The 115343-nt window shown below is 66.8% G+C and carries 98 protein-coding genes and 1 riboswitch (2 of these 99 running past the window's edge); of the genes, 52 read left to right on the forward strand and 46 right to left on the reverse strand.

The window, feature by feature from the left end; genetic code table 11:
* Positions 1–994, forward strand: partial view of a malto-oligosyltrehalose synthase gene (gene treY / locus ACQPYR_RS31215; protein ID WP_433635292.1) — the end only. It extends 1421 nt beyond the left edge of the window; the window shows 994 of its 2415 coding nt (coding positions 1422–2415); the start codon falls outside the window, past its left edge; its stop codon occupies positions 992–994.
* On the opposite strand, the gene ACQPYR_RS31220 is transcribed toward treY, so the two are convergent.
* Positions 980–2164 (reverse strand): DUF2235 domain-containing protein, encoded by a 1185-nt coding sequence (locus ACQPYR_RS31220; protein WP_433622469.1) that lies wholly within the window; start codon positions 2162–2164, stop codon positions 980–982. The two genes, treY and ACQPYR_RS31220, sit on opposite strands and share 15 nt — an antisense overlap.
* Positions 2165–2475: 311 nt before the next feature.
* Between ACQPYR_RS31220 and ACQPYR_RS31225 the strand changes: the two genes are divergently transcribed.
* On the forward strand, positions 2476–5172 hold the full coding sequence (locus ACQPYR_RS31225; RefSeq protein ID WP_433622470.1) for a helix-turn-helix transcriptional regulator: 2697 nt from the start codon (positions 2476–2478) through the stop codon (positions 5170–5172).
* 121 nt (positions 5173–5293) lie between these two features.
* Here the strand turns inward: ACQPYR_RS31225 and ACQPYR_RS31230 are convergent, their stop codons facing one another.
* Positions 5294–5509 carry a hypothetical protein gene (locus tag ACQPYR_RS31230; RefSeq protein ID WP_433622471.1) on the reverse strand — a complete coding sequence of 72 codons (216 nt, stop codon included), beginning with the start codon at positions 5507–5509 and terminating at the stop codon, positions 5294–5296.
* Positions 5510–5594: 85 nt separating this feature from the next.
* Here ACQPYR_RS31230 and ACQPYR_RS31235 point away from each other — a divergent pair, with 85 nt between their 5' ends.
* Positions 5595–6029, forward strand: coding sequence for a nitroreductase family deazaflavin-dependent oxidoreductase (locus tag ACQPYR_RS31235; RefSeq protein WP_433622472.1), 435 nt, complete (start codon positions 5595–5597; stop codon positions 6027–6029).
* Between the two features lie 84 nt (positions 6030–6113).
* Positions 6114–7472 (forward strand): threonine ammonia-lyase IlvA, encoded by a 1359-nt coding sequence (gene ilvA / locus ACQPYR_RS31240; protein ID WP_433622473.1) that lies wholly within the window; start codon positions 6114–6116, stop codon positions 7470–7472.
* A gap of 59 nt (positions 7473–7531) precedes the next feature.
* Here the strand turns inward: ilvA and ACQPYR_RS31245 are convergent, their stop codons facing one another.
* Both ACQPYR_RS31245 and treZ read right to left on the reverse strand, forming a co-directional pair.
* A complete protein-coding gene (locus tag ACQPYR_RS31245) occupies positions 7532–8782 on the reverse strand; it encodes a serine hydrolase domain-containing protein (RefSeq protein ID WP_433622474.1) in 1251 nt (416 codons plus the stop codon).
* A gap of 99 nt (positions 8783–8881) precedes the next feature.
* Positions 8882–10606 carry a malto-oligosyltrehalose trehalohydrolase gene (gene treZ, locus ACQPYR_RS31250; RefSeq protein ID WP_433622475.1) on the reverse strand — a complete coding sequence of 575 codons (1725 nt, stop codon included), beginning with the start codon at positions 10604–10606 and terminating at the stop codon, positions 8882–8884.
* A 105-nt stretch (positions 10607–10711) separates the two neighbouring features.
* Between treZ and ACQPYR_RS31255 the strand changes: the two genes are divergently transcribed.
* The 3 genes from ACQPYR_RS31255 (at position 10712) to ACQPYR_RS31265 (ending at position 13311) form a co-directional block, all read left to right on the forward strand.
* Positions 10712–11326, forward strand: a complete 615-nt coding sequence (locus ACQPYR_RS31255) for a class I SAM-dependent methyltransferase (RefSeq protein ID WP_433622476.1) — start codon at positions 10712–10714, stop codon at positions 11324–11326.
* Positions 11327–11374: 48 nt separating this feature from the next.
* A complete protein-coding gene (locus ACQPYR_RS31260; RefSeq protein WP_433622477.1) occupies positions 11375–11947 on the forward strand; it encodes a TetR/AcrR family transcriptional regulator in 573 nt (190 codons plus the stop codon).
* A gap of 164 nt (positions 11948–12111) precedes the next feature.
* On the forward strand, positions 12112–13311 hold the full coding sequence (locus ACQPYR_RS31265; protein WP_433622478.1) for a Cmx/CmrA family chloramphenicol efflux MFS transporter: 1200 nt from the start codon (positions 12112–12114) through the stop codon (positions 13309–13311).
* A gap of 322 nt (positions 13312–13633) precedes the next feature.
* Here the strand turns inward: ACQPYR_RS31265 and dnaE are convergent, their stop codons facing one another.
* On the reverse strand, positions 13634–17185 hold the full coding sequence (gene dnaE / locus ACQPYR_RS31270; RefSeq protein ID WP_433622479.1) for a DNA polymerase III subunit alpha: 3552 nt from the start codon (positions 17183–17185) through the stop codon (positions 13634–13636).
* 214 nt (positions 17186–17399) lie between these two features.
* Positions 17400–17798, reverse strand: a complete 399-nt coding sequence (locus tag ACQPYR_RS31275) for a DUF3052 family protein (protein WP_433622480.1) — start codon at positions 17796–17798, stop codon at positions 17400–17402.
* Positions 17799–18310: 512 nt separating this feature from the next.
* On the opposite strand from ACQPYR_RS31275, the gene ACQPYR_RS31280 reads away from it, so the two are divergent.
* From ACQPYR_RS31280 to ACQPYR_RS31335, 12 genes are all read left to right on the forward strand, one after another.
* Positions 18311–19510, forward strand: a complete 1200-nt coding sequence (locus ACQPYR_RS31280) for a histidine kinase (RefSeq protein WP_433622481.1) — start codon at positions 18311–18313, stop codon at positions 19508–19510.
* 221 nt (positions 19511–19731) lie between these two features.
* Complete coding sequence (locus ACQPYR_RS31285) at positions 19732–20529, forward strand: LytR/AlgR family response regulator transcription factor (protein ID WP_433622482.1); 798 nt, start codon at positions 19732–19734, stop codon at positions 20527–20529.
* Entirely contained in the window at positions 20526–20891 is a 366-nt protein-coding gene (locus ACQPYR_RS31290; RefSeq protein ID WP_433622483.1) for a hypothetical protein, read from the forward strand. Before ACQPYR_RS31285 ends, ACQPYR_RS31290 begins: the two co-directional genes overlap by 4 nt.
* 4 nt (positions 20892–20895) lie before the next feature.
* On the forward strand, positions 20896–21066 hold the full coding sequence (locus tag ACQPYR_RS31295; protein ID WP_433622484.1) for a hypothetical protein: 171 nt from the start codon (positions 20896–20898) through the stop codon (positions 21064–21066).
* Entirely contained in the window at positions 21063–22814 is a 1752-nt protein-coding gene (locus ACQPYR_RS31300) for a cation acetate symporter (protein ID WP_433622485.1), read from the forward strand. The genes ACQPYR_RS31295 and ACQPYR_RS31300 overlap by 4 nt, the downstream gene beginning before the upstream one ends.
* Positions 22815–22953: 139 nt before the next feature.
* Positions 22954–23316, forward strand: a complete 363-nt coding sequence (locus ACQPYR_RS31305) for a DUF485 domain-containing protein (protein ID WP_063041895.1) — start codon at positions 22954–22956, stop codon at positions 23314–23316.
* Positions 23313–24950 carry a solute symporter family protein gene (locus ACQPYR_RS31310; protein ID WP_433622486.1) on the forward strand — a complete coding sequence of 546 codons (1638 nt, stop codon included), beginning with the start codon at positions 23313–23315 and terminating at the stop codon, positions 24948–24950. The genes ACQPYR_RS31305 and ACQPYR_RS31310 overlap by 4 nt, the downstream gene beginning before the upstream one ends.
* Positions 24951–25004: 54 nt before the next feature.
* Positions 25005–26933 (forward strand): acetate--CoA ligase, encoded by a 1929-nt coding sequence (gene acs / locus ACQPYR_RS31315; protein ID WP_433622487.1) that lies wholly within the window; start codon positions 25005–25007, stop codon positions 26931–26933.
* Between the two features lie 123 nt (positions 26934–27056).
* Entirely contained in the window at positions 27057–28001 is a 945-nt protein-coding gene (locus ACQPYR_RS31320) for an extracellular catalytic domain type 1 short-chain-length polyhydroxyalkanoate depolymerase (protein ID WP_433622488.1), read from the forward strand.
* Positions 28002–28231: 230 nt separating this feature from the next.
* Entirely contained in the window at positions 28232–28888 is a 657-nt protein-coding gene (locus ACQPYR_RS31325) for a hypothetical protein (protein ID WP_433622489.1), read from the forward strand.
* Complete coding sequence (locus ACQPYR_RS31330; RefSeq protein WP_433622490.1) at positions 28878–29456, forward strand: DUF6529 family protein; 579 nt, start codon at positions 28878–28880, stop codon at positions 29454–29456. Before ACQPYR_RS31325 ends, ACQPYR_RS31330 begins: the two co-directional genes overlap by 11 nt.
* Positions 29457–29468: 12 nt before the next feature.
* Positions 29469–29924, forward strand: coding sequence for a Rieske (2Fe-2S) protein (locus ACQPYR_RS31335; RefSeq protein ID WP_433622491.1), 456 nt, complete (start codon positions 29469–29471; stop codon positions 29922–29924).
* 53 nt (positions 29925–29977) lie between these two features.
* On the opposite strand, the gene ACQPYR_RS31340 is transcribed toward ACQPYR_RS31335, so the two are convergent.
* Together ACQPYR_RS31340 and ACQPYR_RS31345 are read right to left on the reverse strand one after the other, a co-directional pair.
* Positions 29978–30445: a VOC family protein gene (locus ACQPYR_RS31340; RefSeq protein WP_357474891.1), complete on the reverse strand. Its 468-nt coding sequence runs from the start codon at positions 30443–30445 to the stop codon at positions 29978–29980.
* A 93-nt stretch (positions 30446–30538) separates the two neighbouring features.
* Positions 30539–31492 carry a hypothetical protein gene (locus ACQPYR_RS31345; protein ID WP_433622492.1) on the reverse strand — a complete coding sequence of 318 codons (954 nt, stop codon included), beginning with the start codon at positions 31490–31492 and terminating at the stop codon, positions 30539–30541.
* A gap of 77 nt (positions 31493–31569) precedes the next feature.
* Between ACQPYR_RS31345 and lspA the strand changes: the two genes are divergently transcribed.
* The 3 genes from lspA to ACQPYR_RS31360 all read left to right on the forward strand — a co-directional run bounded on the left by lspA (position 31570) and on the right by ACQPYR_RS31360 (position 33917).
* Positions 31570–32274, forward strand: coding sequence for a signal peptidase II (lspA, locus tag ACQPYR_RS31350; protein ID WP_433622493.1), 705 nt, complete (start codon positions 31570–31572; stop codon positions 32272–32274).
* A gap of 64 nt (positions 32275–32338) precedes the next feature.
* On the forward strand, positions 32339–33265 hold the full coding sequence (locus ACQPYR_RS31355) for an RluA family pseudouridine synthase (RefSeq protein WP_433622494.1): 927 nt from the start codon (positions 32339–32341) through the stop codon (positions 33263–33265).
* Positions 33258–33917, forward strand: coding sequence for a hypothetical protein (locus ACQPYR_RS31360; protein ID WP_433622495.1), 660 nt, complete (start codon positions 33258–33260; stop codon positions 33915–33917). Before ACQPYR_RS31355 ends, ACQPYR_RS31360 begins: the two co-directional genes overlap by 8 nt.
* A gap of 14 nt (positions 33918–33931) precedes the next feature.
* Here ACQPYR_RS31360 and ACQPYR_RS31365 read toward each other — a convergent pair whose 3' ends face one another.
* Positions 33932–34750, reverse strand: coding sequence for a PhzF family phenazine biosynthesis protein (locus ACQPYR_RS31365; protein WP_433622496.1), 819 nt, complete (start codon positions 34748–34750; stop codon positions 33932–33934).
* Between the two features lie 79 nt (positions 34751–34829).
* Positions 34830–37256, reverse strand: coding sequence for an HAD-IC family P-type ATPase (locus ACQPYR_RS31370; protein WP_433622497.1), 2427 nt, complete (start codon positions 37254–37256; stop codon positions 34830–34832).
* Here ACQPYR_RS31370 and rarD point away from each other — a divergent pair.
* Entirely contained in the window at positions 37255–38211 is a 957-nt protein-coding gene (gene rarD / locus ACQPYR_RS31375; protein WP_433622498.1) for an EamA family transporter RarD, read from the forward strand. The two genes, ACQPYR_RS31370 and rarD, sit on opposite strands and share 2 nt — an antisense overlap.
* A 136-nt stretch (positions 38212–38347) precedes the next feature.
* A complete protein-coding gene (locus tag ACQPYR_RS31380) occupies positions 38348–39274 on the forward strand; it encodes an ADP-ribosylglycohydrolase family protein (RefSeq protein ID WP_433622499.1) in 927 nt (308 codons plus the stop codon).
* Here ACQPYR_RS31380 and ACQPYR_RS31385 read toward each other — a convergent pair.
* The 3 genes from ACQPYR_RS31385 to ACQPYR_RS31395 form a co-directional block, all read right to left on the reverse strand.
* The gene (locus ACQPYR_RS31385; RefSeq protein WP_433635293.1) at positions 39271–42522 is read right to left on the reverse strand and encodes an arabinosyltransferase domain-containing protein; all 3252 of its coding nucleotides are present in this window, start codon (positions 42520–42522) and stop codon (positions 39271–39273) included. The genes ACQPYR_RS31380 and ACQPYR_RS31385 overlap by 4 nt on opposite strands.
* 131 nt (positions 42523–42653) lie before the next feature.
* Positions 42654–43154: a hypothetical protein gene (locus ACQPYR_RS31390; protein WP_433622500.1), complete on the reverse strand. Its 501-nt coding sequence runs from the start codon at positions 43152–43154 to the stop codon at positions 42654–42656.
* Between the two features lie 96 nt (positions 43155–43250).
* Positions 43251–44705 carry a DNA polymerase IV gene (locus ACQPYR_RS31395; protein ID WP_433635294.1) on the reverse strand — a complete coding sequence of 485 codons (1455 nt, stop codon included), beginning with the start codon at positions 44703–44705 and terminating at the stop codon, positions 43251–43253.
* 376 nt (positions 44706–45081) lie between these two features.
* Here ACQPYR_RS31395 and ACQPYR_RS31400 point away from each other — a divergent pair, with 376 nt between their 5' ends.
* The gene (locus tag ACQPYR_RS31400) at positions 45082–45957 is read left to right on the forward strand and encodes a UTP--glucose-1-phosphate uridylyltransferase (RefSeq protein ID WP_327096879.1); all 876 of its coding nucleotides are present in this window, start codon (positions 45082–45084) and stop codon (positions 45955–45957) included.
* Positions 45958–46026: 69 nt separating this feature from the next.
* Here ACQPYR_RS31400 and ACQPYR_RS31405 read toward each other — a convergent pair whose 3' ends face one another.
* From ACQPYR_RS31405 to ACQPYR_RS31515, 23 genes are all read right to left on the reverse strand, one after another.
* Positions 46027–46560, reverse strand: coding sequence for an NlpC/P60 family protein (locus ACQPYR_RS31405; protein WP_433622501.1), 534 nt, complete (start codon positions 46558–46560; stop codon positions 46027–46029).
* 354 nt (positions 46561–46914) lie between these two features.
* A complete protein-coding gene (gene ileS, locus ACQPYR_RS31410; RefSeq protein ID WP_433622502.1) occupies positions 46915–50082 on the reverse strand; it encodes an isoleucine--tRNA ligase in 3168 nt (1055 codons plus the stop codon).
* 295 nt (positions 50083–50377) lie between these two features.
* Entirely contained in the window at positions 50378–50578 is a 201-nt protein-coding gene (locus ACQPYR_RS31415; RefSeq protein ID WP_040688662.1) for a hypothetical protein, read from the reverse strand.
* Between the two features lie 87 nt (positions 50579–50665).
* Positions 50666–51529 (reverse strand): DivIVA-like cell division protein Wag31, encoded by an 864-nt coding sequence (wag31, locus tag ACQPYR_RS31420; protein ID WP_433622503.1) that lies wholly within the window; start codon positions 51527–51529, stop codon positions 50666–50668.
* Between the two features lie 80 nt (positions 51530–51609).
* Positions 51610–51900: a YggT family protein gene (locus ACQPYR_RS31425; protein WP_040688811.1), complete on the reverse strand. Its 291-nt coding sequence runs from the start codon at positions 51898–51900 to the stop codon at positions 51610–51612.
* A gap of 89 nt (positions 51901–51989) precedes the next feature.
* The gene (locus ACQPYR_RS31430; protein WP_387294952.1) at positions 51990–52766 is read right to left on the reverse strand and encodes a cell division protein SepF; all 777 of its coding nucleotides are present in this window, start codon (positions 52764–52766) and stop codon (positions 51990–51992) included.
* Between the two features lie 105 nt (positions 52767–52871).
* Positions 52872–53621: a YggS family pyridoxal phosphate-dependent enzyme gene (locus ACQPYR_RS31435; RefSeq protein WP_433622504.1), complete on the reverse strand. Its 750-nt coding sequence runs from the start codon at positions 53619–53621 to the stop codon at positions 52872–52874.
* Positions 53618–54313 (reverse strand): peptidoglycan editing factor PgeF, encoded by a 696-nt coding sequence (pgeF, locus tag ACQPYR_RS31440; protein ID WP_433622505.1) that lies wholly within the window; start codon positions 54311–54313, stop codon positions 53618–53620. Before pgeF ends, ACQPYR_RS31435 begins: the two co-directional genes overlap by 4 nt.
* A 196-nt stretch (positions 54314–54509) precedes the next feature.
* The gene (ftsZ, locus tag ACQPYR_RS31445; RefSeq protein WP_433622506.1) at positions 54510–55748 is read right to left on the reverse strand and encodes a cell division protein FtsZ; all 1239 of its coding nucleotides are present in this window, start codon (positions 55746–55748) and stop codon (positions 54510–54512) included.
* Positions 55749–56070: 322 nt separating this feature from the next.
* Entirely contained in the window at positions 56071–56763 is a 693-nt protein-coding gene (locus ACQPYR_RS31450) for a cell division protein FtsQ/DivIB (RefSeq protein ID WP_433622507.1), read from the reverse strand.
* Between the two features lie 6 nt (positions 56764–56769).
* Positions 56770–58209 carry a UDP-N-acetylmuramate--L-alanine ligase gene (gene murC / locus ACQPYR_RS31455; RefSeq protein WP_433635295.1) on the reverse strand — a complete coding sequence of 480 codons (1440 nt, stop codon included), beginning with the start codon at positions 58207–58209 and terminating at the stop codon, positions 56770–56772.
* Between the two features lie 170 nt (positions 58210–58379).
* Positions 58380–59507, reverse strand: coding sequence for an undecaprenyldiphospho-muramoylpentapeptide beta-N-acetylglucosaminyltransferase (murG, locus tag ACQPYR_RS31460; protein ID WP_433622508.1), 1128 nt, complete (start codon positions 59505–59507; stop codon positions 58380–58382).
* Complete coding sequence (ftsW, locus tag ACQPYR_RS31465) at positions 59504–60982, reverse strand: putative lipid II flippase FtsW (protein WP_433622509.1); 1479 nt, start codon at positions 60980–60982, stop codon at positions 59504–59506. Before ftsW ends, murG begins: the two co-directional genes overlap by 4 nt.
* Complete coding sequence (murD, locus tag ACQPYR_RS31470; protein WP_433622510.1) at positions 60979–62424, reverse strand: UDP-N-acetylmuramoyl-L-alanine--D-glutamate ligase; 1446 nt, start codon at positions 62422–62424, stop codon at positions 60979–60981. The genes ftsW and murD overlap by 4 nt, the downstream gene beginning before the upstream one ends.
* Positions 62425–62473: 49 nt before the next feature.
* Positions 62474–63550, reverse strand: a complete 1077-nt coding sequence (mraY, locus tag ACQPYR_RS31475; RefSeq protein ID WP_387294933.1) for a phospho-N-acetylmuramoyl-pentapeptide-transferase — start codon at positions 63548–63550, stop codon at positions 62474–62476.
* Positions 63547–65133 (reverse strand): UDP-N-acetylmuramoyl-tripeptide--D-alanyl-D-alanine ligase, encoded by a 1587-nt coding sequence (locus tag ACQPYR_RS31480; RefSeq protein ID WP_433622511.1) that lies wholly within the window; start codon positions 65131–65133, stop codon positions 63547–63549. Before ACQPYR_RS31480 ends, mraY begins: the two co-directional genes overlap by 4 nt.
* Positions 65130–66926 (reverse strand): Mur ligase family protein, encoded by a 1797-nt coding sequence (locus tag ACQPYR_RS31485; RefSeq protein ID WP_433622512.1) that lies wholly within the window; start codon positions 66924–66926, stop codon positions 65130–65132. Before ACQPYR_RS31485 ends, ACQPYR_RS31480 begins: the two co-directional genes overlap by 4 nt.
* Positions 66927–67015: 89 nt before the next feature.
* Positions 67016–68941, reverse strand: a complete 1926-nt coding sequence (locus ACQPYR_RS31490) for a peptidoglycan D,D-transpeptidase FtsI family protein (RefSeq protein WP_433635296.1) — start codon at positions 68939–68941, stop codon at positions 67016–67018.
* Between the two features lie 2 nt (positions 68942–68943).
* Entirely contained in the window at positions 68944–69759 is an 816-nt protein-coding gene (locus ACQPYR_RS31495; RefSeq protein WP_433622513.1) for a hypothetical protein, read from the reverse strand.
* Positions 69756–70733, reverse strand: a complete 978-nt coding sequence (gene rsmH, locus ACQPYR_RS31500; RefSeq protein WP_433603554.1) for a 16S rRNA (cytosine(1402)-N(4))-methyltransferase RsmH — start codon at positions 70731–70733, stop codon at positions 69756–69758. The genes ACQPYR_RS31495 and rsmH overlap by 4 nt, the downstream gene beginning before the upstream one ends.
* 208 nt (positions 70734–70941) lie before the next feature.
* Positions 70942–71373, reverse strand: a complete 432-nt coding sequence (mraZ, locus tag ACQPYR_RS31505) for a division/cell wall cluster transcriptional repressor MraZ (RefSeq protein WP_433622514.1) — start codon at positions 71371–71373, stop codon at positions 70942–70944.
* A 448-nt stretch (positions 71374–71821) separates the two neighbouring features.
* On the reverse strand, positions 71822–72244 hold the full coding sequence (locus ACQPYR_RS31510; protein ID WP_062988705.1) for a DUF3040 domain-containing protein: 423 nt from the start codon (positions 72242–72244) through the stop codon (positions 71822–71824).
* A 122-nt stretch (positions 72245–72366) separates the two neighbouring features.
* Positions 72367–72807, reverse strand: coding sequence for an SAV_6107 family HEPN domain-containing protein (locus ACQPYR_RS31515; RefSeq protein WP_387295035.1), 441 nt, complete (start codon positions 72805–72807; stop codon positions 72367–72369).
* A 150-nt stretch (positions 72808–72957) separates the two neighbouring features.
* Here ACQPYR_RS31515 and ACQPYR_RS31520 point away from each other — a divergent pair, with 150 nt between their 5' ends.
* The 5 genes from ACQPYR_RS31520 (at position 72958) to ACQPYR_RS31540 (ending at position 78506) form a co-directional block, all read left to right on the forward strand.
* Positions 72958–73575 (forward strand): GNAT family N-acetyltransferase, encoded by a 618-nt coding sequence (locus ACQPYR_RS31520; protein WP_433622515.1) that lies wholly within the window; start codon positions 72958–72960, stop codon positions 73573–73575.
* Positions 73572–75140, forward strand: a complete 1569-nt coding sequence (locus ACQPYR_RS31525) for a phytoene desaturase family protein (protein WP_433622516.1) — start codon at positions 73572–73574, stop codon at positions 75138–75140. Before ACQPYR_RS31520 ends, ACQPYR_RS31525 begins: the two co-directional genes overlap by 4 nt.
* A 539-nt stretch (positions 75141–75679) precedes the next feature.
* Positions 75680–76495 (forward strand): carotenoid biosynthesis protein, encoded by an 816-nt coding sequence (locus ACQPYR_RS31530; RefSeq protein WP_433622517.1) that lies wholly within the window; start codon positions 75680–75682, stop codon positions 76493–76495.
* Positions 76496–76611: 116 nt separating this feature from the next.
* The gene (locus ACQPYR_RS31535; RefSeq protein WP_433622518.1) at positions 76612–77355 is read left to right on the forward strand and encodes an LppM family (lipo)protein; all 744 of its coding nucleotides are present in this window, start codon (positions 76612–76614) and stop codon (positions 77353–77355) included.
* Positions 77356–77363: 8 nt separating this feature from the next.
* Positions 77364–78506 (forward strand): glycosyltransferase, encoded by a 1143-nt coding sequence (locus ACQPYR_RS31540; protein ID WP_433635297.1) that lies wholly within the window; start codon positions 77364–77366, stop codon positions 78504–78506.
* Positions 78507–78593: 87 nt separating this feature from the next.
* Here the strand turns inward: ACQPYR_RS31540 and ACQPYR_RS31545 are convergent, their stop codons facing one another.
* Positions 78594–79307 (reverse strand): hypothetical protein, encoded by a 714-nt coding sequence (locus tag ACQPYR_RS31545; RefSeq protein ID WP_433622519.1) that lies wholly within the window; start codon positions 79305–79307, stop codon positions 78594–78596.
* Positions 79308–79639: 332 nt separating this feature from the next.
* A riboswitch (SAM riboswitch) is annotated at positions 79640–79733 on the forward strand.
* Positions 79734–79742: 9 nt separating this feature from the next.
* Here ACQPYR_RS31545 and ACQPYR_RS31550 point away from each other — a divergent pair.
* The 10 genes from ACQPYR_RS31550 (at position 79743) to ACQPYR_RS31595 (ending at position 90980) form a co-directional block, all read left to right on the forward strand.
* On the forward strand, positions 79743–80738 hold the full coding sequence (locus tag ACQPYR_RS31550) for an amino acid ABC transporter permease (RefSeq protein WP_433622520.1): 996 nt from the start codon (positions 79743–79745) through the stop codon (positions 80736–80738).
* On the forward strand, positions 80735–81514 hold the full coding sequence (locus ACQPYR_RS31555) for an amino acid ABC transporter ATP-binding protein (protein ID WP_433622521.1): 780 nt from the start codon (positions 80735–80737) through the stop codon (positions 81512–81514). Before ACQPYR_RS31550 ends, ACQPYR_RS31555 begins: the two co-directional genes overlap by 4 nt.
* Before the next feature lie 19 nt (positions 81515–81533).
* Complete coding sequence (locus ACQPYR_RS31560) at positions 81534–82508, forward strand: ABC transporter substrate-binding protein (protein WP_433622522.1); 975 nt, start codon at positions 81534–81536, stop codon at positions 82506–82508.
* Between the two features lie 4 nt (positions 82509–82512).
* Positions 82513–83640: an LLM class flavin-dependent oxidoreductase gene (locus tag ACQPYR_RS31565; protein WP_433622523.1), complete on the forward strand. Its 1128-nt coding sequence runs from the start codon at positions 82513–82515 to the stop codon at positions 83638–83640.
* Positions 83637–85256, forward strand: a complete 1620-nt coding sequence (locus ACQPYR_RS31570; RefSeq protein WP_433622524.1) for an ABC transporter substrate-binding protein — start codon at positions 83637–83639, stop codon at positions 85254–85256. The genes ACQPYR_RS31565 and ACQPYR_RS31570 overlap by 4 nt, the downstream gene beginning before the upstream one ends.
* Positions 85257–85258: 2 nt before the next feature.
* Positions 85259–86263: an ABC transporter permease gene (locus tag ACQPYR_RS31575; protein WP_433622525.1), complete on the forward strand. Its 1005-nt coding sequence runs from the start codon at positions 85259–85261 to the stop codon at positions 86261–86263.
* A gap of 89 nt (positions 86264–86352) precedes the next feature.
* Complete coding sequence (locus ACQPYR_RS31580; protein WP_433622526.1) at positions 86353–87225, forward strand: ABC transporter permease; 873 nt, start codon at positions 86353–86355, stop codon at positions 87223–87225.
* On the forward strand, positions 87222–88916 hold the full coding sequence (locus ACQPYR_RS31585) for a dipeptide ABC transporter ATP-binding protein (RefSeq protein WP_433622527.1): 1695 nt from the start codon (positions 87222–87224) through the stop codon (positions 88914–88916). The genes ACQPYR_RS31580 and ACQPYR_RS31585 overlap by 4 nt, the downstream gene beginning before the upstream one ends.
* A gap of 61 nt (positions 88917–88977) precedes the next feature.
* On the forward strand, positions 88978–89784 hold the full coding sequence (locus ACQPYR_RS31590; RefSeq protein ID WP_433622528.1) for a DUF1684 domain-containing protein: 807 nt from the start codon (positions 88978–88980) through the stop codon (positions 89782–89784).
* Complete coding sequence (locus ACQPYR_RS31595) at positions 89781–90980, forward strand: LLM class flavin-dependent oxidoreductase (RefSeq protein ID WP_433622529.1); 1200 nt, start codon at positions 89781–89783, stop codon at positions 90978–90980. Before ACQPYR_RS31590 ends, ACQPYR_RS31595 begins: the two co-directional genes overlap by 4 nt.
* A 109-nt stretch (positions 90981–91089) precedes the next feature.
* On the opposite strand, the gene ACQPYR_RS31600 is transcribed toward ACQPYR_RS31595, so the two are convergent.
* Positions 91090–92091, reverse strand: a complete 1002-nt coding sequence (locus ACQPYR_RS31600; RefSeq protein ID WP_433521935.1) for a methylenetetrahydrofolate reductase — start codon at positions 92089–92091, stop codon at positions 91090–91092.
* A gap of 175 nt (positions 92092–92266) precedes the next feature.
* Between ACQPYR_RS31600 and ACQPYR_RS31605 the strand changes: the two genes are divergently transcribed.
* From ACQPYR_RS31605 to ACQPYR_RS31620, 4 genes are all read left to right on the forward strand, one after another.
* A complete protein-coding gene (locus ACQPYR_RS31605; RefSeq protein WP_433622530.1) occupies positions 92267–93409 on the forward strand; it encodes a polyprenyl synthetase family protein in 1143 nt (380 codons plus the stop codon).
* 24 nt (positions 93410–93433) lie between these two features.
* Entirely contained in the window at positions 93434–95017 is a 1584-nt protein-coding gene (crtI, locus tag ACQPYR_RS31610; RefSeq protein WP_433622531.1) for a phytoene desaturase family protein, read from the forward strand.
* 64 nt (positions 95018–95081) lie between these two features.
* Positions 95082–96800 carry an alpha-(1->6)-mannopyranosyltransferase A gene (locus ACQPYR_RS31615; RefSeq protein ID WP_433622532.1) on the forward strand — a complete coding sequence of 573 codons (1719 nt, stop codon included), beginning with the start codon at positions 95082–95084 and terminating at the stop codon, positions 96798–96800.
* Positions 96797–97735: a phytoene/squalene synthase family protein gene (locus tag ACQPYR_RS31620; protein WP_433622533.1), complete on the forward strand. Its 939-nt coding sequence runs from the start codon at positions 96797–96799 to the stop codon at positions 97733–97735. The genes ACQPYR_RS31615 and ACQPYR_RS31620 overlap by 4 nt, the downstream gene beginning before the upstream one ends.
* Before the next feature lie 4 nt (positions 97736–97739).
* Here the strand turns inward: ACQPYR_RS31620 and ACQPYR_RS31625 are convergent, their stop codons facing one another.
* Positions 97740–98108 (reverse strand): Rv2175c family DNA-binding protein, encoded by a 369-nt coding sequence (locus ACQPYR_RS31625; protein ID WP_040688576.1) that lies wholly within the window; start codon positions 98106–98108, stop codon positions 97740–97742.
* Positions 98109–98593: 485 nt separating this feature from the next.
* Between ACQPYR_RS31625 and pknB the strand changes: the two genes are divergently transcribed.
* Positions 98594–100555 carry a Stk1 family PASTA domain-containing Ser/Thr kinase gene (gene pknB / locus ACQPYR_RS31630; protein ID WP_433622534.1) on the forward strand — a complete coding sequence of 654 codons (1962 nt, stop codon included), beginning with the start codon at positions 98594–98596 and terminating at the stop codon, positions 100553–100555.
* Positions 100556–100603: 48 nt separating this feature from the next.
* Here the strand turns inward: pknB and ACQPYR_RS31635 are convergent, their stop codons facing one another.
* The gene (locus ACQPYR_RS31635; RefSeq protein ID WP_433622535.1) at positions 100604–101989 is read right to left on the reverse strand and encodes a class II 3-deoxy-7-phosphoheptulonate synthase; all 1386 of its coding nucleotides are present in this window, start codon (positions 101987–101989) and stop codon (positions 100604–100606) included.
* Positions 101990–102095: 106 nt separating this feature from the next.
* Between ACQPYR_RS31635 and ACQPYR_RS31640 the strand changes: the two genes are divergently transcribed.
* Complete coding sequence (locus ACQPYR_RS31640; protein ID WP_433622536.1) at positions 102096–102614, forward strand: polyadenylate-specific 3'-exoribonuclease AS; 519 nt, start codon at positions 102096–102098, stop codon at positions 102612–102614.
* A 48-nt stretch (positions 102615–102662) separates the two neighbouring features.
* On the opposite strand, the gene qcrB is transcribed toward ACQPYR_RS31640, so the two are convergent.
* From qcrB to ctaE, 4 genes are all read right to left on the reverse strand, one after another.
* Positions 102663–104288 carry a cytochrome bc1 complex cytochrome b subunit gene (gene qcrB, locus ACQPYR_RS31645; protein WP_433622537.1) on the reverse strand — a complete coding sequence of 542 codons (1626 nt, stop codon included), beginning with the start codon at positions 104286–104288 and terminating at the stop codon, positions 102663–102665.
* A 73-nt stretch (positions 104289–104361) separates the two neighbouring features.
* Positions 104362–105537, reverse strand: a complete 1176-nt coding sequence (gene qcrA, locus ACQPYR_RS31650) for a cytochrome bc1 complex Rieske iron-sulfur subunit (RefSeq protein WP_051181858.1) — start codon at positions 105535–105537, stop codon at positions 104362–104364.
* Positions 105538–105640: 103 nt separating this feature from the next.
* Positions 105641–106531, reverse strand: a complete 891-nt coding sequence (gene qcrC / locus ACQPYR_RS31655; protein ID WP_433622538.1) for a cytochrome bc1 complex diheme cytochrome c subunit — start codon at positions 106529–106531, stop codon at positions 105641–105643.
* 61 nt (positions 106532–106592) lie between these two features.
* A complete protein-coding gene (ctaE, locus tag ACQPYR_RS31660; RefSeq protein ID WP_433598635.1) occupies positions 106593–107204 on the reverse strand; it encodes an aa3-type cytochrome oxidase subunit III in 612 nt (203 codons plus the stop codon).
* Positions 107205–107535: 331 nt separating this feature from the next.
* On the opposite strand from ctaE, the gene ACQPYR_RS31665 reads away from it, so the two are divergent.
* Both ACQPYR_RS31665 and trpD read left to right on the forward strand, forming a co-directional pair.
* Complete coding sequence (locus ACQPYR_RS31665; RefSeq protein ID WP_433622539.1) at positions 107536–107955, forward strand: hypothetical protein; 420 nt, start codon at positions 107536–107538, stop codon at positions 107953–107955.
* A 70-nt stretch (positions 107956–108025) separates the two neighbouring features.
* Entirely contained in the window at positions 108026–109081 is a 1056-nt protein-coding gene (trpD, locus tag ACQPYR_RS31670) for an anthranilate phosphoribosyltransferase (RefSeq protein ID WP_433622540.1), read from the forward strand.
* 71 nt (positions 109082–109152) lie between these two features.
* Here the strand turns inward: trpD and ACQPYR_RS31675 are convergent, their stop codons facing one another.
* The gene (locus tag ACQPYR_RS31675) at positions 109153–109428 is read right to left on the reverse strand and encodes an Lrp/AsnC family transcriptional regulator (RefSeq protein WP_040688558.1); all 276 of its coding nucleotides are present in this window, start codon (positions 109426–109428) and stop codon (positions 109153–109155) included.
* A gap of 5 nt (positions 109429–109433) precedes the next feature.
* On the reverse strand, positions 109434–111203 hold the full coding sequence (locus ACQPYR_RS31680) for a DEDD exonuclease domain-containing protein (RefSeq protein WP_433622541.1): 1770 nt from the start codon (positions 111201–111203) through the stop codon (positions 109434–109436).
* A 606-nt stretch (positions 111204–111809) separates the two neighbouring features.
* On the opposite strand from ACQPYR_RS31680, the gene ACQPYR_RS31685 reads away from it, so the two are divergent.
* The 4 genes from ACQPYR_RS31685 to ACQPYR_RS31700 form a co-directional block, all read left to right on the forward strand.
* A complete protein-coding gene (locus tag ACQPYR_RS31685; protein WP_433622542.1) occupies positions 111810–112379 on the forward strand; it encodes a C40 family peptidase in 570 nt (189 codons plus the stop codon).
* Positions 112380–112626: 247 nt separating this feature from the next.
* Positions 112627–113652 (forward strand): NlpC/P60 family protein, encoded by a 1026-nt coding sequence (locus ACQPYR_RS31690; RefSeq protein ID WP_433622543.1) that lies wholly within the window; start codon positions 112627–112629, stop codon positions 113650–113652.
* A 6-nt stretch (positions 113653–113658) separates the two neighbouring features.
* Positions 113659–114657 carry a hypothetical protein gene (locus ACQPYR_RS31695; protein ID WP_433622544.1) on the forward strand — a complete coding sequence of 333 codons (999 nt, stop codon included), beginning with the start codon at positions 113659–113661 and terminating at the stop codon, positions 114655–114657.
* 379 nt (positions 114658–115036) lie between these two features.
* A protein-coding gene (locus ACQPYR_RS31700; RefSeq protein WP_433622545.1) for a glycosyltransferase family 4 protein crosses the window boundary here: on the forward strand, positions 115037–115343 show its 5' end (the start). The gene runs 821 nt beyond the window's last position; only the first 307 of its 1128 coding nucleotides appear in the window; its start codon is at positions 115037–115039; its stop codon lies beyond the right edge, outside the window.

Consider the following 115343-nt stretch of genomic DNA (forward strand, 5'->3'; position numbering starts at 1 on the left):
CGGCAATCCGGCCCGATTCGGCCACTCGCTCAACGAATTCCACCTGTCCAATAGCGAACGCGCGCAACGCTGGCCCGCCACCATGACCACACTGTCGACGCACGACACCAAGCGCGGAGAGGATGTGCGCGCCCGGATCGGGTTGCTGTCCCAGGCCGCGGAGACCTGGGCGCGTGCCGTCGAATCCTGGCAGGAGATCACCCCGGGTCCCGACGGCGCGACGACGTTGTTCCTGCTGCAGAACATGTTCGGCGTCTGGCCCGCCGACGGCCGACCGGCTTCGTCGGTGGCCGGACTGCGCGAGCGACTGCATCTGTTCGCGGAGAAAGCGATTCGCGAGGCCGGTGTTCATACCTCCTGGGAGGAAGCGGATGTCGAATTCGAGAAGCAGGTGCACGGCTGGCTGGATGCGGTGATCGACGGTCCGGTCGGTTCCGAAATCGGTGATCTGGTGCACGAACTCGCCCCGCACGCCTGGTCGGATTCGCTGTCACAGAAGCTGCTGCAGCTGTGCGGGCCCGGAATTCCCGATATCTATCAGGGCTGCGAGCTGTGGGAGGACACGCTCGTCGACCCGGACAACCGCCGCCCGGTGGATTTCGCGGCCCGTGCCGGACTGCTGCAATCACTTACCGGCACACCGGCTCTGGATACCACCGGCGCGGCCAAGATGTGGATCGTCGCCTATGCGCTGTGGTTGCGCCGCGAACGTCCGGACTGTTTCGTCGGCGGCACCTACCTGCCGCTGTTCGCCACCGGCGAGCAGGAAAGCAGGCTGGTCGCCTACGCGCGCGGCCGGGCCGGTGAGACGCCCGAGGTGATTGTGGCCGCCACCCGGCACAGCCTCGGTCTGTCCGAAACCGGGTGGGCCGATACCACTTTGGAGTTGCCACAGGGCAACTGGACCGACCGGCTTACCGGCCACACCTTCCAGGGCCGGGCGCGATTGGAAAAACTGTTCGCCCGGCTGCCGGTGGCGCTACTCGTGCGCTGAGGGCTCCTCCGGCGAGATGGCCGTTACCGTGCCGGTCTTCTCGATCAGCGTCTCGGGCACCATTCCGTCGTTGTCCTTCAACCAGCGCCGCAGATTCGCGGGTCGGTAGTCCGTGGCGTCGTGCGCGGTGGAGGCCAGGCGCACGCCGCGGTCCCCGTCGGTGTACAGCCGCCGCCAGGAATCCCAGTAGAACCGCGGGTTCCTCGGCTGGCGAATGGTGCGCAGCACATTGAGGATTCGGTATCCGATGCCGAGCGAGCGATGCAATTCCATATGCTTCGCACCCGAGGCAGCGCACCGCTGGGACAGGCCCTCCAGCCGCTCGCGGTCGAAGACGAGTCCGACCGCCTCGGCCTGTTCGACCATCCAGCGCAGCGTGATATCGGAGAGTCCGCATTCCTTGTAGCCGCCGCCGACATCGCTGTGCACGCCCTCGAACCAGACCTGCTTCACCCGGTCGTAGTCGTGGGAGTACTTCACATCCGGTTCGATCGGCACCTCCCAGAGGCACGGTTCGAAATTGCGTCGCCGCTCATCGAGTGCCAGGGCCTGCCGCGCGCAGTAGACATTGCGCCCGAGCTTCACATCGTGGAACCGGTGTCGCAGCGACGTCAGTCCGGGCACGCCGAGTGCGCCGACGGTATCGAAGACCCCGATGAAGTCGATCTTGGCCGGAGCGTCCCAGCAGTTCGCCTTGCGGAAGTCGATCCACTCCTGCGGCTCCTTCGGATCCGGGTTCTCCGGGGTCCGCGGTGGCGTGGGCTGATGGTGAATCCGCAAGGCGTCCGGGTACTTTCCTTCGATCATCGCATCGGGTGTCATGATTCCGATGCGGCCGATCAGACCGGCCAGGCTACGCGCGGTGTACGCACCGCGGCTGAAACCGAAGATGTAGATCTCGTCCCCCGGCTGCCAGTTCAGTGCCAGATGCCAGTACGCCGAGGACAGATTCGCCTCGAGTCCGAGTCCGAACGCACCACCCATCAGGCGGTCGGCCAGGAAGCCGCGGGCGCCTGGCCCGGATACGTAGCTGACCCACTGCGGGATCGACTCCCCCGACGGTCCCGGCGCCTCGTACCGGATCGTCTGCGCGATCTTGATGATATTCGATACCGTGTTGCTGGATTCGGCCTTCCAGGTGCCGTCGCAGCAGACCACCAGTCGTTTCATGAGTAGATCCTCCGCCCCGATTACCGTCGAAACCTGCGTACTCGACTACCCGAATCATCGACGGGTCGACGCGGGATGTTAATGAAATTGTTGTCTTTCAACGCAAAAGACCCGAGCCGAGCGGGATTCTCGCGAGTATTCCTGCGCGGCTACAACCACGTGGGGTCCCCGAATAGGGATGGGGATGACGAGGTCGAGGGGCGCACCGAAGGTGCCGATACCGATGGTCACCGCACATCCGATCGGCTTCTACCGAAGCGTCGACGACAGGGGTCGGTCACTCGGGTTCGGTCGGCGGTTACGGTGAGCAGATGCTCCACGGAAGAGAAGTCGAACAAGCTCGGATAGATCGGCTTCTGGAGGCGGCTCGGGCCGGACGCAGCGGGGCGCTCGTGGTGCGCGGCGAGCCAGGGATCGGAAAGACGGCGCTGTTGGATTATGCGGCGGCGCAGGGGATCCCGGCTGTACGCAGTGCTGGAATCGAGTCCGAGGCGGAGTTGCCGTTCGCGGGGCTGCATCTGCTGATCAAGCCGGGAATGGCACTGGTGGACGGGTTGCCCGCACCGCAGCGGGATGCGCTGCGCGGGGCGTTCGGTCTGGCGCAGCATGATCCGGCGGATCGGATGTTGATCGGGTTGGCGGTGCTGTCACTGCTGGCCGAGGAGGCGGCCGAAGGGCCGCTGCTGTGTTTGATCGATGACGCGCACTGGCTGGATCGGGCGACGGCGGAGACGCTGCTGTTCGCGGCGCGGCGACTCGATGCCGAGGGCGTGGTGATCATCTTCGCGACTCGGACCGGCGAGCAGGATTTTCCCGCGCCCGGCCTGCCCGAACTCGCGCTGACCGGCCTGGCGCAGGAGTCGGCGGCCGCGCTGGTGGACAGTCGCGGTCCCGATCTTTCGCCCGCCATCCGGTACCGGTTGCTCGCCGAGGCGGGCGGTAATCCGCTGGCGCTGCTGGAGCTGCCCGCAGTTTTGGCGGCCGAGGGAGCCGATTCCGGTCATGGGCCGAATCCCCTGCCGCTGACACAGCGGCTCCAGGTGGCATTTCACGGCCAAGTGACCAGACTGCCTTCAGCCACCCGGACGTTGCTTCTGATTGCGGCCGCGGCGGGCACCAACGATCTCACCACGGTGCTGCGCGCGGCCGACGAACTCGGGGCGCAGCTATCGGACCTACAGCCCGCCGCGGACGCGGGGTTGGTCGGTAGTGATGGCGTGAGCGTGAGTTTCCGGCATCCCCTGCTGCGTTCGGCGGTCTACCAGGGTGCGCCTCTGACGCAGCGGCTCACCGCGCATGCCGCCCTCGCCACCGCACTGACCGAACCGGAGAACGCCGACCTGCGCGCCTGGCATCTGGCCTCGGCAGCGACCGGACCGGATGAGACCACCGCGGCAGCGCTGGAGGACACCGCCGATCGCGCGCGCCGGCGCAGCGGCTATTCCGGCGCCGTCGCCGCGTACGAACGCGCCGCGGGTTTGAGTACCGACACGAGTGCTCGCGTTCGACGGCTGGTGGCTGCCGCCGAAACCGCCGGTGAGGCCGGGCAATTGGACCGTGCCGGCCGACTGGCCGATCGCGCGGCTGGTTTGAACACCGACCGAATGCTCGGGGCCCGACTGGATCTGGTTCGCGCCACCGCGGAATTCGGTGCGGGCAAACCACTCTCGGCGCATCAGCTATTGCTCGCAGGTGCCGATCTGGTGCGCACCGACGATCCGCCTCGTGCCGCGCGCATCCTCATGCAGGCGGTGCACACGGCCTGGTACCTCGGCGCACCGGAACTCGCCGAGATCGCCGCGCACATCAACGCATTGGACCTGCCCGACGCCGAACCGATGACACCCATCGCCCGTTACACGGTCGCGGGCATCGACGGCCGATTCACCATCGACCTGCGCGACGCGGCCGCGGCCGCCCGCCGCAACGGTGCGGACAGCCCGCGCGATCTGGTGCAGATGTGCGGCGTCGGGCTGGTCGTCGGCCAGGACGAACAGGCCGCGGAGCTGGCGCGGACCCTCATTGCCGAATGCCGCGAACAGGGCCGCATCGCATTGCTGCCGACCCTGCTGTTCTTTCGCGCCGAGACCGAACTTTTCCTCGGCCGACCGCGCGAGGGTCGCATCGCCGCACTCGAAGGACTGCGGATCGCCGGGGATATCGGGCAGCGGCATTGGATCAGCCAGATGTCGAGCTATCTCGCCTATCTGGCGGCATTGGAGGGGCGCGAACAGGATTGCCGCGAGTTGGTCGACCGTGCTCTTGCCGAGGAACTCGGCGGCGCGGCCGCGCCCGGCGCACCGTGGACCCAGGCGGCGCTCGGCGTGCTCGACCTCGGTCTCGGCAAGGTCGACAGTGCGCTGTCCCGGCTGGAGCTGTTGCGCGTCGAACCCGCCCGCCACCACGTGGTCGGCCTGCGCGCCCTACCGGATCTGATCGAGGCGGCGGTACGGATAGGCAACGCGCAGCGAGCAGGTGACGCACTGGATCGCCTCCGCGGCTGGGCGAAGGTCTCGCAACAAGAGTGGGTCACCGCGCTGGTCGAGCGCTGCCTGGCACTGACCGGGCCGGAAGCCAAGGCGGAGAGCCACTTTCAAGCCGCACTGGCATGCGGCGGGCGCCCCTTCGAACAGGCCAGAACCCAATTGCTTTTCGGTGAATGGCTACGACGCAACCGTCGAAAGTCCGAGGCGCGCAACCAACTTCAGCCCGCATTGGAAACCTTCGACCGTCTCGACGCCGCACCGTGGGCCGAACGCACCCGCACCGAACTCGCCGCCCTCGGCGTCGGTACCACAACCCGCCCCACCACGGGCATCCTCGCCCGCCTTACTCCCCAAGAACTCCAGATCGTCCGCCTCGCCGCCCAAGGAATGTCCAACCGCGACATCGCCGCCCAACTCTTCCTCAGCCCCCGCACCGTAGGCCACCACCTCTACAAGGCCTACCCCAAACTCGGCGTCCTCTCCCGCACCGAACTCCCCGACCTCCCCCTCGACGTCGCCTAGGCCTCGATCAAGATCAGGTGGCACTGGTGGCTGGGCTTCTCGACCGATGCCACCATGGATTCCACCTGATCTTGAAATGCCCGCGGAGAGCGGCCCTGCTCAACGACGATGCACCGTTTGCCTACGCTGTGCCGCGCGCGCCGACCTGGCCGATAACCCAGCGGCCGGTTCCGACTCCGGCGGCGACCAGCACGGCGACCTGCAGCGACCCCGTGATCAGCGCGAGGACAAGGCAGATGACCAGACCGAGGGCCATCGCCTCGAGTTTGTACATCGGCCACGCACTGCCGGCGATATCCACCGCCGTGGGGCGAGCCTGAAGGGGGACCACTGCCATGTCGTCAGGCTACACGGATGGGGAAGTTCGGGCTACCTAACATTTCGACGGGAACAGAGGCGGGCGCCGCGTTGTTGCCGGTGTCATGCCATTGACAGGTGAGTACGCACCGAGCACATCCGATTGGGCCCGTGAGCAGGCCGAGCTGATCGAGAATTCCGGCGGCACCGAGGGCCTGACCATGCAGGGCAAGCCCGTCATCGTCCTGACCACCAAGGGCGCGAAGACCGGGCTGCTGCGCAAGACCGCACTGATGCGGGTCGAGCACGACGGCGAGTACGCGGTCGTCGCCTCGCTGGGCGGCGCGCCGAAGCATCCCGTCTGGTACTGGAACATCAAGGCCGAGCCGCATGTCGAGCTGCGTGACGGCGCCGTGAACAAGGACTACACCGCGCGCGAGGTCTTCGGCGAGGAGAAGGCGCTGTGGTGGGCGCGGGCGGTCGAGGTCTGGCCCGATTACGCGAACTACCAGACCAAGACGACCCGCGAAATTCCGGTTTTCGTGCTGACCCCGCGGTAGCTCCGGCCGGGAAACCGACCGAAGCACTTCTCCGACGCCCACCCGACGCGTCCGCCCGACGCGGCGGGTGGCACCATATTTCGAGTGTCCAATCCGCTCGAGCTCCTCGACGACCAGTCCACCTCTCGTCCCGCGCTGACCGCACACGAGATCGACGCCGCCGCCAAGCGGATTGCCGACATTATCGAGCCCACCCCGCTGCAGCACAGTCCCCGGCTGTCCGCGCTGACCGGGGCGCAGGTCTACCTCAAGCGCGAAGACCTCACCGCCGTTCGTTCCTACAAGCTGCGCGGCGCCTACAACTTGATCGTGCAGCTCACCGACTCCGAGCGAGCCGCGGGCGTGGTCGCGGCCAGCGCAGGCAATCACGCCCAGGGCGTGGCCTTCGCCTGCAATGCGATGGGCATCAAGGGCCGCATCTATGTGCCGACCACGACACCGAAGCAGAAGCGTGACCGCATCCGAGTGCACGGCGGCGAGTTCGTCGAGTTGATCGCGGTGGGGGAAACCTACGACGCCGCCGCGGCCGCCGCCGCCGAGGATGTCGAGCGCACCGGCGCGACCATGGTGCCGCCGTTCGACGACCCGCGCACCGCGGCGGGACAGGGCACCATCGCGCCCGAATTCCTGGAACAACTCGGCGGTCGGACCCCCGACCTGGTGGTGATCCCGGTAGGCGGCGGCGGTTGCCTGGCGGGCATCGGCACCTACCTGCGGGAGCGCTCGCCGAGCACCGGCATCCTCGGGGTGGAGCCGGCGGGCGCGGCCTCGATGACCGCGGCTCTGGTCGCGGGCGGCCCGGTAACGCTGCCGGAGATCGATCCGTTCGTCGACGGGGCGGCCGTGCGCCGGATCGGCCGACTGCCCTATACGGCGATCGCCGCATTCGGCGGCCGGGTGGTCTCGCACGGCTCGCTGCCGCTGCTGACCGCGACCGAATCACCAAGTGGTGCAGGCGCTTTCCGCATGATGCAGGTCGACGAGGGCGCGATCTGCACCACCATGCTCGAGCTGTATCAGAACGAGGGCATCATCGCCGAACCCGCGGGCGCGCTGTCGGCGACGGCGCTGGCCGAAATCACGATCGAACCCGGTTCGACGGTGGTGTGCCTGGTCTCCGGCGGCAATAACGATGTGTCCCGCTACGGCGAGATCATCGAGCGCTCGCTGGTGCACCGCGGCCTGAAGCACTATTTCCTGGTGGATTTCCCGCAGGAGCCGGGCGCGCTGCGGCGCTTCCTCAACGAGGTGCTCGGTCCCGACGACGACATCACCCTGTTCGAGTACGTCAAGCGCAACAACCGGGAAACCGGTGCAGCGCTGGTCGGTATCGAACTCGGTGCGCCGGAGGGGCTCGGCCCACTGCTGAAGCGGATGGAAGACTCGCCGATCCAGTGCGAGCAACTGGATCCCGGCTCCCCGGCTTACCGCTACCTCACCTAGAAAAAGCGCTGGACCCCGAACCGGCCGCGCGATATTGTCCGCGCGGCCGGTTCCAGCGTTTATGCGGCCTCTGGGGTCTCCACCACGGTGACGGACCGGCGGGACGTTCGCACACCCGTCATGACCATCGGCAACAGCCAACCGGCCGCGGCCTGGTCGAAGCTCAGCTGCGCGGCCGAGAGGCGATTGTGGACGAATCCGACCGACAGGCCGAGGCGGGGTTCGGCCCAGCCGAAGGAGCCGCCGAGGCCGATATGGCCGAAGCCGCCGCGTGCGCCCGGCATCGGCAGTGAGTGATAGCCGAGGCGCCAGAGCATCGGCGCGTAGAACAAGGTGCGGTCGAGCCGGTAGGTCCGAATTCGACTGAGCGCCTTGATGGTTTGCGGCGTCAGATACTGCACGCCGCCCGCCATGCCGCCATTGGCCAGTGCGCCGTACATGGTGGCCAGCGCCGGGGCGGTGCACACGCCGTTGCCAGCACCGAGTTCGGTATCGAGAATCGGCGGGATTTCGCCCTCCAGGATGGTCTCCAATCCGGGCAGGAACAGGCACCGCGCGGCCGCGCCGAGCGCACCGGGCAGACCATAGCTGCGACCCAAAACCCTTGTGCTGACCGGCTTCCCGATCAGACTGAGCTGGGATCCCGCCAACGGCGCATAGACGGTCGATGATTGCGCGGACGGCTTGCCCAGGTGCAGCCCATCGATGCCGAGCGGTTCGGCGACCTCGGTGCGGAACAGCTCCGCCATCCCCTGGCCGGTAATGGCGCGGGCCAATCCGGCGAGCAGCCAACCGAAGGTGAGCGCGTGGTAGGCCGGAGTGCCGAGCAGACGATCGGGTTTCGCGGCGGCGAGACGCTGCTCCATCAGCTGGTGGTCGAGCACATCCTCGAGCCCGGCCGCGATCGGGTTGAGACCACCGAGTCCCGCGCTGTGCGTCATCACCTGACGAATGGTGATCTCGCCCTTGCCGTTCTGGCCGAACTCCGGCCAGAACTCGGCCATCGGCGCTTCGTAGTCGAGCAGACCCCGATCGGCCAGCCGGTGGATGACCGTCGCGGTGATGCCCTTGGTGGCGGAGAAGATGATCGCGCCGGTGTCCTGGCTCCAGGGTTTGTCGCCCGCGCTCCCGGTCCAGATATCGACCAGCGGCTCACCGCGCAGATGGACGGCCAACGCGCCGCCCGCCCCCCGACGGCGCCCGAAGACCCTCGCGAATGCGCGTACCAATGGTGCGAATTCGGTGGCGGCGCTGCCACCCACCCCATCGGGGAGATTCGCTAGGTCCCCGGGTGAAGCCACGTTGCTCATATTCCAAAGGTAATGGCGCTGGTCACACTCGGCAATATTGTGTCTCGGACAGTTATATTCAGGAGGTTTTCGGTAACCGGGTTCCGACCTGGGGTTCTGCTATGCGCCCGTGAGTATCACGAACGAGTGGCCCGGTATCTCCGTCGCGAAGACGCCTTCGGTCGCGGGTTCCCAAGACAGCAGCGAAAGACCAGCAATAGGCACGGTGACCTGCTCTTCGGAGAGATTGCACACCAGCGTCAGCGGGCCGCGGCGCACCGCGATCCAGCGGGCATTCTCGTCATAGTCGACAGATACATGCGTGAGCTGCGGGTCCGTTATTTCGGCTCGCTCGCGTCGCAAACCGATCAGCTTTCTGTAACAGGACAGCAGCCGTATGTGGCGGTCATGTTCGAGTTCGGACCAATTCAGTTTCGACCGCAGGAAGGTTTCGGGGTCCTGCGGGTCCGGAATCTCGTCGCTGTCCCAGCCGTGTTCGGCGAATTCCTCCTTGCGGCCGGTGGCGGTGGCGGCCGCGATCACCGGATCGGTGTGTGAGGTGAAGAACTGGAACGGGGTGCGCGCGCCCCACTCCTCCCCCATGAACAGCATGGGCGTGTATGCCGAGAACAGCACCAATGCGGCTTTGATCGCCAGTTGTCCGTCGGTCAGGTAGGCGCTGGGACGGTCCCCGATCGCCCGATTGCCGATCTGATCATGGGTGCAGGTATAGGCGAGCAACGCGCTCGCCGGGATGAGCCGGGTATCGATCGGACGGCCGTGGATGCGACCGCGGAAGCTGGAATAAATTCCGGCGTGAAAGAATCCGCGCGTCAGTGTCTGGGCCAGACAGCGCAACGAACCGAAATCGGCGTAGTAGCCTTGGCGTTCACCGGAAACCGCGGTGTGCACCGCATGGTGCAGGTCGTCGTTCCATTGACCGGTCAGGCCATAGCCGCCCGCCGCGCGTGGGGTGATGAGCCGCGGATCGTTGAGGTCGCTCTCCGCGATCAATGTCAGCGGCCTACGCACATGTGCGGCAAGGGATTCGGTGTCGGCGGCCAGTTCGGCGAGCAGGTGGGTGGCGGTGCGGTCGACGAGCGCGTGTACCGCATCGAGTCGCAGTGCGTCGATATGGAAATCGCGCAGCCAGCGCAGGGCGTTGTCGATTATGAAGCGGCGCACCGGATCCGAGTACGGACCGTCCAGATTGAGGCTCTGCCCCCAGGTATTGCGACCTTCGGTCAGATAGGGCGCGAAGCGGGGCAGATAGTTGCCGGAGGGACCGAGATGATTGTGGACGACATCGAGGGCGACCGCCAAACCCCTTGCGTGGCAGGCATTCACGAAGCGCTGCAAACCGTCGGGTCCGCCGTAGGGCTCGTGGACCGCATACCAGAGCACACCGTCGTAGCCCCAGTTGTGGCTACCGTCGAAGGCATTGACCGGCATCAACTCGACCATGGTTACGCCGAGTTCGACGAGGTGGTCGAGGCGCTCGACGGCCGCGTCGAAGGTGCCCTCGGGGGTGAAGGTGCCCAGATGCAGTTCGTAGATGATCGCGCCCGCCAGTGGGCGGCCGGTCCAGTTCGCATCGGCCCACCCGGCCGGATCGAGAGCGTGCAGCGCCGAGCGGCCGTGCACGCCGTCGGGCTGGCGCGCCGAGCGCGGGTCGGGCAGGACGGTCGGGTCGTCGTCGAGCAGGTAGCCGTAGCGCGTGCCCGGTACGGCGTGCACATCTGCCCGCCACCAACCGTCAGGCGACCTTGTCATCGGATGTAGGGCGCCATCGACCTCGATGCGCACCCGTTCCGGTAGCGGGGCCCATACCTCGAACAAGGTCACCGAGCCAGCATCGCATGTCGGCGATCGCACGGCCCGCCGACACAGGACCGCCCTTTCGGCAGCTGACCATTGCCTGCGGCGCGCCGGCCCTGACAGAGTGGGTGCGTGGGCGTCTACAACGATCAGTTCGTGCCGCGGCTGGTGAATCTGGTCTGCGGGGCCAAGATGAACAATCCGCAGCGCGAGCGCGCCTGCGCCGGACTGCACGGGCGGGTGATGGAGCTCGGCTTCGGATCGGGACTGAACATCCCGTTCTATCCGGCTACCGTCGAGTCGATCAGCGCCGTGGAACCCGCCGACCTCGGCTGGCGCCTGGCGGACAAGCGGCTGGCCAAGGCCACCGTGCCGATCGAACGCGCCGGGCTCGACGGCCAGTCGCTGCCCTTCGCCGACAACAGCTTCGACTCCGCACTCTCGACCTGGACTATGTGCACCATTCCGGATATCGCGGCCGCGCTGGCCGAGGTGCGCAGGGTGCTCGTTCCCGGCGGAACCCTGCATTTCGTCGAACACGGGCTCGCGCCGGATCCGGGCGTCCAGGCGTGGCAGCACCGGTTGAATCCGATCGAGAAGGCGATCGCGGGCGGCTGCAATCTCGATCGCGATATTCGCGGCACCGTCGAGAGCGCCGGATTCGAGATCCGCGAGCTAGACGAGTTCTATGCGGACGGACCCAAGTTCCTCGCCGCGCTGTCGCTCGGGGTCGCGGTCTCGCCATAGCCAGATCCATATTGGACCGATTAATTCAAAACGTGCTAGCTTGAACCCATGGCACGACCGAAGGCATTCGACGAGGATCGGGCGGTGGACGCGGCCATGCGGGCGTTCTGGTCCGCGGGCTACGAGGGCACTTCGACCCAAGACCTCTGCGACGCAACAGGTCTGGGCCGCAGCAGTATCTACAACACCTTCACCAGTAAGCACGAACTGTTCGACCGGGCACTGCGGCGGTATATGAGCGGCAAGAACGCCTCGATCTTCGAAGTGCTCGACGGCGACCTGCCCGCGCGGGCGAAGATCCGCACATTACTGCGCCAGACCATCGACGCACCGGCCGACGACCCCATCGGCTGCCTGGTGGTCAACTCGACGGTCGAGTTGGCGCCGCGCGATCCGGTGGTGGCGGCGACATTGCGCGCCGACCTGGAGCGCAGGCTCGACGCACTGACGGGGGTTATCCGCGCGGGCCAGCGGTCCGGCGAGATCGACGCAGGCAAAGATGCTCGCACGCTGGCCCATTTCGTGATCACCACGATCAGCGGCATGCGCGTCGCGGCACGCGGTGGAGCCGATAAGGACACCCTGGAGGCGATCGCCACCACAGCGTTGAGTGTGCTCTAACTCCACCACTGCCGCCATCAACGTCGAATCAGGGCGCAATAGCGGGGAACCAGACCACCGGCGCGCCGCTCGCCCGGCACAGCATTCGACACCCGAGCAGCCCAGCCTTGTTTGCTTTTTGCCTGAATTTTGAACTGATCAATCCAAAATGAGAGAGGGCTGCGATGCCGTTCGCCGTCTACATACTCGGGCTATCCATATTCGCCCAGGGCACCTCGGAGCTGATGCTCTCCGGACTGCTCACCCAAATGGCCGCCGACCTCGGCGTCTCCATACCCCAAGCGGGCCTGCTGATTTCGGCATTCGCACTGGGCATGCTGGTGGGCGCGCCCGCGCTGGCCGTGATCACCCTGCGCTGGCCGCGCCGCGCCGCACTGCTGGCCTTCCTCGGGGTGTTCATCGCCGCCCATGTGGTGGCCGCGTTGACCCCGGGTTACTGGGTGCTCTTCGGAACACGGGTGGTCGGCGCATTCGTCTACGCCGGATTCTGGGCGGTCGCCGCGACCACCGCACTGAGTCTGGTGCGGGAGAACGCACGCGGCCGGGCGATGGCCATTGTCGCCGGCGGGCTGACGGTGGCCAATATCGTCGGGCTCCCGGCGGGTACGGTGATCGGCCAGCATCTGGGCTGGCGGGCCGCGTTCTGGACGGTCGCCATCCTGTCCGCGCTGGCCATGGCCGGGGTAGCAGCCAAGATTCCGGGCGAACGCCCCGCCGAGGTGCCGAACCTGCGCCGCGAACTACGCACCATGATCAATCCGCGCCTGTGGCTGTCCTACAGCACAACAGCGCTCTCGACCGGCGCGCTGTTGGTCACCTTCGCCTACCTCGGCGCACTCCTGGCCCGCACCACCGGAATCACCGAGAGCTGGATTCCCTTGGTGCTCACGTTGTACGGCATCGGCGCGCTGCTCGGCATCACGGTCGGCGGCCGCGCCGCCGATGCCCATCCCTTCCGCGTACTGACCATCGGCATGATCGGGTTGACCATCATCTCGGCAGTGCTGGCGCTCACCGCGACCATGCCCGCGCCGGTCGTAATCCTCGTATTCCTGTTGGGCGCCTTCGGATTCGCCACGAATCCCGCACTGAACACTCGGGTATTCGCACTGGCCGGGGCCGCACCCACCCTCGCGACCGCAGTCAACTTCTCCGCATTCAATGTCGGCATCACCGTCGGACCGTGGCTCGGCGGCCTGGCCATCGGCGGCGGCCTCGGCTACCCGTCGGTCGCCTGGATCGGCGTTGCGCTCGGCTTCGCGGCACTTGCCACCGTCGCATGGGCAGCCGCGCTACACCGTCGAGCCCAGCAAGTCGAGACGGTCAGCGCGGCGGATCGGGCCATGGTCGAACTCACGGTCTGAATACGGACCACCGCAACGCTTCTCGATCGGCCCCTCGTCGAGGCGAATACCGCGCGGACTGCCCGACCTTCGCCGTCGCCGCGACTGCTCGAACCCGCACAAGGGTTCGGGCAGTTGGGCGTTTCGCCCCGCAGCGGACAGCTCGTGCCCGCGCACCGTCTTCCGCACAGCTTCTCGCCGAAACACGCACGATCTGCGGGATGCGGCGGCCACTGGCGGCCTGCACGATGCTGCGGACGGTGCCGTCGAGGTGGGCGACGGCCACCCGAGAAGGTGCGCGGGACCGCCGCAAATCGCCGACGCTACCGATCAGGGCGTAGCGCTAACCCGCGAGGCAACCCGGACCGAGCAGCGCCTTCAGGTCACCCATCAGGGCCGAGGACGGTGAAACCCGCAGGCTGTCATCCAATTTCCACAGTGACGTGTTGTCGCGTGCGCCCACATGGCGGACGTGGACGTCCGCGGTGCCCGGATGCCTGGACAGGATGCGCTTGAGTTCGCCGATCTTGTCGGGCGTGCACAGCCGCGTCGGCATGACGACCGCCAGCGGCTTGGCCACACCGATCGAAGAGAGGTCGGGGACGGCGAGATCGTTGGCGATCAAGGAGATCCGGTCATCGCGCACCGACACCCTGGCCTTCACCAGCACGACCGCGTCCTCCACCACATCAGCGCCGTACACCGAATAGGCCTGCGGGAAGAACAGCACCTCGATACCACCGGTCAGATCCTCGATCTGCGCCGAGGCCCAGGCCAGGCCGTTCTTATTGATGCGACGGTTGACCGAGGCGAGGATGCCGCCGATGGTCACCTGGGTGCCGTCCTTGATATCACCTTCGAGAATGGCCGGAATCGCCGTATCCGCCTGTGCCGCAAGCACATGTTCGACACCGTTGAGCGGATGCCCCGACACGTACAGGCCGAGCATTTCCCGCTCGAGCGCCAGCTTGTGCTTGGTCTCCCACTCGTCCTCGGGCACCTTCACATTGAAGACCGAGGCCACCGACTCGTCGCCGTCGTCCAGCCCGCCGAACAGGTCGAACTGGCCGATCGCCTCGGCCTTCTTGGTGGACATCACCGCATCGATGGCATCGGAGTGGATCAGCAGCAGACCCTTGCGCGGATGTCCGAGCGAATCGAATCCGCCTGCCTTGATAAGGGATTCGGTGACCTTCTTGGTGCAGGCGATGGCGTCGATCTTGTTCAGGTAGTCCGAGAAATCGGTGAACTTCGACTTCTCCTTGCGCGCCTGGATGATCGAAGTGACGACATTGGCGCCGACATTGCGCACCGCGCCGAGCCCGAAGCGGATGTCCTTACCCACCGAGGCGAAGTTCATCTCCGATTCGTTGACATCCGGCGGCAGCACGGTGATGCCGAGGCGGCGGCAATCGGACAGGTAGACCGCGGCCTTGTCCTTATCGTCGCCGACGGAGGTGAGCAGGGCCGCCATATATTCGGCGGGATAATTCGCCTTGAGATAGGCGGTCCAGTAGGAGATCAGGCCGTAGGCGGCGGCGTGCGATTTGTTGAACGCGTAACCGGCGAACGGAAGGATGGTGTCCCACAGCGCCTTGATGGCCGCCTTGGAATATCCGTTGGCCTGCATGCCCTCCTCGAAGCCCTCGAACTCCGCGGCCAGCACCTCGGCCTTCTTCTTACCCATCGCGCGGCGCAGAATATCTGCTCGACCGAGCGAGTAGCCGGCCACTTTCTGCGCGACGTGCATGATCTGCTCTTGGTAGACGATCAGGCCGTACGTTTCACCGAGGATTTCCTTGAGCGGCTCCTCCAGCTCCGGATGAATCGGCTTGACTTCCTGCCGGTCGTTTTTGCGGTCGGCATAGTCGTTGTGCGCGTTCATGCCCATCGGGCCGGGGCGATACAGCGCGCCGACGGCGACGATGTCCTCGAACGCGGTCGGCTGCATGCGCCGCAGCAGATCGCGCATGGGCCCGCCATCGAGCTGGAATACGCCGAGAGTGTCACCGCGCGAAAGCAATTCATAGGTGCGCGAATCGTCGAGCGGCAGCCGGTCCATATCCAGGTCGATGCCGCGGTTTGCCTGGATGTTCTCCAGCGCGTCACCGATCACGGTCAGGTTGCGCAGACCGAGGAAGTCCATCTTCAACAGGCCGATGGCCTCACACGACGGATAGTCCCAGCCGGTGATGAGCGCACCGTCCTGGGGCCGCTTCCAGACCGGGATCGCGTCGGTGAGCGGATCACAGGACATGATGACCGCGCAGGCGTGCACACCCGCGTTGCGGATCAGGCCCTCGAGACCGCGCGCGGTTTCGTAGATCTTCGCGACATCCGGGTTGTTCGCGATGAGTTCGCGCACCTCGGCGGCCTCTTTGTACCGCTCGTGCTCCGGATCGGTGATACCGGATACCGAGATGTCCTTGGCCATGATCGGCGGCGGCAGCGCCTTGGTGATCTGGTCGGCGATGGCGAATCCGGGCTGGCCGAACAGCACTCGCGCCGAGTCCTTGATGGCGGCCTTGGTCTTGATGGTGCCGAAGGTGATGACCTGGGCGACCCGGTCGGTGCCCCACTTCTCACTCGCGTAGCGGACCATCTCACCGCGGCGGCGATCGTCGAAGTCGATATCGATATCGGGCATCGAGACGCGCTCGGGATTGAGGAAGCGCTCGAAGAGCAGACCGTGCGGAATCGGGTCGATATTGGTGATACCGAGCGCGTAGGCGACCAGCGAACCGGCCGCGGAACCACGGCCGGGACCGACCCGGATGCCGACCTCCCTGGCGTGGTTGATCAGGTCGCCGACGACGAGGAAGTAGGCCGGGAAGCCCATCTCCAGGATGACGCCGATCTCGTACTGGGCGCGGTCCAGATACTCCTGTGGCGCGCCGTCCGGGAAGCGGCGCCGCAGCCCGAGGTCGACCTCGCGGCGCAGCCAGCTGGCCTGGTCATGGCCCTCCGGCACCGGGAAGATCGGCATCCGGTCGCGGTGCTGCCACACCTCGTCGTAGGACTGCACCCGCTCGGCGATCAACAGGGTGGAATCGCAGGCGCCGGGCACCTCCTTATCCCAGATCGCCCGCATCTCCTCCGCGGACTTCAGGTAGTAACCATCACCGTCGAACTTGAAACGCGTTGGGTCACTGAGTGTTTTGCCGGTCTGGATGCACAGCAGCGCCTCGTGGTTGGTCGAGGCGTCCTTGGTGACGTAGTGGCAGTCGTTGGTGGCCAGTGGCCGGATCCCGAGCTTCTTGCCGATCTCGAGCAGACCCTCGCGGACCCGGCGCTCGATGGACAGGCCGTGGTCCATGATCTCGAGGAAGAAATTGTCCGGTCCGAAGATCTCCTGCCATTTGGCCGCGGCCTCGAGGGCCTCGCGGTCGTGGCCGAGGCGCAGGCGGGTCTGCACCTCACCCGAGGGGCAGCCGGTGGTGGCGATGATGCCCGCGGCGTGCTCGGCGATGATCTCCTCGTCCATGCGCGCCCACTTGCCGAGCTGACCTTCCAGCGAGGCGAGCGAGGACAGCTTGAACAGGTTGTGCAGGCCGGTCGCGTTCTCCGCGACCATGGTCATATGCGTGTAGGCGCCGGAACCGGAGACGTCGTCGCCCTTCTGGCTGGGATCACCCCACTGCACGCGCTTGGTGTCGAACCGGGAACCCGGTGCGATGTAGGCCTCGATGCCGATGATCGGCTTGATACCGGCCTTCTTGGCGGAGTTGTAGAACTCCGAAGCCCCGTACATATTGCCGTGGTCGGTCATCCCGACCGCGTTCATTCCCAGCCGGTTCGCCTCGGCGAAGAGCGGAGAGATTTTGGCCGCACCATCGAGCATGGAGTACTCGGTGTGGTTGTGCAGGTGAACGAACGATCCGGACGAGGCGGCCAAGACGGTCCTTCCTCCCAAGGTCTCGACGGGGGTTGGTGTAGCGATTCTAGGGGTCCCCACCGACGAGTTCGGCTTCCCGCGCCGGGCTGACGCAGGTGCTCGGCGTGTCGGTGGTGAAGATCACCGGCGCGTCTCGCGACCCGGCATTGCGGCTGTCCGATTTCCGCGACAGTGGGGTGTTCCGCGGATCGCTCGACACTACGCGAGCCCTCGATCAAGCGCGCTTGCGCCAGACGAATTTCAAACCGGACCAATCGTTGTCGAGCGCGGCCACCTTCACATCGACGACGCCGATCGGGAGCAGCAGTTCGCGCAGATCGTTCTCGGCGATATCGCTGATGTGCCCGCCCGCTTTGCGCGGCCAGGCGATCCACAGCATCGCGCCCGGCCTAAGTGCAGCCGCCAGTTCCGGGGCCTCGTCGGCGAGGTCGGCGCGTTCGCGAAAGAAGGCGAGGATGACATCCGCGGACTCGGGCATATCGGTGGCGATCGCGATATCCGCTGGTAGATCCGGAATCTGCCAGCCTGCGGGCGCATGCCGCAGCAGCACACGGTGGCCGGATTTGATTCCGATCTTCTTCGCCAGCGGCGTCCCGGAGTAGCCCGCGGTCATGGACACGACTGTATCCGGCCGGGTCCCTGGGCTCCGAAAGTCGGCAACCAGCCCCAAGAGGATGCGGATTCTGGGGGTGCCGTCAGCTCGATCGGCGCTGTCGGGCGCGGATTCTGCTGGCGCTGTAGGACCGATCGGCGCGAATTCTGCCCGTGCTGTAGGACCAACCGGCGCGAATTCTGCCCGTGCAGTAGGACCAACCGGCGCGAATTCTGCCCGTGCAGTAGGACCAACCGGCGCGAATTCTGCCCGTGCAGTAGGACCAACCGGCGCGAATTCTGCCCGTGCAGTAGGACCAACCGGCGCGAATTCTGCCCGTGCAGTAGGACCAACCGGCGCGAATTCTGCCCGTGCTGTAAGACCAACCGGCGCGAATTCTGCCCGTGCAGTAAGACCAACCGGCGCGAATTCTGCCCGTGCTGTTGGGCCGATCGGCACCGTTGGGCGCGGATTCGGTGGGACCGCCGCGATAATCAGGCGATGAAGTGGCGGAGACGTTCGGGGAGCCCGCGATGACGACCGCCGGTGTCGCGGTTGTCGCCGGGGCGGTATTGATCGTCGGCGCGCTGGTGGTCTGGTCGCGGACCCGGCGAGTGGTGACCACTCCGGCCGAGCGGGCGGTGTACAGCGCACTGCATACGGCGTCGCTGGCCGCGCGGCCGTTGCGGCAGGGGTTGAACGATCGGTCCGCCCAGGAGGCCGCGCCGCATCTGCGGACACTCACCGGGGCCGACGCGTTGGGCGTTGCCGATCCGGACGGCACGCTGCTGGCTTGGGACGGGACGCATCCGGATCTGGCCGAGCCGTTCGCCGATGCGGCCAGGCGGGCGGTGGCGACCGAGCGGCCGGTGCTGGTGTCTGGGCCTGGTCGCGGTGAACATGCCGGGCGAACACTGATCGCGCAGCCGCTGCTCATCGAAAATGGTGGGGTGGCAGGGGCTTTGGGAGTGGTGACCACCGCGAAGCCGGAGCCCGGACGGCTGGGTGCGGTCGCCGAGGTGGCGCGATACGCCTGCGGGCAGCTGGAATTGGCGGAATTGGACGCCTCGCGGGCCCGCCTCGATCGGGCCGAGGTGCGTGCGCTGCGCGCCCAGATCAGCCCGCATTTCATCTATAACGCACTCAATACCGTTGCGTCCTTTGTACGCACCGATCCCGATCGGGCGCGCGAGCTGATCCTGGAGTTCGCGGACTTCACCCGGTATTCCTTCCGTGCCGCGGGCGAATTCACATTGCTCTCCGACGAACTGCGCAATATCGAGCGGTATCTGGCGCTGGAACGCGCCCGGTTCGGTGATGCCTTGCAGGTGCGGTTGCAGATCGCACCGGAAGTGCTCGGCGTCGTACTGCCGTTCCTGGCGCTGCAACCGTTGGTGGAGAACGCGGTTCGGCACGGTTTGGCCGGGGCGACGCGCGGCGGCACGGTGACCATTGTCGCGATCGATGCGGGTACCGACTGTGTGATCAGCGTCGAGGACGACGGAATCGGGATGGATCCGGATCTGCTGCGCTCCGGCGCCCTCGATGCCATCGAAACCGGAACCGGCCCAGCGGGTTCCGGAGAATCCGCCCATGTGGGACTGGCCAATGTCGACGACCGGCTGCGGGCGACCTTCGGCAATGACTACGGCCTGATCGTGGAGACCGCCCCCGGCGCGGGCACCAAGGTGAGCCTGCGCGTGCCCAAATTCCGCGCGGGCATCCAGGCCTGACCGCGCACGCCTGCTTCCCACCGCACACCGCTGCTCGTCACGACACCTGCGTGATCGCACGGTGCGCTGAGGAGCAGGCGTGTGCAGTCGCCCCCCGATTCAGCCCGGTGAAGGCATCCGGTAGACGGAGCGAGTTCCCGTCACAACCACGCTCGGCGCGTCGTTGACGCGTTTCCTCCCCGGCGCTGTAGGACGGGGGCCATCCACGCTACGTTTCTCTGGTGACCCGGACCACCGACCAGTCCGCCGCCGCACTGCGTGTGCTCGCCGTGGACGACGAGCAGCCCGCTCTGGACGAGCTGGTGTATTTGCTGCGCGCGCAGCCGGGGGTCGGTGAAATCCACAACGCCGGCGATGCGACCAGCGCATTGCGGCTGATGCGGGCACATCCGATCGACGCGGTATTCCTCGATATCAATATGCCCGGACTGGATGGCATGGAATTGGCCGGCATCCTGTCCGAGTTCGCCAACCCGCCCGCGGTGGTGTTCGTGACGGCCCACGATGACCAGGCGATCGCGGCCTTCGATCTGGGTGCGGTCGACTATCTGCTCAAACCGCTGCGAGAGGCGCGGTTGGCTGAGGCGGTGCGGCGGATCGTCACGGTACGCACCACACCGGCCCCGGCCGTCACGGCCCCGCGCACCGACCCGAATGAGGTGATTCCGGTCGAGCTGGGTGGGGTCACCACGCTGGTGCACCGGTCGAGTGTGAGCTGGGTGGAGGCGGAGGGCGATTACGCCCGGCTGCACACCAGCGGCGGCTCGCACCTGGTGCGGATTCCGTTGTCGGCGTTGGAATCCCGGTGGGAGAACACCGGATTCCTGCGGGTGCACCGGTCCTATCTGGTGGCGCTGCGGTTGGTGACCGGGCTGCGCACGGTCGGCACCGGAACGGTGGTGCGGCTGCGGGCCGACGGCAATGCCGCGGCCGTGGAGTTGCCGGTCAGCCGTCGGCAGGTGCGCGAGCTGAAGCAACGGCTGGTGCACGGGCCGCGACAGCAGTGGACGAATCCGTGACCACTCCGCAGCGTCCGACCAGACAGCGTGTCGTGCTCGCCGAACGCCGCGGTGCGCGACGCGCGCGGACCCGCACGGAGGTGGTCGAGCAGACCGAGATCGGCGAGGCACTGATCGGCGGGCTGATTCGGGCGCAGTTGGGGTTGGCGGTGCGGGTCGGGTTGGTCATGGTGCTCGTATTGTGTTCGCTCCCGGTGCTTTTCCGGCTCGGATCGGTAGGATCGTTCGTTCTGCTCGGGGTACGGCTGCCGTGGTTGCTGCTCGGTGTCGCGGTGTATCCGGTGCTGTACGGCGTAGGTCGGCTGTATGTCCGCCTCGCCGAACGCAATGAGCAGGACTTTTTGGAATTGGCCGAGGACTGACCCGATGTCCGGCACCGCAACACAGCTCACCCACCACCGCTCGGCAGCGGATCCACCCGCCACGACAAGCCGGAACTCGGTCGGCGGCGACAACGGCGGCCATACCGCCGCATCACGGCCCGCCGTGCACCAGCACTGCCGAACCGATGCCGGAACAGATCGGGGCATGCCGTGAACACCGCGCCAGCGCTCACGGTGCTCGCGCTACTGTTCGCCGCGCTCGCGACGGTCGCGATCGGCGTCTACGGTGTCCGGTTGGCGCGCACCACCTCCGACTTCCTGGTCGCCTCACGCAGCGTGGGGCCGCGCTGGAATGCGGCGGCTATCTCCGGTGAATACCTCTCGGCCGCTTCATTTCTCGGGGTCGCTGGACTGATCGCGAAATACGGCGCGGACGCGCTCTGGTATCCGGTCGGGTTCACCGCCGGATATCTCGGCCTACTGCTGTTCGTCGCCGCGCCGCTGCGCCGGTCGGGCGCATACACCGTGCCCGATTTCGCGGAGTTCCGACTCGGCTCGCTGCGGCTGCGCAGACTGGCGGCGGTCGTGGTGGTCCTGGTCTGCGGGGTGTATCTCATTCCGCAGTTCCAGGGCGCGGGGCTCACACTGCACATCCTGCTGAATGTGCCGAAATGGGTCGGCGCGGTGGCGGTCGGCGCGATCATCATCGCGAATGTGGCAGGCGGAGGCATGCGGTCGATCACGCTGGTGCAGGCCTTCCAGTACTGGCTGAAGCTGACCGCGGTGGCGATTCCGGCACTGGTGCTACTCGGACATTTCCTGGCCGAGGACCGTGAACTCGGCACACCCGCGCCGCCGGTGGTCACCGAGCGCACCACGGTGGATGTCAGCACCGGCGTCATCGTGCAGGTCGGTGCGCCGCAACGGGTTTCGATCACCGGAACGCTCGACGATCGCACGGTGGATGGTCCGGTCCTGCTCACACCCGGCGCACACGAACTTGCGGCGGGCACCGAACTGACCCTGGATGCGGGCTCAACCGTCCCGGTGGTGGCCGGAGCGCCGACCGACGGTGCGGCCTGGCTGGCGCCCGGCGGCGGATTCGGCGGCTCCCATCCAAGCTACCAGGTGTATTCGCTGATCATCGCCACTTTCCTGGGCACGATGGGACTTCCGCACGTACTGGTGCGGTTCTATACGAATCCCGATGGCCGCGCGGCGCGCACGACCGCACTCGCGGTGATCGGCCTGGTCGGAGTGTTCTACCTCTTCCCCATTTTGCTGGGGGTTTTCGCGCGGCTGTACGTGCCGCAGTTGCTGATCACCGGTACCTCCGATGCCGCCGTGGTGCTGCTGCCCGGATCAGTGCTGGCGGGGCTGCCGGGACAACTGCTGGCGGCACTGGCCGCGGCGGGTGCTATCGCGGCGTTCCTTTCCACTTCGTCCGGGCTGTTGGTCAGCATCGCGGGTGTGCTCAGCACGGATATGCTGCGCGGACGGATTCGCGACTTCCGGGCCGCCGCGGTGTTCGCCGGTGCTGTGCCCCTTGCCGTTTCGATCATGGTGGTCTCACTGGATCTGTCCCGCACTGTCGCCCTTGCCTTTTCGGTCGCGGCCTCGACACTGTGTCCGCTGCTGGTGCTCGGCATCTGGTGGCGCGGTCTGACGGCCAAGGGCGCGGCGACCGGGCTGATGTTGGGCGGTCTGGCGGCGGGCGGCGCGACGGCGGTTTCGGTGACCGGCGGCATCTCCGACGAACTCGCGGACGGCTGGCTCGCGGCCGTACTCGGCTATCCGGCGGCGCTCAGCGTACCGCTGGCATTCGTATCGATGATCCTGGTCAGCGTCCTGACGCGCGGTCAGAACGCGCGCACCGTCGGCCGCGTCTTCGTCCGAATGCACGCGCCGGAGCGGCTGGGTATGGGCGCGGACCGGGAGCGCGCTATCGGGCTGAGTCGCTGACCGTTCGTCGCGGCAGGCCGACCGTTCACCGCACAAATCGGCGCCTTCACAGAGTGATCCACGCCACATCATGAATCCCGCACGAGGGTCCCCTTATGGTCGGCGGACAGCAAGTCACGTCACACGCTAGGACCCTGCGATGACCAGTATCGACCTCGACAAAGATGGCACGCCACCGCGGCGCACGCCGACAGCGGAGGATTTCGCCGCCGTCCAGTCGAGTCCCCAGTTCCAGGAATTGCGAAGCCGGTTGCGCCGCTTCATTTTTCCGATGACCGCACTGTTCCTGGTCTGGTATCTGAGTTATGTGTTGCTCGGTGCCTACGCGCACGACTTCATGGCCACCCAGGTCATCGGCAATATCAATCTCGGCCTGCTGCTCGGCCTCGGGCAATTCGTCTCGACATTTGTGATCACCTGGCTGTATGTCCGGTTCGCCAATAAGGAACTCGATCCGCGCGCCGCGTCGATCCGCAACTATCTCGAGGGAGACCAGGCGTGAGTACGCAATATCTGTCCGCCGCGGAGAAGGTCGGCAACCCGGCCGCGAATATCGCCATTTTCGGCCTGTTCGTGGCGATCACGATGATTGTGGTGATCCGGGCCAGCCGCAATAACCGCACCGCCGCCGACTACTTCACCGGCGGCCGCGGCTTCTCCGGCCCGCAGAACGGCATCGCCATCGCGGGCGATTACCTTTCCGCCGCCAGCTTTCTCGGTATCGCGGGTGCCATCGCGGTATACGGCTACGACGGGTTCCTTTACTCGATCGGCTTCCTGGTGGCCTGGCTGGTCGCGCTCCTGCTGGTCGCCGAAATGCTCAGGAACACCGGCAAATTCACCATGGCGGATGTGCTGAGCTTCCGACTGAAAGAAGGTCCGGTCCGCACCGCGGCCGCGCTGACCACCCTCGCGGTTTCACTGTTCTATCTGCTCGCGCAGATGGCGGGTGCCGGCGGTCTGGTGGCGCTGCTGCTCGATATCTCCGATAAGACCGGACAGAGCATCGTCATTGCCGTCGTCGGCGTGCTGATGATCGTGTATGTACTGGTCGGTGGCATGAAGGGCACCACATGGGTGCAGATCATCAAGGCGGTGCTGCTCATTACCGGCGCGGCGCTGATGACGGTGATGGTGTTCGCCAAGTTCGGCTTCAACTTCTCCGACATCCTCGGCTCAGCACAGGACGCGGTGCACGGTTCCAAGACCAAGGGCGTGGCCGCCCGTGACGTGCTCGCTCCCGGCGCCCAGTACGGCGGCAGCGCGACCTCCAAGCTGAACTTCGTCTCGCTCGGCTTGGCGCTGGTGCTCGGCACCGCGGGTCTGCCGCATGTACTGATGCGCTTCTACACCGTGCCGACCGCGAAAGAGGCACGGCGCTCGGTGGTTTGGGCGATCGGCCTGATCGGTGCGTTCTACCTGTTCACCCTGGTGCTCGGTTACGGTGCGGCCGCCATTGTCGGACCGGATCGCATTCTCGCCGCGGCGGGCGGGCAGAATTCGGCCGCGCCGCTGCTGGCCTTCGAACTCGGCGGCGTAATTCTGCTCGGCATTATCTCCGCGGTCGCCTTCGCCACCATCCTCGCGGTCGTCGCGGGCCTGACCATCACCGCATCGGCATCGTTCGCGCACGACATCTACGCGAGCGTGATCAAGAAGGGGCAGGTCGACGAGAACAAGCAGGTCAGGGTATCCCGGATCACCGCCGTGGTGATCGGTGCGCTGGCCATCGGCCTCGGCATCCTGGCCAACGGCCAGAACATCGCCTTCCTGGTGGCGCTGGCCTTCGCGGTTGCGGCGGCGGCGAATCTGCCGACCATCGTGTACTCGCTGTTCTGGAAGCGGTTCAACACCACCGGCGCCCTGTTCAGTATGTACGGCGGCCTGATCTCCACCATTGTGCTGATCGTGTTCTCCCCGGCGGTATCCGGGACGAAGACCTCGATGATTCCGGGCTCGGATTTCGATTGGTTCCCGCTGTCGAATCCGGGAATCGTCTCCATCCCACTGGCTTTCGTACTCGGTGTGGTCGGCACCTTCCTGGGCGGACGTAAGCAGGAGGATCCGGCGAAGCAGGCCGAGATGGAGGTTCGCTCGCTCACCGGTGTCGGCGCGGAGAAGGCGGTGGTGCACTGACCCCGCATCCGAGGAGAACTTGCCGCCCTGTTGTTTCGAGAGGATAGATCGACGTTGACCAGTGCAACCACCGACCCGACCACCTACCCGCCGGATGCGGCATTCGCCGCGAGCGCCAATGCCGATGCGGCACTGTACGATCGCGCCGCCGCCGATCGGCTGGAGTTCTGGGCCGAACAGGCTCGGCGGTTGCACTGGCATCGGCCGTGGACCCGGGTCCTCGACTGGAGCGACGCGCCGGTCGCGAAATGGTTCGTCGACGGCACACTCAATGTCGCCTACAACTGTGTGGACCGGCACGTACTCGACGGATACGGCGAGCAGGTGGCCATCCATTGGGAAGGCGAGCCGGGCGACTCCCGCGATATCACCTATGGCGAGTTGCTCGCCGAAGTATCCAGGGCGGCAAATTACTTCACCGAGCTCGGGCTGCGGTCCGGCGATCGCGTCGCCATCTACATGCCGATGGTGCCGGAGGCGATCGTCGCCATGCTGGCCTGCGCCCGGCTCGGACTCACCCATTCGGTGGTGTTCGCCGGATTCTCGCCGACTGCCCTGCGCCAGCGGGTCGACGACGCCGGGGCGCGACTGGTGATCACCACCGACGGGCAATGGCGCCGCGGTACGGCCGCGCCGCTGAAGGCCGCCGTCGACGAGGCGCTTGCCGATGGCGAGCACACCGTCGAGCACGTACTCGTGGTGCGGCGCACCAACATCGAGGTGCCATGGATCGAGGGCCGCGACCTGTGGTGGCACGACACCGTCACCGACGCATCCCCCGATCACGAGGCGCAGGCCTTCGATGCCGAACATCCGCTGTTCATCCTCTACACCTCGGGCACCACCGGAAAACCCAAGGGCATCCTGCACACCACCGGCGGCTATCTCACCCAGGTCGCCTACACCCACCACAACGTCTTCGATCATCGTGCGGGACAGGACGTTTACTGGTGCACCGCCGATATCGGCTGGGTCACCGGACACAGCTATATCGTCTACGGGCCGCTGGCCAACCGCGCGACCCAGGTCGTCTACGAGGGCACCCCCAACTCCCCCGATGAGCACCGGCATTTCGACATCATCGAAAAGTACGGCGTCACCATTTATTACACCGCCCCCACCCTGGTGCGGACCTTCATGAAGTGGGGTCGCGCGATTCCGGACGCGCACGACCTGTCCTCGCTGCGGCTGCTCGGCAGCGTCGGTGAACCGATCAATCCGGAAGCCTGGCGCTGGTACCGAGAGGTATTGGGCGGCAATCGAACTCCCATCGTGGACACCTGGTGGCAGACCGAGACCGGCGCCATCATGATCTCCCCGCTGCCCGGTGTGACGGCGACCAAACCGGGTGCGGCAATGACCCCGCTGCCCGGCATCTCCGCGAAGATCGTCGACGACGACGGCGCCGAACTCGCGCACGGCCGCTCCGGATTGCTGGTGCTGGATCAACCGTGGCCATCGATGCTGCGTGGCATCTGGGGTGATATGGACCGATTCCGCGCGACGTACTGGGACCGATTCGCCGATCGCGGCTGGTATTTCGCCGGTGACGGCGCCAAGTTCGACGACGGCGGCGACCTCTGGGTGCTCGGCCGGGTCGACGATGTCATGAATGTCTCCGGCCACCGCATCTCCACCGCGGAGGTCGAATCCGCCCTCGTCGGACATGCCTCTGTTGCCGAGGCCGCGGTGGTCGGCGCGAACGATGCGACCACCGGACAGGCAATTGTCGCCTTCGTCATTCTCACCGCGGGCGCGCACGATTCCGGCGATGCGCTGATCGGTGAACTGAAAGCCGCTGTCTCCCAGGAGATCAGCCCCATTGCCCGACCGAGACAGATCCATATCGTCCCGGAACTCCCGAAAACCCGCAGCGGCAAGATCATGCGCCGCCTGCTCCGCGATGTCGCAGAGGGTCGAGAACTCGGCGATACGTCGACCCTCGTCGATCCGTTGGTCTTCGAGGCCATCGCCCGCGGATAGGCGCCGCCCCGAGCGGCGGACCCGGCCACCACGACGATGAGGGGGACCGGGTCCGCCGCTTCACCCCGGCCGACTCGCCGCCGAGATCGCGGCGCGAACTCGGCACCCGGCTAGAATTCCGACGTGCGAATTGCCGCGCTCCGCCTCTGCGCTGTCGTCGGCGCCATCCTGATCGCCACCACTTGTCCGCTGCTCGGTGCACCGCGCGCGCAAGCCCTGGCAGACAAACGCTGCTACACCAACGCCGCGGGCACCCGCTGCTACTACCTGCATGTGCCGCCGGGCAGCAGTGCGGGTAAGCCGCTGATGGTGTACCTACACGGTTGCAACGACCCGCTCACCGAGACCCAGCCGAGGGGGTTCTCGCTCACCCGGGTCGCCGACGAAATGGGTTTCGTACTCGCGTACCCGATCCAGGACCAGGCGGCGAACAAAGACTCCTGCTGGAACTGGGACAAGGCCGAGGACCGCGAGCGCGGCCGGGGCGAGCCGTCGATCATCGCGGGCATCACCACCACGCTCATCGATGAATTCCAACTCGATCGCTCGCGGGTCTATCTCGGCGGATACTCCGCAGGTGGCGCGATGACCACCAATCTGGGCGCCAACTACCCGGACCTCTACGCGGCGATCGCCCCGATGGCCGGAGCGCCGTATCGCTCCGAACTCGGCGGCCAGGTGATCATCGACGCGATGGCCGCACGTGCCCGCCCGATGCCGACATACTTCCTGCAGACCCTGTTCGACGAGATCAGCAACTACGTGATCGGCCGCACCAACCTCGCGCAGTGGCGCGAGGCCGATAACCTCGCGGATCCGGGTTCGGTGCCGCCCCTGCCGACGCGTCAGGAAGTTCTCGCCGCCGGACCGGGTCTTCCGATCCCGCTCACCGTCGAGCACTATCAGAGTCCGCGCGGATGTGAACTGGCGCAATTCATCACACCGCTGCTCGCCGAGCACGCGATCGGGGCACGTGTCGTTCAGGACGACGGGGGCATCGAGGTCCAGCGCAACCTGATGCGTTTTCTGCTCGCGCACCGCATGACCGCACCCCATCAAGCCTGTTAGTCGACTGAGGCGTCTGCGCGCTCGCAAAGCCGTTGCCCACCAGCCCAGTTGGTCCGCTGCGGCGCCCACCTCCGCCCCGATAACCACACTGACCCGACGGTAAGAACCGACACGTCCCGAGACACGCCGCTGAACGGCCGTCGCGCGTGCCCAGTTTGAACCGTTCGACGGGTTCACCACGTAGTCAATGCGAACGGCGGCGCCTGGTGGCCGCGCATCGAGGAGACCCTATGAAACGACTGGGACCGTGGCTCACCCTGGCGGCAGTGGCCGTACTCGGCCTCGTCCTACTGGTCATCAATATGTCCAAGGACACCGAACCACCAACCGCGAATACGAATGCGGTGGTCACAACCACCCCCGTGGCCACGACACAGACGCCCACACCGACCACTGCCGCATCTGTTCCGTTCCCCGGCAAGGCCGACTATGTGGGCACCATCCCACTGGCCTCCGGCGGCACCATCACACTCGAGATCACTGTCGCGGGCGACAAGGCCATCGCCTATGCATGTGATGGCAAGAGCATCGAGTCCTGGTTGCGAGGCCCCGCCACGAACGGGTCCTTGCAGCTCACCGGCAAAGATGACGCGAAACTGACCGGCGCCTTCGACGGCAAGGCGGTGCGCGGGACACTCTGGATCGGCGGTAAGCAGTGGAGCTACACCGCGAATCCGGTGCAACCACCCGCCGGACTCTATGTCTACAGCGAGGCGGGCACCCGCCAGAGCTGGATCGTCGATGCGAACGGCGGGGTCACCGGCGTCCAACGCAATCCCGACGGCTCCACCACCCCTGCCGTCGGTCTCGCGCCGGACGCGACGGCGATCGTCAACGGCAAAAAGGTAACCGCGAACAGGGTAAGTGGTGGTGACAGTGTCGGCTGATCGAGAAGCCCCGACGGTCCGGGTGAATCCGGGCCGAGCGTCGGCCACCATCATTGCGTTGCTCGTCGGCGCGGCGGTTTCGGTACTGCTCGGCGTCTACGCGAAACAGCATGAGCCACGGTTCTTTTCGATCAATGTGGCCGGATTCTCCAGTCCGGTCGCGGTGAAGACCTGGCTGGCCACCCTGGCCACCGCACTCGCACTGTTCCAATTGGTTTCGGCGCTGACCATGTACGGCAAGCTCGGCGCGATTTTCCCGAAGACCCCGTCCTGGATCGGCACCGCCCATGTCTGGTCGGGCCGACTCGCCGTCCTGGTCACCGTCCCGGTCGCCGTGCATTGCCTGTTCGCCTTGGGTTTTCAGGACTACGAGAACCGCGTACTCATCCATTCCCTGCTCGGTTGCTTCTTCTATGGAGCATTCGTCGCCAAGATGCTGCTGCTGACCCGAAAGGGCCTGCCCGGCTGGGTCGTTCCCGTCGCGGGCGGCCTGGTACTGGCCGGGCTGACCGGCCTGTGGCTCACCTCGGCCCTGTGGTTCTTCCAGCACAACGGCATCACCTTTTGATCGGAGTCCGATATGACCAACGATGATCTCGTCCTCGACCGCCGCCGCGTCGTAATCGCGGGCGCCGGGGCAGCCGCGGCCATCACCGCGTTGACCGCATGCACCACCTACGGCAAGACCGACGCCCCCGCGGCCGAACCACCCAAGGCCGCCGCCGGATCGACCGGACCGAATGTCGCCGCCGGACAGCCGAATGCCATCGCCACCACCGCCGAGGTACCGGTCGGCGGTGGTGTGATCAAGGGCGATGTGGTGGTGACCCAGCCGAATGCCGGCTCCTTCGTCGGCCTGTCCTCGACCTGCACACATGCGGGGTGCAAGGTCGCGACGGTTTCCGGCGGCACCATCAATTGTGCCTGCCACGGCAGCAAATTCGGTCTCGACGGCTCGGTCGTCAACGGCCCGGCCACCCAGCCGCTCGCCCCGAAATCCGTTCACGTCGAGGGTGACTCGATCGTTCTGGGGTAACCAGCCCGCCATCTGCCGCGCGGCACCGGCCGCGCGGCAGATCGCACAAACGCTCAGGCCCCGCCGAACAATTCGGCCATCCGCCGGTCCATCTCATCCGGCGGCACATCTTCGACATGCGTGGCCACCGTCCACCGGTGGCCCCACGGATCCTCGAACGCACCGCTGCGATCACCGTAGAACTGGGTGGTCATCGGGGTGAGCTCCTTGGCGCCCGCGGCGAGGGCGGCGCTGAAGGCCGCATCGGCGTCCTCAACATAGACGTAGAGATTGACCGGCGTGCCGCCGACCGTCTTCGGGTCGAGGAAATCCATATCGGGAGCCGGATCGCCGACCATGATGAGCGAATTGCCGAACGTGAGTTCGCAGTGTGCGATCTTGCCGTCCGGTCCTGGCATGCGCATCCGTTCCGATGCGCCGAAAATATTCTTGTAGAAGTCGATGGCGGCAGCGGCCCCATCGATTGCCAATCCCGGCGAGACCACCGGATAACCCTCGGGGATCGGTTTCACATCGGACATGGGATACCTCCGATCGAGGCGTTTGTCGGACAGGTGCGAGCCTATTCCTCACCCGCAGGCGACATGTCTGATCGGAGCAAAACAGCTACTGACTCATTCGTTCCAGGTGACCTGCGTATTGATCGTCTGCTGCAGCATGCTCGCGCTACGCGGGTCGCGGTAGGCCTGGTGTCCGCCGAGTGTGATCGAGCCCGCGACCGGCAGCGGCAGACCGAGATCGACGGTGATCGTGCCCGAGCCCTGCATGACGTAGTCCTTGATATCGAGGGTGCCCGCATTATTGGGCAGCGACCATACCTGCGTCTTCGGTTTCTGGGTCACCTCGAGTTCGATGGTCAGCCGATCGCCCTCGCGCTTGGTCAGCGTGGCGGTGGTCACCTGATCGAGTGCGACACCGCCGTCGACCTCCTGCCGCACCGTCCACACCGCACCCTCGCCGACCGGTTGGTCGGGAAAGGTGATCGAACGGTAGACCGCCTGGTAGAAGGCCTGCTCCAAGGCTGCTCGGGCGTTATTGGAGGTGTCCGGTGCCGGGGCGAGCCGCAGCGCGGTGATCGCACCGAGTTCGCTCATATCGAATCCGGCGTGCGAACCGTCGGCGGCGGTGAGTGCCTTGGCCAGCGACGGATCCGGGGTGGAAATGGTGCCGAGAGTCAGCTCGACACCGTCACCATCGGTCTGCGCCGTCATCGGAATCGTCAATGCGGGCGAGGAGAAATCGCTCGGCGGCTGATCGTTGATCTGCTGCTCGATGTGGTGATCGGTACGCAGCGTCACCTGCTGCACGGTGCCCGCCGGATAGCCGGGACGCAGCAGCGACCGCGGCTCCTCACCCGCCGTGACCACAGTGGCGACCGCGGCCGAAATCGGCACGGTCACTTCCTTGCCGATGCCGACCGGCTCGGTGCTGTCGGAATCGACGCGCGACTCGGCACCGTCACTACAGCCGACACCGAACGCGGACAGTCCGACCGCGAGCACCACCAGAAGCACACCCGAGCGCGCGATTCGGGGTACGTGGGAGGAAGACAACACCGTCACGAGCATCAGAGTACGACCGCTTCCTGAGTGTCAGCTGGGACATGCAGGTGACCGCGTGCGTAGCGCAAATCGTTACTCGAGAGATGATGGTCGGCGTGAGTGACGACCGGCCGCCCGAGGACAAGCCCGCCGATAGCGCGATGCCACCCGGCGACGACGCAGAAAATCCGAGCCCGACCGCCGATCCGGGGAAGCCCGCCGCACCGCTGCGGCTACGCACGCTGCTGATCATCGCCGCGGTATTGCTCGGCCTGGACCTGCTCACCAAGACCATTGTGGTGGCCGAGCTGACCCCGGGCGATCCGGTGCCGATCATCGGCGATTTCGCGCGATTGTCGCTGGTACGCAACCCGGGCGCGGCATTCTCGATGGCCACCGGCATGACCTGGCTGCTGACCCTGGTCGCCGCGGCCGTGGTGATCGGGGTGATCCGTATCGGCCGCACGCTGCGCTCACTGTGGTGGGCGATCGGGCTCGGCATGGTGCTCGGCGGCGCGCTCGGCAATCTGGTCGACCGGTTGTTCCGCGCGCCCGGACCACTGCAGGGACATGTGGTGGACTTCATCGCCGTCGGCTGGTGGCCGGTATTCAATCTGGCCGACTCCTCGATCGTGTGCGGCGCGATCCTGCTGGTGGTGCTGACCGTCTTCGGCTTCGAGCCCGACGGCACGCGCGCCGGACACGGCCACCACCCCGAAGCGACCGCCACCGAAACCGCCGCGGAGCCGGACAAGCCCTCGGACAACGGCGCGAACGGTACGGCCAGCAGCAAGGGGAATGCGGCGTGAGCGAGCGAACCATGTCACAGCGAGCTTCGCTCATGCCGGAACCGAGCGCCGGCGAGGTGCAGGCATGAGAGAAACGCGGACGATGCCGGTACCCGACGGACTCGACGGGATGCGCGTCGACGCCGGGCTGTCTCGGTTGCTCGGTCTGTCCCGCACCGCCGTGGCCACGCTGGCCGAGGAAGGTTCGGTGCAACTCGACGGCGTCGCCGCGGGCAAATCGGATCGGCTCGTCGCGGGGGCCTGGCTGGAGGTCGAGTTCCCGGAGCCGAAGCGTGAACTCACCATCGAGCCCGAGCCGGTCGAGGGTATGAAGATCCTCTACGCCGACGATGACATCGTCGCGGTCGACAAGCCGGTCGGCGTCGCGGCCCATACCGGCGTCGGTTGGACCGGGCCGACGGTGGTCGGCGGACTGGCCGCGGCGGGCTATCGCATCTCGACCTCGGGCGCGCACGAGCGGCAGGGCATTGTGCACCGGCTCGATGTCGGCACCTCCGGGGTCATGGTGGTCGCACAGTCCGAACATGCGTACACGGTGCTCAAGCGCGCATTCAAACAGCGCACCGTCGATAAGCGCTATCACGCACTGGTACAGGGACATCCGGATCCGAGCAGCGGCACCATCGATGCGCCGATCGGCCGGGCCCGCGGCGATGCCTGGAAGTTCGCGGTCACCGCGGACGGGCGCCCGAGCATTACCCACTACGACACCGTCGAGGCGTTCCAGGCGGCCAGCCTGCTCGATATTCATCTGGAAACCGGGCGCACCCACCAGATCCGGGTGCATTTCTCCGCGATCCGGCACCCCTGCTGCGGTGATCTCACCTATGGCGCGGATCCGCGGCTGGCGGAGCGGCTTGGGCTGGAACGGCAATGGCTGCATGCGCGTTCGCTGGGATTCAACCATCCGGCCGACGGCCGGTATCTGGAGATCACCAGCGAATATCCCGATGATCTGAAGAACGCACTCGACGTGTTGCGCAATGCCTGAAACATTGCGCCGCATTGCCATTGCCGTCGGCGCCGTCGGCTTCGTAGTCCTGATCGTGGTGCTCGGTGTGCTGAATCCCCCCCGACCGTCGGGCATTTCGACCGACCGGCTCGGGCCGGAGCGGGGTGAGCACGTTGCGGATTACCTTGCGCGGGCACAGGATTCGCTGTCGGGTTCGGATACCGAGGAGCACTGGGCCCTGGTCTCGTTCACCGAACCCCTCGCCCCCGATCAGATTCCGGCGCACAGCGGTGGCCTGCGCATTGCCGCGGCAAGCCACCATGTGTCGATCCCGCGGGTGAACACCCCGATGGTCACGGTTCAACTGCCCGCGGGAAATGCGGTAGCCGTGGCGTCCGCCGATAACGCCGCCTGGCAACTACTGGCTCAGCACGCGGCCGACGAACGCACCGAGCGCATCAATGCGGTGTCGGCGGCTCGCTTGCGCGCCGGGTGCGCATGCACCGTCGGTCTCGTGGTCCGTGGACCGCTCCCTCAACTCCGAAATCTGGCGGCCCAGAACGGAATCCGAGCCGTGCAGGCGCTGCCCGCCGACGCGGTCGCCACCAGTTTCGCGATCGTTCCGCTGCTGCCGGAGTACGAGGACATCGCGCTGCCCGGTACGGACGACGGCCCGGTGCCGGATCAGTAACGCGGCCGGGCTGGTCAATCCGGCAGTGCCACAACACCATCCAGGTACCGGCGACAGCGGCCGATGAGCAGTACCCGGTCGCCCGCGAGTTCACAGCGCAGCCTGCCGCCGCGCCGAGACAGCTGGTGGGCGCTGAGTTCGGCGCGGCCGAATTCGCGGCTCCACAGCGGAACCAGCTGTGCGTGTGCCGATCCCGTGACCGAATCCTCGACCACGCCGAGACCCGGACCGAAGACCCGGGAGACGAAATCGGCGGTATCGCCGGGCGCGGTGATCACCGCGTCGAAGGCGAGCGGTGGAAAGGTTGCGAAATTCGGCCGAGCCTCGCGCACTTCGCGTTCGGAACCCACCACTATCACCTCGTCGAATCCGGTGTAGGCACGCACCGCACGGACGCCGAGTGCCTCCACCAGCGCGGGATCGGGCGTGACCTCCTTGGATTCCAACGCGGGTAGGTCGAGTACGTATTCGTCGTCATCGGTGCGGTCGACGTGTAGCCAGCCGCTGCGCGTGAAGAAGCTCACCCGGTCCTCGCCGGGATGGATGTCCTCGAGAATCTGCGCGGCCGTCGCCATGGTGGCGTGGCCGCACATATCGACCTCCCGGGTCGGGGTGAACCAGCGCAGGTGGACGGCGGGCCACTCCCCGGGTGGACCGCCCGCCTCGACGGGTAATTGCGAAGTGTAGAAGGCGGTCTCGGCGAGATTGTTCTCCTCGGCCAGACGTTGCAACAACTCGTCGGGCAACCACGCCGACAGCGGCATGACCGCGGCCGGGTTGCCCGAGAACGGTGCGTCGGCGAACGCGTCGATCTGATGCAGCAATACCTCCATAGTCGAGAAGGTACTCCAACCCTGAATGATCGCTTCGCACAAGGTATCTCGTGGCGCGGCGGGTCGGGCGTCCAGTTGTTCAGGCGCCCCCGCCCGGTGAACTCGGAAGTAGCGTGTGCTTCTCCCCCTGAACTGCGGCGGCGATCCACCAGGCGGCCTCGACGAGCACGATGCCGACGGCGCCGCAGATGAACGCCGCGGCGGTCAGCCCGATATTCGAGGGGTCGAGTTTGAAGAAATGCCTGGTGAACGGGATTGTGAACAACAGCACATAGGCCAGGATCGATGCGCCGATGAGCGCTACTTTCCACCACACATACGGCCGGGCGACGATGGCCAGCACCCACACCGCGATCATGATCAAGGTGATGAGCGCCGTGGTACCTGCCTGCTCCTTCTGCTGCTCCACGGAGTCATACGACCCCGCATTCGCGATCAGATAGGCGACGAAAGTTGCGACGCCGATCACCACGCCGGACGGAATCGCCAAACGCATGACCCGCGACACGAATCCGGACCGGGCGCGTTCATTGTTCGGAGCCAGCGAGAGGATGAATGCGGGGATACCGATGGTGAACCAGGCCGCGATCGTGACATGCCTTGGCAGGAAAGGATATCCGATCGCTTCGTAGTCGAAGATCTGCGAGCCGACACCAGCGACACCGATCAAGAAGGCGAGCACCACCGAGTACACGGTCTTGGTGAGGAACAGATTCGAGACCCGCTCGATATTGCCGATCACCCGGCGGCCCTCGCCGACCACATACGGCAGTGTGGCGAACTTGTTGTCCAACAACACGATCTGGGCGACAGCGCGGGTGGCCGGACTGCCCGAACCCATGGCCACGCCGATATCGGAATCCTTCAGCGCCAGCACATCGTTCACGCCGTCACCGGTCATGGCGACGGTGTGGCCGCGAGATTGTAAGGCGCCCACCATGGCTCGCTTCTGATCGGGGCGCACCCGGCCGAAGGTGGTCTCACGTTCGAGCATGTCGGCGAGTGCGGCACGATCCTCGGGCAATTCGCGGGCGTCGACCGCGTGATCGCCGCCGCGCAGATCGAGCGAGGAGGCGACCGCACCGACCGAGACGGCATTGTCGCCGGAGATCACCTTGATCGAAACCTGCTGGCCGGCAAAATAATCGAGGGTTTCGCGTGCATCGGGGCGCACCTTCTGCTCGAGCACGACCAGGGCCGCGGGGTCGACGGCGCCCGGTGCGTCGGCGGCGTCGACCGGACGGTCGCTGCGCGCCAGCAGCAGAATGCGCAGGCCCGAGGAGCCGAGTTCCTCCGCGACACGGGCATCTTCGGAACTCGGGTCGAGCAGCACATCGGGCGCGCCGAGCAGCCAGTCGCCGTGCTCGCCATAGGAGAACCCGCTCCATTTCTTCGCCGAGGAGAACGGCGCGACCGCGGTGTGCTGCCAATTCGGCCTATCGGTGAGCTCCTCGCCGATGGCCTGCACGCTCGCGTTCGGGCGCGGATCGTCGGCGGCCATGGCGGCCAAGGCCTGTCGCACCTCGGCGTCGTCGGACGTGCCGAGCGTCTTGATATCGGACAGGCGCATCCCGTTCTCGGTGAGCGTGCCGGTCTTATCCGCGCACACCACATCGACGCGGGCCAGGCCCTCGATGGCGGGCAGCTCCTGCACCAGACATTTGCGCCTGCCCAGTCGCACCACACCGACCGCGAAGGCGACCGAGGTCATCAGCACCAGGCCCTCGGGCACCATCGGCACCAGCGCGGCGACCATCCCGGTGACCGCGGGCCGCCAGGACTCCTTACTGGAGAAAAGCTGGTTGTAGATGCTCAGCAGACCCGCCGGGATCAACAGATAGGTGATGACCTTGAGGATGGTGTCGATACCGCTGCGCAATTCGGACTTGACCAGCGTGAACTTGCTCGCCTCTTCGGACAGCTTGGCGGCGTAGGCGTCCCGGCCGACCTTCGTCGCACGGTAGGCGCCGGAACCGGAGACGACGTAGCTGCCCGACATCACCGACGCGCCGATCGGCTTGTCCACCGGATCGGCCTCCCCGGTGAGCAGCGATTCGTCGACTTCGAGCAGTGCGGATTCCTCGACTGTGCCGTCGACGACGATCTGGTCGCCGGGGCCGAGCTCGATCAGATCGTCGAGGACGACCTCCTTCGGCGCCACCTCGAGCGACTGTCCGTCGCGGCGCACGGTCGGCTTGGCCTGGCTGACGATGGCCAACTGGTCCAGGGTGCGCTTGGCGCGGACCTCCTGGATGATGCCGACCGCACTGTTGGCGATGATCAGCAAGCCGAACATGCCGTCGATGATCGAGCCGGTCGCCAGTACCAGAATGAACAACACACCGAGGATGGCATTGATCCGGGTGAAGACATTGGCGCGGACGATGTCGCGTACGGATCGGCTCGCCCGGTCCGGCACGTCATTGGTCAGCCCGTCGCGGCGACGTTGCTCGACCTCCGCCGCGGTCAGCCCGGTGACGGCCGTTTGGGGCACGGTAATCGACATGACCGCCAGGCTACCGAGAACTACCGTCGGTAGGGTGCAGCGAAGCAGGGCGGTCCCAGGTGTTGTGTTCGGTACAGGCGCATTTCTGATCTGGGGGCTGTTTCCGGCGTACTTCGGGTTGCTGGCCTTCGCCAATCCGGCCGAGGTGGTGGCACAGCGGATTCTGTGGACACTGGTGCTGGTGCTGGTCGTGCTGGCGATAACCGGGCAGCTCGGTGGGCTGCGCGGAATCGCACCGCGGACCTGGCGGATGGCGGCGGTGGCCATCGCGGCGCTATCGATCAACTGGGGCGTGTACGTCTACGGCGTCACCTCCGGGCATGTGGTGGAGTGCGCACTCGGGTACTTCATCAATCCGCTGGTGACGGTGGCGTTCGGTGTGCTGATCTTCCGTGAGCGGTTGGCCAGGGCGCAGTGGGCGGCGCTGGGGCTGGGTGCGGTGGCGGTCGCCGTGCTCACCGTCGACTACGGCAGACCGCCACTCATCGCGCTGGCACTGGCCTGTTCATTCGCCACCTATGGGCTGGTGAAGAAGGTGATTCCGCTGGACGCGCTGCACGGGATCGCGGCCGAGGGGCTGGTCGCCGCACCGTTCGCGTTGGCCTTCGTGATCGTATTCGCGATGTCCGGACGTAGTGAATTCGCCAGTGGCGTAGCACATTCCGGATTGATGATCTCGACCGGTCCGGTCACCCTGGTGCCGCTGCTGCTGTTCGCCGTTGCCGCGCAACGGGTACCGCTGTCGACCATGGGACTGCTGCAGTACCTCACGCCCGCGCTGCAGATGGCCTGGGGTGTGGCCGTCGCGCATGAGCCGATGCCCGCGTCGCGGTGGGCCGGTTTCGCGCTCATCTGGGCGGCGCTGGCGATTTTCACCGCCGACGCACTGGTGCGCGGCCGCCGTCGGGCCAAGACCAGCCGGCCGGAACCGGCCAGTTCAACAGACCTTCGCTGATCTGCCCTTCCCAGCTATGGCTTCGTAGTGAGGGCACAGTTTTCCACGCGATCGCTTGTCGAGTTCGACAGGACGGAACAGCCTATGTCCTCGGGTACATTGACCGCGAAAACCGCAGGCGGCGGAAGGTTTCTTGATGCTGGACGATGCGCAACTGGATCGAGCGGCGGGCGTGCTGCTCGGCACCGCAGCGGGCGATGCGCTCGGAGCGGGCTACGAATTCACGTGGCCGGGAACCCAAGTCGCGATCGAGATGATCGGCGGCGGGCCGTGCCGGTGGGCGCCGGGACAGTGGACCGATGACACATCGATGGCGATCGCCATCGCACTGGCGGCCGATAAGGGGCCCGGCATCGAGCTCGACGAAGTGGCAGCCGGATTCGTCCAGTGGTTCGATTCCGATCCACCGGATATCGGCATCCAGACCCGCGCCGTGCTCTCGGTGCGCCCGCGCTCGGCCCGGGAGATGCAGGTGCAGGCAATGTCCTTGCACGGCAAGACCGGAGGCAACGGTTCGCTGATGCGCACCGCGCCCGTCGCCCTCGCCTATCTCGGCGAGGCGGACGAATGCGTCCGCATGGCCGGTGCGATCGGCGCGCTCACCCATCACGACCAGCAGGCGATCGAGGCCTGCAAGATCTGGACCTACGCCATCCGGCATGCCGTGCTCACCGGAACCTTCGACGGTGTCCGCGAGTTCGTCGACGCCTCGCCGAGCGCCGCCTACTGGAACCACCTGCTCGACCAGGCCGAAGCCGGTACCCCGCAAGACTTTTCGAATAACGGCTGGGTTGTGCACGCCCTGCAGACCGCGTGGTGGGCCATCACCACCGCCGACGCCTCCGATCCGGATCACCTCCCGTGCGCGCTCGAACTGTGTGTCCGCGCGGGCGGCGACACCGACACCACCGCCGCCATCGCGGGCGGCCTCCTCGGCGCCCGCTGGGGCGCCACCGCCATCCCGCACCACTGGCGTCAACTCCTGCACGGCTACCCCGGCTTCACCGCCACCGACCTGACCGCCTTGGCCACCCGCATAGCGACCAACAGCATCAACCGCTAGTACGACGTGTTGATGTGGCCCGGCGTCCAGAGACCGGAGTGGTCCTGCTGGGTGATTTCGGGTTTCGCGGGGTCGGCCTTGGGATCGATGCGGACCAGTTGTTGGAGTTCACCCCAGTCTCGCCGCCAGTCCTGGTCCAGGTAGGTGGCCAGGGTGCGGGGACGCAGGAGCATATTGGACCAGCCGAGCGGACCGCCGCCGTCGTGGCTCTGCCAGAGGGTGGTGATCTCGGCACCCGGACGGTCCGGGAGGATGCGGTAGGCCGGGACCTCGGCGATATTGTCGCGGTGGTCGTAGGGGCGCTGGTTGGGGAATTGCAGGCCCACCATCCAGTCGGTGAGAACCGGGACCTGTGCGCCGACAACATCGTTCAGCGTTCTGGTCTGCGGCACCCGCGGTGGGGTGACGGCCAGCCACTGCTTCGGATTGCGGTCGCGGTCGACGGCGACGACGCGGATAACGTCTGCGCCAGTGGGGATTTCGCTGAAGGGCACGCGCAGGTTACGCCACGACGGCGCCGGTCCGATATCTATCGGGGTGACCTTGCCCATGGGCTGCGCAGTGTTTTCGGAATCGGTTGCGCCGTATTCGATTTCGAGGGTCTGCCCCTGCGTGACTATGCCGTCTGCGTCGACCGAGCGGATCCGTCCCGCTGCGGTCAGCGCGATAATGCCATTGCGGTCACCGGGTTCCGGAAGCCGGTACCAACCAGTAGTCAGATCGGCGGGGCCCGCGTCGCCCGAACCGTAGCTGCCCAGCATCGGCGTTGTCGCCGGGTTCAGTCCGAAAGGCAGTGCGGCGGTGGCGGTTCCGGCGGTGTTCTCCGAGGCGGATTTGCTGCTCAACGCGTCGGCGATACTGCCGGTCGGACTCGAATCGTCGTCGGGGCGCAGATCGGCGGCCACACCCGAACCGGTGAATCCGGTGCCGGTGCCCGAGAGCGTGCTCACCGCGTCGCCGGTCAGCGGGCGCAGCATGCCCGCATTCGGATCGGTCTCCACCAGCACATGACCGGCCAGACCCGCCGTCTTCCCGGTGAGCGCTTCGATATTCGAACGCGCCAGCGAGAACGCGGGCCCCTGGGCCACGGCCGCCTTGGCGAAGGAGCCGACATCCCAGACCACGAGCAGCGCCAGCGCGATGGTCAGTGGCGGCAGCACCGACACCCGCCACGCGAGACGCGAAACCCGATGCGGGGTACCGGGTTCCGGCGATCGCACATGCCACCACGCGGCGACGGCAAGCAGTGCGGCGGCGGCGAGCAGGAACAGTTTGTTGAGCTCGATACCGGCGATCATCGGCGGCTTGTCCCACCACGGAATGCCGTAAGACGAGACGTACCACCACTTATTGGGCCCGGAGAACACCAGCGCGAGCAGGAACGCCACCACCGCCGCGAATAGCGCACGGTAGCGCGGCGCCCGCAAAACCCGTGGCGCGACGGCCATCGCGGTCACCATGGCGACGGCACCGGCCACGCCCGCGTACACACCGAAGTGATGGGTCCACTTGGTCGGCGTGACCATGATCAGCAGCAGCGCGCCGACGGTGACACCGAGAATGCGTCGGGTCGGCCCCGCTGCCAGCAGCGGAATCCGACCGCCCTTGCGCAGCAGGACGATGACACACACGATGAGCCCCGCGAACATCGCGAGCACACCGATCCGGCGGCCGACCGAGCCGTCGGTCTCGCCTTGGAAGAGGTACTGATAGCGCAGATAGTCGTTGAACCACTCGACATCCGGGCCGACGATGTGGTGAATCCGCTTCATCTCGAACATCGCCGCCAACGGCTGATCGGCGAACATGATCGCCAGCGCGACGATACCGGCGGCCAGCAGCGGAGCGAGCGGCACCGCATAGCCCACCACCCGGGCACCCAACGATCCCCGAGTCCCGGTGCGGTCCATGATGATTCGCGCGACCGGCCGCAAGCCCGCCAGCAGCGCCGCGATACAGATCACACCCGACGGCCCGGCCGTACAGGCGAACGCCGCGACCAGGATCGCGAATCCGGCGGGCAACAAACGCCGCGTGGCAATGGCACGTTCGACCAGGCACCAGGTGAGCAGCAGTCCCAGCGCAACCGGCGGTTCCGGACGCAGCCCGTTGTCGTAGGCCAGCCAGATGGTCAGGAAGCCGAGCGCACCGGTCCACATCGCGACACGGTTGCCGCGCACCGCGACCCCGAGCCGGGTCGCCGCCTCGCGGCTGAGCAGCAGCCACATCAGCACACCGCAGCACAATGCGGGCAGCCGCACCCACGGACTGGCGGTGCTGATCTCCGTCATGATCCGGATCAGGTCGTAATACGGTGTGCCGACCGGATTTTCGGGCACCCCGAAGTAGGCGAAGTAGTTGGCCATATAGCCCGCGACACCCGATGCACGGGCCATACCGAACTGATAGCCGTCATCGGAAGTGGTCGACCCGATGAAGTACCAGACCACCATGGTGCCCAGCACCACCGCATCGAGCAGCGTGAACGTCCACCAGCGCTGCGGCAGGAAGCGACGCACCCGCCGACCGTCCAGCCGATCGAGCCGATACAGCGCGACCAGCGCCACAATCGTGCACAGCACCGCGAGCCAGATCGCCGCGCGCTTCACCGGAGTTGGCGTCGAAGAGAACCTGGTGTCGAGTTCGGCGGTGACGCGCGCACCGTCGGCCGCGGCCAGATCACTGAAGATGCCCACCATCTGCGGCCGGTAGTCGCCATTGAGCACCACCGGGAGTCCGGGCGCTTCGAATCCGACCAGGGTGGCGCTGGCACTGGTGTTGTCGGCGTGCACGGTGAGTTCACAGCCCGGAACCAGTTCGGCCACCGGCACGCTGAGCAATGCCTGATTGCGCAGCACGACATCCAGCCGCGCCGGCGTGTCGGCTCCGGCGTGCACGCGGGCGACGAATCCGTAGCGCTCGAGGTCCGGCGCGCCATCGGGCCCGGTCGCCGCGAGAGTACCGCCCTTGGCGCTGAGCTGGTTGATCGCCGTGCACGGCAGGGTGGCGTCGAAAGTCAGTGGCGCATAGGAGATCAGCGGCGCCTCGATGCTGCGCGCCGAACCCGCCTGCGGCCAGGTCAGCGTCGCCGCGGCCACCCGCACGGGCAGCAGCGGCACCGCCACCGCGAACAGTGCGCCCAGCAGGCCCGCGATCAGCGCGATCGGCCCGGCCCAACCCCTGCGCGTCTTCGATTGTGCCGTCCCGAGTTCGGAGTGCTCGACGGACGGCTGCCCCGCCCACACCATCGTGTCAGCCACGGGGCCTGATCCTAACGGTAACTATTTCAAACGAAAGTTCTTGCCGGCGTGCGGCATTGATTCTCAGCAAGCACACAGCTGGCGCGGCCGACACGGGGTCGGCCGCGACCGCTGGTTTATCAGCCGCAGGCCACCGACTGCTGGCCGAGGTTGGTCAGCATGGTGCAGGCCCAGGCCTTCTGGATCTTCCACTTGCCGTTCTCGGCGACGAACGGCACGTCGATAACGTTCTCCTGGCCGTTGAGCAAGACCTTGGCCTTGGCATTGACGCTGTCGCCGAAGCTGGTCACATCGGTGACCGTGATGGTGACATTGGCGCCCTTGGCGGCCTCGGCGAGGCGGTTCGGCAGTTCCGGATCGGCCTCGGCGCCCTGCACACCGTCGAGCTTCTCCGAATTGGGGATCGACGGATCGAGGGCACGCTGCAGCTGCGTGTTCAGTTCCGCGACGGAGGGGACCGGCGGCAGATTGGTGGCGCTCGCGCCGGCCGAGGCCTTGGCGCTGGTACTGGTCTTCGCGGCCGGCTTGCTGTCTTTGTCATCGCTGCAGGCGGTCATACCGAGTGCGGCGACGACGGTCAGGGCGGCGATGGCGATGCGTCCAGTCTTACGAAGCTTCAACTGCTCGTCCTTTGCGTTCGAGTAGGTACATGTCGTTCCACCAACGGCAGCCTTCACCCGAATCGGCGACGCTGCACGAATGACCCAGGCTACCTGTCAGCGGAGACTGCCGAGCGGATCCGCCCGGGACAGACTGATGTCGTCGGCGGCAAAGGTACGCGCCGGACCGGGCCCTGTCGAGCTGGTCTCGAACCGAACAGTAACCACACCGAGCCCGGCGCCCTGCACCCACCCGTGCCCGAATTCGGGGTGCGTGACATCCAGTCCTGGATACCACAGCGTCGTGTTCCGCACTGGCGAATCGTCCTGAGCTGCACCGACGCTCGGCTGCGTGGTCACGGGGATCGGGGGTGTCGCGGTTACTCCCACCTCGACGCCTACCGCCCCGACCGACGCACCCGCGCCGAGCTCGACGGCACCGTCCTCAGGTGCGGACGGCCCCGCTTGTGCGCCCCAACCATCGGAGTGCGGCGCGTCGCCCTCCCCGACGCCGCCGTCCTCGACCGGCGCCTGATCCAACTCCGGGAACAGCGACTCCTGCCGAACCGTCGACAGCCCGCCGTAACCCACCCCGACCAGCCGGATCGGCCCGAGCTCGGCCGGATCAATGGCCGAACGCTGTGCCGCCGTCGTCAGCGTGGCCAGCTCGGTCGTCGCGTACGGCAGGGTGAACGACCTGGTCACGATGCTCATATCGGATTTCTTCAGCTTCAGCACCACGGTGCGTGCGGCCCGGCCGTCCTTTTCCAATCGACGGTGCGCGGCCGCCGCCATAGTCTCGATCGCCGGACGTAGCTGGGCCAGCGTGACGATATCGGTCTCATAGGTGTTCTCGGCGCTGATCTGTTTGGCCTCGGCCCGCTCGGCGACCGGCCGGTCGTCGATGCCGCGGGCCAGCCGGTGCAGCGCCGCGCCGACGCTGCCGCCGAGAATGGACACCGCCTCCGATTCCGGCAGCGCCGCTAAGGCGCCGACAGTTTCGATACCGAGCGAACGCAAGCGACTGTCGGCCACCGGACCGATCCCCCACAGCTTGCGCACCGGCAGCCCGGCCAGCAGTTGCTGCTGCTCGTCCGGCGAAACCACCCGCACCCCATCGGGTTTGGCCATTCCGGAGGCGATCTTGGCGAGTTGCTTACCGGTACCCGCACCGACCGAGGCGACCAGTCCGGTCCGCTCGCGAACCAGCGCACGCAACTCTTCGCAGAATCCGCGCACCTGCTCGACGGTCGCGCCCACCAACTCGGCGGGCTCACCGAACGCCTCGTCGAACGACAGCGTCTCCAACACCGGGATGCGGCTGCGCAAGGCGTCGAACACCCGCGCACTGACCACGCTGTAGACCGCACCGCGCGGCGGCACCACGACCGCCGTCACTCCGACCAACCGCCGCGCCTGATGCATCGGCATGGCCGAGCGCGCACCGAAGACCCGCGCCTCATAGCTCGCCCCCGCGACCACGCCGCGCCCCCCGGTGCCGCCGACCAGCACCGGGCGACCGCGCAGTGTCGGCCGCGTCAATTGTTCGACCGAAGCGAAGAAGGCATCCATATCGATATGCAGCACCCATCGCCGAGCCGTGCGCGCGGACGCGGACCCCACCGCGCCTCCCCCGGCGGCCACAGCGGTGTTGTCGGTGCTCACGCACCGGAATCTACGCCGCCCCACCGACAGGTCGGCCCACCGCGCAACACCGCGTCAACCTGTGAAGACGCCACGCAACCTGGGTGCGGGATGTAGGTCAGCCGAGTGGTTTCTGCGAGATTGCTATCGAACTTCGCGGCGCGACGACGCGGCGAGCGCGGCGCTCTGCCCTGCCCAAGCACCCGTGACCAGGTCCGATACCGGTATGTTGCCGCCTCGACATGCCCGGCCCAAGCCTGGGGATCACCGGTTCGGACCCGCTCGGGTATGTGATGATCGGACCATGAAGATCCGCAAGGCCGTGATACCGGCCGCCGGAATCGGCTCCCGGCTGCTCCCGCTGACCAAGGCCATCCCCAAGGAGATGCTGCCGGTCGGCGACAAGCCGGTCATCGAGCACACCGTCCGGGAGCTGGTCGCATCCGGAATCACCGACATCACCATCGTGGTCAGCAGCGGAAAGTCTCTGATCCAGGACCATTTCCGCCCTAATCCGGCCCTGGTGGCCCAGCTACGCGCCGACGGCAAGGACGCCTACGCCGATGCGGTGGAGGAGGTCGGCGAGCTGTCCCGGCTCGGGCATATCACCTACCTCGATCAGCACGGGCCTTACGGCAACGGCACCCCCGTGCTCAATGCCGCCCGCAATCTCGGCGACGAGCCGATGCTGGTGCTGTGGCCCGACGACGTCTTCGTCGCCGGGGTGCCGCGCGCCCAGCAGCTGATCGACGCCTATGAGGCGACCGGCGCGCCGGTGCTCGCGCTGATGCCGATGGACCCGTCCGAATCTCAGCGCTACGGCGTCCCGGTCGTCGCGGACGACCAGGGCAACGGCCTGCTGCGCATTACCGGGCTGCGGGAAAAGCCGAAGCCCGAGGACGCACCGTCGAACTATGCCGCGATCGGCGGCTACGTCGTCACCCCCGGCATCATCTGCGAACTGCGCAGACAGACCGAGCAGTGGTACGAACACCGCACCGGCGAGGTGTACCTCACCGATGCGATCAATGTGCACGCCGCCGACAACCCGGTCTTCGGCCAGGTCATCCAGGGCCGCTGGTACGACACCGGCAACCCGGCCGACTACCTGGTCGCGCAATTCGCCTCGGCACTGGCGCATCCGCAGTACGGACCATTGCTGCGTCAGCTCGTCGACTGATACCGGGTTCCCCGTCGTTGCCGTCCACGCGCAACCGCGCCGGTCCAGGAGAAACGTAGCCGATCCGGATCAGAAGCGACGGATGGTGTAGATGTCGAAGTCGCGGAGTGGATGCAGACCGACCGGAACGCCCCAGTCGTGCGCATCCAGGATTTGCCCGGAGCCCGCGTAGATGCCGACATGCGAGGCGTCGTCATTGAGGATTACGACATCACCCAGTGACAGGGCCGGGCGCGGCACCGGGGCACCGACCTTGGCCTGCTCCCAGGTGGTGCGCGGCAGTTTCACCCCGACCTGACGGAATGCCCACTGGACCAGAGCCGAGCAATCCCAAGCGAACGGGCCGGTGGCGCCCCATTCGTAGGGTTTGCCGATCTGAGTGTAGGCCGCAGTCAGTGCGCCGAGTCCGGCGATACTCGGCAGCGGCAGGGCAGCGGAACCGCTGGAACTACCGGAACTACCGGATGCGGAGCCAGAACTACCCGAACCGGACGCGCTTCCGGTCTCACCGCGCACCGGTCCGGCCAGTACGAGCGTCGTGACGATCGATACCAGAAACCCCATAGCTATCTGGCGAAATGCCTTCTTGTGTGCGCTGGTCATATGCTCGCCCCTTCCGTCGACCCGGCAAACACGCGGTACCGGCCTCGTCATCGGGGGATGGAACCGCACGTCACAGAACCTGCGCCGCGGCACCTATCCGCATGTGGCGCAAGGTATTTCAGGTAGAGCAGTTCAAGCAGAACATTCACTGCCGTCACAGAAGTACATCTGCGTACCAGCAGTAACATGCCGATTGTGCCGGGCATTGTTCGAGCACGACAAGAGAATCAGCTAATTCTTGGCATGTGATTTATGTCACATGAAAGGCGGTGCGGTGGACGCAAGTCGGGGCGGGATCTCGAGATCCCGCCCCGACTGCCGTTCGAACGACCGTGCTCCGGCCGAGCGGCCGCGTCAGACCTTCGCGATCGACGCCCGCACGCCACCGACGATGTCGGCGGCATCCGCGCCCGGCTCACCGAAAGTCAGCTCGGTGGCGAGGATTTCGCCCGCGATGAGGTCGCGATGGGTCTGCGCCCAGACCTGCTTATCGTCGGGCACCGCGAGCACCACGGTGATGCGATCGGATACGTCCAGCCCCAGGGACTTTCGCGTCTCCTGCAGATCGCGGATCACATCGCGGGCCCAGCCCTCGGCCTCGAGCTCCTCAGTCACCACCGAATCGAGCACGACCAGGCCGGCATTGCCGGGCAGGGCCGCGGTCGACTCCGGTTCGGCCGCGACCAGGCGCTGGGTGTACTCCTCCGGCAGCAGCTCGATGCCCGCCGCGGTGACCACACCGGCGGCGTTCTCGGACCATTCGCCCGCCTTCACCGCCTTGATCACCGTCTGCACATCCTTGCCGAGGCGCGGGCCCGCGGCGCGGGCGTTCACGACCAGCTCGAAACGGCCGTGCACTGCGACATCGGTGGTCAGGTCGACCTTCTTGACGTTCACCTCATCGGCGATGATGTCGGCGAACGGCCGCAGCCGCTCGGCATCGGGCGCTGCGATGGTGACCTCGGCCAGCGGCAGGCGCACCCGCAGGTTCTGCGCCTTGCGCAGGCTCAGCACCGTCGAGCAGACCACCCGGACCTCGTCCATGGCGGCGACCAGATCCGGATCCTCCGGCAGCTCACCGTCCTTGGGCCAGTCGGCCAGGTGCACCGACTGCTCGCCGGTCAGCCCACGCCAGATCACCTCGGAGATCAGCGGCAGCAGCGGCGCGGCCAGCCGGGTGACGACCTCGAGCACCGTATGCAGTGTGTCGACCGCATCCCGGTCCTCCTCCCAGAAGCGCGAACGCGACCGGCGCACATACCAATTGGTGAGCGCGTCGGCGAAGGAACGCAATTCCTCGCAGGCGCCCGCGATGTCGTAGACCTCGAGCGCCTCGGTCATCACATCACGGGTCGCGGCCAACTTGGCCAGGATGTAGCGGTCCAGCACGTGCGGTGAATCCGTGCGCCACACACCGGTTTTCGAGGCGTAGAGCTGCAGGAAGGTCCACGCGTTCCACAGTGGGCGCAGCGCATGGCCGATCCCCTCGCGGATGCCGCGCTCGGTGACGATGAGATTGCCGCCACGCAGGATCGGCGAACTCATCAGGAACCAGCGCATCGCATCGGAGCCGTCCCGGTCGAACACCTCGTTCACATCCGGGTAGTTGCCCTTGGACTTGCTCATCTTCAGTCCATCGTCACCGAGCACGATGCCGTGCGCGGCAACGGTTTTGAAGGCCGGACTGTCGAACAGCGCGGTCGAGAGCACGTGCAGGTTGTAGAACCAGCCGCGGGTCTGCCCGTTGTACTCGACGATGAAATCGCCCGGGAAGTGGCTGTCGAACCACTCCTTGTTCTCGAACGGGTAGTGCACCTGGGCATACGGCATCGAACCCGATTCGAACCAGCAGTCCAGCACCTCCGGCACCCGGCGCATGATCGACTTACCGGTCGGATCATCGGGATTCGGCCGGGTCAGCTCATCGATGTTCGGCCGGTGCAGATCAGTCGGGCGCACGCCGAAGTCACGCTCCAACTCCGCCAGCGAGCCGTACACATCGATGCGCGGGTAGGCCGGATCATCGGAGACCCACACCGGGATCGGGCTGCCCCAGTACCGGTTGCGACTGATATTCCAGTCCCGCGCACCCTCGAGCCACTTGCCGAACTGTCCGTCGCGGATATGTTCGGGCACCCAGGTGATCTGCTGATTCAGCTCGACCATCCGGTCGCGGAATTTGGTCACCGCGACGAACCAGGACGGCACCGCCATGTAGATCAGCGGCTGGCCCGAGCGCCAGCTGTGCGGGTAGGAGTGCTCGATCGTCTCGTGCCGCAGCAGCTTTCCGGCCGCCTTGAGGTCCTTGATGATCACCGGATTGGCGTCGAAGACCATCAGGCCCTCGTACGGCGGCACCATCGAGGTGAACTTGCCGCCCGGATCCAGCGGCTGCACGAGTTCGATGCCGTTGGCGCAAGCGACATCCATATCCTCCTCACCGAAGGCCGGTGCGAGGTGCACGATTCCGGTGCCGGAGTCGGTGGTCACGTAGTCGGCGGTCAGCACGCGGTGCGCGTTGGGATGACCGACGAAGAAGTCGAACGGCGGTGTGTAGGCCAGATCCGAGAGGGCGGCACCGTCGAACTCGCCGAGTACCTCTGGCTCATCGCCGAATTCGCGGGCGTAGTGCGAGACGCGCTCGGCGGCCAGCAGATAGCGCTTGCCGTCGGCGCCGCGCACATGCACGTAGCGCACATCCGGGTGGACCGCGATCGCGAGGTTCGACGGCAGCGTCCACGGTGTGGTGGTCCAGATGAGTGCGTTCGCGCCGTCGAGTTCGTGCAGCGGATGCTCACCCGGCACGCGTAGCACCATATCCACGGTGACGGCCGGATCCTGCCGCATCTTGTAGGCGTCGTCGAGCCGGCTTTCCTGATTCGACAGCGGGGTCTGCTCGTACCAGCTGTAGGGCAGCACCCGGAAGCCCTGGTAGATCAGGCCCTTGTCGTACAGCGACTTGAACGCCCACATCACCGACTCCATGAAGTCGAGATCCAACGTCTTGTAGTCGTTGTCGAAGTCCACCCAACGGGCCTGACGCGTCACATAATTACGCCATTCCCCGGTGTAGCGCAGTACCGATGATTTACAGGCTGCGTTGAATTCCGCGAGCCCCATCGCATCGATCTGTGATTTGTCCGTGATACCGAGCTGCTTTTCCGCTTCGATTTCCGCGGGCAGTCCGTGACAGTCCCAGCCGAAACGTCGATCGACCTGCTTGCCGCGCATGGTCTGGAAACGCGGGACGAGATCCTTGACGTACCCGGTGAGTAGATGTCCGTAATGTGGCAATCCGTTGGCAAACGGCGGTCCGTCGTAGAAGACGAACTCCGCCGCACCCGAACGGTTCTCGATGCTGGCGCGGAAGGTGTCGTCGGTGGCCCAGGCGTCGAGTACCCGACGTTCCAGGTCAGGGAAGGATGCACCGCTGCCGACTCCGGAGCGACTGCTTGCAGGTCGCTCGAAAGGGCCTGCCAGATCGACGCGCGGGTATGCGCTGCTGGAAGGTTCGTCCGCCATTGCGGATCCGTCTCCTCGTGCCGCCGCGCCGTGGCGCGTATGTGTCAGCACGGGGACGATGACGACGCCGGTTGCGTCGAAACCGCGGTACCACCCCGCTTGTCCGAGCGGCGCGCCGATCCGCGCGACCAACCAGGACCTCTCGTTTCGAGCTGTGACGGGCTCACCCGTTCGGTTCTACTGAGTGCGGCCCGCGCACCGTTCTTCCGAAGACTCCCCGGTGATGGCCGGATCCACGCCGATTACATGTTTGATTCTAACCAGGACGGTCAAACCAGTTTGTCGGGCCCAACGATTACCGTTTGGCATGCCGACCAGGTGGCGGCGCGGCATCGCCATCGGAGCTGCGCATAGAAAGCGCGCTCACCAGCAACAGCACAGCGCCCACGATACAGATAAGGATGCACCCCCAGGCCCACAGCACCGACCCAGTGGTCAGCGCGGCCACTAGCAGGGCGAACCCGATCGCCGCAAGGACGAGCGTCAAGACGAGCATTTTGACCCCCTAGGCATGCCAGGCGGCTCGGCGTACCTCTAGCTACTCGAACAGCAACTACAGCGGAGATATCTCTCTACTACGAGATTACTTGGCGCCCTTGGCGAACGAGGCGGGAGCGAGATTGTTCGCGGTATTGGCGTCGACGAAGGCCTCGCCACCGTCCACCGGCACCGCCGAGCCACGGTTCTCCAGCTCCTCGAGCTGGGACTCCAGGTACGACTTCAGCCGCACGCGGTATTCCCGCTCGAAAGTCTTGAGCTGCTCGATCCGGCTCTCCAGCACGCTGCGCTGCTGGGTGATAGTGGCCATGATCTCGGTGTGCTTGCGCTCGGCGTCGGCCTGCAACGCATCGGCCTTCTCCTTGGCCTGCCGTAGCTGGTTGTCCGAACGGGTCTGGGCATCCGACAGCATCGCATCCGACTTCTGCCGCGCATCGGCGATCATCGCTTCCGAGCGGGTTCGCGCATCGCCGACCAGGCGTTCGGAATTGGCCCGCGCATTGGACAGCAGGTTCTCCGCCTCGAGCTTCGCATCGCTGGTCAGCCGGTCTGCCATCTCCTGGGCGAGGCTGAGCACCTTGGCCGCCTGCAGGTTCGCATCGGCGCTCGGCGCATCCTTGGCTACCGGTGCCGCGACCGGCATCGGAGGTGGCGGCGGCGCCTGCTGCACGGGTGGCTTGATGGGCTCGGGTGGGGGCGGCGGGGCTTGCTGGACCGGTGCTTTCACCGCGGCGGCATTGGCCGGACCGCGATTTTTCTTGGCGTCGGCCAGTTCCACATCGAGTTCGGCAACCCGCTGGCGCAGGTCAGCGTTCTCCTCGATCAGACGCGAGAGCTCCTGCTCCACGAGGTCCAGGAAGGCATCTACTTCATCCTCGTTGTAGCCCCGCTTTCCGATCGGCGGTTTGCTGAACGCGACGTTGTGCACATCGGCTGGGGTCAGCGGCATGGAAGGATCCCTTCACGCGTCTTTTGGAGATCTAGCAGATCTAGCAAGCTATCTTCTCGGTTCATTCTGTCACACCAGGGCTACCCGTCGGCGTGGCCGCCCACAAACGTCATCGAGATGAAGACGACGAAAAGCAGGACCATAATCGACAGATCGAGCCGAATTCCTCCCAATGACACCGGTGGTATCAAGCGCCTCAGGAGTTTCACCGGAGGATCGGTGATCGTGAAGATCACCTCGAGGATGACGACGACGAAGCCGCTCGGGCGCCAGTCTCGGGCAAAGCTGCGGATGAACTCCACGATCACTCTGCTGATCAACAACAGCCAGAAGATGAACAGTACGAAGTACAGCACCGCAAACAAGGCCACGACCTCACTCTGCCCCAAAATCCGCGTCGCGCAAAATGACCACACCGCCCCATACGCAACGGGTCTAACAGAACCCCCGGATCACAGCGCTATTTCTGGTTGTAGAAGCCGGTTTCGGCGATCCTGCGACGTTCTTCGGCCGAGACGTCGACATCGGCCGGTGAGAGCAGGAACACTTTGGTCGCGACCTTGTCGAATGAGCCACGCAGCGCGAACGCGAGGCCGGCGGCGAAGTCGACCAGCCGCTTTGCATCGGCATTGCTCAGATCGACCAGATCCATGATCACCGGGTTGCCCTCGCGGAAGCGCTCACCGATGATGCGGGCCTCGCTGTAGTCGCGCGGGCGCAGCGTCGTGATCTTGGACAAGGGACCTCCGTCCTCGAAGATCCCCGGCCGGCGTGCGGGCGCGGGCTCGGGGCGCACGCGCTCCTCCAGCCGCCGCTCTTCGGCCTCGGGATCGACGGCGAGCGCACCCCTGGTGGCTCCCCGCAGCATCGGCGCATTACCGCCCGCACGGAATCGGGACGCGCCAGGCGCGGCATCGATCCTGGTGGGACGCGGCCGCGCGTCATAGCGGTCGTCCACATAGGGCTCGTCGACATAGTCGTCGCGCCGAGACACCGGGTATCCCGCCTTGTACGGCGACTTGTACGCCGGCTCAGGGTAATCCGGCTCATCGTCGTAGCGGTCTTCGGCGTAGCGGTCCGCGCCGTAACCGGCGCGCTCGGAATAGTCACGGGGCCGGGGACGACGTGAGCCGCGCTCGTCCACACCACGGGGGGCGGGCTCGGCGACATAGTCGTCTTCGTAATCCTCGAGCGGAACCATGCCGAAGTACGCCTTGAACTTGTGCAGCGTGCTCATTTCATAGACCTTCCTTCGGCCCCGGTGGCGGCCGGGTGTTGAAGTCTTGCTCAGTCCTCTCCAGTCCCAGCATATGTGTCGAATGTGACTGATGAGGTTTCTTTGCTACGCCGAGGTTATCGGTCGAGCGCCCATCAAGGCGGTACCGACACGCACACAGGTAGAACCGTGTTCGATCGCCGATTCCAGATCACTCGACATGCCCGCGGAGAGTTCGGTCGCTTTCGGATGGTCCGCGCGTACCAGCGAGTGCAAATGCGCAAGGCGTGCAAAAGCGTCGTCGGGCACGGCGTCGAGCGGGGGAATCGCCATCAGGCCCGCGAGCTGCAGTCCCGGCGCGGTGGCCACCCGATCGGCCAGTGCCACAAGATCTTCCGGAGCGACGCCACCGCGACCCGGATCCTCGTCCAGGCTGACCTGTATCAAGACGTGAACCGGTTCACCGCGCTCCCCCGCGTCCAAGGCGGCCCGCGCCGCGGTGTCAAGGGCCGTTGCCAGGCGTTCGCTGTCGACCGAGTGCACCGCATGTGCCCAGCGCGCGACGATCCGCGCCTTGTTGCGCTGCAGCCGACCGATCATGTGCCAGCGCACATCCGCGAGCCCGGCTAGTTCGGCGACCTTCGCGGTAGCCTCCTGCTCCCTGGACTCGCCGAATTCCCTGCAGCCCAACCGATGCAGGATGGCGATATCGGTGGCCGGGAAGAACTTCGTCACGGGCAGCAGCCGCACCGAATCCGGATCACGTCCGGCCGCATGACAAGCCGCGCCGATTCGCTTGTTCAGATCGGCGAGATTCGCCGCGAGTTCGGCGGTCCGGCCGTCCATGGCCTCGGCCGCAACGGATTCCGTACTCATGCGTCCGCCTGTATCCAGATGACACCGGCCATGCGCCCGGTCGGTGCGCCGCGGCGATGACTGAACAACGTCTTGTCCTCGATCGTGCAGCGCGGATCGATGGCCACCCCGCCGATTCCGGCTTCGGTCAGCTGCCTTTTGATTCCGGCGCGCAGGTCGAGTCCGGGGGTGCCGCGCGCGGTGGTTGTCGCGCTGCCGGGCAGATGCGCCTCGACATCGGCGCGCATCGCGGCGGGCACCTCGTATTGACGACCCGATGCGGCCGGGCCGAGGAAGGCGCCGATCCGCTCGATGCTGGCGCCGGCCGCAACCATCGCGTCCAATACCCGCGGCACGATGCCGATGCGCGCGCCGATTCGTCCGGCGTGCACAGCCGCGATCACCCCCGCTTCGTCATCGGATAGCAGGATCGGTACGCAGTCCGCGGTGAGCACCACAAGTGCCAGGCCCGGCACGGTGGTCACCAGTGCGTCGGTGGCGGGCACCGGCGCATCCGGTGGCCCATCGATGATTTCGACATTGCGCCCGTGGATCTGTTCCATCCACACGAGCCGATCCGGTGTCAGGCCGATCCCCTCGGCCAGCCGGTCCCGGTTCCGCTGAACGGACGCCGGGTCGTCCCCCACATGATCCCCGAGATTGAACGAATCATATGGCGGCGCCGAGAAACCGCCCGCTCTCGTGGTCGTCACTCGGCGAACGGCTCCCCCGCCTCCCCGGACCTTTTGCCGGTCGTCGGGCGCATCAGCACCACCGTCGCGGACCGGCGGTCGTGTGCTCAGCTGGGTGCTGGGCGTCCCCGACGGGTTACCCATGTACGTAGGAGATCAGGTGTTGCGTGGGCATACCGCCCAGTGTGCCAGTCGCGCCTTGCGATTTGCTTATGACCTACCGGCGCATGAACGAAGGCACATCGACATCGTCGTCGTCATCGGAATCCGGCGGCTCGATATGCGAGCGCGTAGTGTGCGGTGCCGTCGGCTCGGCCAGCGTGCGCGCCCGCTCGGAATCCCGGTAGCTGGGCACCGCACCCCGTGTAGAGCCGGTTTGACCTGCGGCGGAAGCGGTTTCGGTACGTGCGGCGGCGGCGATCTCGCTGGCCCTGCTGGTCTGGCCGACCTCACCGGCCCGACCCGACCCGATCGCGCCGCGACCCGCCTCGAAGGTGCGCCTGGCCGGACCGCCGCCGTCGAAACCGGCCGCGATCACCGTGACGCGAACCTCATCGCCGAGCGAATCGTCGATGACGGTACCGAAGATGATATTCGCCTCGATATGCGCGGCCTCCTGCACCAGCGAGGCCGCCTCGTTGATCTCGAACAGACCCAGATCCGAACCGCCCGCGATCGAGAGCAGTACGCCGTGCGCACCATCCATCGATGCCTCGAGCAGCGGCGAATTGATCGCCGATTCGGCGGCCTTGACCGAACGGCCCTCGCCGCGCGCCGAGCCGATGCCCATCAAAGCGCTGCCCGCGCCGGACATCACGCTTTTCACGTCGGCGAAGTCGACGTTGATCAGACCCGGGGTGGTGATCAGGTCGGTAATGCCCTGCACACCGTTGAGCAGCACCTCATCGGCGGAGCGGAAGGCGTCCATCAGGCTGACCGCCGCATCGCCGAGCTGCAGCAGCCGATCGTTCGGGATGACGATGAGCGTGTCACAGGATTCGCGCAGCAGGTTGATGCCCACTTCGGCCTGGTTGCCGCGGCGCTTGCCCTCGAAGGAGAACGGCCGGGTGACCACACCGATGGTGAGCGCACCGAGTTTGCGCGCGATGCTCGCGACGACGGGTGCGCCACCGGTACCGGTGCCGCCGCCCTCACCCGCGGTGACGAAGACCATGTCGGCGCCCTTGAGCACCTCTTCGATCTCGTCCTTGTGATCCTCGGCGGCTTTGCGACCGACCTCCGGGTCGGCACCGGCGCCGAGACCGCGGGTGAGCTCACGGCCGACGTCGAGCTTGACGTCGGCATCGCTCATCAGCAGCGCCTGCGCGTCGGTGTTGACCGCGATGAACTCGACTCCTTTGAGTCCCTGTTCGATCATCCGGTTGACGGCATTCACGCCGCCGCCACCGATGCCGACGACCTTGATCACAGCAAGGTAGTTGTGCGGGGGCGTCATGGGCTCTCGCCTTCCTTCGATCTAAAGTCTGTCGTTTTCGGGTTCTCGACATTCGGCCTGTGACAGTCCGGGCAAACCCTAAACCTCAACCACAGGGTTAGCGTTATGTCAAGTATCCGACTGCTGCGGAACGCTATTCGCAGCCGCCGCGATAGACGCGCAGGCGCGCCGAAACGACTGACAGAATCTTGTGTGATCCCTCTCGTCTCACCGCGCAACACGTCGTATCGTGAACGGTTGCCCCCGAACCCCCGGTCTCGCTGGGCTGTTCCCACTGCGGTCACAGTTCCATCGAAAAACCCCTGGGCACAATGGGTATCGATCACTTTACCGTGACCAGATTCGGACTCGAAACATCGAACACCGTTCCATCGCGGGTCAACAGCGGCATCACCACGGCCGCCTTGCGTTCCGCGTCATTAGTTCCTCCCCACAGTACCGTGCGGCCGTCACGCAGGTTCATCGAAATATCCGAAATCGACCGCGCGACAACCTCGTCCACTTGCACGACCAGCGCCGCGGGCAGTACCGACAGAACCGAGGCCGCTGCCCGGGTGACCGGATCGTCGCCGCCGGGATGTTCCGTGGTGAGCATCGGAACGCCGATGGGCGCCTCTTCGATCGCGAACTCCACACCCTCCGCATCCAGCAGATGCGCGCCTTGCGGACTGTCCCAGAACAGTACTGGCGTGCGCTCCACCACCGTTACCTTGACGGTGGACGGAAATACGCGTTGCACCCGTGCCGTGCGGACCTTCTGAATGCTCGCCACCCGCCTGGCCATCGCATCTGTGTCGATGCGCAACATCGAGCGGCCGGACGGGATCTCGAGTTTGTCGCGCACCTGTTCCTCGGGCACCGCCACCAAACCGTCGATCTCGACCGTGCTCGCCGAAAGCACCGGGGTGAACCAGGCCAGTACAACGACAACGGTAAGGACGCACACGCCGAGCAAACCCCACAGGCGCAGGCGACCCCGGTGTGCCCGGTCGAACCAGTCACCCGCGGTTCGCATCGCGGGTCACCGCCCGTATTGCGGACGAGCTCGCAGCCCATCGAGAATCTGGCTGCCGAGCATCGTCACATCACCCGCGCCCATGGTGATCACCACATCGCCGGGCAGTGCCAGACCCGCGACCTGACGACCGACCCGCGACATATCCGGCTGGTAGTGCACGGGTTTGGTGACGGCTTGTGCGACGAGCGCGCCGTTGACGCCGGGCAGCGGCTTCTCCCGCGCTCCGAAGACATCGAGCACAACGACCTCGTCGGCAAGGCTCAGCGCCGCGCCGAAATCCTGGGCGAAGGTGGCGGTGCGGCTGTAGAGGTGCGGTTGGAACACCACGATGACCCGGCCCTGTCGGGAGCGGGCACCGTCGCGGGCCTCCTGCTGCACCAGCTCCGCGGCCGCGCCGAGTACCGCACGCACCTCGGTCGGGTGGTGGGCGTAATCATCGAAGACGCGCACCCCGTTTTCCCGGCCCACGAACTGGAAGCGGCGGTGCACACCGCCGAAACCCTCCAGCCCCTGGATGATTTCGCCCACATCCGCACCGGCGGCGCGTGCGGCCAGCAGCGCGGCCAGCGCATTGAGCGCCATATGCCGACCGGGCACCGCAAGTCGTAGGGTGCGCGGCGCGGCCTCATCGGCGAGCTGGAACTGAGCCAAGCCGCCGACATCGCGCGGCTCCCAGCTGTGCAGCCGCACGCCCACCGGCACCGGCGCGTCGGACAGCTCACCCGACCCGTAGCCGAGTACCCGAACGTTCCTCTCCGCCAAACGCGCACCGACCCGCTCGGCCAGCGCCCGTGAACCGGGATCGTCCAGACACACCACCAGCAGCCCGCCGGGGCCGAGACGATCGGCGAAATCGTCGAATACCTGGACGTAGGCCTCATCGGAGCCGAAGAAGTCCAGGTGATCGGATTCGATATTGGTGACCACCGCGACATCTGGGTCGTACTGCAGCAGCGAGCCGTCGCTCTCGTCGGCTTCGGCGACGAAGATCTCGCCGGTGCCGTGGTGGGCATTGGTGCCCGCCTCGTTGAGTTCACCGCCGACCGCGAAGGACGGATCGAATCCGCAGTGCTGCAGCGACACGATCAGCATGGAGGTGGTCGAGGTCTTGCCGTGCGTGCCCGAGACCAGCAGCGTGCGATGTCCCTGCATCAGCGAGGCGAGTACGGCGGGACGCAACAGCACCGGAATATCGCGGCGATTCGCCTCGACCAGTTCGGGATTGGTCTTCGGGATGGCCGCGTAGGTGGTGACCACCGCGGTCGGGCCGCCGGGCAGCAGATCCAGGGCACTGGCATCGTGACCGATGCGCACCTGCGCGCCGCGGGCCCGCAGCGCGAGCACACCGCGACTCTCCTTGGCATCCGAGCCGGAGACCGAGCCACCGCGCGAGAGCAGGATGCGAGCGATGCCGGACATCCCCGCCCCGCCGATACCGACCATATGCACACGCGCCAATTCGGGCGGCAGCGCCGAGCGCGTCTCGTCGGCGCCGGCAGTGTTGGATTGGCCGCGCTCGCGGGGCCCGTCGTGGTTACGCTCCGCTACCGCCTCCGGGCCCGTCGCTCCCGCGGCGCCGACCGCCCCGTATTCGGTGGCATCGGCTCCCGTGGTCACCGGCCGCTCACCTCGACGACAATGCGCGCCAGCTCGTCGGCGGCGTCGCGGTGTCCGGCGCCTGCGGCGGACAGGCTCATCTCGATCAGCCGTGCGTGGTCGGTCAGCAAAGGTATCACCTCGTCGATCACGTATTTCGGGGTCAGCTCGGCATCAGGGACGATTCTGCCACCCCCCTGACGGACGATCGGCCTGGCATTGAGTTCCTGCTCACCGTTGCCGTGCGGCAGCGGTACATAGAACGCGGGCAGACCGACCGCCGACACCTCGGCGACGGTCATCGCGCCGGAGCGGCAGACGACCGCGTCGGCGGCGGCATAGGCCAGGTCCATCCGGGAAAGATACGGCACGGCGATATACCGCGCCCCACCCTCATCCGATTCCGCGACCTCGAGGGTGTTCTTGGGTCCGTGCGCGTGCAGCACCGAAACGCCCGCCGCGGCCAGCTGTGGCGCCGCGCCGGAGATCGCCTTGTTCAACGAGACCGCACCCTGCGAGCCACCGAAGACGAGCAGGACCGGTCCCTCGGCGGGCAGGCCGAAATGCGCACGGGCCTCGGCCTGCAGTGCGGCCCGATCCAGCGAGGTAATGGACCCGCGCACCGGAATGCCGATGACCTCGGCCCTGGCCAGACCCGAATCGGGTACGGCGGCAAGCACTCTGGCCGCGCGCCTGGCGCCGACCTTATTGGCGATCCCCGCCTTGGCATTCGCCTCGTGCACCACCACCGGCACCGCGCGCCTGCGGCCGAGCGCGCCACGGCCCGCGGCGAGATAGGCGGGCAGTGCGACATAGCCGCCGAAGCCGACGATCACATCGGCCCCGACCGCATCGATGACCGCCCTGGTCTTGGCCACCGAGGCCCGGACGCGGCCGGGCAGCCGCAGCAGATCCGCGCTCGGCTTGCGCGGCAACGGCACCGGCGGGATCAACTCCAGCGGATAGCCGCGTTCAGGCACCAGTTTGGTCTCGAGTCCGCGTTCGGTGCCGAGTGCGGTGACCCGGATCGAATCATCGAGTCGCCGCAGCGCGTCGGCGACGGCCAGCGCGGGCTCGATATGTCCCGCGGTACCGCCGCCCGCGACGATCACCGACAGTGGTTTGCGGGGTCGCTCCGCACTCACCTGGATCTTCCCCGATCTCTCGCATGGTTTATCGGATAGCTCGGCTCCCATGCCCTGGTCGCCCGCAGCGAACTCGTTCCCCGGCTCTCGGGCACGCGGCGTCGACCGGATTCGGACTGGCTGCGCCGCCCCTGCGGCAGTGCGGCCCGTGCCCGGTCGGCCTTGGCCCGTTCGGCCTTGGCCCGCTGTTCGGCCGCCTTGGCCTTGGCCGCGGCCGAGCGGGCACGGGCCGCGTCTGCCTTCGCCGGTGAGTACACCTCAGGCTTGGGCAATCGCAGCAGTCGGCTGAATCTGCCGTCCTGCCCGGCCTGCAGCGCCGAAATCGCCTCGGGCTCGTGCCGGGCCGCATTGGCGATGATGCCGAACATGAACAGGGTGATCGCCAGCGACGAACCGCCCGCCGAAACCAGTGGCAGCTGCAGACCGGTCACCGGGAGCAGGTTGACCACATAGCCGATATTGATCAGCGCCTGGCCGGTGATCCAGGTCGTCGCGGTCGCGGTGAGCAGCCGCAGGAACGGATCGACCGAACGGCTCGCGATGCGCAGGCCGGTGTAGACGAACAGTGCGAACAGGCCCAGAACCAGTGCGCAGCCGAGGAATCCGAGTTCCTCGCCGATGATGGCGAAGATGAAGTCGTTGTGCGCGTTCGGCAGGTACTGCCATTTGGCGCGGCTCTGGCCGAGGCCGCGACCCCAGATCCCGCCGTCGGCCAGCGAGTACAGCGCCTGGCGCGCTTGATAATTGATGCCCTGCGGATCGTCGCCCGGATTGAAGAATGCGCGCATCCGGTCCGAGCGATAACCGGCGGACAGCGCGAGGATGCCCGCGGCGATCATGCCCGAAATCGCGATGGTGACGAACAGCCGCACCGGCAGCCCGCCGAACCACAGCAGCGCGGCGAGCACGATGCCCAGCGCGATGGTGGTGGACAGGTTCGGCTCCAGCACAACGAGCAGACACACCAGCAGACCAGCAGGCACCAGCGGCACCAGAATGTCTTTCAAGCCGGCCTGTTCCGAGCGCCGCGAGGCAAGCAGATGCGCACCCCACACCACCAGCGTCACCTTCACGATCTCCGATGGCTGCACCGAGACCGGCCCGAGGAAGAACCAGCGCCGCGCACCCTGCACCTCCGAGCCGATGCCGGGAATCAGCACCAGCAACAGCGCCAGCACCGAGATCGCGAACAGCGGAAACGACCATTGCCGCAGTCGGCGCAACGAAATCCGCAGTGCCAGATAAAACAGCACCGCACCGATCGCGGCGAACATGGCCTGCTGGATGAACAGCGAATACGCCGACCCGCCATCGACATACGCCTCGACGCTCGATGCCGACAACACCATGACCAGACCGAGCACCGTCAGCAGTGTCGCGATCGTGACGACGAGATGGAACGACGCGAGCGGGCGCGCCAGCCAGGCGCCGAACTTGGTGGCCGCCAGCCGATTCCGCCGGGTCGTCTCGGTCATAGATGCCGCCCGATGTCACCGTCTTCCAGCGCGGCCACCGCCGCGGCGAAACTGCGCCCGCGGTGGGTGTAGTCGGCGAACATGTCCAAGGAGGCCGCGGCCGGAGCCAGCAGCACAGTGTCCCCGGGGCGGGCGAACCCGGCCGCGGCGCGCACGGCCCGCGCCATCACGGCCTCGGCGCTCGCAGCCCCATCGATCCCAGCGTCACCCATTCCTGCATGGTCTCCCGCGCGGAGCTCGACAACCGGGACCTCGGGCGCGTGTCGCGCCAATGCGGCCGCGATTACCGGCGCGTCGGCCCCGATCAGCACGGCCGCCACGAGGCGATCGGCGGTCTCCTCGACCAGATCCTCGACCGATGCACCCTTCAGCTGCCCGCCTGCGATCCAAACCACCTGCGGGTGACCGAGAATCGATGAGCGGGCGGCATGCGGGTTGGTGGCCTTGGAGTCATCGATGAATTCGACACCGGACACCTCGCGCACGAAAGCGGCCCGGTGCGGACCGACCCTGTGCTCGATGAGACCTTCCCGCACGAATTGTGGTGCCACGTCGATGGCCCTGGTCAGCGCGGCGGCGGCGAGTGCGTTGGCGACACCGGCCGGTCCCTTGGGGCTGATATCGCCGACCTCGGCCAGGATCGCGGCCTTGGTGAAGGCGCGGTCGAGCAGTTTGCCGTCCACGACACCGAGTTCGCCGTCGGCGGGTACACCGATCCGGAAGCCGACCGTCCGGCGCGCCTTACTGCGCCGGGCCAGCGATGCGGCCACCGGATCGTCGAGTCCGACGACACCGACTCGGCCGTAGAGCGCCCTGGACTTGGCGGCGGCGTAGGCATCGAGGCCGCCATGCCAATCCAGGTGATCCTCGGCCACATTCAGCACCACACCGGCCTCGGGCCGCACCGAAGGTGCCCAATGCAATTGGAACGAGGACAGCTCGACCGCCAGCACCTGCGGACCGGGATTGCGGCGCAGCGCGTCCAGGATCGGCAGTCCGATATTGCCGCAGGCGACACTGGCGATACCGGCCGCGCGCAGGATCGAATGCACCATCGAGGTGGTGGTGGTCTTGCCGTTGGTACCGGTCACCACCAGCCATTTGCGGACCGGACCGTAGATCCTGGCCTGATCGACCCACCAGGCGAATTCGACATCGCCCCAGACCGGGGTGCCCTCGGTCACCGCGGCGGCGAGCACCGGCGAATCCGGCCGCCAGCCCGGACTGGTGATGACCAGTGCGAAGCGGCTCCAGTCCGCGGTTTCCAGTTCGGTGCAGGTCGCGATGTCCAGACCGAGCCCGGCCGCCTCGGCCAATGCGGCGGCACCGCCGTCGGTGACCACCGGTCGCGCGCCGATATCGCGCAGCGGTTCGATCAGCGAGCGACCCGAGACACCCCATCCAGCCACCAGAACGTCACGGCCACGCAGGAATTCGAGCATAGGCCCCGGTGTTCGCAGGGCCCGCGGAGAATGTTCGACCATCGCTACTTCACCCGACCGCTGAGAGATATTCGCTGTAGAACAGGCCGAGTCCGACCGCCGACGCCATCGCCGCCAACAGCCAGAACCGAATGATCACCGTAGTCTCGGCCCACTTGCTGAGTTCGAAGTGATGATGGAACGGCGCCATCTTGAATAGCCGGTTGCGGGTTGTGCGGTACACCGCGACCTGCAGTACCACCGAGGCGGTTTCCGCGACGAACAGCGCACCGATCACGACCATCAGCAGTTCGGTGCGGGTCGTGATGGACAGGCCTGCGAGCATGCCGCCCAGGGCCAGCGAACCGGTATCGCCCATGAAGATCTTGGCGGGCGCGGCATTCCACCACAGGAAGCCGACACATGCGGCGGCGGCCGAGGCGCAGACCAGTGCCAGGTCCAGCGGATCGCGCACGTTGTAGCACCCCGCCTCCGGGATCGTCGCGCAGGCATTGCGGTACTGCCAGAACGTGATGATCACGTAGGCACCGAGCACCAGGCTCATCGAACCCGCGGCCAGGCCGTCCAGGCCATCGGTCAGGTTCACCGCATTCGACCAGGCCACGACCAGCAGACAGACCCAGCACAGGAAGATGATCACGCCCATCGACACCGTGGTGATATCGCGGACATAGGACAGATGTTTGCTCGCCGGAGTCAATCCGTTGCCGCCACGGAACTGCAAGGCGAGGATGCCGAACAGGACCGCGGCGCTGAGCTGACCGACGTATTTACCCGCGGCCGACAGACCGAGATTGCGCTGCTTGCGCAGCTTGATGAAGTCATCGAGGAAGCCGACCACACCGAGTGCGGTGGTCAGCCCGAGCACCAGAATGCCCGAGGCGGAAGGTCCGTCGGCGTCGTAGCCGATACCGATCAGATGTGAGCCGAGGTAGCCGGCCCACATGCCGACCAGAATGGCCACACCGCCCATGGTCGGGGTACCGCGCTTGGCCTGATGACTGGCCGGACCATCGACCCGGATCTCCTGCCCGAAGCCCTGCCTGGCGAAAATCCGTATCAACAGCGGCGTCAGCAGGATGGAGACCGCCAAAGCGATCCCAGCCGCGAACAGAATCTGCCTCACGACTCCGCCTCGCTGACGCTCGGCTCCGTCGTTCGGCAGGAGGCCGCTGTGTTCATGGTTCGCTCGCTCACGCCTCGCGCCTCCGTGCTACCCCGACTAATTCCCGCACGTTCCGCGCTGGTCAAATGTTCGGCGACCGCCCACAGTCCGACCGCCTTGGATGCCTTGACCAGCACCACATCGCCCGGTTCGACCTCGTTGTCGAGCAGCGCGATGGCCGCGCCGATATCGGGCACGAGGATCGACTCCTCGCCCCACGAGCCTTCCATTACCGCGCCCTGGTGCATCGCGTGGGATGGCCTTCCGGTGCCGACCACGATCAACCGTGAGACATCCAGGCGCACCGCGAGGCGGCCGATCCGGTCGTGTTCGATGACGGATTCCGCACCGAGTTCGCCCATTTCGCCGAGTACGGCCCAGCTGCGGCGCGGGGTGTCGCCCGCACGCGACATGGTCACCAGTGCCTTGAGCGCGGCGCGAACCGAATCCGGATTGGCGTTGTAGGAGTCGTTGACGACGGTGATGCCGTCGGCGGTGGTCCGCACGTCCATGCGGCGGGCCGATGCGGCATACGCGCCGCCGAGTGCCTGCGCGACGGTTTCGAGGTCCGCACCGCATTCGAGTGCGACGGCGGCGGCGGACAGCGCATTGCCGACCTGGTGTTCGCCGTGCACGGCGAGCCGCACCGGGATGCTGCCCTTACTGGTGTGCAACGTGAACCCCGCGCGTGCCTCGGCATCGAGATGTACATCGGTGGCGCGGATTTCGGCATTGCCGGCTTGGCCGACCGTCACCACGCGGGCCTGGGTGCGTACGGCCATCGCGGCCACCTGCGGATCGTCGGCATTGAGCACGGCCAGACCCGTCGACGGCAACGCCTCGACGAGTTCGCCCTTGGTCTTCGCGATCGCCTCGCGACTGCCGAACTCACCGAGATGAGCGGTGCCCACATTGAGCACGACACCGATCTTCGGCGGCGCGACCTGTGCGAGCGCGGCGATATGGCCGGGACCGCGCGCGGACAGTTCCAGTACCAGGAAGCGGGTGTCGGCATCGGCGCGCAGTGCGGTCCACGGATGGCCGAGTTCGTTGTTGAACGATCCGGGCGGCGCGACGACCGGCCCCAGCGGCGTGAGCACGGCCGCGAGCAGATCCTTGGTCGAGGTCTTACCCGATGAGCCGGTCACCCCGACCACAGTGAGTCCGCCTGCCGCGGAAAGACGTTCGACGCTCACCCGGGCGAGCGTAGCGAGCGCGACCAGCACCGCGGCACCGGACCCGTCCGAATCACCGGCCAGCGCAACGGATTTCGCGGGCACGGTACCCGGACTGGGAGCCACCACGATCGCAGGCACGCCCACCGGACGGGCCGCGAGCACCGCGACCGCACCGGCGTCGACGGCAGCCTTCGCATAGTCGTGGCCGTCGGCCTGTTCACCGGGCAGGGCAAGGAAAAGATCCCCGGAACCGATTCGGCGCGAATCGAATTCGACCGAACCCGTTACCGTCACCTCCGGGTCGGGAGCGTCGTGCAGCGTGCCGCCGACGACCTCCGCGATCTCCCGCAGCGTCATCTCGATCATGAAACCGTCATGTCCTCCGCGTCCGACCCCTGCGGACTCTGCTCAGTATTGGATCCGCCGCGCTCGCGGGGCCCTACGTGGTCCCGCTTCGCTACCGCCTCCGGGCCCGTCGCTCCCGCGGCGGGGTTGTCGTCCCGCGGGCCCCGGTCCCGTCGCTCCAACGCCGCCGCGAGCACCTCGCGGTCGTCGAACGGATGCTTCACGCCCTGGATCTCCTGCCCTGCCTCATGTCCCTTGCCTGCCACCAGCACCACGTCACCGGGACGGGCCCAGTCGACGGCGGCGGCGATGGCCGCGGCCCGGTCCCCGATTTCGCGTACTTCACCGCGTTCGGCCTCCGGGACCGCCAGCGCGCCTCGGCGCAGCGCGGCGCGGATCGCGGCCGGATCCTCGCTGCGCGGATTGTCGTCGGTGATGATCAGCAGATCGGCGCCGCGCGCACCGGCCGCACCCATCAGCGGGCGCTTACCCGCGTCCCGGTCGCCGCCCGCGCCGACGACCACGGCCAGCCGACCACCGGTATCGGCCGCAGTATTGGATTCGCGGCGCTCGCGGTGCCCTCCGTGGTCACGCTCCGCTACCGCCTCCGGGCCCGTCGCTCCCGCCGCCAGATGACCGCGCAGCGTGGCGATCACCGACTCCACCGCCGCGGGCTTGTGCGCATAGTCGACGATCGCAAGGAAGTCCTGTCCGCGCTCGACCCGCTGCATCCGGCCCGGCACGTCGACGGTGGCCAGTGCTGGCGCGGCGATGGCGGGCTCCACTCCAGCGGCGGTGCACACCGCGACCGCGAGCAGTCCATTGGCGACGTTGTAGCGGCCCGGAAGCCGCAGGCGTACATCGACATTCGCCCCCGGTCCGGCAGCGGTGAACTCCTGCTCGCCGCCGTGCGCGGACACCTCGCCGGTGAGCTGCCACGTGCCGGAACCGGTGGTGGATACGGTGATCGGATCCGTGAGATCGGCGGCGAGGCGCCGTCCCCATTCGTCATCGACGCAGATGACCGAGGTGCGTGCGGCGACCGGCGACTCCGGTTCGAAAAGCCGGCGCTTGGCGGCGAAGTAATCCTCGAAGTCGGCGTGGAAGTCCAGGTGGTCCTGGGAGAGATTGGTGAACGCGCCCACCGCGAAGCGCACACCATCCACCCGGCCCAGCGCCAGCGCGTGACTGGAAACCTCCATGACGACCGCATCCACGCCCTGCTCGACCATCAGCGCGAACATGGCGTGCAGCTGCGGCGCCTCGGGCGTGGTCAATGCGCTCGGCACCCGGCGCCCGCCGATCCTCGTCTCGATGGTGCCGATCAGCGCCGCGGACAGGCCGGCGGCGGCCAGCCCGGCCTCCACCAGATACGCAGTGGTCGTCTTGCCCGAGGTGCCGGTGATACCGACGATGTGCAGCCGCTCGGACGGATTGCCGTAGAGCGCGCCCGAAAGCTCGCCGAGCACCGACCTGGGCTGCTCGCGCACCAGCACCGGCACGCCGAGCTCACCGGCCAGTTCGGCGCCCGTGGGGTCGGTGAAGACCGCGACCGCGCCCCGTTCGACGGCATCGCGCGCGAAACGTGCGCCGTGCGCCTGCGCGCCCGGCAGTGCGGCGAACAGATCACCCGGCTGCACCGCATGCGAGCGCTGCTCGATGCCGGTGACCTGGATCTGCGCGAGGTCGGCTCGCGACGAGCCGGCACCGGTCATGGCCAGTACGGTGGACAACGACGTCGACCGCGGATGGGTCGGCCGGAGCACGTGCTGGCTGGACTGCGCGGGCACAGGGCTCCTCTCGGGAATCGGCATGGACGGGACTGAGTGGATCTATAGGAAAGGCGGGAACGTCGAGTCAGGTTACCGACGTCGGCTCACGGCCGGGCAACGCGGCTCCAATCTTATGAAGCCTGCAGAACGAACCGTCGCGACGGCTCGGGTGAAGGGGGGATACGGTCGCGCTGCAGCGCCCAGGAGGCGATGTTGTGGAACAGCGGCGCAACCGACCCGCCGCCGCTGCCGTCGGAGCTGCGAATCGGCGCGTCGAGCATCAGGCCGATGACGTAGCGCGGGTTGTCCGCGGGAGCCATACCGGCGAAAGTGATGTAGAACGACGAAGTCGAATAGCAGCGGCAGCTCGGGTCGACCTTCTGGGCGGTGCCGGTCTTGCCCGCCACCTGATAGCCATCGATTGCCGCGGACCCACCGGTCCCCATCTGCACACCCATCGGATCGCGCTGCACGACCGCCTGGAACATGGTGCGCAGCGTCGCCGCGGTCTGTTCGCTCACCACGCGCACGCCGTCGGGCTGTGGCTCCTCGGTGCGGGTGCCGTCCGGTGCGGTCTCGGATTTGACGATGCGCGGCGGAATCCGCACGCCGCCATTGGCAATGGCCTGGTACATCCCGGTCATCTGCAGGGTCGTCATCGAAAGGCCCTGTCCGATGGGCAGGTTCGCGAAGGTGCCGCCGGACCACTGGTCGCGGGCGGGCACCTGGCCCGGGCTCTCGCCGGGCAAGCCGACACCGGTGCGCTGGCCGAGTCCGAAGCGGTTGACCATATCCGCGAACCGGTCCTCGCCGACCCGCTGCGCAAGCATCAGCGTGCCGACATTGGAGGACTTACCGAAGATGCCGGTGGTGGTGTACGGCAAAGTGCTGTGCTCCCAGGCATCGTGCACGGTGGCCCCGGACATCCGGATCTCGCCGGGCACCTGCAGCACCTCGTCGGGATTGGTCAAGCCGTATTCGATGGCCGCGGCCGCGGTCACGATCTTGTTGACCGAACCGGGTTCGAAGGGGTCCTGCACCGAGGGGTTCTGCATCTCGGCATTGCCCCAATGCTGCGGTCCCAGCGCCGGGTTGAAGGTGTTGTCGTTCGACATCGCCAGCACCTGGCCGGTCTTCGCATCCAGCACGACGGCCGAGGCCCCGTTCGCGCCGGACATCTCCTTGGCCTGCTGCACCTGCTGCTGCACGTAGTACTGCAGATCCGAATCCAGGGTCAGTTGGACCGAGTAGCCGTTCACCGCAGGCTGCTTATCGCGCCAGCTGCCCGGAATGACCGCACCGTCGGAACCGCGGTCGTAGGTCTGCGAGCCGTCGGTACCCGCCAGCAGCGAGTCCAGCGACGATTCGAGGCCCATCTGGCCGTGTCCGTCCCAGCCGGTGGTGCCGAGCACATTGGCGGCCAGCGAGCCGCCCGGATAATCGCGTACATCCTGGCGCTCGGCGCCGACCTCGGGAAATTGCACCTTGATATCGGAGGCTATGCGCGGATCGACATTGCGGGCGAGATAGACGAACTCCGTATCGCTCTTCAGCTTGTCCAACAGTGCCGATTCGGCGGGCGCGTCCTTGCCGATCTTGTCGTGGATGGTCTTGGCGATCGCTTTGAGCCGCTCATCGGGATCCGGAGCCTTGGCCGACTTCTCCTTCGCATCGGTGAGTTGTTTGCGCACGACCACCGGCTGGAAGGTCAGCGCCTGCGCACTCAGCGTGATCGCGAGGGACTTCCCGTTGCGATCGGTGATGGGCCCACGGGTGGCGTACTCGGGCTCGTGGGTGGTGCGCTGACTGGCCGCCTGCGCGGACAGGCTGGGCGCCGAAATGCTCTGCACCCACAGCAATTGCAGCGCGACGACCGCCAGCGCGATCAGCATGATCACCCGCCCGACACCGAGACGCAGGCGCAGCGGCCGATCCGGGGCGGCCGTCCGCGGTCTGGATGCGGTTGCCGTCCTCGATGTCCCGGAGGCGCTGGTAGAGCCCGCCTTGGATGCCGACGGCCCGCGGCGCTGACGCGACGCGGGCCTGGTCTGCCGCATGCTCATCGGGCGCCCTCGTCAGGGGAGGGCGCTGGTTGGGGCGTCTCGAACTGCGGCGCTCGAGCTTGCGCCGGTACGGGCTGCGGAGTTTCCGGTTGCGGTGTCTCCACCGGAGCCTGCGCGACCTGACTCGGCGTCGGCGCCGGGCTCGCCGGTGTCGGGCTGGGCGTCGGACTCGCCTGTCCCGCAACGGAGTTCGCGGGCTGGCCGGTATTCGGCTGGGTGGACGGCGCGGTCGGCGTGGTCGTCACCGGAACCAATCGTTCACCGCGGGCCTGGGCATTGCCCGTCGGCGGGACGGTCGGCGTTGCGGGCGAGCTGTTCAGCGGCGGCACCGGCGCGCCCTGCGCAGGAGTCGGCTTACCGATCACCGTTACCCCGCCATCCGGTCCGATCACCAGCCGGGCCGGATCCTTGGCCGGGATCATTCCGAGTTCGCGGGCCCTTGCGGCGAGTTCGGGCGCGGAGTCGGCGGCCTCGACCTCGCGCTGCAGCGCCGCGCGTTCGTCGGCCAGCTTGCGGTTGGTCGCCCTGGCATCGCCGAGCTGATAGCTGTCCTCGGCCGAACGGGTGGTGAGCAGCAGGGTGAGCGCGAGACCGCAGCCGAGCAGCGCAATGATGGCCGCCACGAACGGAATTCGCGAAGCCATCGCCGATGCGCGCTGCTTCGGCAGATCGTGCTGGTCCCCCGACTGCTCGGCCCGCATCCGACGCTTGGCGTAGGCCCGTTGTGCGGCACCCGATTTCACCCGCTCGGCGGCCTGAACCCGGCGAGCGATCCGGCCCGGCGCCTCGACGGTACGCGTGCGCACACTCATGCTGTCCCCTCCTGGATTCTCTCCGCCGCGCGCATCCGCACGGGTGCCGCCCTCGGGTTCTCTTCGATCTCTTGTTCGGTCGCCTTCTCGGCGCCCCGGGTCAGCAACTTGAATTCCGGTCCCATACCGGGCAATTCGACCGGCAGGTCGACCGGTGTCCGCGATGTCGTGCGCGGCGCCAACTCCTGTTTGACCACCCGATCCTCGAGCGACTGATACGACATGATCACGATCCGGCCGCCGACCCGCAGCGAGTCCAGAGCGGCGGGCAGGGCGGCGCGCAGCGAGTCGAGCTCGCCGTTCACCTCCACCCGCAGCGCCTGGAAGGTCCGCTTGGCCGGATGCCCGCCCGTCCGCCTGGTGGCGGCCGGGATTGTGGCATAAAGCAATTCGACCAATTCGGCACTCGTGCGAAACGGCTTCTGCTGCCGACGGCGCAGCACTTCGGATGCGATCTTGCCCGCGAAGCGTTCCTCACCGTAGGTTTTCAGCACGCGCGCCAGATCACCGTGGCTATAGGTGTTGAGCACATCGGCGGCGGTGATGCCGGTGGTCGGATCCATCCGCATATCCAGTGGCGCGTCGACAGAGTAGGCGAAGCCGCGCTCGGCCTCGTCGAGTTGCATCGAGGACACGCCGAGATCCATCAGGATGGCGCTCACCGATCCGGTAGTCGGCAATCCGGCCTGCTTCAGCGCGGCCGCGATTCCGTCATATCGGATGTGCACCAAGGTGATTCGGTCCGCGAATGGCGCCAATCGCTCGCCGGCCAATGCCAGCGCATGGGTATCGCGATCGAGTCCGACGAGGTGGATATTCGGGTAGGTGCGGAGGAAGTGTTCGGCGTGTCCGCCCAAACCCAATGTGGCGTCGACATATACCGCGCCGGGTTCGGCGAGGGCCGGACCGAGGAGCGCGTCGGCCCGCTGGAGCAGAACCGGAACATGGCGAGGACCGTCCTGTTCACGGTTCACCTCGACCTCCCGGAATCCTGCCTCGCGTCGTCGCGCATCGAGCCGTGTCAGTGGGATCACTCGCTGCGGGGTCGCCTTGTTACACAGCTGCTTTCGAAAATACGAATGCCGCGGGGTCTCTGACCGGAGCCTCGGCACCTGGCGTCGGGGAAGTACGTCAGGGTCCGCGCGTCCGGGCAGAGGCCGCGTGGCACTCGTTCGCTCAGGGCTAGAAGATTCCGCCCAGCGACTCGTCTCTCGCTTCGGCGTAGTCCTCCTCGTGCTCGGCGAGGTAGTACTCCCACGCCTGCTTATCCCATATCTCGAGGAAGTCGACCGATCCGATCACCACGCAGTCCCGCGAAAGGTTCGCGTAGCGACGATGATCGGCCGACAACACGATCCGGCCCTGGGCGTCCGGACGCTGTTCATCCGTACCGGCCGCGAGTGCCCGGACGAACGCGCGCGCCTGCGGATTGCTTCGAGATGCCGCCGCAGCTCGCCGTGCGAGAGCGGTGAACTCTTCCTTGGGATATACGGCAAGGCTGTGGTCCTGACCCTTCGTGACCATCAACCCTCCCGCCAGATCGTCTCGAAACTTCGCAGGCAACGTCAGTCGCCCTTTGTCATCCAACCGAGGTGTATAGGTACCGAGAAACAACCCGCTACCTCCCGGATCAACCCCGTGGTACGGGGAGCACGATCACCTCGGATGTATGCCCTTCCTCTTGTGCGCGCTCCACATTACCCCACTTTCCCCCACTTTCAATCGAAACTCGGGGTGATCTGGCTCCCCGCGTCGTCGATTACGCAGGTCATCCCAGCTATCACTGTGGTGGAGAACTTTTTCCGTGTTCTGGCGACACGCGCCACACGGCGAGACAAGCGCCCGACAACTACCAGCAAACGCCCTGGTTCCCCAGGTTTCGGCCGGTCACGGGGCGGCGCGGAGGTGGGGGGTGGGAGGTTGTGGGGGAAGATCGTGGAGCGTTGTGGGGAACCGCGCGCGGCGCACCTTCAGCAGCCGGGTGGTTCACGCATGAGAACGCGCCGCCGCACCTGTTCGGTGCGGCGGCGCATTCGATATATAGGTGTCGGCTACGGGCGCGCTACTCCTGATCGAAGCGACGGCGGAACCGATCCTCCATGCGCTCGGAGAAACCACCGGACTTGCGCCCTCGCCCACGTCCGCCCGATCCGCCACTCGCGCCACCGGATTGGGCATTGCCCGACCGGTCGCCCTTGGCGATGCCCTTGGAACTGCCGAGCAGTAACAGCACGCCCGCGGCGAACATCACGATGAATCCGATCAGGCTGATGATCGGAAAGTCGCCGAGCTTCACCGGAGCGGCTATGCCGGCGACAAGTAGAAACAGGCCGAGGACGAACAAGGCCGCGGCCTGGAGTCTGCGACGACTCGAGGTCGAGCGAAGGCGTCCGCCGCGGACGGACGACGCGAACTTCGGATCCTCAGCATAGAGCGCGCTCTCGATCTGTTCGAGCATGCGCTGCTCGTGCTCGGAGAGTGGCACGGTACCTCCCCCGGCACTAGGACGTGGCTGTCGCCTCCGGGTAGGCGACAGATAACCAAGGTCGGCTATCTGCCACCAATGATACGAGTTCGATCAGTGCCGTACCACCTACTCGTCGATAACTAAGCGGTCATACCGCCGGACCAGCCCGGCGCGGGACGCAATCGAGCCCCGGCATTCACCAGATCTTCCACGTCGTGGAGGAATGCGCCCACCCGCGAATAGAACTCGTCGGCCTGCCGATCATCCACATTCCGATCCAACCCCGCCTCCAGCGCCGCCCTGATCTCCGAACGGGCGCTGAAGTAGTCGGCCCACATGACGAATTCGGGCGCGGCGCGCTGCATCAGCACCCAAGCATTGCGCGAGCGCGCTCGCGGCGCCGCGTCTGCCCCGGTGAACGCGAGTACGGCCCCGGCACCGCGCAGCGCGGCGAGATACGCGGTCCGAAAACGTTCGCGCGGGTCGTGTTCCCCCGCCGCCTGCATCAGCAAGCCGTCCGCCCGCTGCAGCAGCTTGCCCGCCTTGCCGGGTTGCCCCGGGTGTTCGATCCGACCAGACATCAGCCGTCCCTCCGAGTCGCTCACCTGGCCTATCCTGAGCGCGAATGCCGAGTTCCCAGCACCGCGGGGATCGAACAGGTATTCGAACGTTTGAATTGAGATTGAATATAGGGATACCCACCGACAACTTTCCGCGGACCGACGAGAGCCATGACAGCCGTCAAGCCCAGACACACCCCCGCCAACGCCCCTGTCGCCATCGACCTCTCCGTCGCGGCGCTGCGCTCCCGGCTGCACGACGCGCTCGCGGTGTACGTCGCGGCGATGGAATATCCGCACGGCACCGAACACCATCGCGCACCGATGTGGACCGAGCACACCACCCGCGTCGGCTGGCAGGGCGTCGCCGCCGTCATCCCCGATGATTCCGGGCAGATCGACCTGCGGACCGCGCCGATCGTGGCCATCGCATACGGCTATCGCGGCGCCGCCCACCAGTGGTGGCATCAGCAGGTGCACAGCGGGATGCGGCGCTCGGGCTGGCCGGAACATTCTGCGCGCGAACTGCTTTCGGACTATTTCGAACTGACCGAGCTGCACGTGCATCCGTCGGCGCAGGGTCGCGGCATCGGCGGCGAACTGCTGACGCGGCTGCTGGCGAATCGCACCGAGAGCGCGGTGCTGCTGTCCACACCGGAAGTGCAGGGCGAGGCCAATCGCGCATGGAAGCTGTATCGGCGACTCGGATTCACCGATGTGATCCGTAATTTCGTCTTCGCCGGGGACACCAGGCCGTTCGCGATACTGGGACGGCGGCTGCCTCTGTGACCGTTGTGGTCGTCGGGTCGGGCCATAACGCGCTCGTCGCGGCTTGCTATCTGGCACGGGCCGGGGAGCGGGTGGAGGTGCTCGAGCGCGACGAGGTGCTCGGCGGCGCGGTGTCGACGGTCGAACGCTTTCCCGGTCATCTGGTCGATCGCGGATCGTCGGCGCACATCATGGTGCGCCATACCGGGATCATCGAGGAACTCGAGCTGTCGCGCTTCGGGCTGCGTTATATCGATTGCGATCCTTGGGGTTTCACGCCCACGGGGCCGGATGGCGGTGCACCGATCGTTTTCCATCGCGATCTCGATCGGACCTGTGCCGGAATCGCGGAGATTTGTGGTGCGCGGGATGCGGTGGCGTATCGGCGCTTCGTCGAGGTCTGGGGGCCGCGGTCGGCGCGAGTGATGCGCGCCTTCGGTGGTGCGCCGACGCCGGGGCGGCTGCTGCGTTCGTTCTGGGGGCTGGACGCGGGCGATGGTGGGAGCGCGTTGTCGCGGGAGTTCCTGCAGACCGGCGACGCCCTGCTGGACAGCTACTTCGACGATGAGCGGCTCAAGGCGTCGCTGGCCTGGTTCGGTGCGCAATCCGGGCCGCCGATGTCGGAACCGGGGACCGCGCCGATGGTCGGATTCGCCGCGCTGATGCATACGCTGCCGCCGGGACGGGCGGTGGGAGGAAGTGGGGCGCTGACAACGGCACTGGTCGCGCGGCTGCGCGCCGACGGCGGTGTGGTTTCGGCGGGCGATGGGGTCACCAGGCTGCGGCAGGTCGGCGCGGGCTGGCAGGTGCGCACGGCGTCGGGACGAAGCCTGCACGCGGACACCGTGATCGCGGGCATCCATGTGCTGACTACGCTGGATCTGCTGCGCGACGGCGGATTCGACGATGTAGTGCTCGACGACTGGCAGCGACGGATCCGGGTCGGGCCCGGTATCGGCATGGTGGTGCGACTCGCGACGTCTGCGCTGCCGCAGTATCCCGGTAGTTCGACCGCCGAATCCGCCAATGGTCTGCAGTTCCTCGTCTCCGATCGGCGGCAGCTGCGGCGGGCGCACGGTGCGGCGCTGGCCGGTGATCTGCCGCCGCGACCGGTGGTCCTGGCCATGAGTTTCAGTGCGCTGGATCCGAGCATCGCCCCGGCCGGTGAGCATCAGCTCTCGCTGTGGGCGCAGTGGCATCCGTACGAGCTGGCCGACGGGAGCGACTGGGCCGCGCACGCCGAGTCGGAGGCCGATCGGATCATCGCCGAAGTCGACTCCTACGCACCGGGTTTCGGCGCGAGTGTGCTGCGACGGTACGTGCAGACGCCGGTCGATCTGGAGCGCGAGCTCGGGTTGCGCGGCGGAAATGTGATGCATGTGGAGATGTCGCTGGATCAGATGATGCTGTGGCGGCCGCTGCCGGAGTTGTCCGGGCAGCGGGTGCCAGGCGCGCCCGGGTTGTATCTCACCGGTGCGTCGACGCATCCCGGTGGCGGAGTGTCCGGAGCGAGTGGGCGCAGCGCGGCTCAGTTGGTACTGCGCGACCGACGGCGCAACCGGTTTCCCCTGCTGCGCAGACGATGACGGACCCCACCGGGCCAGCCGTACCGGACCCGGACGAGCGACCTACGTCAGGGACGAAAAGCCCTGGTCCGGGGACCACCGGGCAAGTCGAGTCCTCCCGCGCAACGGATTCCGACACCCATAGCCCGGCGAGCCCAGAGATCACCCGACGAGCCGAGTCCTCCCGCGCAACGGACTCCAACAGCCACGACCCAGCCTGCCCAGAAACCACCGCATCGACGAAATCCACCGACACAACGAAATCCGACACCCACAGCCCGGCGAGCCCAGAAACCACCCGACGAGCCGAGTCCTCCCGCGCAACGGACTCCAACAGCCACGACCCAGCCAGCCCAGAAACCACCGCATCGACGAAATCCACCGACACAACGAAATCCGACACCCACAGCCCGGCGAGCCCAGAAACCACCCGACGAGCCGAGTCCACCGACGCAACGGACTCCGACGGCCACGGTGCTGACGGGAGCCCGGCATGTCGGCGCGGTCCAGGTCGGCGCTCACGGTCGGCGGCGGCCCTTCGGTGGACGCCGCGGTTGCTGGTGCCCGCGGTCCCGGCGGTGCTGCTCGTGCTCGTGCAGATCAGTTATCCGCTCGCCTCGGGGGTCGCTCGTGATCGGGTGACTGTTGCGGTCGTGCTGTTGTCGGCGGGGACCGCGCTGGTGCACGCGGTGGTGACGTGTGGCATCAGGTACGCGCTGGGGTTCGTGGTGATTGTCTCCGGGCTCGGACTGGTTGCCGAAATCGTTGGCACGGCAACGGGTTTTCCATTCGGTTGTTATGAGTACGCCGACGGCAGATTGGGGCCCGCGGTGACGGGGGTGCCATTGGTGGTCGCGCTGGCCTGGACCGGTGGGCTGTATCCGGTGTGGGTGGTCGCCGGGTTGTCGACTCGGCGGTGGGGTGGGCGAGTTGGTTTGACCGCGGTCGGGGCTGTGGGCTGGGATCTGTTCCTCGATCCGCAGATGGTGGCGGACGGGCAGTGGACTTGGTGTGCCGCCGGTCGAGGGCTGCCCGGACTCGATGGGATTCCTTACACGAACTATCTGGGGTGGTTCGCGGTGGCGCTGGTGATGGCGTTGCTGCTGACCGGTTCGGCGGCGCAGGATGGAACATCTGCGCTGGAGTCGGGAACGCCTGACCCGACCGGTCCGGAGCACGGATCCCGAGGGCCGGTATCCCCGATCCCGGCAGCCGCGGTGGTACCGGTGGCGGTGTTCATGTGGACCTGGCTCGGGTCGACGCTCGCGCACGCGGTGTTCCTCGATCTGCCATATTCGGCCTGGTACGGGTGCATCGGGCTGGGGGTGCTCGGCGTGCCGCTGCTGGTGCGATCGGTCGCGGCCCGGCGAGGCTGAAGCGGTGCGGACCAGCTCTCCGATACTTCGGTCGGCGTGCGTTCCGCCCGTCGCGTGGCAATTCGGGGCGACCGCCTGGCACGATGTGAGCCGTGCAGCCGAGTCCTCTCACCGCGATGCCCGACACATCGGTTCTACCGCCACGTTCTCCCCGGCCCGGAGCACGGGTGGCCGCGGCAGTACTGCTGGCCGCAATGCTGGTGCCCATGCTCGCGGGCTGCCTGCGGGTGCAGGTGTCGATGGGTGTGTCGTCCAATGACCGAGTCTCCGGACGGATCGTGGCCGCGGTGGTGCCCGCGGACGCGAATGACAAGGGCCCGCAGCTGAAGGCGCCCGATTCGCTGGCCGCGAAGGTTCGGGTCGAGCCGTACAGCCAGGACGGCTACGTGGGCAGCAAGGTGTTCTTCGAGGATCTGTCCTTCGGTGAGGTGGGCCAGCTCGGCGCGCTCTCCGATCAGACCCAGGGCATGTTCAACCTGTCGTTCCAGCGCACCGGCGACCTGGTCAGCCTCACTGGCCGGGTCGATCTGAAATCCGTTCCGCCGCACGGTTCGGATGTGCAGTTCACCGTGGCTTTCCCGGCCCGCGTGGCCAAGACCAACGGCAATCGCGAGGACGACTCGACCGTCTCCTGGAAACTGCCGCCCGGCGATGTCTCCACCGTGCGCGCCGAGGTCAGCTACGCGGACCCGAATACCCGCTCATTCGCGGGCTGGGCAGGGATCGTCGGCGGTATCACCCTCGCCGTCGCCGCCATCATCGCCGCCATCGCCTATATGGACCGCAACCCGGCACCGCCCGGTGCACCGGAAACCAACTTCTCACCGAGCAATCTGTGGCGCTCGCTGACCCGCCGCTGACGCGAACCCTGCGCGCGGGCGCGGCGATCGCCGCGTGGGCGGGCGCGGGTATCGCGCTGTTCGGTTGCGGGATCGCGTTGTTCAACCGCGTGACGGTGCGCAGGCTCTCGGCCGGACCGAATACCGTGATCGAGCCGGTGTCGGTGTGTATCCCGGCACGCGATGAGGCACAGCGACTGCCCGAGCTGATCAACGATCTCCGTGGCCAGATCGGCGTGCCGCGACTGCGGGTGCTGATTCTCGACGACGCGTCGTCGGACGGGACCGAAGCGGCCGCGCTCGACGCGATTGCGGGCGATTCGCGCTTCACGGTGTTCCGCTCCGAGGCCGAACCCGCACCCGGATGGACCGGAAAGGCCGCGGCTTGCGCGCGACTGGCCGAGTTGGCGGACGCCACGGTGCTGATCTTTCTCGATGCCGATGTGCGACTGGCACCGAATGCGATCGCCGCGGCGACCGCCGAGTTGCGCCGCAGCCGAGCCGCATTGTTGTCACCATGGCCGTACCAGGTGACCGGATCGCTGGCCGAGGCGCTGGTGCAGCCGCTGCTGTGCTGGTCGTGGGCGACGAGCCTGCCGATCGCGGCCGCCAATCGCAGCCTGCGCCCCTCGACCGCCGTGGCCTGCGGACAGTTCCTGGTGTTCGACGCCACCGCCTACCACGCCATCGGCGGGCATGCCGCGGTCGCCGCGAGCCCGACCGATGACCTGGATATCGCACGCGCGCTGCGTCGCTCGGGTCGCCGGACCGCGCTGGTGGCGGCAGGTCGAGCGGCGAGCACCCGCATGTACCGTGGCGCGGCCGAACTGGAGACCGGTTACAACCGCTGGCTGTGGTCCGCCTACGGCGGCACGACAATCGGCGGCGCGGCGGTGGGAGCCGTTGCGACACTGGCCTACTGGGCGCCCCCACTGGCCGCGATCGGCGGCCGAGGCTCGGTACGCACCGCCGGTCTCATCGGCTACGGCGCCGCGGTCGCCAGCCGCCTGCTCGCGCGCTCACTGGAACGCGGCGCCACGACCCGCACCGACGCGCTCGCGGCCCTGGCACATCCGATCTCCATCGACGCCTACCTCCGCCTCTGGACCCGCTCCCGCCGCGCCCACCGCACCGCCGCGTTGACCTGGAAGTCTCGCCCTTTGACCCGCTGATCAAGATCAGGTGGAATCCGTGGCGGCATCGCCCAAGCGAGAAGACCCAGCCGCCAGTGCCACCTGGTCTCGAGCGGTCCTCAGGGGTCAGCGCACTGTGGTGAGTCCTATGGTCGGGAGGAAGAAGCAGGGCTTGGTGTTGTTGTTCAGGGTTCCGAAGACTGCGGCGAGTACCGTGCCGGATCCGGTGTCGACCGGAACCGCGCGCACCCCACCGACCGGGAATACGGCGAAGAAGTCTTGGATCGCGCGTTCGGCCAGTGGCCTTATCTCGGTCGGGGTTTCGGCGGGCACCATCGTGCGGACCATATCGGAGATCGATCCCATGGCGGTGATGCCGCTGCGGCCATTGGCCAGGTTGACCCAGGCGACGTTCATGCCCGAAGCATTCGTGCCGTCCGGGCCGAGGCCGTAGGGGACGAAGGTGAACATGACCTGGCCCGCCTTGACGGCGGTCGGGTCGAGTCCTGGAATGGCCACCGTGGTTTTGGGCCACGGCCCGGGGACTGCGCCCGCTACCGCGGGCACCAGGCCGAGGCTGCCGGTGTCGGAGCAGAACGGCGCGATCGCCGGGTACAGGAACGGGTCGATGCCGAAGGTGCGTAGCGCGTCCACGACGGCTCGGTAACCGGCGAACAGATCACCTGGTGCGGCTTGGGTGGACGGTGCGGTCGCGGCCGGAACGGCGGGTGCGGGTATCGGCGCCGGACCCGCGGCGGCGATGCCGGGGGCGGCGAGAGTCAGCGCGGCCGTACCGGTCGCGATGGCGGTTAGCGTGGTCAGACGGCGCAGCAGGGTCACGGTGGACCTCCTCATCGTCGGGCACGAATCGAGGTCCGAGAGTACTCCGGCAAACCTTCGCAACAGCGTTTATTTCGGCGCTCGACACGTTCGCGCCGCGCGTCCCGATGGACCGCTGCGGCGCTGCGCAGGCGGGCGATCCGGACGAAGAGCACTCGGAGAACTTGGGCCGAAATACCGCGATCCACTGCATGAACGAGCCAATAGTGCCTGCTCAAGACGATGCAAACAAGGTCTGCGCTCACGCTGATTCGTACCCTTGTGCCGGACTTCGCCTGCTTCGCATGATATTTCGGCTAGACCCATTGACCGACCCGTGCTCGGCGTCGGACACACCATCCAGAGCGACCGAGAGACCTGGCTCGTCGACGTCGCAGCAACCCCCCGGTCACCGGGTGCGGGTGCTTCCGCCGGGAACGATGGAGGAACCGAAGTATGAGCGCATCCGTCGCATCCGATACTCCGGTATCGGATGTCCCGATACCGGCTGCACCCACCGCCACCGTAAGCACTACCGACGCACCGGCGATCGCCAAATCCTGGCACCCGTGGCGCTGGGTCGTCAGCGCCATCGCCCTCGTGCTGCTCGCGCAGTTCGTCCACGGGCTGGCCACCAATCCGGGCTGGGATTGGTCGACGTTCGCCAAGTACTTCACCGCGAAATCGGTGCTGTCGGCGCTGAAGGTCACCTTGGAGCTGACCCTGTGGGGTACGGCACTGGGCTTCCTGATCGGCACGGCTTTGGCGATCGCCCGCCTGTCGAACAATCCGGTGCTGCGGGTGATCTCGTGGGTCTATATCTGGGCGTTCCGCTCGATTCCGCTGATCGTGCAACTGCTGTTCTGGTTCAACATCGCCTACCTCTACCACACGCTTTCGCTCGGAATCCCGTTCGGCCCTGCCTTTCTCACCTTCGAGGTGAACGGGGTGATCAGCGGTTTCACCGCGGCGGTCATCGGCCTCGCGTTGCATCAGGCGGCGTATGCGGCCGAGATCATCCGGGCCGGATACATTTCGGTCGATCCGGGGCAGCTGGAAGCAGCCGCGGCACTCGGTATTCCACGGGTGCGCCAGTTCCGCACGGTCATCGTCCCGCAGGCCATGCGCTCGATTCTGCCGAATGCGACCAATGAGGTGATCAGCCTGTTCAAGGGCACCTCGATCGTCTCGGTCATGGCTATCGCGGAACTCTTCTACCAGGTCCAAGTGATCTACGGCCGCAACGGCCGGGTGGTGCCACTGCTCATGGTGGCCACCGTCTGGTACATCGTGTTGACCACAATTCTGTCGGTGGTGCAGTTCTATATCGAACGCCACTACGCCAAGGGCGCGCACCGCACGCCCCCACCGACACCGGCGCAGAAGGTCTGGCGCAGGCTGCGCGAAATCGCCGAAATCGGTTCCGCCGCACCGCGCGGAGCGACTCGATGAGCGCGCCGGTGGCCCAGGCTCCTGCGGTACAGGTGCGCGGGGTGCGTAAGTCCTACGGCAGCACCGAGGTACTTGCCGGCATCGACCTGACCGTGCGGGCCGGTGAAGTGGTCACCGTTATCGGACCGTCCGGATCCGGCAAGTCGACGCTGCTGCGGGTGGTCAACCATCTGGAGTCGCTGGACGCGGGCACCGTGCACATCGACGGCGAACTGATCGGATATCGGCTGCGCCGCAATAAGTTGCACGCGCTGTCGGACCGCGAAGTGCGAAAACAGCGCTCGCATATCGGCTTCGTCTTCCAGCAGTTCAATCTCTTCCCGCATCTGACGGTGCTCGACAATGTCACGCTCGCACCGATTTCCGCGCAGGGTCGCCCGCGTGCGGAAATCGAGGCCGAGGCACGCCAATTGCTCGATCGGGTCGGCATCGGCGACCTGACCGACGCCTATCCGCGGCGGCTGTCCGGCGGACAACAGCAGCGCGTGGCCATCGCGCGGGCATTGGCGCTGCGACCGCCGGTGATCCTCTTCGACGAGCCCACCTCCGCGCTGGATCCGGAGCTCGTCGGCGAAGTCCTCGATGTGATCCGCGATCTCGCCGACGGCGGGACCGCGCTGGTGATCGTCACCCACGAAATCGGTTTCGCCCGTGAGGTCGCCGACACCGTCGTATTCCTCGACGGCGGCGTGATCGTCGAACAAGGTCCGCCCGCCGCCGTACTCGACAACCCGCAACACCCGCGCACCCGCGCATTTCTGTCCCGAGTCCGCTGAGCGCGGTGCGCGCTCCCCGATGAACAGGTATTCGATGAAGCTCTCTGCCCTGGTCGGCCTGGCCGCCACGGTCGCCTTGCTGGCCACCGGCTGCGGCACCGATCCGGACGCGGAAACCTCCGCGCAGCCCGCCGGTTCGATCACCTTCGACCTCTCCCCCGGCCAGTCCGGCCGGATCCACGCCCCCAAGGTCGACGCCATTGCCGCCGAACTGCCGCAGGCCATTCGCGACCGCGGCACACTGGTCGTCACCGGATCCGGTGGTGCCGCGCCGCCATTGCGGTTCTACGCCACCGACGATAAGACCATCGTCGGCTCCGAGATCGATTTCGCCTCGCTCATCGCGGACATTCTCGGGCTGAAACTCGTTGCGCAGGTGGCCGATTGGTCGCAGAACTTCGTGCGGGTCGACTCGGGCGAGGCCGATGTCTTCATCTCCAATGTCACCGTGACCGAGGAGCGCAAGGAGAAATACGACTTCGCCACCTATCGCAATGACACCGTCGCACTCGAGATCCCGAAGCAGAGCACGCTCGATTACAAGGATCGTAAGAGCCTGGCGGGCAAGCGGATCGGCGTCGGCAGCGGCACCAATCAGGAGCAGCTGCTGGTCAAGTGGAACGAGCAGAATATCGCCGAGGGCCTGGCCCCGATCGATATCGCCTACTTCCAGCAGGTCACCGACTATTACCTGGCTTTGGCCTCGCAACGCCTGGACGGCTACATCGGGCCGAACCCGTCCGCGATCTATCACAGCACCACCGCGAATCAGACCAGGATCGTCGCGACCTTCTCCGGCGCCGGTGACGCATTGCAAGGCGAGATCGGTGTGCTCACCAAGAAGGACAACGGGCTGATCGGCCCGATCAACAAGGCCATCAACAATGCCATCCAGACCGGCACCTACCAGCAGGTCATCGATCGCTGGGGGTTGAAGACCGAGACCGTGCCGAGTTCACGAATCAATCCGCCCGGCCTACCGAAGAAGTCGTGATCGCGTGAAGTTCCTGCTGTTCACCCTCGTCTCCCGGGTGCCGGATCCGAATACCGGTCGGCTGCCCGAGACCAGGCAGCGACTGCTCGATGTCATCGGCCAGGCCCGCACCGCCGAGGAACTCGGCTACGACGGGTTCGCCGTCGGCGAACGGCACGAGGATCCGTTCCTCTCGGCCGCACCGCCGGTGCTCCTGTCCCATATCGCCGCGCTCACCTCGCGGATCAGTCTGTTCACCGCCGTCACCACGTTGAGTCTGTTGGATCCGGTGCGCGCGTTCGAGGACTATTCGACGTTGGACAATCTCTCCGGCGGCCGCCTCGAACTGATCATCGGCAAGGGCAACGGTGCGGCCCAGGCGAAGCTGTACCACGTCACCACCGAGGACCAGTGGGATCGCAATCGCGAAGGCTACGAACTGTTCCGGGCGCTGTGGGACAGCGACACCGTGACCTGGTCGGGCCGATTCCGTCCGGAGCTGGTCGGGGCCAAGGCGCTGCCGCGGCCCTGGCAGCCGCGCATCCGCATCTGGCACGGCAGCGCGACCAGCCGCGATTCGGTGGAACTCGCCGCACGCCACGGTGACCCGCTGTTCTCGGCGAATGTCACCAATCCGATCGAACCGTATGCCGAACTGGTGCGCCACTATCGGGAGCGGTGGGAGCACTACGGGCACGATCCGGCCGACGCACTGGTCGGAGCGGGCACCGCGGGATTTCATGTGGCGCGCACGTCACAGGAGGCCCTCGATGTGTACCGCCCGATCTTCGAGGCACGACTGGCATTGGCGCGCAAGCTCGGGCTGCCGATCGTCTTCGAGACGCTCGACGATTTCGTCGCGCGCAGTTCGGCACTGGTCGGCAGCCCGGAGCAGGTGATCGACAAAGTGGGTCGCCAGCACGAGGCGTTCGGGCACGAGGTGATCCACCTGTCCGCCGAACGCGACGGCCGCACCGAATCGCAGCATCGCACCGGCCTCGAACTCTTCCAGGCCGAGGTCGCACCCGAACTGCGCCGACGCATCCCGAGCCGACCACTGGCCACCGCCCCGAATACCGCACGTCCCACCGACTACGACATCGATTCCCGCGGCGAACTCGTCCGCACCGAAACATCTGGAGTACCACAGTGATCCGTCCCCGCCACCGAATCGCGGCCGTGGCCGCCGCCGTCACCGCGGCCGCGAGTCTCGCCGCCTGCGGCAGTGATTCGGCCACCGGCGGCGCTGAAGCGGGTCCGCCACAGCCGGGCGGCACGCTGCGCTATGGCCTTTCGCAGGCGCCGACCTGCTCGGATCCGGCGCAGTCCGGAACCAATCAGACGCTGTACGTGACCCGCCAGATCGTGGATTCACTGACCGATCAGGATCCGAAGACCGGTGAGATCAAGCCGTGGCTGGCCAAGAGCTGGGAAATCTCCCCCGACGCCAAGGTGTTCACCTTCCATCTCGCCGACGGCGTCACCTTCAGCGACGGCACCCCGCTCACCGCGGATTCGGTGCGCAACACCTTCGATTCGGTGATCAAACTGGGCGCGGGCAAGACACCGCTCGGCTCCAGTTATCTCACCAATTACCTCGGCACCACCGCGGTCGACAAGCTGACCGCACGGGTCGAATTCAGCAAGCCCAATGCCCAATTCCTGCAGGCCTCTTCGACCGCGCAGCTCGGTATTCAGGGCGATACCACGACGGCCAAACCCGCCGATCAGCGCTGCCTCGGCGACAATGTCGGCAGCGGACCGTTCAGCTATGCGGCCTGGCGCCAGGACGCCTCGGCGACCCTGGCCAAACGCGCTGGATACCGCTGGGGTTCGGCGGTCTTCGCTCATCAGGGCGAGGCCTATCTGGACAAGATCGAGTTCACGGTCGTGCCCGAATCCGGTGTTCGCACCGGCAGTCTCATCTCCGGCCAGCTCGAAGCCGTCAGCGATGCACTGCCGCAGGACGCACCGCAGATCGAGGCCGCGAGCGGGCGGGTGCTGAGCACCGCGAATCCCGGTGTGCCGTTCGGCTTCCAGACCAATGTCACGCGCGGGCCGCTGCGCGATGCGGCGGTGCGCCAGGCGCTGCTGCCCGCGATCGACCGGAAACAGCTGGTGGACACCGTGCTCGGCCCGCAGTTCAAACCCGCTACCAGCACCTTGGCCAGCAGTACGCCCGGCTACCAGGACCTTTCGGCCCGGCTGAGCTACGACCCGGCCAAGGCGCGCAGCATCCTGGACCAAGCGGGCTGGACGCCGGGCGGTGATGGAATCCGCGCGAAGAATGGTGAGCGCCTGTCCTTCTCGGTGCTCTTCAGTCAGGCGTTCGCGGGTAATCAGGCCATCCTGGAGCTGGTGCAGCAGCAGCTGCGTCAGGTGGGCGTCGAGCTGAAGCTCGATCTGGTGTCGGGGCCGGAGAGCACGGCTCGGCAGAACGTCAAGGATTTCGACACCACCTACTACAACACCACCCGCGCCGACGGTGACATTCTGCGCACCTCCTTCAGTGTCGACGGACGCAATCTCAATGCCCGCGAACGCATCCCGGCACTGGACGATGTGCTCGACGGGCAGCTGAGCGCCTCGGATAGCGCCGCACGCACCGCACTGATCCGCACCGCGCAACAGGCAGTACTCGATGCGGGGCTGTGGATTCCGACGGTCGAACTGTCGCAGGCCATCGGTGCGGCACGGAGCGTGCAGGATCTGAAGTTCGAGGCCTCCGCGCGGCTGCAGTTCTTCGATACCTGGTTGAGCGGGCGGTAGTCATGGCTCGGTATGTGGTTGTGCGGGTCCTGCAGGCGATATGGGTGCTGTGGGCGGCCTTCACAATTTCGTTCGTGGTGCTCTACCTGCTGCCCGCCGATCCGGTCTCCATCGCGGCCGACGGTGCGGGTGCGGGCACCCCGATCGACAAGGCCGCGATCGCCGAACTCCAGGCGCGCTACGGACTGGATCGTCCGCTCTGGGAACAGTATTGGACCGCACTGACCCACGCGTTAACCGGTGACCTCGGCCACTCCATCGCCACCGGTCAGCCGGTCACCAGCGCACTGGGCAACGCGCTGCCCAATACACTCGGATTGGCCGGTCTGGCACTGCTCTTCGCGGTGCTCGGCGGGGTGAGCGTGGCCTTCGCGGCGACGTATGTCCGCCGCCCGTGGTTGCGCGACGCGCTCAGCTCACTGCCCTCGCTCGGGGTTTCGGTGCCGACATTCTGGACCGGACTGCTACTGCTGCAACTCTTCTCGTTCCACTGGCGGCTCGCTCCTGCCTTCGGCGGACACGGTTTCAAGGGCACGGTACTGCCCGCGCTCACCCTCGCCATCCCGATCGGTGCGGTGCTGGCCCAGGTGCTCGCCGCCGGGCTGGCCTCGACCTGGCGTCAGCCGTTCGTCGATGTGGCACTGGCCAAGGGGGGCTCACGCGGTTGGGTGCTGCGCAAACATGTGCTGCGTCCGGCCAGCGTGCCGACGTTCACCATCGCCGGCGTGCTGGTCGGCAATATGCTCGCCGGATCCGTGGTGGTGGAGACCGTTTTCGCCCGTCAGGGCGTGGGTCGGCTCACCCAGACCTCGGTACTGGCCCAGGACATTCCGGTGGTGCAGGGCATCGTGCTGCTCACCTCGACGGTCTTCGTCACCGTGAATCTGGCGGTGGATCTGCTGTATCCGCTGCTCGATCCGCGCATCGCCGGTCGATCCGGCCGTGCGACAACCGATTCCGAGACCGCCGCTAGCGATATCGCGGAGGAGGTGGTCGTCCGTGCCTGAGCCACTCGTCACCCACACCGGCGCCGCGCCCGGCCCTCTCGTCACTGGCTTCGCGCCGTGGCCTGACCTTCGACAGCAGGTGACCGATCATGGTTGATGTCGCCGATGAGTCGCGGCGGATCGCGCTTCCCGGACTCCACCGACCCGCCCTACGATGGAAGTCGCTGCGCGGCAATATCGTCGTGATCCTGTCCGGCGCCGTCGCGGTGCTTGCGCTCGGCTGGGCACTGTTCCCCTCGGTTTTCGCCGGCGGTGATCCGCTGACCGGTGTGCCCGCGCAGAAATTCCAGGGCCCGAGTGCCCGACACTGGTTCGGCACCGACAACCTCGGGCGCGATCTGTACACCCGGATGGTGCACGGCGCGGGACTCTCGCTCACCGCCACCCTGTCCGCGGTCGCCATCGCCCTGATCGCCGGATCGATACTCGGGCTGCTGTCCGGATCGCTCGGCGGCTTCGTCGACACCGTCATCATGCGGCTCGTCGATGTGCTGCTGTCGATTCCATCGCTGCTGCTATCGCTCGCCCTGGTCACCGCGCTGGGGTTCGGCACCCGCAATGTGGCCGTCGCGGTGGGTGTTTCGCTGATCGCCAACTTCGCGCGGGTCATGCGCTCGGAGGTGCTCCGGGTGCGACAGGCGCCGTTTGTGGAGGCGGCACACGCTTCCGGGGTCCGCTGGTACAGCGTGCTGGCCCGCCATGTCCTTCCGAACTCCTATCAGCCGGTACTCGCCCTGGCCGCAGTCGAATTCGGTATGGCGGTGCTTTCGGTCTCGGCGCTGAGCTTCCTCGGCTACGGCGCGAAACCACCCACCCCCGAATGGGGCTCACTGATATCGGAGGGACGCAATTTCCTCGCGACGGCTTGGTGGATGACCACCCTGCCGGGCCTGGTGATCATCGTCGTCGTCCTCTCGGCCCAACGCCTCGGCCGCGCCGCAGGAAGGAGTCACAGCGCATGAGTGAGTGCATCACGTCCGCCGATCCGACGGACGGCACGCCACATATCCGCGACGTCACAAATGGACCGGATGGGTCGGCGGCAGCACTGTTGCGCATCGACGGCCTGCATGTGCGCTACGCCTCCGACAGCGGCGATGTCGCCGCACTCAGCGGCGTATCCCTCGCCGTCGCGCGCGGCGAGGTCGTCGCGCTGGTCGGCGAATCCGGTTCCGGCAAGTCGACTCTCGCGCAGTCGGTGATCGGCTTGCTCGGCCCCAATGCCGAGATCACCGGCGGGACCGTCACCTTCGACGGAGAGACGGTGGATACCGGATCCGAGCGGGCGCTGCGGCGGATTCGCGGCGCACGGATCGGATTCGTACCGCAGGATCCTGGGCTGTCGCTGAATCCGGTGCGGCGCGTGGGTGATCAGGTCGCCGAGGCGCTGCTCGTGCACGGACTCGCCGATCGCCGCGATGCGACCGCGCGGGCGATCGAATTGCTCGCCGACGCCGGACTGGACCTGCCGGAGCTGCGGGCCGCGCAGTACCCGCACGAACTGTCCGGCGGCCAGCGGCAGCGGGTGCTGATCGCGGCGGCGCTCATCGCCGGACCGGAACTAGTGATCGCCGATGAGCCGACCAGTGCGCTCGACGCCACGGTGGCGCGGCGGGTGCTCGACAAACTCGCCGCACAGACGGCGGCACGCGGTACGGCGGTGCTGCTGATCACCCACGATCTGGCGATCGCCGCCGAGCGGGCCGATCGGATCGTGGTGCTGAGCGGCGGGGAAATCGTCGAAACCGGGCCGACCACGACGGTGCTCGCCGAACCCCGTCATCCGTACACGAAGCGATTGCTCGCCGCCTCGCCGAGTCTGGCCCCGTTCGACGGGTTCCGCCCGCCGCGGGTGAGCGCCGGCCCACCATTGCTCACGGTGCGGGACGTGCACAAGCGGTTCCGCGCACCGGCCGGTGGTTCGGTCACCGCGGTGGCGGGTGTCGGATTCGAACTCGGTCGCGGCGAAACCCTCTCACTTGTCGGCGAATCCGGCTCCGGCAAGTCCACCACCGCGCGAATCGCATTGCGGCTCACCGAACCCGATAGCGGCGCGATCACGTTCGACGGGCAAGACCTGACCGCGGTGAAAGGCGGACGGCTGCGCGACCTGCGGCAGCGCTTCCAGGTGGTCTACCAGAACCCCTATGGCTCACTGGATCCGCGTTGGCGGGTCGGTTCGATCATCGAGGAACCGCTGCGCGCCTATGCCGTCGGCGATCGCAAGGCCAGGCAGGAGCGGGTACGGGAACTGCTCGGCCAGGTGGCGCTGCCGGAGAACTTCGCCCAGCGCCGCCCAGCGGAACTGTCCGGCGGACAACGCCAACGCGTCGCCATCGCCCGCGCCCTGGCCCTGCACCCGGACCTGCTCGTGCTCGACGAACCGGTCTCGGCACTCGACGCCTCCGTCCAGGCCCAGATCCTGGAACTGCTGGACCGCCTGCAAACCGAACTCGGACTGAGCTACCTGTTCATCTCGCACGACCTCGCCGTGGTCCGCCGTATCAGCGACCGCGTCGCGGTCATGCGCGGCGGTCGCATTGTCGAATCCGGCTCCACCGCCGAGATTTTCGACAACCCACAGCACGAGTACACGCGCGAACTGCTGTCGGCCATTCCCACACCGCACCTCACCGCGCCGGGGGCGGCCTGATGACCGGCACCCGACTACGCCATCCCCATCGCAACCGCACACTCGAAGGAGTCAGAGCGTCATGACGACCAGCATCACCAGTCTTTTCGAAACCGAGTGGGCGCATTGGCATCACGCCAGGGAAGAGCAACTGCGCGATCCGCTCGGCTTCCTGAGCCTGACCGGATTGCATTGGCTCACCGACCAACCCGAGCGCATCCCCGACATTCCCGGCACCTGGTGGGTCACCGACGACAAGGTGTTCATCACCGCCCAGCCCGCCGACCGCCTGCGGTTCGAGGGCACCGACATCGCGGGCGTACAGATCGTCACACCGGCCGAAGGCGCACCGGGACTCGAGGTGCTGCACGAGAATCGGGTACTCGAGGTGATTCGCCGCAGCGGCCGCTACGCCGTGCGCGTGCACGACCCCGCCGCACCCACATTGCTGAGCTTCGAGGGCATCCCGACCTATGCCCCGGACCAGCACTGGGTGGTCGAGGGTCGCTTCGAACCGTTCGACGAGCCGCGCACGATCACCACGGGCGCCGTCATCGACGGACTCGAGCACCACCACACCGCCTCGGGCACCATCGAATTCAGCATCGGCGAGGTCACCGAGCGCGTCATCGCCTTCGGCGCGCCGACCAACCTGCGGGTGCTGTTCACCGACGCCACCAGCGGCGTCACCACCTATCCGGCGGCCCGCTCGCTGGCCCTCGACGCACCCGATGTCGATGGAACCGTGCGTCTCGATTTCAATCGGGCGGCCAACCTGCCCTGCGCCTTCACCGATTTCGCCACCTGCCCGCTGGCACCCGCGGAAAACCGGCTGCGGGTCGCCATCGAAGCGGGCGAACAGCATCCGCGCCTAGGACGGTCCGCATGACGATCCCGCTTTCCATCCTCGATCTGGCCCCGATCAGCGCCGGATCCACCGCACAGCAGGCCTTGCGCAACACCATCGATCTGGCCCAGCACGCCGAGCAGTGGGGTTACCGCCGCTACTGGCTTGCCGAACATCATTTCGTTTCGGTGGCGAGTTCCTCCTCCATCACGCTGATCGGCCTGGTCGCGGCGGCCACCACCCGGATTCGCGTCGGCTCGGCGGCGGTTCAGGTCGGCCACCACACCTCGGCATCGATCGTGGAGGCATTCGGCACCATCGACGCTCTCTACCCGGGACGGCTCGACCTGGGCCTTGGCCGATCGGGCCATCGCCGCACCCAGTTCGGTGCGCAGCCCGCGCATCCGAAGGGCGGTCACCCGGTCGTCGACACCGTGACCGGACGCACCGAGGTCCGCGACGGTGTGGTGGTTCCACCGCCGTTCGATCCCGGACGGATCACCGACCGGTCCAGGTTCATCGCCTCGCTCGGCGCGCTGCAACAGCAGGGCGCGCAGGCACCGGACTTCCCGGACCAGGTCGACGAGGTGCGCGCCCTGCTCAACGGCACCTACAAGAGCGCCGAAGGCATTGCGCTGCACGCGGTTCCGGGTGAGGGCGCACAGGTCGAGCTGTGGTTGTTCGGCAGTACGGCCAGCGAAAGCGCCGAATTGGCGGGCAAACTCGGTCTGCCCTTCGCCGCCGCCTATCACGTCTCACCCGGCACCGCCCTGGATGCGGTCGCGGCCTATCGAGCGGCCTTCCGCCCCTCGGCCGAGCTCGCCGAGCCGTATGTGGTGATCTCCGCGGACGTGGTCGTCGCCCCCGACGACACGCGCGCCCGACATCTGGCCGCCACCTACGGTCACTGGGTGCACAGCATCCGCAGCGGCGCCGGCGCCGCGGACTACCTCGATCCGGATACCGCCACCCCGCTGACGCCGGAGCAGCGCCGACTGGTCGACGACCGCCTCGCCACCCAATTCGTCGGCAGCCCGGGGACCGTTGTCGAACGCCTGCAGGCCCTGCAGCGGGTCACCGGCGCGAACGAACTCCTCGTCACCAGCATCACGCATCGTCACGAGGACCGGTTGGAATCCCACCGGCTCCTCGCCGATGCGTGGGGTAGCTCCCCCGCCTCCGCGGATCTGTTGCCAGCCGTAGGTGCCCCGACGGTACCGTCGGGGATCGGCGGTTGACCACGAAGCAGTTCGGGCGTACCCGAGAGTTACCCATGTGCTCAGCTCTTTCGTCGGCCTCGTACGCCTGACTCTGCCCCGGCGGGCTCGGCGTACGACCGTCCGATGCTCAGGCGCTGATCGGGGCGGCGGTTACGCCGTAGCCGAGGTTGGTGAGGACCTCACCGGTGGCCTTGGCGAAGTTCAGCGTGATGAAGTGCAGGCAGGGCGCGCCCTCATCGATGAGGCGCTGGCCCATCTCGGTGGCGATTTCGATGCCGACCTCGCGGACCGCGGCATTGTTCTCCTCCGGCCCGTCACCGGCGGCCTTGCGCAGGCGCTCCATGACCGCGGGCGGCAGGGGACGTCCGCACAGTTCCTCGGCGCGCGCCACCGTGCGCAGCGAGGTGATGGGCATCAGCTCCGGAATGATCGGCTTCGCGCCCTCGATCGGGTCGAAGGCCGCGATCCGATCGCGCAGCCGCAGATAATGCTCGACGTCGAAGAACATCTGAGTGATCGAATACTCCGCGCCCGCACGCAGTTTCGCTGCCAGGTACGCGGTGTCGTGCTCCAGATCGGGGGACCGGTGGTGGCCCTGCGGGAACGAGGCGACGCCGACATGGAAGTCACCGAGGTCGCGAACGATGCGCACCAGTTCCTCGGCGTAGGCCACACCCTCGGGATGTTTGCGCCATTCGCCGAGTGGATCGCCGGGCGGGTCGCCGCGCAGCACGAGGATATTGCGGATGCCCGAATCGGCGTACGCGCCGACCAGTGAGCGCAGTTCGGCGACGCTGTGCTCGACCGCGGTCAAGTGCGCGACCGGCAGCAGCGTGGTCTCCTCGGCCAGCGCACCGGTGATCCGCACGGTGCGGTCACGAGTGGTGCCGCCGGCGCCGTAGGTCATCGAGACGAAGGCCGGATGCATGCGCTCGAAGGTGCGCGCCGCGCGCCACAGCCGTGCCTCGCCCGCGGCGTCACGCGGCGGATTGAACTCCACCGAGAAGGGCACCGAACCCCCGGAATGGGTCCGCAGACTCTGTACAACCGAGGGTGTTCCAGAGACGATCGGTGGCGTCGGGGACGGCCGGCCAGGGGTCGAACGTCCCCGCACGTTATCGAAAGTCACCGGTCCAGTGTAGTGGTGGGCCGTCACCGGGCCGTCAGGTCGTCGCAACCGTACGCGTATTCTGCGAGCAAGCGACACGCTCGCAATCGCCGGAACGACACGCGCGACGCTCACCGTTCGGCACCGAAGTACCTATAGCGCCCACGATCCACCGCGCACCAGCACCCGCACGACCTTGGAGGCTCCCCTGTCCGCCGGAACCGGTATCCAGACGCCTCACCCCACCCCGCCCGCGAATCACACGCCGGGCACCCCCGGGTTCGTCGCGGCGGTCGAGGACGCGCTCAAAGCGTTCTTCCTGACCCGACGCCCGATCGTCGAACCGCTCGGTCCGGTTTTCGTACAGGCCGCGGACGCACTCGAACTGTTCGTGCTGCGCGGCGGTAAGCGCACCCGTCCGGCCTTCGCCTGGACCGGCTGGATCGGCGCGGGCGGCGATCCCACCGGCCCGCACGCCGCCGCGGTCCTGAACGCCTGTGCCGCACTGGAATTGGTGCAGGCCTGCGCGCTGGTGCACGACGACATCATCGACTCCTCGCGCACCCGCCGCCGCTTCCCCACCGTGCACGTCGACTTCGAACAGCGCCACCGCGACCACGGCTGGGCCGGTGATGCCGAACACTTCGGCACCTCGGTCGCCATCCTGGTCGGCGATCTGGCGCTGGCCTGGGCCGATGACATGGTGCACGCCGCCGGACTCGACGCCGCGGCCCTCGGCCGCTTCGCACCGGTCTGGGCGCTGATGCGCACCGAGGTGCTCGGCGGGCAACTGCTCGATATCCACGGCGAATCGGCGGGTGACGAATCCGTCGCGGCGGCGCTGCGCATCAACCGCTACAAGACCGCGGCCTACACCGTGGAGCGCCCGCTGCACCTGGGTGCGGCACTCGCCGACGCCGATCCGCACCTGATCGAGGCCTACCGGACCTTCGGCACCGATATCGGCATCGCCTTCCAGCTGCGCGACGATCTGCTCGGCGTCTTCGGTGACCCGGCGGTCACCGGAAAGCCCTCCGGCGACGACCTGCGCGAGGGCAAGCGCACCGTCCTGGTCGCCGACGCGCTGCAGCGCGCCGATGCCACCGACCCGGCCGCCGCCGACCTGCTGCGCACCAGCATCGGCACCGATCTGACCACGGACCAGGTCGAACGGTTGCGTGCGGTGATCACCGAACTCGGCGCGGTCGACGAGGTGGAGCGCCGCATCACCGAACTGACCGAACAGGGCCTGGCCGCGCTGGCCTCGAGCACCGCCACGCCCGATGCCAAGGAGCGGTTGCGCGCCATGGCACTGGCCGCGACGAGTCGCACGCACTAGCCGCGACCGCGCGAGGAGATCCACATGAAAACCGTTGCGGGACCGACCGATCGCGTCGTGGTAGTGGGCGCTGGCCTATCCGGCCTGGCCGCCGCCCTGTATCTGACCGGGGCCGGGCGTACCGTCACCCTGCTGGAACGCGCCGATCATCCCGGCGGCCGAGTCGGCCTGTACCGCGGCCCCGATTACGAAATCGACTCCGGCGCAACGGTACTCACCTTGCCGGAGCTGATCGCCGATGCCCTCGCCGCCGTCGGCGCAACCCCCGAAACCTGCACACCGCCACTGCGCATCCACCAACTCGCCCCCAGCTATCACGCCCGCTTCGCCGACGACTCCACCATTCGCGTCTACGCCGATCCCGAGGCGATGGCCATCGAAGTGGCCCGTGTCTGCGGCGCGGACGAGGCACTGCGCTACCGACGGCTGCGCAACTGGCTCGCGGAGATCTACCATGCCGAATTCACCGAGTTCATGGATACGAACTTCGATTCGCCGCTCGATATGGTCCGCTATCCGGCCAAGCGCCGCGCGCTGGCCGCGCTCGTGCGTCTGGGCGGATTCGGCAGGCTCGGCCCGCGCGTCTCCCACTTCCTGCGCGATACCCGCCTGGCCCGCCTGTTCACCTTCCAGGCGCTCTACGCGGGCATGGGCCCGGCGCAGGCACTGGCCGTCTACGGCGCGATCCCGCATATGGACACCTCATTGGGCGTCTACTTCCCCGAGGGCGGTATGCGCGCCATCACCGCCGCACTCGCCGACGCCTTCACCGCGGCGGGCGGCACACTCGAGCTGAACACCGAGGTCACCGGGATCGAATACGCGGACGGGCGGGCCAAGCGGATCCGCACCGCGAACGGTCGCACCTTCGACTGCGACGCCGTGGTGCTCACCGCCGACCTCGGCGCGCTCGAGCGCTTCGGCGTGCGCCGCCGCCGTCGACTACGCGCCGCACCGTCCGCCGTCGTCGCACACGGCACCATCCCCGCCTCGATCGCCGAGAGCTGGCCGATCCAAGCTCACCACGCCATCGATTTCGGCGACGCTTGGGACCGAACCTTCGACGAGATCGCCGCCCGCCCTGGCCGCGGGCGGCTGATGAGCGACCCGTCGTTGCTGCTCACCCGGCCCGCGCTGACCGATCCCGGGCTCTACATCGACCGGGCCGACGGCAGGCACGAGCCGTTCTCACTGCTCGCGCCGTGCCCCAACCTCGACACCGCACCACTGGACTGGGACCGACTCGGCCCCTCATACCTGCGTGAACTCCTGAATGTGCTGGCGGAACGCGGATATCACGGAATCGCCGAGCACTTCACCATCGATCATCTCGACACACCCGGCACCTGGCGCGATCAGGGCATGCTGGCGGGCACACCCTTCTCCGCCGCGCATCTGTTCCGGCAAACCGGTCCATTTCGTCCGCGCAATTTTTCCGGTGGCAGCGACAACGTGGTTATCGCCGGTTGTGGCACTACTCCGGGTGTCGGCGTGCCAACCACCTTGCTTTCCGGAAAACTGGCGGCAAACCGAATTATCGGCACCACGCGAGCCACTCGGGATGAATCCCCACGCACCAGCGGGATAGTGTTCCCGGCGAGCCGATAAACTAACGGCCGACCTATCAGCCTGCGGTTGCGACCGCCGACCACTCCGGGGGGACCGACACCACATGCATCCCCCTGAGACGACGGCCCCCGCGCCCACCGACAACTCGATCACCGCGACCGAAGACGAGGCGCGTCCGTCGAGCGCCCCGGCACGCCAGGCACCGCCTGCCGTCGACGAACACGGGTTCCGGGCCTGGCTGCGGACCACCGCCGACTTCGCCCGCAGCCCCGAGGGACATTCGGCACTGCTGGGTTTCTTCGGCGCGCTGATGATCACCTTCGGCGGATTCGGCGCGGGCAGCGTCCGCAAACGCGATCCGCTGCTCGAGGCGATGCATCTGTCCTGGCTGCGATTCGGGCACGGCTATGTGCTGTCCACCATGGTCATCTGGGTCGGTGTGCTGTTGATGATCACCGCGTGGGTGCGTCTTGGCCGGACCACGATCGGATTCGGCGACCGGCCCGACGCCGGGGTCACGTTGAACGAGCTGCGCGCGATCGTCGGCATCTGGATCTTCCCGCTGCTGTTCGCGGTGCCGATGTTCAGCCGGGACGCGTATTCGTATCTGGCCCAGGGCGCACTGCTACGCGACGGCTTCGATCCCTACGTTTCCCCGCCGGTCGCCAATCCCGGCGTGCTGCTCGACAATGTGAGCCCGGTCTGGACCACTACCACCGCGCCATACGGTCCGATCTTCCTGCTGCTCGGCAATGCGATCACCGCGATCACCGGCGATAACGTGGTCGCGGGCACCATTGCGCTGCGGCTGGTCATGCTGCCGGGACTGGCGCTGATGATGTGGGCGGTGCCGTATCTGACCAAACATCTCGGCGGTAAGCCGACGGTCGCGTTGTGGCTGGCAGTGCTCAATCCCCTAGTGCTGATCCACCTCATCGGCGGCGTGCACAACGAAATGCTCATGGTCGGGCTCATGTGCGCGGGTATCGCACTCGTGCTCGAGCGCCATCATGTGGCGGGAATCGTGGTCGTCGCGATCGGCGTCGCCATCAAGGCGACCGCCGGTGTCGCACTGCCGTTCCTGGTGTGGATCTGGATGCTGCACGAACGTGAACGCCGGGCGCTGCAACGCGCAGCGCAATCACCGGGTGCGACCCAGCAGGTCGAGAGCGAGGCCGAACCCGCGCGACCGAGTGCGGAAGTACCGCATCCGGCGCTGATGTTCGCCAAGATCGCCGGACTCGGTTTGAGCGTGTTCGCGGTGGTCTTCGTGGCCGCCTCGGCCATCGCCGGAGTCGGCATCGGCTGGCTGACCGCGCTGTCGGGCTCGAAGAAGATCATCAACTGGCTCTCGCTGCCGACGATCATGGCGCATATGGTCCGCTGGGTGACGCCGTTCCCGATGGATCCGGTGCTCGCGGTGACCCGCGCACTCTGCGCGCTGGCGCTGATCGCCGTGCTGGCGTGGACCTGGTGGCGGTTCCGGCACAGCGAACGCGAGGCGGTCTTCGGCATCCTGATCGCCTTCGTCGCCATCGTCATCCTCTCGCCCGCCGCACTGCCCTGGTACTACTCCTGGCCGCTGGCGCTGGCCGCCGGGTTCGCGCTGTCCACCACCACGCTGATGATGCTGGTGGGGCTGTGTACCTGGTTGATGCTGGTCTTCCAGCCGGACGGCTCGATCGGGCTCTACAGCTTCGGCCACGTGGCCGCCGCGACGTTCGCCGCCGTGGTCGCGGCCCTGTCGCTGCGGCGGGTCGACCCCTTGCGATTGCGCGCCACCCCACCGGAGAGCAATCCGGTCGCCGTCACCCGGTCATGACCGAGGTCGCGCTACCCGCCCGCGGCTCGGAACTGGCCGCGGCATACCGCGTCTGCCGGGCGATCGCCGCCGAACACGGGCGCACCTACTTCCTCGCCACCCGCCTGCTGTCCGCACCACGAAGACCCGCGGTGCACGCGCTCTACGCCTTCGCGCGAATGGTCGACGACATCGTCGATCACCCGACGCACGACGCCGAACACGGCCCCGCGGGCGAACTCGATCTGGTCGAGAAACAACTGCGCGTCGCATTGGAGCAGGCAACGCCGCCCACCGACCGCCGCGCCCAGGTACTGGCCGCACTGGCCGACACCATCCAGCGCTACGACATTGCGCCCCAGCACTTCTGGATCTTCCTGGACTCCATGCGCATGGATGTGCCCGGAACCGCGCACTTCCGCGCCGACTACGCCACCATGACCGAACTGCGCGACTACATGCGCGGTTCCGCGGCCGCGATCGGTCTACAACTGCTGCCGGTGCTCGGCACGGTCGTCCCGCTAGCCGAGGCCGAACCCGCCGCCGCCGCGCTCGGCGAAGCCTTCCAGCTCACCAATTTCCTGCGCGATATCGCCGAGGATCTGGACCGGGGCCGGATCTACCTCCCCACCGACGAACTCGCGGCCTTCGGCGTGGACGCGGAGCTGCTGGCCTACTGCCACCGCATCGGCCACACCGACCGGCGGGTGCGCCGAGCACTGGCCCACCTGATCGCGATCAACCGCGACCTCTACCGATTCGCGAACCCGGGCATCGACCTACTCGACCCACGTGTGCGCCCCGCCATCCGCACCGCGAGCACGCTCTACTCCGGCATTCTCGATGAAATCGAACACTCCGACTACGCGGTATTCGCGCGCCGCGCCGTGGTCCCCCGCCACCGACGACTGCGTGTCGCGGCGGTGGAATTCACCACCGCCGCGCTGCGCAGGTAGTAACTCAAAAAGGCTCGGCTGCCGCGCGGCGCAGGACCTCGCGCGCGAGCGGGCCGTGCAATGCGTCGACGGGCTTACCGGGCAGGCTCTCGTCGTCGGTGAAGATCCACTCCAGGATCTCCTCGTCGGTGTACTTGGCGTCTTTCATGACGGTGATCAGGCCCGGCAGCGACTTCACGATCGCGCCGGTATCGTCGAAGAATCGCTCGGGCACGCCGGCCACGCCATCGCGGCGCAGGGCGAGCAACTGGTGGTCGCGCAGCATCTGATGCACTCGGGTCACCACGAGCCCGAGCTTGTCGGCCACCTCGGGCAGCGGGATCACCGCCTCCGACTGGGGAAGAACATCGTCACTGCAAGGAAATGCACTCACCTGGATAACGGTAGACGGTCCCGCGCCGAGTGGCTCGAGACACCCTGGACCGTTCCCCCACGATTCGACACCCTGTGCCAGGAACCATCAGTTAGCACCCAAACCAACCACCACGGAGCGAGTCTTACGAGCGAGGAGTTCGCGGCCCGTCTCGCGTCCGAGCCGTCCAAGCGCATGCGACGAGGTCGCGAGTCGCAGTGCGTGCCTCGGGTGCCGAACCACTCGCCATCACCAACCACCACGGAGCGAGTCTTACGAGCGAGGAGTTCGCGGCCCGTCTCGCGTCCGAGCCGTCGTAGCGCATGCGACGAAGTCGCGAGTCTCGACGGCTCGGACGCGAGACACCAGGGGGCCGCGAACCCGCCGCGCCCGCGCGGCCAAAAACACAGCCGCGGCTACGATCGTGAGCGGGCCGCGCGAGGCGGTCAATCGCTTGTCGCATCGGAGCGAGGGGTGAGAAGTTTGTGAAAGCCGGAGGACATCACTTGATCGGGCAAATCCTGGAGGGGCGCTACCGCATCGACGCGCCGATCGCGCGGGGCGGGATGTCGATGGTCTTCCGAGGGGTGGATACCCGTCTGGACCGTCCGGTCGCCATCAAGGTGATGGATCCCAAGTTCGCCGCCGATCCCCAGTTCCTGTCCCGGTTCGAATTCGAGGCGCGCGCGGTCGCCAAACTCAAGCATCCTTCCCTGGTCGCGGTCTATGACCAGGGTGTGGACGGCGAGTATCCGTTCCTGATCATGGAGTTGGTCGAGGGCGGCACGCTGCGCGAGTTGCTGCGCGAACGCGGTCCGATGCCACCGCATGCGGCGCGCGCGGTCGCCGAGCCGGTACTGGCCGCGATCGGTGTCGCGCATTCGGCGGGCCTGATCCATCGCGATATCAAACCGGAGAATGTACTGATCTCCGATTCCGGCGAGGTCAAGATCGCCGATTTCGGTCTGGTGCGTGCCGTCGCGGCCGCGAACACCACCTCGGCGAGCGTAATTCTCGGCACCGCCGCGTACCTGTCACCCGAACAGGTGACCGCGGGTACCGCCGATTCCCGCAGCGATGTCTACTCCTTCGGCATCCTGATCTTCGAACTGCTCACCGGCCAGGTCCCGTTCACCGGCGACACTTCGCTATCGGTGGCATATCAGCGCATCGAGAACGATGTGCCCAGCCCGAGCGAATTCATCTCCGGTGTCCCGCAGGAGTTCGACGAACTGATCGCGCGGGCCACCAACCGCGAGCCCGCGCATCGCTTCGCCGATGCCAACGAGATGGCGGCCGAACTGCATTCGATCGGGGTCGCGCTGAATCTGCCGCCGTATCGGGTGCCCGCCCCCCAGGAGTCGGCCGAACATCTCAGCGCCAGCTTCAAAGTTGCCGCACCAACCCCGCAGCAGCCCAGGGCCGCGGTACCGCCACCGCAGCCCGAGCAGCACACCAAGGTCGTCACCGCGGTGCGGCCGCGGGTGCCCGACTACGGTCCGCCCGACAACTACGGGCCGCCGGACACCTACCGCGATCACTACGCACCATCGCATTCGCCGCAGCCATCACCCTTCGCCGACGACCGGACCAAATCGCGGCGCACGGTCCTGCTCTGGGTTGCCATCGTCGCGGTCCTCACCCTGCTGGTCGGGATCGGCGGCTGGTGGTTGGGCATCGGGCGCTACTCGGCCGTCCCGTCAGTCGCAGGAAAGGATCAGGCCAGCGCGATTTCGGCGCTGTCGGATGCCGGTTTCGACACCGAGATCAGACAGAAGACCTCCGACACCATCCCAGTCGGCGGGGTGGTCGGCACCGATCCCTCGGCCGGATCCAAGGTCACCAAGGGTTCGACGGTGGCCGTGCTGATCTCCAGTGGCAAACCCCGGGTGCCGGATATCAAAGCGGGCGATGACATTTCGAAGGTCAACCAGCTCATTCGCGATGCCGGACTGCAACCGGTGGACGCGGGCGAAACCGGCAGCAGCGCGCCCAAGGGCACCCTCGCGAAGGTGGATCCGGCTCCCGGCACCGTGCTGCCGCTGGCCGCACAGGTGAAGGTATACCGCAGCAAGGGATCTCAGCCGGTGAAGATGCCCGATGTGCGCGGCAAGACCACTGAGGAAGCGAACAAGGTGCTCACCGCGGCCGGAATCACGGTGCGCGAGACCAGAACTCAGTACGACCGCAGCATCGAGGCGGACAAGGTCATCGCCACCGAACCGGCCGCGGGCGCCACGATCCAGTCCGGCGACGGCATCACCCTGATCGTCTCGAATGCCGTGAAGGTGCCCCTGCTGGTCGGCTCGAGCGTCGGCGACGCCCGCTCCAAGCTGCAGGCGCTCGGCCTGGTGGTGGCGGTGCGTCAGCTCGCCCCGTCCGACAGTTCCGTGGTGATCGGCCAAGTTCCGGGCGTGGGTTCCAATGTCGAGGCCGGCAGTACCGTCTCGCTGACGGCGCTGCCCTGACGACAAAGGAGCGCCGCATGTCGCGGCGCTCCTGTCGGAAAGCCTTGGTCAGCGCAGCATTTCGGCGACCAGGAAGGCCAGCTCCAGCGACTGCTGGGTGTTCAGCCGCGGGTCACATGCCGTCTCGTAGCGACCGGACAGATCCAGATCGGAAATGTCCTGCGCGCCGCCGAGACATTCGGTGACATCCTCACCGGTCAGTTCGATGTGCAGACCGCCGGGATGTGTGCCGAGTGCATGGTGCACCTCGAAGAAGCCCTGCACCTCGTCGATGATCCGGTCGAAGTGCCGGGTCTTGTAGCCGGTGGAGGCCTCGTGGGTGTTGCCGTGCATGGGGTCGCATTGCCAGATGACCTGATGCCCGGTCGCCTGCACCTTCTCGACAATGGGCGGCAGCACGTCGCGAACCTTGTTATTGCCCATGCGCGAGACGATGGTCAACCGGCCCGGCTCGTTATTGGGATCGAGCCGCTCGACGTATTCGACCGCCTGATCCGGGGTGGTGGTCGGGCCGATCTTGAGGCCGATCGGGTTGGCCAGCAGTTCCGCGAAGGCGATATGCGCGCCGTCGAGCTGACGGGTGCGCTCGCCGATCCATAGGAAGTGCGCGGACAGGTCGTAGAGCACCGGCTCGCCCGCCGGGTTCTGACCGAGCCGGAGCATGGCGCGCTCGTAGTCCAGCACCAGCGCTTCGTGGCTGGCGTAGATACGGGCCGACTGCAGGCTCGGATCGTTCACCCGACAAGCGGTCATGAAGGCCAGACCGCGGTCGATCTCCCCGGCCATCGCCTCATAGCGCGCACCCGCGGGCGACTGGGCCACGAAATCCCGGTTCCAGTCGTGCACACGGTGCAGATCCGCCATGCCCGCACCGGTCAGCGCGCGCACCAGATTCATCGCCGCGCTGGCGTTGGCGTAGGCGCGGACCAGTCGCGACGGGTCGTGTTCGCGCACCTTCGCATCGGCGACCAGCGAGTTCACCATGTCACCGCGGTAGGACTTGAGGCCGAGCGCGTCGGTGTCCGAGGAGCGGGGCTTCGCGTACTGGCCCGCGATGCGCGCGACCTTGACCACCGGCAGGCTTGCGCCATAGGTGAGCACGACGGCCATCTGCAGCAGGGTGCGGATATTGCCGCGGATATGCGGTTCGGTGTTGTCGGCGAAGGTCTCCGCGCAGTCACCGCCCTGCATCAGGAAGGCCTCGCCGCGCGCGACCTCCGCGAGCTGCCCGCGCAGCTCTTCCACCTCGGCGGGTACGCAGATCGGCGGCACACTCTCCAGCACGGTCCGCATCATTGCCGCCTGCTCCGGATCCCACGCCGGCTGCTGCAGCGCCGGACGCGCCAACGCGTCGTCCAGCCGCCTCCGCAGCTCTGCGGGCAGCGGCGGCAGCTCCGGCAGGCGATCGATAGGTACGTCGACGGTCCAGTTCACCCGTTCAGAATACGGATACCCCGCAGCGCGCAGGTACCCGGTATTAGGGGTGGATTCTGCCCACCTAGGGTGAATTGCCGGCAGTATCGCCGCACCGTACCGAGCTTTGGAGGAGAGACCGATCTCGCTTCGATATTTTTATGACTGCGAATTCATCGAGGACGGGTCGACCATCGACCTCGTATCGATCGGTGTGGTCTGCGAGGACGGCCGCGAATACTACGCGGTCTCAACCGAATTCGATCCCGAACGGGCGGGTCCGTGGGTACGCAGGTACGTGCTTCCGCAGCTTCCGCCGCCCGCCTCCCCGCTCTGGCGCAGTCGCGAACAGATCCGCAAAGACCTCTACGAATTCCTGGTCCCGCGCCCCAGCGTCACCCCCGAACTGTGGGCCTGGGTGGCCGCCTACGACCATGTCGCACTGTGCCAGCTCTGGGGCTCCATGGTCGATCTGCCCAACGCCCTCCCCCGCTACACCAACGAACTGCGGCAACACTGGGAGGCCCACGGTCGTCCCGAATTGCCCCCGGTTCCCCCGGACGCCCACGACGCCCTCGCCGACGCCCGCCACAACCTGGCCAAATTCGAGGCCATCGAGGCCGCCCGCCGCCGGGTATCCCTTTAAAGCAGAAGGCCCCGAGTCGAATTCGACTCGGGGCCTTCTGTTCATCTGTCAGTGCGAGTGACTACCGTTCTGACCGTTCGCCTTCTCCTGGACCTTCTGCAGTACGGCGAGCTGCTTGTGCTCTTCTGCGTGGTCGTCCTCGAAGGCCTGCTCGATCTCGTGCGGCGGGTCGGCGCGCAGGAAGCTACCGGTGCCCGGCTTACCGGCCGAGCCCAGCTTGTTCATCTTCTTGGGCACGGTCGCGCCCTGGTACTCCAGCGGGATCGGGTGGCCGTGATCGTCGACCGGGCCCAGCGGCTGGTGCACCTCGATGTATTCACCGTGCGGCAGACGCTTGATCACACCGGTCTCGATGCCGTGCTCGAGCACCGCCCGGTCACTACGCTGCAGACCGATGCAGAACCGGTAGGCGAGGAAGTACGCCACCGGCGGCACGACCAGCAGGCCGATGCGGCCCATCCAGGTGGTGGCGTTCAACGAGATGTCGAACTTCAGCGCCAGGATGTCGTTGACGCACGAGAGCGTCAGAACCACATAGAAACCGATCGACATCGCACCGATCGCCGTGCGCACCGGCACGTCGCGCGGGCGCTGCAGCAGGTTGTGGTGCACATCGTCGCCGGTGAGGCGCTTTTCGATCCACGGGTACAGGATCAGCACCGTGAACACCAGACCCATGATCAGCGCCACCCAGAACACGGCGGGCACCGTGTAGCGACCGAGGTAGAGCTCCCACGGCGGCATCAGACGCGCCAGACCGTCGGTCCACATCATGTAGAAGTCGGGCTGCGAACCCGCCGACACCTGCGAGGGGTTGTACGGACCCATGTTCCAGATCGGGTTGATCTGCAGCACACCGGCCATGATCGCCACGATGCCGAGGGTGAAGGCGAAGAACGCGCCCTGATCCGAGGCGAACACCGGCACGATGCGCGCACCGACGACATTGTTCTCGGTGCGGCCAGGGCCGGGGAACTGCGTGTGCTTCTGGTACCAGACCAGCGCGACGTGCGCGGCGATCAGCGCCAGGATGATGCCGGGGAACAGCAGCACGTGCGCGATGTACAGGCGCGGAATGATGATGTCGCCGGGGAAGTCACCGCCGAAGATCAGCCAGTGCATCCAGGTGCCGACGATCGGGATACTCATCGTGATACCGCCGAACGCGGCCCGCAGACCGGTACCCGAGAGCAGATCGTCGGGCAGCGAGTAACCGAAGAAGCCCTCGAACATGGCCAGGATCAGCAGCAGGCAGCCGATGACCCAGTTCGCCTCACGCGGCTTGCGGAACGCACCGGTGAAGAAGATGCGGAACAGGTGCACGATGATCGAGGCCGCGAAAAGCAGGGCGGCCCAGTGGTGCACCTGGCGCACGAACAGACCGCCGCGCACCTCGAAGGAGATGTTCAGCGCCGTCTCGTAGGCCCGCGACATGGTCACACCACGCAGCGGCTGGTAGGCGCCGTTGTAGACGACCTCGCTCATCGACGGGTCGAAGAACAACGTCAGATAGATACCCGACAGCAGCAGGATGATGAAGCTGTAGAGCGCGATCTCGCCGAGCAGGAACGACCAGTGGGTCGGGAAGACCTTGTTGATCGACCGCTTCACGAACGCCGCGGCGCGATAGCGCTCGTCGGCCTCGTGGGCTTGGGCTGCGACTGAAGGACTCATGCCTGCACCTCGCTAGCGCTCGGTTCCGGCATGTGCCCTGCACGCTGTGACATGATTCGCTCACTTCGTTCGCTCATGAACGACGCTCCCAGTAGGCCGGTCCGAGCGGCTCGATGAAGTCGCCCGCGGCGACCAGGTAGCCCTCGGAGTTGACGGTGATCGGCAGCTGCGGCAGTGCGCGAGCGGCGGGACCGAAGACCGGCTTACCCCATTCGGTCGCCAGGAACTGCGACTGGTGGCAGGGGCACAGGATCTTGTTGGTCTGCTGCTCGAACAGCGACGTCGGGCAACCGAGGTGGGTGCAGATCTTCGAGTAGGCGAAGTAGTCGCCGTAGTTGAAGCTCTCCTGGCCCTTGCGCTTGATGGCCTTCTGCGCGTCTTCGGTGCGCAGCCGGATCAGCATGACCGCGTTGCGGATACCGCGCAGGGACTGCAGCGTCGCGTGCTCGTCACCGCGCCACTTCTCCTTCCACGGGAACACCGTCTCCATCGCGCCCGCGTCCAGATCCTCGGGACGCACCAGCATGACGTCCTCGGGGCGCCCGGTGTCGCGACGGATGTAGATGGTCTCGCCGGGGAAGTCCGGGGTCCAGCCCGAAACCCACAGCGGCGACTTGTCGCCCTTGGCCCACGGGTTCTTGATCATGCCGCCGACGAACACCAGCAGTGCGCCGATACCGAGTACACCGACACCGGCGCCCGCGGTCCGGGTGATCATCTTGCGGCGACCCAGCGTGGAGGTGTCCAGCGCGTCCTGCAGCTCGGCGACCAGGGTGCGGCGCTCGACCTCGGGCGAGGGCCCGTCGTGGCGCACCTGGATGGACAGCTCGGCCGGGATGAACTTCTTGCGGATCAGCACGACCGCGACGCCGATGACCAGCACGGCGATACCGAGGCTGAGGCCGACCAGCGGGGTGAACAGCGAGTAGGCGGTGTGGCCTTCCTCGTTCGAGCCCTTGAACTCCCATGGCCAGAACAGGAACACCCCGACCAGGACCGCGGCGGCGATACCGGAGACCGCGAACCAGAACGAGACCTGCCGCTCGGCGCGCTTCTCGGCGCGGGTGCCCGGCACCGGGAACCGCTGGCGCCGGTAGGCGACGTCGACGCCGTCGCGCTCGGTACCGAGCTTGACCAGCTCGTCGCGCGACATCGCGTCGAGTTCTTCCTCGGTGGGCTCAGCCGGTGTGGTGTTCACCTGCTCGTTCGACGGCTCCGCGCCGTCGTGGCCCTCATCCGGCCGACCCATGTCAGTTGGCTCCTTGCTGTCGCTCATGCCTCCGCCTCGCTGTCGCTCGGCTCCGACATGACCGACATGTCGGCTGTGTTTGTTGTTCGCTCGCTGCGCTCGCTCATGAACGTGATCCGATCCACATCGCGGCGCCGACGACGAGCGTGATGCCGACCACCCACATGGCCAGACCCTCGGTCGCGGGACCGAACCCGCCGAGATCCCAGCCGCCGGGGCTCTTCTCCTCGGTGGCGTTCTTGACGTAGGCGACGATGTCGCGCTTCTCTTCCGGGCTCAGCTGCCGATCGGAGAACTTCGGCATGTTCTCGGGGCCGGTGAGCATCGCGTCGTAGATCTGCTGCTCACTGGCGGGCTCCAGCGGCGGCGCGTACTTACCGGAGGACAGCGCGCCGCCACGGCCGGTGAAGTTGTGGCAGGAAGCACAGTTCATCCGGAACAGCTCGGAACCGCGAGCGATGTCCGGTCCGCGCAGCGATTCCTGCGCGATCTCGCCGTTGGCGTCGCGCACCACGGACGGCCCGCCCCCGTTGGCGGCGACGTACGCGCTGAGGGCGTCGGTCTGGTGGGCATCGAACTTCGGCGGCTTGCGCGTGGCCTGAGCCTGGTTGGCCGCCAGCGGCATGCGACCCGAGGAGACCTGGAAGTAGACGGCCGCCTCGCCGACGCCGATCAGGCTCGGACCGCGGTCGGGCACGCCCTGCAGGTTGGCGCCGTGGCAGGTGATGCAGGAGGTCTCGTAGAGCTGCTTACCGTCGCGGATCAGCGCGGACTGGTCCTCGTGCGCGGTCGCGACCTGAGGGTCCGGCGTGATCGCGGTGGCGAGGAATCCGGCTCCGACGAGGCCCACCAACAGCGCAAGCCCACCCGCGATACGACGCCGCATACGGCGTTGCTTGCGCGTCTTGCTTGCCTGGCCGGCCGCGACATCTTGGCGGCTGATCGCCGCGCTGAGGCTGGCGGGCTCTGGCGCTGACGGGGGAGATGAACTCATCTGTGTCCCTTTGGAGTAGACGGAACCGACTTGTGCAAAAGGTTTGGGGTACTGGCCCGACTCAGCGGACGAAGTAGATCGTGGCGAACAACCCGATCCAGACGATGTCGACGAAGTGCCAGTAGTACGAGACGACGATCGCGGCGGTGGCCTGTGCCGGGGTGAACTTACTGACCTTGGTGCGGACCAGCAGGAACACGAAGGCGATCAGACCGCCGATGACGTGCAGACCGTGGAAACCGGTGGTGATGTAGAACACCGAGCCGTAGGCACTGCTCGAGATCGAGGTGCCTTCCTTGACCAGGTTGGTGTACTCGTAGCCCTGACCGGCCACGAACATCGCACCCATGATCAGGGTGATGACGTACCAGCGGCGCAGGCCGAACACATCGCCCTTCTCCGCCGCGAACACACCCATCTGGCAGGTGAACGACGAGGCGACCAGCACGGTGGTGACCGGCACGGCAAGCTTCAGGTTCAGCTCGGTCGGTTCCGGCGGCCAGTTGCCGTGGGCCTGGGCGCGCGCGACGAAGTACATCGCGAAGAGCCCGGCAAAGAACATCAGCTCGCTAGACAGCCAGATGATGGTACCGACGCTCACCATGTTGGGCCGGTTCAGCGAATGCACACGCTGAGTAATGGCCGATCCTGGGGTCCCTACTGCGGTCGTCACGGGGGTAAGTATGACTCGTCGTAGTACGACACAAGTACCCGGGTGCGAAACTTGTCCTCCCGTGTCGGAAAACGCACGGACAGTGTTTGATTGCCGCGCCTTCGGCGCGGCGTGTTCGCGGCCCCCTGGTGTCTCGCGTCCGAGCCGTCGAGACTCGCGACTACGTCGCATGCACTTCGACGACTCGGACGCGAGACGGGCCGCGAACTCCTCGCTCGTAAGACTCGCTCCGTTGTGGTGATGTAGGGGTATGAATGTCGCGTGACCACAGGATTTCCGCCTCGAATAGTGACAGGCGTCGGTAAGGAAAAGCTGAGATCAGGAGGCGGACTTGACGTGGTGGTGGCAACGGCTGTTCGGCGGGAACGAACCCGAACCGCTCGATCCGACCCGTTCCGATCTAGTAGTCGTAGCGGAGTGCTTCGATGACTCCGAGGCGTGTTCGACGACACTCGCGCGCGCTTCGGCTCTCAAAGCCGACGAGCCCGCGCTGCTGCGCCATCACTTGCGCATTCCGCCCGATCGGATCGATGAGGTGTGTGCGATCGCGGCCCAGGACGGTTACGCCGCGGCGCCACGCACCGAAGGTCTACACGAACTGGAATCGCTGATCCTGCAACGGGTGCAGCTGCTCGACGCACTGCATTGTTCGCAGGAGCGGGCCAGGATGGTCGGTCTCGCCCAGCGCCACGACGGCGTCACGGACGGCTGGGACGCCCTGCAACCGGGTTCCGCGACCGCGCAGCGGTAATAACGTCTCGACCACTACGCTCTATCGCGACAGACTGGTGCGCGAACCAGTGGTGACAGGAGAAGTGGACATGCGCAGCTGGCCCCAAGTACTCGGGACCCTTGCCGATGGTGGCGATCTGGCAGCGGACGACACGACCTGGGTGATCGACGAGATCTTCACCGACAATGCGACGCAGGCACAGATCGCCGCATTCGGTGTCGCGATGAAGATCAAGGGCCCGACTCCTACCGAGCTGTCCGGCATGGCCGCGGGCATGCTCGGCCACGCCCGCCTGGTGCGCGTCGACGGCGACGCCGTGGACATTGTCGGGACCGGCGGTGACCGGTCCGGTTCGGTGAATATCTCGACGATGTCCTCGATCGTGGTGGCCTCGGCCGGTGTGCCCGTTGTCAAGCACGGCAATCGCGCTGCCTCCTCGAAGAGCGGTGGCGCCGACGTGCTGGAGGCATTGGGCGTGAAGCTGGCCCTCGGCCCCGACGCCGTGGCTCGTTGCGTGCGCGAGGTCGGCATCGGCTTCTGCTTCGCGCCGCTGTTCCACCCCGCGTTGCGCTTCGCCGGACCGGCCCGCAAGGAGATCGGCATCCCCACCGTTTTCAATGTGCTCGGCCCGCTCACCAACCCCGCGCAACCGCGCGCCGGACTGGTCGGCTGCGCGTTCCCGGAACTACTGCCGGTGATCGCCGGGGTTTTCGGCGAGCGCGGCGCCAGCGCGATCGTGGTGCGCGGCAATGACGGCCTGGACGAGATCACCACCTCCGACACCACCGACGCATGGGTGGTATCCGGCGGAAAACTGCGCGAAACCACCATCGATCCGACCCGCATCGGCATCGCACGCGTCGAGCTGGACGCATTGCGCGGCGGCGACGCCGAGGTCAACGCCGGTGTCGCGCGCAGCGTGTTCGCCGGTACCACGGGCCCGGTGCGCGATGCGGTACTGCTGAATTCCGCCGCCGCCATCGTCGCGTACGAGTTGTCCCAGGGGGTCGGCGATCCGGATGCCGAAATCCACGACGTCATCGCCGCGGGCATCGATCGCGCCGCCGAAGCCATCGACACCGGCAGATCCGCAGCCCTGCTCGACCGTTGGGCCAAGCTCACCAACACCCTCGGCGACAACTGACTGCCGCGGCGCGAATCGTGCGCCGCGTGCCGGCAGGCCTCTTGTGGCGGTACAGGTTCGCTGAGTACGGCTCACTCGCCGAGGGAGAAGCCCGCTTCGACGTCGGCGCTGGAGTAGGACTTGAAGGCGATGTGGGTGGTGGTGCGGGCGACGCCGGGGGTCTTGTCGATCCGGCCGGTCACCACCTCGGCGATCTCCTCGTGGTCGCGCACCCGCACGATCGCGATCAGGTCGACATCGCCCGCGCAGGAATAGACCTCGGTGACGCCCACGGTGTCGGCGACAGCCTGTGCGGTCTCCGGAATGCGGGCGTTCTCGGCCTGGATCATCACGATCGCGGTAATCATGGCTGTCAGCCTAGGCGGTCACCGCTCCTGTACTCCGCGAGTTCGGTCTCCGGCCCGTGCAGTCGGGCCCGTGCGGCCGCATCGGCGAGATCCGCCCACCCGGCCCACCGTCCGGCACTTCGGATCGGAGCGCCGTATCCCTCACTCGTGCGCACGATCCGCACCCCCGGCCGCCCCAGCCATCGCGTCACCAGACCGACCTCTTCCGGCGAGGCACCGCGCAACGGCGGCACCGGATCCGGCAGTACGGTCTCCGATCCCGCGACGATGCGTTCGATCACCGGCATGGGCGGCACACCCCGCACCGAGGTGCCTGCCCCCGCCAACCGCCCATAGCGGATCACCGCGTACTCCCAACCGCCGGCACCGTCCGGATGCGCCGCGATCAGTTCGGCGATCCGCGCCACCGCGGCGAGTCGCTGGGTGCGGTGCAGCGCACGCACCACCGCGACGGTCCGGTCGCGCAGCCGGGCGGCGGCCTCGAAATGTTCGGCGCTCGAATGGGTTTCGATGCGGTCGAGCATGGCCCGCAGCGCCGCGTCGGAATGCCCCGCGAACAGCGCCCGAACGGCCGCGGCGGCGGGTTCGTATTCCTCCCTATATATAGGAGTGCCGCTGACGGCCGCCGGACATCCACCGACCACCGCGGGCGGACAGTCGTGTCCACCGTCGCGCGGCAGGCGCGTGGTGCAGGTGCGCAGACCGCCGTGCTCCGCGATGGTCAGCGCGATGTCGTTCGCGTCCATCCGAGAAGGGAAGGGCCCCAACGCATCCGCGGTCGGTGTGCGCGCGATCGCGAATCGGGGAAAGGGTTCGTCGGTCAGCGTTATCCACCAACCGCGCTTCGGGAATTTCGACCGCCGGTTATAAGGCGGCGTATGCGCGACGATCAGTCGCAGCTCGCGCACCCCGGCCTCCAGACCGTGCGCGCACACCACGTGGTCGACCCGGATGGCAAGGGCGACCATCTCTTTCATCCGGCCGCGGGTCTCGGATCCGGTGAAGTAATTGCGCACGCGTCGGCGCAGGTTCACGGCCGTCCCTATATAGAGGACTTCGTCGGAGGGTCCGCGGAAGAGATAGACGCCCGGACTCGACGGCAGATCATTGGCGAGCACGCGCTTGGCGCGTTGGCGCGGTGTGACATTCGGCAGATAGTCGAGCAGTTCGGTCAGGCTGTGTACACCGAGATTGCCGACTCGACCGATGAGGGCGTGCAGCACGTCCACTGTCGCCCTTGCATCGTCGAGTGCACGGTGGTTCGGCTGGGTGCTCGCACCGAGCAGCGGCGCGAGCACCCCGAGCCGGACCGAGGGCGCCTCGTCGCGGGCGAGGACGCGCCGCGCCAGCTTCACCGTGCACACCACCGGCACGCTGGGCCACGGCGTGTCCATGCGGGCCGCAGCCGCGCGCAGGAAGGCCATATCGAACCGGGCGTTGTGCGCGACCAGCACCGCGCCCTTGGCGAATTCGAGAAAACCCGGCAGCACCGCCTCGATCCGGGGGGCCTCGTAGACCATCGCGGTGGTGATCCCGGTGATCTGCACGATCGCGGGCGGGATGGCTCGTCCCGGATTCACCAGGGTCGCGAACTCCCCCAGCACCTCACCGCCGCGCACCTTCACCGCACCGATCTCGGTGATGGCGTCGCCTTCGGGGCTGGTGCCCGTGGTCTCGAGGTCGACGACCACGAAGGTGGTGTCGTAGAGCGGCGTCTCGAGCTCGTCGAAGGCCAACTGCAGTGCGGCGGCCTGGCGCGGCGTCGGATCGGGCACGGCGTGCAGCGTAGGGCCTCGGTACGACAGGAACCGCCGGGAAAGCCACCTGGGATTTCACCAGAGAAATGTCCGAATTGCACGGCGAGGATTTCGCTCCAATTCCCACGAAATGATCTAGAACACCAAAAAGTGGTGCACGTCACATTATTGGGCAAATTGCATCAATCGAGCAGACACGCCCGGGCGCCCGGCGTCGACACCCTCGGCGTGCTGCCGACGACGCTAACGAGAAGACCGTTCGGTCCGACTCGCCCGGCCGCGCATACCCTGAGATACCGTTGCGACCTGGGGAAATTCCGAGAATCTCAGCGTCTGAGACACGCCGCCCGCAGATGCCGCGCAGGCCGGCGGCGATGCCGCCATCCCTGGGAAATCACGCGTCGTTATCGTTTCGTGATTGGTGTGACATAAGTCGCACATATTCGGCGGAAAATTTGTTGAGCACCGCCATTTCGGATGACTCCGGCTTTACAAAACACCGTGATGTGTTCGTAACCTTTTCGAGACCTCACGGAGTTCGGCGCACCACCCGACGGTGCTTCGACACGCAGTCCGCTGTACCACCGGGTGCGGCGTCGTGGGGCAGATTGGAAGTACCGCATCATGGCGACCAACACCGTCAAGCGACATGCCAAGCGTGCCGTCGCGGCCGGAGCCGTCGGAGCTGCCTCGCTCGGCGTCTTCCTGTTGCCCGCCGCGCCCGCCTCGGCCCAGCCGGTCACCATCCCCGGCATCGGCACCTTCGACGTGCCCAACGAGATCCCGATCCCGCAGGGCGTCCCGGGCATCGAGGTGCCCAACGCTCCGCTGCCGTTCATGGCCCCCAAGAAGTCCGTCGGCGATATCGCGCTCGACGCCGCGATGAGCAAGGTCGGCTCGCCGTACGTCTATGGCGCCGCGGGCCCGAACGCCTTCGACTGCTCGGGCCTGGTCAAGTGGTCCTACCAGCAGGCCGGCCTGGAACTGCCGCGCACCAGCGGTGAGCAGCTGAACGCGGGCACCCCCGTCTCGCTGAACGACCTGCAGCCGGGCGATCTGGTGTCGTTCTACGGCGGCAGCCACTCCGGCCTGTACGCCGGTGACGGCAACGTCGTCCACGCCTCCACCTCCGGCACCCCGGTGAAGCTCGCGCCGATCTCCTCCATGCCGGTCGCCGGCGCGCGCCGCTTCTGAGCAGCTCTTTCGATCATCCCGCCCGGCCGTACGAGACGGCCGGGCGGCGGGACGGCATGAGTGATCGTTTTGTGGCCCACTGGACACAGACCTACGCCGTTCCGTAACCTAATCGAGACCTTCCCGGCTTGCGGGGTTCGCCGCAGAAGTTCCGCAGCTTGCGGAGGCGGCAAGATCGCTTCACGAGAGAAACGGGGCCTGGCGCGCTGTGACAGCACATCACCGGAGACATCGCAGGAAACGTCTGGTGGGAGGGGCATTAGCGGCCGCGGTCTTGGGCGCCGCACTCTCCGGTGGCAGTCCAGCCGGAGCCGATCCGGCAGCCATGCCGACCACGGCCGGTGAGGCCGTACAGCGGATGATCGACCTGTCTCGTGAATCCGAGCAGCTCAATCAACAGGCACTCGAAGCACAGGCCGACCTCGATACCAAACTCGGCGTGCTGCAGGATGCCGACGCCAAACTCGCCGCGGCCACACAGACCGCCGATGGGGCCCGCGAGGAAGTCCGCAAGTTCCAGCCAATTGTCGATCGCACCGTGATCGCCGCCTATCAGGGCGCGCGCACGAGCCGGCTCTCCGCCGTCCTGATGAGCGATTCGCCGCAGCGTCTGCTGGACCAGATGTCCACCATCGACGTGATCTCGGCCAAGAACTCCGAGCAGCTCAATCTCTACCGGCAGGCGACCGCCACCGCGACCGAGGCGGAAAAGGCCGCACGTGCCGCCGCCGACACCGCACGCGCCGCCTCCGATAAGGCCGACCAGGTGCGCGCCGATCTCGAGCGCAAGCGGGCCGGTCTGTCCGGATCCATCGCGCAGGTTGTCGAGGCATGGGGTCAGTTGTCCACCAAGGACAAATCGACTCTGGCCGGATCGCCCTTCCCACCCGGTTTCGATACCGACACCCTGCTGCGCGGGCTGGTTCCCGGCAGCGGCACCAGCGCATTGGCCGCCGGACTCACCCGCATCGGCGACCCGTATGTCTGGGGCGCGACCGGACCGCACCAGTTCGACTGCTCCGGCCTGGTGCAGTGGGCCTTCAAACAGGTCGGCAAGGATGTGCCGCGGACCAGTTCACAGCAGGCCTCCTACGGCACCCCGGTGGACAAGACGGACCTGCAACCCGGCGACGTCGTGTTCTTCTATTCCGATATCTCCCATGTCGGCATCTATGCGGGCAATGGAATGATGCTGCACGCCTCCACATTCGGGGTTCCGGTAGCCGTTGCGCCGATGGGGTCGACGCCCTATCACTCGGCTCGGCGATACTGATCAGCTATGAGTAGCTTTCGGCGGGCCCACGCCTGGTTGTTCGTGCGGCGCCGCTTCCAGTTCGTCGCCACCGTCGTGATGGTCACCGTACTGACGGGAACCTGCGGTGCACTGCTGATGATGCCGAATTCGGTACTGCCGAAACTGCGTGCGGCTCAGCCGACTTCGATCGGCGGCCTGCGCGCCGCCGATGACGATCCGCGCCTTTCCTCGGTGCGTCGCACGCTCGAACCCTTCGGGCAACTCGTCACGGAGCAGGTGCCGACCGGGAACGGCCAGAAGTCCCTCGTCGTCGGTCATCCGGCGCAGCGGGCCGAAATCGATACGCTCGCGGGCGAACTCGCCGCCGCGACCACTGCCGTCACCGGAGTGTGGGGGCCGGGCTGGGCCCAATCCGCGATGGTCGTGGTCGCGTCGAATCCGTCGGAGTTCGCCGCGCTGGTCCGCTCGGGTGCGAGCATGCCCGCCGATGTCGCCGCAGCCTCGGTCGCCGATCCGTTCGTGCCCGGCACTCAGCCGACCGGCCAGCGCGTCGTTTTCAGCTCCGATGCCGGACGCCGCCTCGACGCCGACGGTCTGCGCACCCTGCTGCGCCATGAACTCACCCATATCGCCACGCGAGCCCAAACCATCGATGGCGCACCGCAGTGGATGCTCGAGGGGTTCGCCGAATTCGTGGCCCACCGCGGCACCGGACATCAATTCACCGATATCGCGCCGACAGTGGCCACCCGCATTCGCGCCGGAGACGTCCCCCGCGATCTCCCGTCCGCCGCCGACTTCGCGGGCAGCGGTGCCGTCACCGCCTATGAGCAGGCGTGGTCGGTCTGCGCGTTCGTCGCCGATAAGTTCGACCAGCCGCGCCTGGTCGAGCTCTACCGCCGCATCGCCGCGGGCAAACAGGACCACGCGAGCGAGGACCGCATCATGCGCGATGTCCTCGGCACCAGCCGCGACGATCTGGTCGCCGACTGGCGCGGCTGGTTATCGGCCCGAGCCACTTGAGTCGAGCGTCGGCGCATCCACGACCACGACCACGACCACGACCACGACCACGACGGAGCAAGACTTACGAGCGAAGAGATCGCGACCCGTCTCGTGTTCGCGCCGTCGAAGCGCATGCGACAAAGTCGCGAGTCTCGCCCGCCGATGTGAGTGCATCAGGTGCCGAACAACCGGCCATCACTAACCACCACGGAGCGAGTCTTACGAGCGACCGTTCGCGGCCCGTCTCGCGTCCGAGTCGTCGAAGCGCATGCGCCGCAGGCGCGAGTCTCGACGGCTCGGACGCGAGACACCAGGGGGCCGCGAACACGCGGCGCCGAAGGCGCTGCAATTAGACACAGCCGCAGGCGCGGCAAATCCAACACAGTAGTTTGTTCGCATGGCCCGAACTCTGCTGGTTACCAATGATTTCCCGCCGCGGCCGGGCGGTATCCAGTCGTATCTGCAGGCGTTGGCAGGTGAGCTGCCGCCCGATGATCTGGTGGTTTACGCACCGCGGTGGCGTGGCGACAGTCATCTGAAATTCGATGCGAAGCAGAAGTTCCAGGTGGTGCGCCACCCGACCACGCTGATGTTGCCGACCCCGCTGGTGCTGCGGCGGGCCGCGCGCCTGCTGCGCAGCGAGAACTGCGACACGGTGTGGTTCGGCGCGGCGGCGCCGCTGGCACTGCTGTCGCCGATGCTGC

Source organism: Nocardia sp. CA-120079 (assembly GCF_050955745.1).
Lineage (GTDB): Bacteria > Actinomycetota > Actinomycetes > Mycobacteriales > Mycobacteriaceae > Nocardia.

Bases quoted from the DNA above. Each gene is read 5' to 3' on its own strand.
- ACQPYR_RS31220 (WP_433622469.1), bottom strand. From the start codon at position 2,164: ATGAAACGACTGGTGGTCTGCTGCGACGGCACCTGGAAGGCCGAATCC.
- ACQPYR_RS31225 (WP_433622470.1), top strand. From the start codon at position 2,476: ATGCTCCACGGAAGAGAAGTCGAACAAGCTCGGATAGATCGGCTTCTG.
- ACQPYR_RS31230 (WP_433622471.1), bottom strand. From the start codon at position 5,509: ATGGCAGTGGTCCCCCTTCAGGCTCGCCCCACGGCGGTGGATATCGCC.
- ACQPYR_RS31235 (WP_433622472.1), top strand. From the start codon at position 5,595: ATGCCATTGACAGGTGAGTACGCACCGAGCACATCCGATTGGGCCCGT.
- ACQPYR_RS31245 (WP_433622474.1), bottom strand. From the start codon at position 8,782: ATGAGCAACGTGGCTTCACCCGGGGACCTAGCGAATCTCCCCGATGGG.
- ACQPYR_RS31260 (WP_433622477.1), top strand. From the start codon at position 11,375: ATGGCACGACCGAAGGCATTCGACGAGGATCGGGCGGTGGACGCGGCC.
- ACQPYR_RS31265 (WP_433622478.1), top strand. From the start codon at position 12,112: ATGCCGTTCGCCGTCTACATACTCGGGCTATCCATATTCGCCCAGGGC.
- ACQPYR_RS31275 (WP_433622480.1), bottom strand. From the start codon at position 17,798: ATGACCGCGGGCTACTCCGGGACGCCGCTGGCGAAGAAGATCGGAATC.
- ACQPYR_RS31280 (WP_433622481.1), top strand. From the start codon at position 18,311: ATGACGACCGCCGGTGTCGCGGTTGTCGCCGGGGCGGTATTGATCGTC.
- ACQPYR_RS31295 (WP_433622484.1), top strand. From the start codon at position 20,896: ATGTCCGGCACCGCAACACAGCTCACCCACCACCGCTCGGCAGCGGAT.
- ACQPYR_RS31305 (WP_063041895.1), top strand. From the start codon at position 22,954: ATGACCAGTATCGACCTCGACAAAGATGGCACGCCACCGCGGCGCACG.
- ACQPYR_RS31325 (WP_433622489.1), top strand. From the start codon at position 28,232: ATGAAACGACTGGGACCGTGGCTCACCCTGGCGGCAGTGGCCGTACTC.
- ACQPYR_RS31335 (WP_433622491.1), top strand. From the start codon at position 29,469: ATGACCAACGATGATCTCGTCCTCGACCGCCGCCGCGTCGTAATCGCG.
- ACQPYR_RS31340 (WP_357474891.1), bottom strand. From the start codon at position 30,445: ATGTCCGATGTGAAACCGATCCCCGAGGGTTATCCGGTGGTCTCGCCG.
- ACQPYR_RS31345 (WP_433622492.1), bottom strand. From the start codon at position 31,492: ATGCTCGTGACGGTGTTGTCTTCCTCCCACGTACCCCGAATCGCGCGC.
- lspA (WP_433622493.1), top strand. From the start codon at position 31,570: ATGATGGTCGGCGTGAGTGACGACCGGCCGCCCGAGGACAAGCCCGCC.
- ACQPYR_RS31355 (WP_433622494.1), top strand. From the start codon at position 32,339: ATGAGAGAAACGCGGACGATGCCGGTACCCGACGGACTCGACGGGATG.
- ACQPYR_RS31360 (WP_433622495.1), top strand. From the start codon at position 33,258: ATGCCTGAAACATTGCGCCGCATTGCCATTGCCGTCGGCGCCGTCGGC.
- ACQPYR_RS31365 (WP_433622496.1), bottom strand. From the start codon at position 34,750: ATGGAGGTATTGCTGCATCAGATCGACGCGTTCGCCGACGCACCGTTC.
- rarD (WP_433622498.1), top strand. From the start codon at position 37,255: ATGACCGCCAGGCTACCGAGAACTACCGTCGGTAGGGTGCAGCGAAGC.
- ACQPYR_RS31370 (WP_433622497.1), bottom strand. From the start codon at position 37,256: ATGTCGATTACCGTGCCCCAAACGGCCGTCACCGGGCTGACCGCGGCG.
- ACQPYR_RS31380 (WP_433622499.1), top strand. From the start codon at position 38,348: ATGCTGGACGATGCGCAACTGGATCGAGCGGCGGGCGTGCTGCTCGGC.
- ACQPYR_RS31385 (WP_433635293.1), bottom strand. From the start codon at position 42,522: ATGGTGTGGGCGGGGCAGCCGTCCGTCGAGCACTCCGAACTCGGGACG.
- ACQPYR_RS31395 (WP_433635294.1), bottom strand. From the start codon at position 44,705: ATGGATGCCTTCTTCGCTTCGGTCGAACAATTGACGCGGCCGACACTG.
- ACQPYR_RS31400 (WP_327096879.1), top strand. From the start codon at position 45,082: ATGAAGATCCGCAAGGCCGTGATACCGGCCGCCGGAATCGGCTCCCGG.
- ACQPYR_RS31405 (WP_433622501.1), bottom strand. From the start codon at position 46,560: ATGACCAGCGCACACAAGAAGGCATTTCGCCAGATAGCTATGGGGTTT.
- ileS (WP_433622502.1), bottom strand. From the start codon at position 50,082: ATGGCGGACGAACCTTCCAGCAGCGCATACCCGCGCGTCGATCTGGCA.
- ACQPYR_RS31415 (WP_040688662.1), bottom strand. From the start codon at position 50,578: ATGCTCGTCTTGACGCTCGTCCTTGCGGCGATCGGGTTCGCCCTGCTA.
- wag31 (WP_433622503.1), bottom strand. From the start codon at position 51,529: ATGCCGCTGACCCCAGCCGATGTGCACAACGTCGCGTTCAGCAAACCG.
- ACQPYR_RS31430 (WP_387294952.1), bottom strand. From the start codon at position 52,766: ATGAGCACGCTGCACAAGTTCAAGGCGTACTTCGGCATGGTTCCGCTC.
- ACQPYR_RS31435 (WP_433622504.1), bottom strand. From the start codon at position 53,621: ATGAGTACGGAATCCGTTGCGGCCGAGGCCATGGACGGCCGGACCGCC.
- ftsZ (WP_433622506.1), bottom strand. From the start codon at position 55,748: ATGACGCCCCCGCACAACTACCTTGCTGTGATCAAGGTCGTCGGCATC.
- ACQPYR_RS31450 (WP_433622507.1), bottom strand. From the start codon at position 56,763: ATGCGAACCGCGGGTGACTGGTTCGACCGGGCACACCGGGGTCGCCTG.
- murC (WP_433635295.1), bottom strand. From the start codon at position 58,209: ATGGTCGGTATCGGCGGGGCGGGGATGTCCGGCATCGCTCGCATCCTG.
- ftsW (WP_433622509.1), bottom strand. From the start codon at position 60,982: ATGACCGAGACGACCCGGCGGAATCGGCTGGCGGCCACCAAGTTCGGC.
- murD (WP_433622510.1), bottom strand. From the start codon at position 62,424: ATGCTCGAATTCCTGCGTGGCCGTGACGTTCTGGTGGCTGGATGGGGT.
- ACQPYR_RS31480 (WP_433622511.1), bottom strand. From the start codon at position 65,133: ATGATCGAGATGACGCTGCGGGAGATCGCGGAGGTCGTCGGCGGCACG.
- ACQPYR_RS31485 (WP_433622512.1), bottom strand. From the start codon at position 66,926: ATGCCGATTCCCGAGAGGAGCCCTGTGCCCGCGCAGTCCAGCCAGCAC.
- ACQPYR_RS31490 (WP_433635296.1), bottom strand. From the start codon at position 68,941: ATGCGGCAGACCAGGCCCGCGTCGCGTCAGCGCCGCGGGCCGTCGGCA.
- ACQPYR_RS31495 (WP_433622513.1), bottom strand. From the start codon at position 69,759: ATGAGTGTGCGCACGCGTACCGTCGAGGCGCCGGGCCGGATCGCTCGC.
- ACQPYR_RS31515 (WP_387295035.1), bottom strand. From the start codon at position 72,807: ATGTCTGGTCGGATCGAACACCCGGGGCAACCCGGCAAGGCGGGCAAG.
- ACQPYR_RS31520 (WP_433622515.1), top strand. From the start codon at position 72,958: ATGACAGCCGTCAAGCCCAGACACACCCCCGCCAACGCCCCTGTCGCC.
- ACQPYR_RS31535 (WP_433622518.1), top strand. From the start codon at position 76,612: ATGCCCGACACATCGGTTCTACCGCCACGTTCTCCCCGGCCCGGAGCA.
- ACQPYR_RS31550 (WP_433622520.1), top strand. From the start codon at position 79,743: ATGAGCGCATCCGTCGCATCCGATACTCCGGTATCGGATGTCCCGATA.
- ACQPYR_RS31555 (WP_433622521.1), top strand. From the start codon at position 80,735: ATGAGCGCGCCGGTGGCCCAGGCTCCTGCGGTACAGGTGCGCGGGGTG.
- ACQPYR_RS31560 (WP_433622522.1), top strand. From the start codon at position 81,534: ATGAACAGGTATTCGATGAAGCTCTCTGCCCTGGTCGGCCTGGCCGCC.
- ACQPYR_RS31575 (WP_433622525.1), top strand. From the start codon at position 85,259: ATGGCTCGGTATGTGGTTGTGCGGGTCCTGCAGGCGATATGGGTGCTG.
- ACQPYR_RS31580 (WP_433622526.1), top strand. From the start codon at position 86,353: ATGGTTGATGTCGCCGATGAGTCGCGGCGGATCGCGCTTCCCGGACTC.
- ACQPYR_RS31585 (WP_433622527.1), top strand. From the start codon at position 87,222: ATGAGTGAGTGCATCACGTCCGCCGATCCGACGGACGGCACGCCACAT.
- ACQPYR_RS31590 (WP_433622528.1), top strand. From the start codon at position 88,978: ATGACGACCAGCATCACCAGTCTTTTCGAAACCGAGTGGGCGCATTGG.
- ACQPYR_RS31595 (WP_433622529.1), top strand. From the start codon at position 89,781: ATGACGATCCCGCTTTCCATCCTCGATCTGGCCCCGATCAGCGCCGGA.
- crtI (WP_433622531.1), top strand. From the start codon at position 93,434: ATGAAAACCGTTGCGGGACCGACCGATCGCGTCGTGGTAGTGGGCGCT.
- ACQPYR_RS31615 (WP_433622532.1), top strand. From the start codon at position 95,082: ATGCATCCCCCTGAGACGACGGCCCCCGCGCCCACCGACAACTCGATC.
- ACQPYR_RS31620 (WP_433622533.1), top strand. From the start codon at position 96,797: ATGACCGAGGTCGCGCTACCCGCCCGCGGCTCGGAACTGGCCGCGGCA.
- qcrB (WP_433622537.1), bottom strand. From the start codon at position 104,288: ATGAGTCCTTCAGTCGCAGCCCAAGCCCACGAGGCCGACGAGCGCTAT.
- qcrA (WP_051181858.1), bottom strand. From the start codon at position 105,537: ATGGGTCGGCCGGATGAGGGCCACGACGGCGCGGAGCCGTCGAACGAG.
- qcrC (WP_433622538.1), bottom strand. From the start codon at position 106,531: ATGAGTTCATCTCCCCCGTCAGCGCCAGAGCCCGCCAGCCTCAGCGCG.
- trpD (WP_433622540.1), top strand. From the start codon at position 108,026: ATGCGCAGCTGGCCCCAAGTACTCGGGACCCTTGCCGATGGTGGCGAT.
- ACQPYR_RS31675 (WP_040688558.1), bottom strand. From the start codon at position 109,428: ATGATTACCGCGATCGTGATGATCCAGGCCGAGAACGCCCGCATTCCG.
- ACQPYR_RS31685 (WP_433622542.1), top strand. From the start codon at position 111,810: ATGGCGACCAACACCGTCAAGCGACATGCCAAGCGTGCCGTCGCGGCC.
- ACQPYR_RS31695 (WP_433622544.1), top strand. From the start codon at position 113,659: ATGAGTAGCTTTCGGCGGGCCCACGCCTGGTTGTTCGTGCGGCGCCGC.